This window comes from Paludibaculum fermentans (assembly GCF_015277775.1).
Classification (GTDB): domain Bacteria; phylum Acidobacteriota; class Terriglobia; order Bryobacterales; family Bryobacteraceae; genus Paludibaculum; species Paludibaculum fermentans.
The window spans coordinates 6,709,748-6,825,090 of record NZ_CP063849.1; the positions used below are offsets into that span (position 1 = coordinate 6,709,748).

Annotated in this window: 75 protein-coding genes and 3 tRNA genes (2 of these 78 running past the window's edge); 48 read left to right on the forward strand and 30 right to left on the reverse strand. The window is 61.9% G+C overall.

Translation table 11 applies throughout. The features are described from left to right. The 3 genes in view from IRI77_RS26505 to IRI77_RS26515 are tightly spaced (at most 55 nt apart) and all read right to left on the reverse strand, a layout consistent with a single transcriptional unit that may run on beyond the window. A protein-coding gene (locus IRI77_RS26505; RefSeq protein WP_194448009.1) for a hypothetical protein crosses the window boundary here: on the reverse strand, positions 1-145 show its 5' portion. The gene continues 107 nt to the left of window position 1, outside the view; 145 of the gene's 252 nt are visible here — the first part of the coding sequence; the start codon lies at positions 143-145; its stop codon lies beyond the left edge, outside the window. A gap of 55 nt (positions 146-200) precedes the next feature. After that, positions 201-914 (reverse strand): thiaminase II, encoded by a 714-nt coding sequence (gene tenA, locus IRI77_RS26510; RefSeq protein WP_228486326.1) that lies wholly within the window; start codon positions 912-914, stop codon positions 201-203. Next, positions 911-1,585: a uracil-DNA glycosylase gene (locus IRI77_RS26515; protein ID WP_228486327.1), complete on the reverse strand. Its 675-nt coding sequence runs from the start codon at positions 1,583-1,585 to the stop codon at positions 911-913. Before IRI77_RS26515 ends, tenA begins: the two co-directional genes overlap by 4 nt. Before the next feature lie 55 nt (positions 1,586-1,640). Between IRI77_RS26515 and IRI77_RS26520 the strand changes: the two genes are divergently transcribed. Then, the gene (locus IRI77_RS26520; protein ID WP_194448010.1) at positions 1,641-2,855 is read left to right on the forward strand and encodes a DegT/DnrJ/EryC1/StrS family aminotransferase; all 1,215 of its coding nucleotides are present in this window, start codon (positions 1,641-1,643) and stop codon (positions 2,853-2,855) included. A 2-nt stretch (positions 2,856-2,857) separates the two neighbouring features. Here the strand turns inward: IRI77_RS26520 and IRI77_RS26525 are convergent, their stop codons facing one another. Next, positions 2,858-4,240: a M1 family metallopeptidase gene (locus IRI77_RS26525; RefSeq protein ID WP_194448011.1), complete on the reverse strand. Its 1,383-nt coding sequence runs from the start codon at positions 4,238-4,240 to the stop codon at positions 2,858-2,860. A 47-nt stretch (positions 4,241-4,287) separates the two neighbouring features. Continuing rightward, positions 4,288-4,695, reverse strand: coding sequence for a hypothetical protein (locus IRI77_RS26530; protein ID WP_194448012.1), 408 nt, complete (start codon positions 4,693-4,695; stop codon positions 4,288-4,290). Between IRI77_RS26530 and IRI77_RS26535 the strand changes: the two genes are divergently transcribed. Beyond that, entirely contained in the window at positions 4,694-5,251 is a 558-nt protein-coding gene (locus IRI77_RS26535) for a hypothetical protein (protein WP_194448013.1), read from the forward strand. The genes IRI77_RS26530 and IRI77_RS26535 overlap by 2 nt on opposite strands. Positions 5,252-5,413: 162 nt before the next feature. Here IRI77_RS26535 and IRI77_RS26540 read toward each other — a convergent pair whose 3' ends face one another. Both IRI77_RS26540 and IRI77_RS26545 read right to left on the reverse strand, forming a co-directional pair. Then, positions 5,414-5,920: a hypothetical protein gene (locus IRI77_RS26540; RefSeq protein WP_194448014.1), complete on the reverse strand. Its 507-nt coding sequence runs from the start codon at positions 5,918-5,920 to the stop codon at positions 5,414-5,416. A 6-nt stretch (positions 5,921-5,926) separates the two neighbouring features. Then, positions 5,927-6,181, reverse strand: coding sequence for a hypothetical protein (locus tag IRI77_RS26545; RefSeq protein ID WP_194448015.1), 255 nt, complete (start codon positions 6,179-6,181; stop codon positions 5,927-5,929). A gap of 51 nt (positions 6,182-6,232) precedes the next feature. On the opposite strand from IRI77_RS26545, the gene IRI77_RS26550 reads away from it, so the two are divergent. Beyond that, positions 6,233-6,757: a regulatory protein RecX gene (locus IRI77_RS26550; RefSeq protein ID WP_194448016.1), complete on the forward strand. Its 525-nt coding sequence runs from the start codon at positions 6,233-6,235 to the stop codon at positions 6,755-6,757. A gap of 4 nt (positions 6,758-6,761) precedes the next feature. On the opposite strand, the gene IRI77_RS26555 is transcribed toward IRI77_RS26550, so the two are convergent. The 8 genes from IRI77_RS26555 to IRI77_RS26590 are packed head-to-tail and all read right to left on the reverse strand — an operon-like array spanning position 6,762 to position 16,482. Further along, positions 6,762-8,864, reverse strand: coding sequence for a YfhO family protein (locus IRI77_RS26555; RefSeq protein WP_194448017.1), 2,103 nt, complete (start codon positions 8,862-8,864; stop codon positions 6,762-6,764). A 2-nt stretch (positions 8,865-8,866) separates the two neighbouring features. After that, positions 8,867-9,712, reverse strand: a complete 846-nt coding sequence (locus IRI77_RS26560) for a fumarylacetoacetate hydrolase family protein (protein WP_194448018.1) — start codon at positions 9,710-9,712, stop codon at positions 8,867-8,869. Positions 9,713-9,727: 15 nt separating this feature from the next. Further along, positions 9,728-11,173, reverse strand: coding sequence for an aldehyde dehydrogenase family protein (locus IRI77_RS26565; RefSeq protein WP_194448019.1), 1,446 nt, complete (start codon positions 11,171-11,173; stop codon positions 9,728-9,730). 9 nt (positions 11,174-11,182) lie between these two features. Continuing rightward, positions 11,183-11,749, reverse strand: coding sequence for a LemA family protein (locus IRI77_RS26570; protein ID WP_194448020.1), 567 nt, complete (start codon positions 11,747-11,749; stop codon positions 11,183-11,185). 10 nt (positions 11,750-11,759) lie between these two features. Beyond that, positions 11,760-12,470 (reverse strand): hypothetical protein, encoded by a 711-nt coding sequence (locus IRI77_RS26575; protein ID WP_194448021.1) that lies wholly within the window; start codon positions 12,468-12,470, stop codon positions 11,760-11,762. A 21-nt stretch (positions 12,471-12,491) separates the two neighbouring features. Then, complete coding sequence (locus IRI77_RS26580; protein WP_194448022.1) at positions 12,492-13,283, reverse strand: TPM domain-containing protein; 792 nt, start codon at positions 13,281-13,283, stop codon at positions 12,492-12,494. A gap of 4 nt (positions 13,284-13,287) precedes the next feature. Beyond that, positions 13,288-14,571 carry a M16 family metallopeptidase gene (locus IRI77_RS26585; protein ID WP_194448023.1) on the reverse strand — a complete coding sequence of 428 codons (1,284 nt, stop codon included), beginning with the start codon at positions 14,569-14,571 and terminating at the stop codon, positions 13,288-13,290. A gap of 57 nt (positions 14,572-14,628) precedes the next feature. Continuing rightward, positions 14,629-16,482, reverse strand: coding sequence for a glycoside hydrolase family 3 protein (locus IRI77_RS26590; RefSeq protein WP_194448024.1), 1,854 nt, complete (start codon positions 16,480-16,482; stop codon positions 14,629-14,631). 86 nt (positions 16,483-16,568) lie between these two features. Here IRI77_RS26590 and IRI77_RS26595 point away from each other — a divergent pair, with 86 nt between their 5' ends. Next, entirely contained in the window at positions 16,569-17,777 is a 1,209-nt protein-coding gene (locus IRI77_RS26595) for an ArsB/NhaD family transporter (RefSeq protein ID WP_228486328.1), read from the forward strand. A 4-nt stretch (positions 17,778-17,781) separates the two neighbouring features. Further along, on the forward strand, positions 17,782-18,828 hold the full coding sequence (gene rlmN, locus IRI77_RS26600; protein WP_228486329.1) for a 23S rRNA (adenine(2503)-C(2))-methyltransferase RlmN: 1,047 nt from the start codon (positions 17,782-17,784) through the stop codon (positions 18,826-18,828). 8 nt (positions 18,829-18,836) lie between these two features. Here rlmN and IRI77_RS26605 read toward each other — a convergent pair whose 3' ends face one another. The 4 genes from IRI77_RS26605 to miaA all read right to left on the reverse strand — a co-directional run bounded on the left by IRI77_RS26605 (position 18,837) and on the right by miaA (position 24,226). Beyond that, on the reverse strand, positions 18,837-21,428 hold the full coding sequence (locus tag IRI77_RS26605; protein WP_194448026.1) for a TonB-dependent receptor domain-containing protein: 2,592 nt from the start codon (positions 21,426-21,428) through the stop codon (positions 18,837-18,839). A gap of 43 nt (positions 21,429-21,471) precedes the next feature. After that, positions 21,472-22,446 (reverse strand): tetratricopeptide repeat protein, encoded by a 975-nt coding sequence (locus tag IRI77_RS26610; RefSeq protein ID WP_194448027.1) that lies wholly within the window; start codon positions 22,444-22,446, stop codon positions 21,472-21,474. A 352-nt stretch (positions 22,447-22,798) separates the two neighbouring features. Beyond that, the gene (locus IRI77_RS26615) at positions 22,799-23,119 is read right to left on the reverse strand and encodes a hypothetical protein (protein ID WP_194448028.1); all 321 of its coding nucleotides are present in this window, start codon (positions 23,117-23,119) and stop codon (positions 22,799-22,801) included. A 183-nt stretch (positions 23,120-23,302) separates the two neighbouring features. Next, a complete protein-coding gene (miaA, locus tag IRI77_RS26620; protein ID WP_194448029.1) occupies positions 23,303-24,226 on the reverse strand; it encodes a tRNA (adenosine(37)-N6)-dimethylallyltransferase MiaA in 924 nt (307 codons plus the stop codon). Between the two features lie 203 nt (positions 24,227-24,429). On the opposite strand from miaA, the gene IRI77_RS26625 reads away from it, so the two are divergent. After that, on the forward strand, positions 24,430-26,466 hold the full coding sequence (locus tag IRI77_RS26625; RefSeq protein WP_194448030.1) for a tetratricopeptide repeat protein: 2,037 nt from the start codon (positions 24,430-24,432) through the stop codon (positions 26,464-26,466). Here IRI77_RS26625 and IRI77_RS26630 read toward each other — a convergent pair. Further along, on the reverse strand, positions 26,463-27,872 hold the full coding sequence (locus IRI77_RS26630; protein ID WP_194448031.1) for a sensor histidine kinase: 1,410 nt from the start codon (positions 27,870-27,872) through the stop codon (positions 26,463-26,465). The two genes, IRI77_RS26625 and IRI77_RS26630, sit on opposite strands and share 4 nt — an antisense overlap. Positions 27,873-27,964: 92 nt before the next feature. On the opposite strand from IRI77_RS26630, the gene IRI77_RS26635 reads away from it, so the two are divergent. The 8 genes from IRI77_RS26635 to IRI77_RS26670 all read left to right on the forward strand — a co-directional run bounded on the left by IRI77_RS26635 (position 27,965) and on the right by IRI77_RS26670 (position 37,169). Continuing rightward, complete coding sequence (locus tag IRI77_RS26635) at positions 27,965-30,961, forward strand: Npt1/Npt2 family nucleotide transporter (protein ID WP_194448032.1); 2,997 nt, start codon at positions 27,965-27,967, stop codon at positions 30,959-30,961. Then, positions 30,961-31,722, forward strand: a complete 762-nt coding sequence (locus IRI77_RS26640) for a sensor histidine kinase (RefSeq protein ID WP_194448033.1) — start codon at positions 30,961-30,963, stop codon at positions 31,720-31,722. The genes IRI77_RS26635 and IRI77_RS26640 overlap by 1 nt, the downstream gene beginning before the upstream one ends. 3 nt (positions 31,723-31,725) lie before the next feature. Continuing rightward, positions 31,726-32,205 carry a response regulator gene (locus IRI77_RS26645; RefSeq protein WP_194448034.1) on the forward strand — a complete coding sequence of 160 codons (480 nt, stop codon included), beginning with the start codon at positions 31,726-31,728 and terminating at the stop codon, positions 32,203-32,205. A gap of 73 nt (positions 32,206-32,278) precedes the next feature. Next, complete coding sequence (locus IRI77_RS26650; RefSeq protein ID WP_194448035.1) at positions 32,279-32,728, forward strand: DUF4920 domain-containing protein; 450 nt, start codon at positions 32,279-32,281, stop codon at positions 32,726-32,728. A gap of 6 nt (positions 32,729-32,734) precedes the next feature. Next, the gene (locus IRI77_RS26655) at positions 32,735-34,243 is read left to right on the forward strand and encodes an alkaline phosphatase family protein (protein ID WP_194448036.1); all 1,509 of its coding nucleotides are present in this window, start codon (positions 32,735-32,737) and stop codon (positions 34,241-34,243) included. A 29-nt stretch (positions 34,244-34,272) separates the two neighbouring features. Then, positions 34,273-35,403: an MFS transporter gene (locus tag IRI77_RS26660; RefSeq protein ID WP_194448037.1), complete on the forward strand. Its 1,131-nt coding sequence runs from the start codon at positions 34,273-34,275 to the stop codon at positions 35,401-35,403. A gap of 21 nt (positions 35,404-35,424) precedes the next feature. After that, entirely contained in the window at positions 35,425-36,546 is a 1,122-nt protein-coding gene (locus tag IRI77_RS26665; protein WP_194448038.1) for a two-component system sensor histidine kinase NtrB, read from the forward strand. Next, positions 36,519-37,169 carry a response regulator gene (locus tag IRI77_RS26670; RefSeq protein ID WP_267239403.1) on the forward strand — a complete coding sequence of 217 codons (651 nt, stop codon included), beginning with the start codon at positions 36,519-36,521 and terminating at the stop codon, positions 37,167-37,169. The genes IRI77_RS26665 and IRI77_RS26670 overlap by 28 nt, the downstream gene beginning before the upstream one ends. A gap of 3 nt (positions 37,170-37,172) precedes the next feature. Here the strand turns inward: IRI77_RS26670 and IRI77_RS26675 are convergent, their stop codons facing one another. The 3 genes from IRI77_RS26675 to nifJ all read right to left on the reverse strand — a co-directional run bounded on the left by IRI77_RS26675 (position 37,173) and on the right by nifJ (position 44,551). Then, positions 37,173-39,452: a TonB-dependent receptor plug domain-containing protein gene (locus tag IRI77_RS26675; RefSeq protein ID WP_194448040.1), complete on the reverse strand. Its 2,280-nt coding sequence runs from the start codon at positions 39,450-39,452 to the stop codon at positions 37,173-37,175. Between the two features lie 479 nt (positions 39,453-39,931). After that, positions 39,932-40,939: a dihydroorotate dehydrogenase-like protein gene (locus IRI77_RS26680; RefSeq protein ID WP_194453800.1), complete on the reverse strand. Its 1,008-nt coding sequence runs from the start codon at positions 40,937-40,939 to the stop codon at positions 39,932-39,934. A 9-nt stretch (positions 40,940-40,948) separates the two neighbouring features. Beyond that, a complete protein-coding gene (gene nifJ / locus IRI77_RS26685; RefSeq protein ID WP_194448041.1) occupies positions 40,949-44,551 on the reverse strand; it encodes a pyruvate:ferredoxin (flavodoxin) oxidoreductase in 3,603 nt (1,200 codons plus the stop codon). Between the two features lie 263 nt (positions 44,552-44,814). Between nifJ and IRI77_RS26690 the strand changes: the two genes are divergently transcribed. The 10 genes from IRI77_RS26690 to IRI77_RS26735 all read left to right on the forward strand — a co-directional run bounded on the left by IRI77_RS26690 (position 44,815) and on the right by IRI77_RS26735 (position 55,638). After that, a complete protein-coding gene (locus IRI77_RS26690) occupies positions 44,815-45,825 on the forward strand; it encodes a POTRA domain-containing protein (RefSeq protein ID WP_194448042.1) in 1,011 nt (336 codons plus the stop codon). Positions 45,826-45,916: 91 nt separating this feature from the next. After that, entirely contained in the window at positions 45,917-46,822 is a 906-nt protein-coding gene (gene cysD / locus IRI77_RS26695) for a sulfate adenylyltransferase subunit CysD (protein WP_194448043.1), read from the forward strand. Then, positions 46,823-48,223 carry a sulfate adenylyltransferase subunit 1 gene (locus IRI77_RS26700; RefSeq protein WP_194448044.1) on the forward strand — a complete coding sequence of 467 codons (1,401 nt, stop codon included), beginning with the start codon at positions 46,823-46,825 and terminating at the stop codon, positions 48,221-48,223. A 2-nt stretch (positions 48,224-48,225) separates the two neighbouring features. Further along, positions 48,226-48,897, forward strand: coding sequence for a phosphoadenylyl-sulfate reductase (locus tag IRI77_RS26705; RefSeq protein ID WP_194448045.1), 672 nt, complete (start codon positions 48,226-48,228; stop codon positions 48,895-48,897). A gap of 1 nt (position 48,898) precedes the next feature. Next, positions 48,899-49,660 carry a sulfite exporter TauE/SafE family protein gene (locus IRI77_RS26710; protein ID WP_194448046.1) on the forward strand — a complete coding sequence of 254 codons (762 nt, stop codon included), beginning with the start codon at positions 48,899-48,901 and terminating at the stop codon, positions 49,658-49,660. Positions 49,661-49,724: 64 nt separating this feature from the next. Further along, positions 49,725-50,402 carry an ABC transporter ATP-binding protein gene (locus IRI77_RS26715; protein WP_194448047.1) on the forward strand — a complete coding sequence of 226 codons (678 nt, stop codon included), beginning with the start codon at positions 49,725-49,727 and terminating at the stop codon, positions 50,400-50,402. A 7-nt stretch (positions 50,403-50,409) separates the two neighbouring features. Continuing rightward, entirely contained in the window at positions 50,410-52,959 is a 2,550-nt protein-coding gene (locus IRI77_RS26720; RefSeq protein ID WP_194448048.1) for an ABC transporter permease, read from the forward strand. Then, positions 52,952-53,689, forward strand: a complete 738-nt coding sequence (locus IRI77_RS26725; protein WP_194448049.1) for an outer membrane lipoprotein-sorting protein — start codon at positions 52,952-52,954, stop codon at positions 53,687-53,689. The genes IRI77_RS26720 and IRI77_RS26725 overlap by 8 nt, the downstream gene beginning before the upstream one ends. Position 53,690: 1 nt before the next feature. Next, positions 53,691-54,899 (forward strand): hypothetical protein, encoded by a 1,209-nt coding sequence (locus IRI77_RS26730; RefSeq protein WP_194448050.1) that lies wholly within the window; start codon positions 53,691-53,693, stop codon positions 54,897-54,899. A gap of 1 nt (position 54,900) precedes the next feature. Next, positions 54,901-55,638: a GNAT family N-acetyltransferase gene (locus IRI77_RS26735; protein ID WP_194448051.1), complete on the forward strand. Its 738-nt coding sequence runs from the start codon at positions 54,901-54,903 to the stop codon at positions 55,636-55,638. Between the two features lie 3 nt (positions 55,639-55,641). Here the strand turns inward: IRI77_RS26735 and IRI77_RS26740 are convergent, their stop codons facing one another. After that, on the reverse strand, positions 55,642-56,289 hold the full coding sequence (locus IRI77_RS26740; RefSeq protein WP_194448052.1) for a carbonic anhydrase: 648 nt from the start codon (positions 56,287-56,289) through the stop codon (positions 55,642-55,644). Between the two features lie 92 nt (positions 56,290-56,381). On the opposite strand from IRI77_RS26740, the gene IRI77_RS26745 reads away from it, so the two are divergent. From IRI77_RS26745 to IRI77_RS26755, 3 genes are read left to right on the forward strand one after another with little or no spacing between them, the layout of a single operon-like run. After that, a complete protein-coding gene (locus IRI77_RS26745; protein ID WP_194448053.1) occupies positions 56,382-57,254 on the forward strand; it encodes an SMP-30/gluconolactonase/LRE family protein in 873 nt (290 codons plus the stop codon). Beyond that, positions 57,251-57,709, forward strand: a complete 459-nt coding sequence (locus tag IRI77_RS26750; RefSeq protein WP_267239339.1) for an NUDIX hydrolase — start codon at positions 57,251-57,253, stop codon at positions 57,707-57,709. Before IRI77_RS26745 ends, IRI77_RS26750 begins: the two co-directional genes overlap by 4 nt. Next, positions 57,706-60,123 (forward strand): endonuclease MutS2, encoded by a 2,418-nt coding sequence (locus tag IRI77_RS26755; protein ID WP_194448054.1) that lies wholly within the window; start codon positions 57,706-57,708, stop codon positions 60,121-60,123. The genes IRI77_RS26750 and IRI77_RS26755 overlap by 4 nt, the downstream gene beginning before the upstream one ends. 10 nt (positions 60,124-60,133) lie before the next feature. On the opposite strand, the gene bcp is transcribed toward IRI77_RS26755, so the two are convergent. Further along, a complete protein-coding gene (bcp, locus tag IRI77_RS26760; protein ID WP_194448055.1) occupies positions 60,134-60,601 on the reverse strand; it encodes a thioredoxin-dependent thiol peroxidase in 468 nt (155 codons plus the stop codon). 106 nt (positions 60,602-60,707) lie between these two features. On the opposite strand from bcp, the gene IRI77_RS26765 reads away from it, so the two are divergent. The 3 genes from IRI77_RS26765 to IRI77_RS26775 all read left to right on the forward strand — a co-directional run bounded on the left by IRI77_RS26765 (position 60,708) and on the right by IRI77_RS26775 (position 62,501). Continuing rightward, positions 60,708-60,784, forward strand: a tRNA-Asp gene (locus IRI77_RS26765). Positions 60,785-60,893: 109 nt separating this feature from the next. Beyond that, positions 60,894-61,190: a DUF3467 domain-containing protein gene (locus IRI77_RS26770; RefSeq protein WP_194448056.1), complete on the forward strand. Its 297-nt coding sequence runs from the start codon at positions 60,894-60,896 to the stop codon at positions 61,188-61,190. Between the two features lie 6 nt (positions 61,191-61,196). Continuing rightward, positions 61,197-62,501: a hypothetical protein gene (locus IRI77_RS26775; protein WP_194448057.1), complete on the forward strand. Its 1,305-nt coding sequence runs from the start codon at positions 61,197-61,199 to the stop codon at positions 62,499-62,501. 40 nt (positions 62,502-62,541) lie between these two features. Here IRI77_RS26775 and IRI77_RS26780 read toward each other — a convergent pair whose 3' ends face one another. Next, positions 62,542-64,590 (reverse strand): fused MFS/spermidine synthase, encoded by a 2,049-nt coding sequence (locus tag IRI77_RS26780; protein ID WP_194448058.1) that lies wholly within the window; start codon positions 64,588-64,590, stop codon positions 62,542-62,544. A 170-nt stretch (positions 64,591-64,760) separates the two neighbouring features. Here IRI77_RS26780 and IRI77_RS26785 point away from each other — a divergent pair, with 170 nt between their 5' ends. Beyond that, on the forward strand, positions 64,761-65,690 hold the full coding sequence (locus IRI77_RS26785; protein WP_194448059.1) for a hypothetical protein: 930 nt from the start codon (positions 64,761-64,763) through the stop codon (positions 65,688-65,690). Between the two features lie 21 nt (positions 65,691-65,711). On the opposite strand, the gene IRI77_RS26790 is transcribed toward IRI77_RS26785, so the two are convergent. Beyond that, a complete protein-coding gene (locus IRI77_RS26790) occupies positions 65,712-68,123 on the reverse strand; it encodes a glycoside hydrolase family 127 protein (RefSeq protein ID WP_194448060.1) in 2,412 nt (803 codons plus the stop codon). A 257-nt stretch (positions 68,124-68,380) separates the two neighbouring features. On the opposite strand from IRI77_RS26790, the gene IRI77_RS26795 reads away from it, so the two are divergent. Beyond that, positions 68,381-70,738 (forward strand): ATP-binding protein, encoded by a 2,358-nt coding sequence (locus tag IRI77_RS26795; protein ID WP_194448061.1) that lies wholly within the window; start codon positions 68,381-68,383, stop codon positions 70,736-70,738. A gap of 9 nt (positions 70,739-70,747) precedes the next feature. On the opposite strand, the gene IRI77_RS26800 is transcribed toward IRI77_RS26795, so the two are convergent. Then, positions 70,748-73,207, reverse strand: coding sequence for an ABC transporter permease (locus IRI77_RS26800; RefSeq protein WP_194448062.1), 2,460 nt, complete (start codon positions 73,205-73,207; stop codon positions 70,748-70,750). A 215-nt stretch (positions 73,208-73,422) separates the two neighbouring features. On the opposite strand from IRI77_RS26800, the gene IRI77_RS26805 reads away from it, so the two are divergent. From IRI77_RS26805 to IRI77_RS26820, 4 genes are all read left to right on the forward strand, one after another. Then, positions 73,423-74,601 (forward strand): Gfo/Idh/MocA family protein, encoded by a 1,179-nt coding sequence (locus tag IRI77_RS26805; protein WP_194448063.1) that lies wholly within the window; start codon positions 73,423-73,425, stop codon positions 74,599-74,601. A 142-nt stretch (positions 74,602-74,743) separates the two neighbouring features. Continuing rightward, positions 74,744-75,214, forward strand: a complete 471-nt coding sequence (locus tag IRI77_RS26810) for a Sec-independent protein translocase subunit TatA/TatB (protein WP_194448064.1) — start codon at positions 74,744-74,746, stop codon at positions 75,212-75,214. A 48-nt stretch (positions 75,215-75,262) separates the two neighbouring features. Next, complete coding sequence (tatC, locus tag IRI77_RS26815) at positions 75,263-76,396, forward strand: twin-arginine translocase subunit TatC (protein WP_228486333.1); 1,134 nt, start codon at positions 75,263-75,265, stop codon at positions 76,394-76,396. A gap of 19 nt (positions 76,397-76,415) precedes the next feature. After that, positions 76,416-77,186, forward strand: a complete 771-nt coding sequence (locus tag IRI77_RS26820; protein ID WP_194448065.1) for a GntR family transcriptional regulator — start codon at positions 76,416-76,418, stop codon at positions 77,184-77,186. Here the strand turns inward: IRI77_RS26820 and IRI77_RS26825 are convergent, their stop codons facing one another. Then, positions 77,187-77,864: a methyltransferase domain-containing protein gene (locus IRI77_RS26825; RefSeq protein ID WP_194448066.1), complete on the reverse strand. Its 678-nt coding sequence runs from the start codon at positions 77,862-77,864 to the stop codon at positions 77,187-77,189. It abuts the gene before it with no gap. 72 nt (positions 77,865-77,936) lie between these two features. Here IRI77_RS26825 and IRI77_RS26830 point away from each other — a divergent pair. Further along, positions 77,937-78,012 (forward strand) — tRNA-Ala (locus IRI77_RS26830). A 29-nt stretch (positions 78,013-78,041) separates the two neighbouring features. On the opposite strand, the gene dut is transcribed toward IRI77_RS26830, so the two are convergent. Then, a complete protein-coding gene (dut, locus tag IRI77_RS26835; RefSeq protein WP_194448067.1) occupies positions 78,042-78,473 on the reverse strand; it encodes a dUTP diphosphatase in 432 nt (143 codons plus the stop codon). Positions 78,474-78,526: 53 nt separating this feature from the next. Between dut and IRI77_RS26840 the strand changes: the two genes are divergently transcribed. From IRI77_RS26840 to IRI77_RS26890, 11 genes are all read left to right on the forward strand, one after another. Then, positions 78,527-79,939, forward strand: a complete 1,413-nt coding sequence (locus IRI77_RS26840) for an FAD-dependent thymidylate synthase (protein WP_228486334.1) — start codon at positions 78,527-78,529, stop codon at positions 79,937-79,939. A gap of 46 nt (positions 79,940-79,985) precedes the next feature. Then, positions 79,986-80,060: transfer RNA gene (locus tag IRI77_RS26845), tRNA-Gly, on the forward strand. Positions 80,061-81,339: 1,279 nt separating this feature from the next. Further along, a complete protein-coding gene (locus IRI77_RS26850) occupies positions 81,340-97,161 on the forward strand; it encodes a VWA domain-containing protein (protein ID WP_194453942.1) in 15,822 nt (5,273 codons plus the stop codon). 620 nt (positions 97,162-97,781) lie between these two features. Beyond that, on the forward strand, positions 97,782-98,651 hold the full coding sequence (locus IRI77_RS26855) for a DUF6531 domain-containing protein (RefSeq protein WP_194448068.1): 870 nt from the start codon (positions 97,782-97,784) through the stop codon (positions 98,649-98,651). After that, the gene (locus IRI77_RS26860; RefSeq protein ID WP_194448069.1) at positions 98,648-101,809 is read left to right on the forward strand and encodes an RHS repeat protein; all 3,162 of its coding nucleotides are present in this window, start codon (positions 98,648-98,650) and stop codon (positions 101,807-101,809) included. Before IRI77_RS26855 ends, IRI77_RS26860 begins: the two co-directional genes overlap by 4 nt. A gap of 142 nt (positions 101,810-101,951) precedes the next feature. After that, positions 101,952-102,620, forward strand: coding sequence for a hypothetical protein (locus IRI77_RS26865; RefSeq protein WP_194448070.1), 669 nt, complete (start codon positions 101,952-101,954; stop codon positions 102,618-102,620). A 106-nt stretch (positions 102,621-102,726) separates the two neighbouring features. Then, entirely contained in the window at positions 102,727-106,494 is a 3,768-nt protein-coding gene (locus IRI77_RS26870) for an RHS repeat domain-containing protein (RefSeq protein WP_194448071.1), read from the forward strand. A 12-nt stretch (positions 106,495-106,506) separates the two neighbouring features. Further along, a complete protein-coding gene (locus IRI77_RS26875) occupies positions 106,507-106,926 on the forward strand; it encodes a hypothetical protein (protein WP_194448072.1) in 420 nt (139 codons plus the stop codon). A 1-nt stretch (position 106,927) separates the two neighbouring features. Then, positions 106,928-109,477 carry an RHS repeat protein gene (locus IRI77_RS26880; protein ID WP_194448073.1) on the forward strand — a complete coding sequence of 850 codons (2,550 nt, stop codon included), beginning with the start codon at positions 106,928-106,930 and terminating at the stop codon, positions 109,475-109,477. A gap of 663 nt (positions 109,478-110,140) precedes the next feature. Next, positions 110,141-114,979 carry an RHS repeat-associated core domain-containing protein gene (locus IRI77_RS26885; protein ID WP_194448074.1) on the forward strand — a complete coding sequence of 1,613 codons (4,839 nt, stop codon included), beginning with the start codon at positions 110,141-110,143 and terminating at the stop codon, positions 114,977-114,979. 12 nt (positions 114,980-114,991) lie between these two features. Next, a protein-coding gene (locus tag IRI77_RS26890) for a hypothetical protein (RefSeq protein WP_194448075.1) crosses the window boundary here: on the forward strand, positions 114,992-115,343 show its 5' portion. 269 nt of this gene lie beyond the right edge of the window; only the first 352 of its 621 coding nucleotides appear in the window; the start codon lies at positions 114,992-114,994; the stop codon falls past the right edge of the window.

Sequence of the window (115,343 nt, forward strand, 5' to 3'; positions counted from 1 at the left end):
TCCGGCTCAGCTGCAGTTGGTTGTACCGGGCCTGGTGTTTACGCTCTTCGTCTGTCATAGGTGGGGTGTCAGCGTGGCCGGAGCGCCGTTTGCCGACGTCCTCCATCTGGGATTCAATCGATTTACTCTCCCAGCCTCGAGCCATGCCCTCATTGTAGGCCCGTTAAACCGGGAGTAAAATGTCCTGTTTGTTCGCGGAGTTACGGCTGCCACTGTTCGCGGCGCCAGGCCATGTCCCAGAAGAGGTATTCGTAACGGGCGCTGCGGACGAATAACCGCAGGGCTTCCCGGCGCTGATCGGGCGATGCCTGGGACGCCGATTCGTTCATCATGGCGAGCACCTGGCGGACCGTGGTGGCGTACTCCTCGCCTGCGTAATTGTCGATCCAGCGCTGGTAGTCTTTGTTTCGCGAGCCCTGGCGCACCAGTTGCTTGCCCACTTCCCAATAGATCCAGTAGCAGGGGAGCATCGCGGACAGACCCTCGGAGAAAGTGAGGCGCTGGACGGCAGCCAGCAGGTGGTTCGTGTAGGCGGCATTGGTGGGGGCCATCTCCGCGGCGGCGGCCATGGCAGGGGTGACGCCATAGGAGGCCAGCACCACCTGATGCATACGGCGCTCCTCTTTGAGGGTGTCAATGGAGTGCTGGGCGAGGGTGAGCGACCAGTCCTCGCGGGGCGCCTTCGCGGCTAGAAGATTCAAGGCCTGCGCGAATGCGCGCAGGTAGAGGCTGTCCTGGATGAGGTAGAACTGGAAGCACTCCCGCGGCAGGGTTCCGTCGGAGAGGCCCTTAAGGAACGGGTGGGCGAGGGTTTTTGCGTAGATCTGCCCGATGGCGGACCACTGCTCGGTGGTGAAGTCCGCCGCGCGGCAGGGCAAGGCAGCCAGCATAAGAAGGAGGGAGCGGCGTGTCATGCCACCAGCCTCTGAGCACGCTCGAACACGGCACGCAGCATGGGTTCCGTGAGTTTCCCCGTGGAGGTGTTCTGCTGGCTGGGGTGATAGGAACTGATCAGGATGGGCTCACCCGCACCGAGATGGAATTCGCCGTCATGCTTGAACTCGAATTTCGAGCGGCGCTTGCCAAGGTAGTTGTCAAAGGCCAGGCGGCCGAGAGCCACCACGACTTTCACCTGCTTTATCAGGACGAGTTCCTGGTCGAGATACACACGGCAGGCGACGATCTCCTGCGGAGTGGGTTTGTTGTCTGGCGGCGCGCAGCGGACACTGGCGCTGACCCAGGCGTTGGTCAACTGGAGGCCGTCGCCGCGATGGTCGCTGGAGGGCTGGTTGGCGAAACCGGTCTGGTGGAGGGCGCGGTAGAGCCAGTAGCCGGAGCGGTCGCCGGTGAAGACGCGGCCCGTCCGGTTGGCGCCGTGGGCAGCGGGCGCGAGACCCAGGATGAATACCTGGGCGCGCGGATCGCCGAAGCCGGGTACTGGCCGCCCCCAGTAGTCCCAATCAAGATAGGCGCGGCGTTTGACGCGCGCGACTTCCTGGCAGTATTCCCGCAAGCGCGGGCAGTGCTCGCACTGGATGATCTCTTGTTCGAGCTGGGCCAGCCCCTTCGGCATCGCGGCTTTCATGGCTGTTTCTCATTGTGAACGATTGGCGCTAGGATGATTAGCCATGAGTACGCGAGTGAGTCGCAGAGCCTTGATGGCCAGTGCCATGGCGCCCAATGAGCGTCCCTCCTGGCCTGTTTTCGGCCCGTTGGAAGAGTCGTCTGTCCTGGAAGCCCTGCGCAGCGGCCGTTGGAGCCGGTCGTCGGGTGGACGCAAGGTGTTGGATTTTGAAGAGAAGTATGCGGCGCTGACGGGCGCCAAGTATTGCCTGGCCACGATGAACGGGACCAGCGCGCTGATTGCGGCGCTGAACTCCATCGACGTCGGGCCGGGCGATGCGGTGCTGCTGCCCCCGTATACGTTTGTGGCTACGTTGAACGTGCTGCTGATGCAGCATGCCCTGCCCATCTTCGTCGACTCTGATATCGAAACCTTCCAGATGGACGCGACGAAGCTCGACACGGCGTACACGCAGGAGTGCATCGCCGTGATGCCTGTGCATCTGGGCGGCGCTGCCGTGGACCTGGATGCAGTCATGAACTTTGCGCGGAGGCGGAACCTGAAGCTGGTGGAGGACGCCTGCCAGGCGCACCTGGGTGAATGGAAGGGCCGCAAGGTGGGGTCGTTGGGCGATTGTGGATGCTTCAGCTTCCAGGCTTCAAAGAACCTCAATTGTGGCGAAGGCGGAGCGCTGATCACGAACGACGAAGAGCTGGCGAATCGCGCCTACGCGTTTCACACGAATGGCCGGCCGAAGGAAGTGGGATCGGGCCTGGCCTACTCGCGCAACGGCGCGAACCTGCGGATGACTGAGTTCCAGGCAGTAATCCTGCTGGCGCAGATGACGCGCCTGGAAGCGCAGTCGCGAGTCCGTGAGGAGAATGCGCGCTATCTGGCCGGGATGCTGGCGAAGATTCCGGGCGTACAGCCTGCCCGGCTGCACGAGGGCTGCACCAGGAATGCCTGGCACCTGTTCATGTTCCGGTATCTGGAAGACGCTGGCGTACCGCGGGCCCAGTTCCTGAAGGCGCTGGGCGGCAAGGGCGTCTCGGCGTCCAGCGGGTATACCCCGCTGAACAAGGAGCCGTTCCTGCTGAAGATGATGGAGGGCCGGCACTACACGCGCATCTACGGGCAGAAGCGCATGAAGCAGTGGCTGGAGCAGAATGAATGCCCGGTGAACGAGCGGCTGTGCCGTGAAGCGGTATGGCTGCCGCAGACGGTCATGCTGGGGTCGCGCAGCGAGATGGAACGTATCGCCGAGGCGGTGGCGCAGGCCCGCAAAGGCTGAGGCTACTTGCGGAAGGCGAGGACTCCGGCTCCGGGTGCAAGCTCCACCTTTGTCGGCGCGGCCTTCAACTTCATGGTGAACGTGGTGGGGTCCGGCCCGGTGCGGATCCACTTCACAATGGGCTGCGCCTGGCCGGGGATCCGGACTTCGACGGGTAAATCGACGCCAAACTCATCGGTGACTCCGGTTTGCCTGACAGTGACGGAGAGCTGGATCTGGGGTGCTTTGCCTTTCACGCTGCTGGAGACCTCGAGAGTGGGCACTCCGGTGGAATAGACCCAGTTGTCGAAGAAGTTGTCGAGTGTGGAGTCGGGTATGCCTTTGGGCGAGAACTCGGCTGCGATGAGCCTGAACTGATCGGTATTGAACGGCTGGTATGAGTAGCGCTTGCGAATGGCGCCCATCATTGCGAGGAAGTTCGTGTCGCCCATGCGGCGGCGCAGCATGTGGAGAATCCAGGAGCCTTTGTTGTAGACGATGATCCGCCAGGGATCCAGCGGCGCATCGGTGCGCATGCGCATGCCCCAGGTAATGGGGCCGGTCGATTCCACCGGGATGGCCGATTTGCCTGTGCCCGATAGCATCCGCATTTCGGCTTTGTACTCGTCCAACGTCGTTTCCAGCGCCTTGGGGCCTTTCTTGCGCTCCAGGATCAGCAGGGCGGAGTAGTTCGCGAAAGCCTCCATCAGCCACTCATCGTGATAAGTGGCGGCGGTGACGAGATTGCCCCACCATTGATGGGCGGTCTCGTGGGCGTGCAGGATTTCGGAGTAGAACGTGTGCTGCCTCTCGCTTTGCAGACTCGCCGGGCGCTCCTTTTCGCTCAGGAAGGAGATGGTGGAGAGGTACAGCAGGCCCGGGAAGCCTTGTCCGAAGTTGCCGGGAATGGGGGAGGCTGTGAGCATCTTCAGCGGCGGCGGTCCGAATTGCGATGACATCCATTCCAGTGACGATGCGATCTCGGTGGCTAGCTCACGCAGGCGGGCCTGTGGGTTGGGTGTTGGCCCGGGCTGGTTCGTTACCACCTCAGAGACACGCGCGGTGTGTCCGCCCATGGTGCGTGCCAAAGCAGGGGGAAGCACAATGGTGTTGGGCCGCGCCTGCAGCGCGGTTTCCACCGTGCGATTGGCGTAGACCTGGACTTCGAAGCCGCCACGGGTGACGCCCGCATTCTCATAGGCGCCTACGTTGAAGCCGGCCAGGCGGACCGGCGTGCTGGTGCGGCGCCGCACGATGCGAAATTCCCCCTCTTCCTTCTCTTCGCCGATGTCACCTGTCGCCACCACCCGCAGTTCCTTCGGCACGCGGAAGGTGATGTCGAAATTCGTAAAGCCGTACCCGTGGGAGGGGAACCAGTTGGTGCGGGCAGCGACATAAAAGGACATTGTTGCCGGCGGGCCGGATGACCTTGCCGCTGTGCACGAACTCAAATTCATGGGAAGTGCCTGGCTCCAGGGGTTGCGCCAGGATCACCAGGAACGGATCGTTGGTGCGGCTGGCGATCAGGTTGGCGCGCATGGACTCCCGGCGGTAGATTTCCAACGGGTTGTCCGTCAACCTTGACGGCCGACACCTCCATTTCCGGCGCCAGTTCAAACGACATTGCGCCGGAGACGCGTTGCTGGGGCCGGGCGGTGACGCGGGTGACCACATCGAGGCGGAGGTCCGGCTGCAATTTGGCGTCGATGCGGTAGTTCTCCATCACGACATCCTCGCGAATCGGCTCCTGTCCCTGGCGATGCTTGCGGTTCTGGAAGCTCGTCCAGACATCGAAACCCAGGACGCCCTTGTTGGAGACCCGCCCGAGAATGGTCTCCTCGGGTAAGGTGGCGTCGTACATGAAGTCGAAGTTGTCGAGGGTTTTTGCCGGTGATCGCCGCGTAGAAGAGGCCGCGTTCGGGCTGCTTGGACAGCAGGTCGAGAACGATGCGGACCTGGAAGCTGGTGCACAGGTTTCTGACGGTGCTGTCGAGCCGGCTGGCGATGATCAAACCCATCTCAGGGTTCGGCTTGGGGACGCCGTCGCGAATGGCCTTCAGGAACTCCTCGGCTGTGTCATCCGTGAAGATCAGCAGAGCGGACCGGAAGTGTTCATCCAGATTGGGCGACTCGGTGGCCATCGAGAGCGAGAGGCGCTCGCTTCGATTGGGCGGGCGCACGATCATCTCGGCGTCGTCGGAGGGTTCCGCCGCATAGTAGATGGCGACCACGCGCCGGCCCGCGACGGGCTTGCCGAAGATGAGAAACCCGTCTGTGAGGTAGATCCTCGTGTCGTCGCGCTGCAGGCTGAGATCGCGGACGCGGTAGCAGGCATCGGGATCCAGGGTCATTTCGCGGACGGCTGCGCCGAGCGAGGCCGCGGTTTCGGCGAAGATCCCCGGAATCAGGGCGAGTAGGAGCAGGCAGACACGCAGAAGCACGCATCCAGTGTATGCCGCCGCTTTGTCGAGTGGCAGCGGGGGGTGTTAGATGTTACGGAGGTCCGCCGGTGGGCACGGTGGCGCCGGGCGGTCAAGCTGAGGGGGACGGACGGGCGCCCGCGCTGGGCAGGCGCCCGATCAGATAAACATCTCTTCGTCGTGCGTGGCCCGGTCGACGGTGGGTCTGCGGCCCCGCAGAAATGTCTGGACGGCGGCTTTCACTCCAGCCACTACACCGCTGACTTCGCGCACCGGACGCAGCACCCCGCCATGCACCACGGAAACGACATCCTGCACGCGCATCAGTACGTCTTCGACGACCAGTTCCACCCGTTCACCCTGGATGCGCAGGTGAGTCGACAGCTCCTGCCGCGCGTTGTCCAGGTGGGTAAGCTGAGAATCGATTGCCTGCATGATATCCCGGGCCTGCGTCGTGATTTCCTTCACGTCGCGTGTGGCCTCGGTCATCACTTTCTGGGCCTGAGCCAGAGTCTCCTTTGCCTCAGGAATGAGGGGCGAGACGTCCTGCTGCAGCTTCTTCACCGTACGGTAGATGCCGAGCGAGGCGAGCGCGTTCATCAGGAGCGCGATGCTCGAGATCGAGACGGCGCCCGCCATCAAATAAAAAGCCGCGTCCGATTGCATGCGCGATTACACGCCTTCGATAATCTCGTCGCCCTGGTCGGTTAGCGGAGTTACGGCTTCGACCTTTTCCCGATATGCTGAACGGCCCGCTTCGACCGCGGCCGCCAGTTGTTCCTTCTGCCGGGCAATGGCCTGCTTGCTCTTATCGAGCAGATCAGTGGCCGAGTCTTTGAGGTCCTCGCTGCGGCGCTTGACGTAATCCTTAGCCTTCGTCGGCCTTCTCGCGCAGAAAAATAAGCAGAACTTCTTGTCGTCTTCCATGAGTGCTCCTTGCTGCTTACAGTGTACTCCACGCACAATGAGTACAGGCCCATGCCTATCAAACAGCCGCGCAAACTCGATGCTGACGAGTTGCGCCATTACGCCATGAAACTGCTCTCGTCGCGAGCGCTTTCCATCGGTGAGTTCAAGGCGAAGCTTCGCCTTCGTGCCGCCGACCCCGCCTCGATCGACGATATTGTCCTGCAGTTGAAGGAGTATGGCGCGCTGAACGATCAGCGCTATGCCGGCCACTTTGCGGAGACCCGAGCCGGCAGTGGGGCGGTCGGCAAGCAGCGCGTACTCTCCGACCTCATGCGCAAGAAAGTGGCACCCAAAGTCGCGGAGAAGGCGGCATTGGAGGCCTACGCCGGGACCGACGAAGTCGTGTTAGTGGAGCAGTGGCTGGAGCGCAAATACCGCAACCAGGACTTGGGCGCGCTGCTGCAGGAGCCAGCTAAGCTGGCCTCGGTGTTCCGTCGCTTACGACAGGCCGGGTTCTCGACGAGCCCTTCCATCCGTGTGCTGAAGCGCTACGCCGCCGAGGCTGAGCAACTCGAAGACATGGCCGAAGAGTAGCCGCTCATGCGGGACGCCGCAGGGCGAGCAGTGCCAGAAGCAGGGCTACTGCCGTGACGGCCAGGCCGATGCGGAAGGAGGCCGGTGCATAGGTCATCTCCACCTGGTGCTTTCCAGGTCCGACGGCGACACCGCGAAATGCCGCGTTGACCATCAACAGTGGAACTGGCCGGCCGTCCACTTTGGCGTGCCAGCCGGGATAGAACGCTTCGGAGGACACCATCAGGGCAGGCCGGTCGGTCTCGACCGCCAGTGACAGCGACTCAGGCTGGTAGGCCAGGACCTGGACGGTGCCGCGCGCTTCAGGCTGGAAGTCGGGCAGGGCGCCGGTGGTTTCCAGGACCACCTCGCGCGCGGGGTGGAACTCCGGCGAGCGCAGCCGCTCGATGGATTCCGCCAGATTTGAGGTCCTGTACACATTGCCGTTGATGGTGAATCGCGGCAGGGCGTCGTCGTTCTCCCAGATGGCATGGCCGTCTACGGAATCCACTTTGTGAATGGCCGGGCTCCGCAGGAGTTCTGACTTGGAGTCGTTCCAGGCGATCAGGTAGCGCAGGCTCAGCATGTCGAGCAGAGGCGACGCTGGGGTCTTCACCGGGATGTACCGTTCCCACTCGTGCGCCTCGCCGAAGATCCGGCGCACGGCGAGGACGCGCTCGGACGCAAGCGGTTCATTACCGGAGGCACTGTAAATGCCCAGCATGGGCGCCGCATTGCCCCACATCTGTGTGGAGTCGATCGCATCGATGCGCCAGGGCGGCGATTGAGCCGTGGTCAGGTCTCGAACCCGTGTCACGACACTGCGGCTGCCCTCAAACTCCCGGGCCGAGGTGCGCAGAGCGTCGCCGATGTCTCCCTTGTTCATCGGCCGGCCGGCGCCGGCCCACCACAGATCCAGTACTGCAATTGAGATGACAACTGCCCGCGTCTGCCAGGTTCGGCGCGCGAGGATGGCTTGGAAGCCGAAGGCAGCCAGCACGGCCAGGCTCAGCGACAGCACGCACAAGCCGAATTCGTCGTAGAGGGACGAGCGGATGATGCGCGGCAGCCGCGGATAGACAAATCGCATGAACGGCGTGTGTCCACCCATCATGAAGAGCGCGGCCAGCGTGCCGGTCAGCAGCACGATCTGCCAACGGGCGGCGCGCCACCACCACAGGCTGGCGCAGGCCAACAGCGCGCCCGCCAGGCCGCAGTAAAAGTAAGCGAACGTGGGATTCCAGGGCAGATGGTAAGTGGAGAAGTCGAAGACGCCGTTCCAGTTGGGCCAGACCAGGGCGCCAAACGCGGTTGGCGGGATCCCGCCGCCTCCGATGTCGGAGAAGTCTGTCCGTTGGTGGGCGGTGCTCCAGTCGATGAGTTCCTTGGCCGGGACCAGTTGGATCGCGGACAGGGCCGCGCCCCAGACGCCCCCCATGATCACTTGGGGCGGCAATCGCCAACTGGCGCCCCGCAGCAGGAAGAGGCCCACGGCCAGAACGCCGGCCGACGCGATCGCCATCATCAGCACGGCCGGGAAGCCTGCCAGGACAATCATCGCGACAGACAGCGCCAGCACGGCCAGCCGGCGCCACGAGAACCGTTCAGCCAATGCAAACACCATGGCCCAGGCCAATGGCATCCAGGCGGCGGCAGAGACCGCACCCTGATGCTGCGCCTGGGAGGCGAAGAAAGCGCCAAGCTGGTAGCTCACCCCGCCGAAGAGTGCCGCGGACCAACCGAGGCGCAGGCGTCGGCACAACAGGTAGGCCAGCCAGCCCGCCAACGCCATGTGCAGCGCGATCAGCCATTCCAGCACGTCGTGGACATTGTTCTCGTGAAGCAGCGCGTTGATCGCCGCGAACGGCCAGTTGGGCGGATAGAAGACCTGCGTCTGCAGGTTGGCCGCGAAGGGCATGCCGCAGTAGGAGTAGGGATCCCACAAGGGAAGCCGGCCCTCGGCCAGGGAGCGTGCGAAATAGCCGGCCTGCGGCACGTGGTACCCAGGCAGGTCGTAGGGGATAATCGCTGTTCGCGTGAACAACGCCCGGCTGAAGAACAGCAGTGGCGCGAGCAGCAATACCAGGGCCACCAGGATCCGGCGGAGCCTGATGCTGCTGCCTGTCACCGCTATTCCACCATGGCGGCTTCGTTCACCAGCACCCCGATGGACGGGGCGCTGATGGTCACCACATCGCCAGGAGCCAGTGCGGCCTCCTGCGTCACAATGATGCCCGTGCCCGTGAGCACGACACTGCTGGCCGGTACGGCGTTGGCCTTCAGCAGGTACTCCACCAGCGTTTCGATCTTACGGCCGAGTTTCGAGGTGGAAGTGCTGCCGTCGAACAGGGTCTGCTCGCCGCGCTGGATGGTGCAGCGCATGTCCAGCGAATAAGGATCCTTCAACTCATCCGGAGTCACGAACCAAGGGCCCAGCGAGCAGCAGGCCGTGTACACCTTCGATTGCGGCAGGTAGAGCGGATTCTCGCGTTCTATATCCCAGGCCGAGACGTCGTTGGCCAGCGTGTAGCCCAGGACCTTTCCCTTGGATCCAAGCAGAACGGCCAATTCCGGTTCCGGCGCCGTGAACTTCGAATCGGACCGGATGCCGATGGGCATATTGGTGCCGACGCAGACGCGCGATGTGCCCTTGAAGAAGATTTCGGGCCGCGCCGCCGTGAACACGTGACGGTAGAAGCCTTCGCGCGTATTGTGCTCGGCGTCGCGGAAGCTGGCGCTCATCTCGTAGGTACAGCCGCAGGCCCACACCTCGCGCGGTTCCACGGGGATCGCAGGATCAATGTGCTCGGCGGCCCGCACCGCGTAGCGGCCGGCCAGTTCCGTCAGGGGAGTGCCATCGCGTTCCGACCGCTCGATCAGTTCGCGCAGTGTGTAGCCAGGAATGGGGCGCGCCAGGCCGCCTTCGAACAACGCGGCCGTCAGGCGGCCCTGCCACCAAACTTGTCCAAGTTTCATCTGTTTCCTGATCGCCTAGTATTTGATGTAAACGGTCTTGTGGTCGCTATAGAACTCCAGCGCGGCCGGGCCCTGTTCCTTGGGTCCGAAGCTCGAGTCCTTGCTGCCGCCGAACGGCAGCTGATACTCGACACCGGCGCTGGGCAGGTTCACCGTCACCAGACCCGCTTCGATGCCGTAAATGTACTCGAACATGCGCGAAAGGTTTGTGGTCTGCAGCGAGGCAGAGAGCCCGAAATCGCTGCCGTTCGCCAACTGCATCGCGTGCTGGAAGTCGCGCGCCTTCAGGATAGCCATCACCGGTCCGAAGATCTCTTCCCGCGCAATCACCATTTCTTCGGTGACATCCGCGAAAACCGTCGGCTCGACGAAGTAGCCCTTGTCGTAGTCGCCACCCGTCAGCCGGTTGCCGCCGCACAAAGGTTCACCGGCCTCCTTGCGGCCGATTTCGATGTAACGCAGCACCGTGTTCATCTGGCCTTCGTCGACGCACGGGCCGATGTCGATGCCGGCCTGCATTCCGTTGCCGACTTTCAGCTTCTTCGTGCGCTCCACCACGGCCGCCACGAACTTGTCATAGATGCCTTCTTCCACGATCACGCGGGAGGTGGCGGTGCACTTCTGGCCGGTCGAGAAAAACGTCGCGTTCACGCAGTTTTCCACGGCTGAGGCGAAGTCGGCGTCGGCCAGCACGATGGTGGGGTTCTTGCCGCCCATTTCGAGCTGGATGCGCAGGTGCCGCTTCGACGCTTCGGCATGAATCCAGTTGCCGATCTCGCAGGAGCCGGTGAAGCTGATGGCTTTGATCGGCTTCGCATTCACGATCGCCGCGCCCAGCGTTCCGCCGCTGCCGCCCACAAAATTCACGACGCCCTTGGGGACGCCCGCCTCGTGACAGGCTTCAATGATGCGCCAGGCGCTGAGCGGAGCGGCCGAGGCCGGCTTCATCACTACGGTGTTGCCGCAGATCAGCGCGGGCGCCAGCTTCCAGGCAGGAATGGCGCTGGGGAAATTCCACGGCGTGATCAGGCCCACGACGCCCACGGGCTTGCGCAGGGCGAACATGTGGACGCGGTCGCGTTCGCTGGGGGCCATGACGCCCGCCATGCGTGAGCCCTCGCCCGCGAAGTAGCGGAAGATGTTGATCGACCGCCGGACCTCACCCTTCGCCTCCGGCAGCGTCTTGCCTTCCTCCCGCGTCATCTCGGCGCTGATCTGTTCAAACTTCCGGTCGAGGATGTCGGCGATCTTGTACAGCAGCGCTCCGCGGGCCGGGCCGCTCATGGCAGACCACGCCGGCAGCGCGTTCTGCGCCGCTTCGGCTGCGCGCTGGATATCCTCAGCCGAACCCTTGCCATGCAGTCCGACAACTTCGCTGGTATCCGCCGGATTGCGATTCTCGAAAGTGGGCCCTTCGACCCACGCGCCGTCGATGTAATTCGGAAAGATGGGTGTGCTCATGGTCAGTCTCTAGAACTTCACTGCCGGCGCGGTCCGGGCGCCTGGCTCCGTTTTGAAGTAGTCATCGTTGCGGTGGAAGCCCATCATGCCCGCGAACAGGTTGGTGGGGAATAGGCCGATGCTCGTGTTGTACGTCTGTACCGTTTCGTTGTACTTCCGCCGCTCCACCGCGATGCGGTTCTCTGTGCCGGCCAGCTCATCCTGGAGCCTCATGAAATTCTCGTTGGACTTCAGGTTGGGATAGTTCTCGACCACCACCAACAGGCGGCCGATCGCGGAGTCCAGGCCCTGGTTGGCCTGAATCTTCTCCCCGGGCGTTTTGGCGTTCAACAGCGCCGAGCGGGCATTGGCTACCGTCTCGAGAATCTGCTTCTCCTGGGCAGCGAAGCCCTTCACCGTCTCCACCAGGTTCGGAATCAGGTCGGCCCGGCGCTGCAGCGCCACATCCACCTGCGACCACGCGCCGCGGATCGCCTCCTGCTTCGTCACCAGTTCATTGTTTGCCGAGGCGGCCTTGCCGCCGATGATCAGCACGAGCACCAGGATGATGCCGCCGATAATCAATCCAGTCTTCATGGGTAAGTCCTCACCGCTCCAGTCGATCGACCACGGCGACCAGTGCCGCGATCTCTTCAAGGTACGTTGAAAAGAGACTGCTGGGGTCCAGGCTGCGGGGCCGGGTTTGACCCTCGCGGAGACCTAACAGCATATCGAACGCGCGCCCTTCTATGCCAAACGCCTCGCGAAGCTGGCTCACCACTTCGCGCTTGGGCCAGGGCGCCGCATGACCCGCCAACAGCAACGCGTGGCGGGCCAACACACAGAATGTCGATACCGAATCGGCCATCAGCCTCAGCATCAGGTCGCGATCGCTGAGCACGCCGGCGGCCTTCTGCCGCAGTCTCAACAACTTGGCACGCAACTCGTGCTCCACCTGCGCGCGGTAAAACGCATCGTCGATGGTCAGCCCGGCGGTGACATCTTCGCCGTGCAGCACGCGGTGGCGCTCCGCGATGTCGTGATACTCGATGGGGAAGCAGTCCGACGACGTCAGGACTTCGTCGCGGCTCATCAGCAGCGGCGCCGGATTGCCCTTCTCCCGCCACCATTTGAAGACCGGTTCCGACGCTTCCAGTTCCTTTGGCCCGATCTTGTCCAGGACGCACATCACGTTCAGGTCGGAGTAGACTCCATGCACGTCGCCGCTGGCGCCCGAGCCATACAGGATGACCGACCGCAAGTTCTTGCCATGCGCATTCTGGAGTTTCTCGACGAGCTGGTTTAGCAAACGATCCATTGGCTCCATCGGTTTCCTCCCTTACCAGTCACTGGACGCTCCGCCGCCGCCCGAGTCGCCGCCGCCGAATCCGCCAAAACTGTCGCCGGAGTCGTAGCCCCCAAATCCACCGCTGCTGCGAGTGCGCGATCCGCCGCCGCCCAGCAGTTGACCCAGGATCATGCCCACCAGGAAGCCGCCACCGCCCCCCCCGCCGCCACGGCCGCTGCGGCCGCCGCCGAAGAAAAGCATCAGCAGCATCAGGCCGCCCACGACCAGAATCACTTCCCACGGAAAGCTCTCTGGTCCGGGCCGCGAATGCCGCATCGGCGGAGCCATGCCGATCTGGACGCCCTTCGCCTGGGCGATTTTCTCGGCAATGCTGCGTGCGGCGTCGGACAGCGCCTGGGCGAAGTTGCCGGCCCGCAACGACGGCCGCATCTCCCGCAGAATCCCGCCGGCATTGCCGTCCGGGATGATCGGCTCCAATCCGTAGCCCACCTCCAGGCGCGTCCGCCGGTCGTTGATGGAGAGCAGCAGCAGCACGCCTTCGTTGTTCTTTTTGCTGCCTACGCCCCATTTGCGGTACAGCACGTTGGCGACGTCTTCGATCGGTTCGCCTTCCAGGCTGGGAATCGTCACCAGCGCGATCTGCGCACCCGTCGCATTCTGCACCTGGGCGCAATAGGCCTCAAGCTGCTGAATCGAAGCCGGGTCGAGCACCTTGGCGAAATCGTTGACATACCCGGTCGGCCGCAGGGCTCCAAAATCCGCCGCGGCCGCGCCCAGACTCGCGGCCAGCAGCAGGATTAGTGCTTTGGTCCAACTGCGCATTACTTCAGCAGGCCAGGTCTTCCCGCGTTACCGTCAGGCCTTCCAGCCGGCCCAGCATGGCCAGTCCGATCTTCTCGGAGTTGAAGTACTCCCGGGCCAGGCTCAGAACCTGGTCCGCGGTCACCGCTTCAATGCTCTCGGCCAGTTCGTCCAAGGTGTAGAACTTGCCGAAGTTCATCCACTGCCGGGCGAGATTGCTCATGCGGCTGCTGGTCGATTCCAGGCTCAGCATCAGCGAGCCCTTCATGTGATCCTTGGCATGCTGCAGTTCTTCGGCCGGCAGCGGGTCGTTCTTCAGCCGCCGCAGTTCCAGCATGACGCCGTCCAGCAACTTCCGCGCCGTCTCTGAGGACGTGCCTGCATAGATTGCCATGAGGCCTGTGTCGCGGTAGAGATTGAGCTCGGAGAAGATTGAGTATGCCAGGCCCTGCCGTTCCCGGATGTTCTGGAACAGCCGGGAACTCATGCCGCCGCCCAGAATGACGTTTAGCGTATAGGCGGCAAAGCGCAGCGGGTGGGTCGCCGGCACCATGGGTACACCCAGGCACAGGTGCACCTGTTGCAGGCTCCGCCGGTTCTTGAGGATGAGCGGCGCCGCTGTGGGCGGGGTGGTGAAGTCGGGCAGCACGCCGCCCACAGGCAGCGGGCTGAGGTACTGCTCCGCCACCCGGATCAGGTCTTCGTGCCGCAGGCTGCCGGCCGCCGTCAGGGTGATGTTCTCCGGGCGGTAGTACCGCTGGTGATAGCTGCGCAGGTTCTCGGGGCAGAACCCGGCGATGGTCTTCTTGGTCCCCAGGATCGGCTGGCCCAGGGAGTGGTGCTTCCAGAAGTTGCTGACGAACAGCTCGTGGACGAAGGTCTCCGGGCTGTCGTTCTCCATCTTGAGCTCTTCCAGTACGACGCCCTTTTCCTTCTCGATATCCGACACGTCGAACCGCGGGTTCAACAGCATGTCGGAGAGGATCTCGAAGGCCAGGGGCATGTGCTCGTCCAGCACTTTGGTGTTGTAGCCGACCAGTTCGCGGCCCGTGAAGGCGTCCAGATGGCCGCCGATGGCGTCCACCTCACGCGCGATATCCTCGGCCGAGCGCTTCGGCGTGCCTTTGAACAGCATGTGTTCAATGAAGTGCGAGGTTCCGTTCTCTTCGATCGTCTCGCACCGGGATCCGGTGCCAATCCAGAATCCGACTGCCACGCTGCGTACAGCGGGCATCGGCTCCGTAATGACACGAATGCCGTTCGATAGCGTGCTGACGCAAATATCCCGTTCCAAGGTGAGCTTCGACATGGACTGTCTCCAGTCTATCCTCTCACGTCTGGTCCGGAGGGCCGTCCGGCCCGGCGGCTAGTACTTCAGGCCGAAGCCATTCTTGAACAGGACGTCGGCCGTCGTGGCCGTGCCCAGCGGGAGTTGCTCGTCGGAGCGCGGCCAGGCGAATGCCAGCTTGCCCGTCGGCTTGTAATCACCGAACAGGACGTCGCTCACGCCCTGGCCTTCCGTGCCGGGCAGCCAGGCGGCCACGAAGGCGTCGGCCTGGGCCAGTACATCGTTGATGATCAGCGGACGGCCTGATAGCAGCACGACGACCACCGGGATCCCCGCCGCCTTCATGTTCTTCACGGCAGCCACGTCCGCCGCGTCCAGGGCGAGGGTCTTCCGGTCGCCCATCATCTCGGCGTACGGTTTCTCGCCGATCACGACGACGCCCACCGTCGCGCCCTGGGCGCCCGAGCCGTCGGCCGAATAGGTGACTTGCGTACCCTTCGCCACGGCAGCCTGGATCGCCGCCCGGATGGTCGTGCCGCCAGTCGTGATATTGCCGCTCTTGCCCTGCCAGTCGATCGTCCAGCCGCCGCACTGGTTGCCGATATCATCCGCGTTCTTGCCGGCAATATGGATCCGTGCCACCGTCTTCTTCAACGGCAGCGTCTTCTTCTCGTTCTTCAGCAATACCAGCGACTGCCGCACGGCATCCCGCGCCACCATCCGGTGCTCGGCTGAGCCGAAAGTCTTGTGGAGATTCCGGTCGGCCAGTTGCGACCGGTTCTTGTCCATCAGGCCCATGGCGAACTTCACCCGCAGAATGCGCGTCACCGCGTCGTCGATGCGCGACATCGGTACGCGGCCTTCCTTTACCAGTTCCTTCAGGTCCTTCACATACTCGCGGTAGCGCTCGGTCACCATGACCATGTCCATGCCGGCGTTGATCGAGATCTCAATGGCCTTCTTGTAGTCCGGCGTGATCTGGTCGATAGCGTTGTAATCGGAAATGATGAACCCCTGGAAGCCCAGTTCACCCTTCAGGATGTCCGTCATCAACTGCTTGCTGGCCGAGCACTTCACGCCATTCCAGCTGCTGTAGGACGGCATCACCGTCCCGGCGCCGGCGGCGATGGTGGTCAGGTAGCCCTGCAGGTGCAGGCGCCGGAGAGTGGGTTCGTCCACCCGCGTATCGCCCTGATCGAGCGGTGACTTTCCCGCCATGCCCGTGCCAAAGGTCGTGCCGCCGTCACCGATATAGTGTTTGGCGCAGGCCAGCAACGAGAGTGGATTCGACAGATCGGGGCCTTGCAGGCCGCGTACCGCGGCTTCGCCCAACTCCTTCACTACCTTCGGGTCGTCGGAGAAACCTTCATACGTGCGACCCCATCGAATGTCCTGCGGCACGGTAACGCACGGCGCAAATGTCCATTGGATTCCGGTGGCCCGCACCTCTTCCGCCGTCACACGGGCGATCTTCTCAACCAGGGCGGGATTCCGCGTGCAGCCGAGTCCGATATTCTGGGGGAAAACCACGGCTCCGATGACGTTGTTGTGGCCGTGTAGCGCATCCACGCCATAAATCAGGGGAATCGCCAGCCGCGTCTTCAACGCCCGCTTCTGGTACTTGTCGTAGAGATTCGTCCAGGCCTCGAGACTGTTGCCCTCTTTGGGGTCGGAACTGCCGCCACTCAGCACCGAGCCGAGGAAGAGACTCTCGATGTCCGACTCGTCCTTCAAGGCTTCCTGGTCGGGCTGGGTCATCTGGCCGACCTTTTCCTCCAGTGTCATCTTGGCCAACACGGCCTTGACCTGGGGATCGTAGCTGGAAAGCGGCTTCGGTTTGGCAGGCGCTGCCGCACCCAGCACGGAAATGAATACGGCACTCGCTGCAACCGTGCAAATCGCGGCGATGGAGAAGAGTTTCGGATATTGCATGCGTTTACTCCGCGGAGCGCTCCTAGCTTATCAGCCCTTTTGTCCCGTGGCCACGCCCTGCCGTCATAATGGGACCTAGTCTATCCATGGCCGCACTGCTCATTTTCATAGCCACCTACGTGGTACTTGCCATCGGCCGATTCCCGGGCCTGCGGGTGGACCGCACCGGCGCGACCATCATTGGCGCCAGTTTCATGGTCGCGGCCGGAGTCCTCACTTTCGATGAGGCTCTTCACGCCATTGACTGGGCCACCATAGTGCTCCTCCTCGGGATGATGATCGTTGTGGCCAACCTCCGCCTCTCCGGATTCTTTCGCCTGGTGGCGGCTGCCGTAGTCAGGCATGCGCACGGCCCGCGTATGCTGCTGGCCGGGATTGTCGCGGTCTCCGGCGTCTTCTCCGCCTTCTTTGTCAACGACACCATGTGCCTGGTGCTCACCCCGCTGGTGCTGGAAGTGACGCTCTCCCTGCGCCGCAATCCCATCCCCTATCTGCTGGCCGTCGCCATGGCCTCCAACGCCGGCAGCACAGCGACGATCACCGGCAATCCGCAGAACATGATGATCGGCTCGCTCTCCGGCATCCACTACCGGACATTTGCCATGGCACTGACGCCCATCGCAGCCGGTGCGCTCGTAATGACCTACTTCGTCCTGCTGCTCCTCTATCGGAAGGAATTCACCCGCGAGCGTTTCGACGTCGGGCAGGCATTGCGCGTCCGCGTCAACAGCGGCCTGATGTGGAAGTCGATCCTGGTATCCGTCGTCATGGTGGGCTGTTTCTTCGCCGGCTATCCGGTCGCCCAGGTGGCGATTGTCGCCGGCGCGGTCATGCTGGTCACACGGCGGGTGAAACCTGAGAAGATCTATCACGACATCGATTGGTCGCTGCTCGCCATGTTCGCCGGCCTGTTTGTGGTGGTCTCAGGAGTGGAAAAGACCTCCCTGGAAGAGGACCTCTTCCGGATCGCCCAAGGCTTCGGCCTGCACCGGCCCGCGGTGCTCACCACCTTTTCCGCACTGCTCTCCAACATCGTCAGTAACGTCCCGGCGGTGTTGGTCTTCCGCCCGGTGATGGCCAAGCTGCCGAATCCGGAACTGGGCTGGCTGACCCTCGCGATGTCATCGACTTTGGCCGGTAATTTCACCGTGCTTGGCTCGGTCGCGAACCTCATTGTGGTGCAGCGCGCACGGTCGGAGGTCCACATTACGTTCTGGGACTATTTCCGGGCCGGCGCGCCGCTCACCGTGGCCAGCCTCGCCTTTGGCGCACTTTGGCTGACATACTTGAGGTAGAGGTATGCAAACCCTACTCGGCATGGAAAAGGCGGACCTGCAGGCACTGCTGCCCGGGCAGCCGGCCTTCCGCGCCCGTCAACTGTACGAAGCAATCTATCATGGACGCGTCGCCTCGCTCGGCGCGGTATCCACCCTGCCCAAGGAAGTCCGCGAGCGTCTGGAAGCCGAATGCAGCATTGGCCACCTGACCCAAGCGACGCGCTACCAGTCCTCCGACGGAACCCGCCGCTACCTCCTCAGCTTGCCGGATGGCAAAAGCGTAGAGGCCGTGTTCATGCCTGAGGAGAATCGGGACACTCTCTGCATCTCTACCCAGGTCGGCTGTCCCGTGGATTGCAAGTTCTGCCTCACCGCGCTGATCGGTCTGGAACGCAACCTGACCGCCGGCGAGATCGTCGGCCAAGTCCTTCATCTGGCTCAGGATAACCACCTTTGGTCCGACCAGAAACGCATCAACATCGTCATGATGGGCCAAGGGGAGCCGCTGCTCAACCTGGCCAATGTCCTGAAGGCCACGCGTCTGCTTTGCGACCCCAGGGGGTTGAACATCGCTCCGCGGCGCATCACCGTCTCCACTTCGGGCATCATTCCCAAAATGGCCGAGCTTGCGCAGGCCGAGATTCGGCCGCGGCTCGCCATTTCCCTCAACGGTTCGAACCAGGACCAGCGTGCCGCCCTGATGCCGATCACGCGCAAGCACACGCTCGAAGCGTTGATTGCGGCCTGCCGGACCTACCCGCTACGTCCCTGGGAGAAACTGACCTTCGAGTACGTGTTGCTCAAGGACGTCAACGACTCCGAAGCCGATGCCCGCCGGGTCGTCCGCCTGCTGTCCAACCTGAACTGCAAAGTGAATCTGATCGCGCTCAATCCGGGCCCTGGCATCCCGTTTGAAACCCCTGATCCAGATAAAGTTACGGCCTTCCAGGAGATCCTGAAGCGCTCGTTCCCCTGCTTCATTCGCCGTCCCCGGGGTTTGGATATCTTCGCCGCTTGCGGGCAGTTGAAACGCATGGAATCCGCAGGGTCCTCACTGGTTCAACTCTAGCGGGTGCGCTAGAAAACGAACCGCAGGGCGACCTGGAAAACCCGCCCATCGTTTAGGGTATTCGTAATCTTGCCGAAAGCCGGCGACGACAGGTTCCGCTGCGGCTCGTCGAATTGAGGCGTGTTGGACAGGTTGAACGCCTCTGCGCGCAACTGCGCGGTCAGTTCATTCGGGAACCGGAACTGCCGCGCGACCGAAGCATTCCAATTCCAGATCGAGGATTTGCGCATCGTTCCGCGCCCCAGCGTGCCGGCGTGCTGGCCGGGTGTGATGTAAGCGAACTTATTACGGCTCAGGATGATAGGCGCCGTGTCCGGGTGGCCGATGGTAGCGCCCAGGATGGTCGGATCCAGCAGGTTGGGGCGGTCCGCGCCGCCGCCATCCACGTTTCCGAAGCCCGGGCCGTCGCTGCCGACAAAGAGCGTCAGCGGAGTCCCCTTCTTCCACATGTTGGCGCCGGAAACCTGCCAGTTGGCGGTCGCGGCCCGCACCCAGTGGGCGGAGGAGCGGTACGCCGGGATGTCCCAGGCGTAATTCATGGCGAACGCATGCGTCGAGTCGAAGTTCGAGAGCCCCTTGCGGTCTTTCAGCGTGTCGTACTGATACTGGCTGCGGAAGTTCGATATATCCTTGTTGGCTGCGGTGGCCGTGAAATCGTTGCCCTCGTCGATGGCCTTGGAGAATGTGTAGTTCGTTGAAAAAATGAGGCCTTTCCGCAGCGGGAGGTCCCAAGCCACCTGGCCGCCATCGTAATAAGCGATGCCGCCGTTCACCACCCTCTTCGTATCGTAATAGCGCGGATCCGGACGCCGCTGATCGATGTTGCCGGTGGTCAGCTCCATCCCGGCAATCGGTTCGGCACGGTTTTGGGTGTACGTATTCAGCAGTTTAATCGTGCGGCTGCCGATATAGCTCAGCCGCAGCATGGAGCCGGCAAAGGCCTTGCGCTCGATGGTGGTGTTGTACTGGTGGGAGTAAGGCGTCGAGAGGTCGGAAGAGAGCCAGGTCGGCGAGTATCGTACGGTAGGTGAGTTCAGATCCAGGCCGCGCAGCGGATTGGCGAGATAGGGATCGGGCACCATTACGTACAGAATGCTCGGCGGATTATTGCGGATCTGCTGGTAGGTAACCGGCAGGATCTGTCCAAAAGTTGTGGTGTACATCGCGCGGACCACCCAACCCTTGCCCGCCTGCCAGGCAAGCGACACCCTGGGGCTGAAGTTATTCGCGTCGGTGGGGTAAGGGATTGTCTCGCGCTGCTGCACCTCCAACGGACGCGTATCCGCTGTGTAGCGAAGACCGTAGTACAACTGGAGCCGAGGGTGCAGTTTCCACTTGTCCGCGACGTACCCGTTCATCATCCAGTTGCGGTAGCCACGCGACAGCTCGCCGACCGCCCCTTCAAACATATTCGGCGTCCCCAGCCGCAGGTTCTCAATGGAACTCCGCCCGAAATTGTTGCCGAACTGAAACTGGCCGCGGATGTTATTGGCTTCGATGCCGTTGAGCTGGAAGCGGGTAAGGTCGGCTCCCGCCGTGACCTGGTGCCTGCCTGCCTGGTGCAGCAGCGCCGCACCATATCTATAGGTATTGGTGGCGCGATTCACGGGGAACGAGCTGTCCGGCCCCAGTTCCTCGACGCTGTAGCCGAAGCGGACCCGAGGTCCCACTGCATTCGGTTCCGAGTAGAGCGCCGAACGGTTCCGGTTGTACGAGATGCCCATCTGCAACTGTGTCGCGGCCGAGATCGACCGCTGCCACGTGACGCGGGCTTTGTGATTGTGGATTTCCGTGTCCGGGTTCTGGCCCGCTACCAACTGAAACGCGATGATCTTCTGGCGATCGATCGAGTAGGTTGTCAGAACCTTATTCTTGGCGTTGATGGGTGTGTCGAGGCGCAGGGAGCCGGCTATGTTGTTGATTCTCTGCGGAGAGTTGGTGTTCAGTGCGCGAGGATCGAAGTCCAGCCGGTTGGGTAGTTCCTTGGGGTACGCATCCAGAAAGCGCTGCACGATGGCCCGCACGGCCGGGTCGGTGGCCAGGGGCGTGCGCTCATTCGCGAGGGGAACCAGTACATTTCCGTTCACCATCCCGCGAATGCTGCCCTGGGAGAATGTCCCGGTCAGGGCGCCCAGCCGCGGCAGCAACCCGGTCAAGCGGCCTCCGTAGGAGTTCCGGTGGGACGGCTTGACGGCTCCGACTTGAAAGAACGAACGGGCGTTGACCACGCTGTTCTGGTGCGACCAGAAGCCTTCGCCATGCCAACTGGAGGGAATGGAGAGCGGCCGCAGCATCAGGGCTTCCGAGGCGGGCCGGCCGTGTTCGGCGGCGAAGTAGTGCGTTTCGGCCAGCGGTTCCGCCACCGCGGTGGCGGTGGTGCCGACGCGAATATTGGCTTCCTTCACCGCATTGGTGTCGATGAACCAGATGGCTACGTTCTCGTTCCGCTGGGCGTTCGTCGTGAGGCGGGTCTGCGTCCGGGCCGGCGCCGGAGTCTCCGCCGGCTTGGCGGCCGGCTTCTCAGTCGGCGTATCTGCGAACAGAACTAGGGCCAGCAGGATGTCCGGGAACAGCAGCACCTGACTATTGTATGTGATCAAGGTACGCGGGTCCGAATCTGCGGCCCGCCCGCGTGAACCGTTTCTACTGCTGTTTCGGGGCCAGCATGGCCTTCAAAGTGAGCCAGGCGGACTCGTTGTACTCGGTCTTGAGCCGCTCCTGGGCTTCCGTGCGCAGATCGCCAGGCCGCGGACCCTGCTGCTTCAGGCTGCGGCCCAACAGCAGCGTGGCGGTGTCGTCTTCCGGCTTACGCTCCAGCGAAGCCCGAAAGGCGTTGGCCGCATCGTCAAAACGGCCTTTCCGCCATAAGGCGTAGCCCGCATTGAAGTGATAGTCGGGATCCGCCGGATCGATCTCGGCCGCTTTTAAGAAAGCCTGGTCGGCGTCAGGGTCATTGATGCGGAGAAGAGTTGCCCCCAGGTTGTTCCAAACCTCGGGCAGGGGCACCATTCCAGAGAGGTTGCGGAGGACGTCTGCAGCGCCCTTGAAGTCGCCTGTGTCGTAGCGGCTAAGTCCAAGAAAAAAGAGAGCTTCCCGGTAATGCAGATCGGTTGCGGAAACCTTATGGAACCACTCGGCCGCGGTCCGGTAATTCTTCGACGCGAAGTTCAGCCGCCCCAATTGAAAGCACGGCTGGGAGTACGTCGGCTCCAGGCGCGCGGCATTCGTAAAAAGCTTGTGTTTCTGGTCGGTTGCGGTGGTAAGCAGGCCGCGGACGTAGCTTTCGAGTGCGTCGAGGCGGACGCGTGGACGGCTGCGCCGGAACTCCTCTTCGTTGACCGTCACGCCGGGCGAGAGCGACTTCACCGCATACCATGCGATCTCTGTCTGCAGCGAGGAGAGGTTTTCCAGCGGTCCCGCCGCCTCTGAGGTTCCACGGCGCCGGACGCGGCGGACATCCAGGATGTGTGCCGTGATCTTGAGCATCCCCCTGGTGGCCGGGCCGGAAGCCGCGGGTTCCAAGTCAATCTCTCCGTACACCACCACACCCGCGTCGGTATTCACCGCAATTTCCATGACGCTGGCCGTCGTCAGCCGTGTGTACCGCCTGACGCTCATTTGGCGCAAAATCTCGTCGCGTGCTTCAGCGGACGCCACAACGAGGCCTTCCGAAGCTAGACTTTCTAGGATAGTTTCGGAAATACTATCGCCAATCCAGTCGACACTTTTCGATTTGCTTACGTTGAAAAACGGGAGTATTAGAATTGTTTCTGCTGGAAGTGAAGGCGCCAGCAGTGCGGCGAGCAGCGGGAGACCGAACCAGCGAAACACGAGGGAAGTATACCAGAGGGGGACTGCTAAGACGGCAACGGCCGCCCCGGTCGAAACTGGACTCGGGGCGGCCGCACCATCGTTTTCAATGCTTGACTTCTAGCAACGAATTCCGTCTATTCTACTGATCAGACGAGGCTTAGTTGAAAACCAGCCGGGTAGTCGTACCACCCAGGCGGATCTCCTGAACCTTCATCTTGCCATTATCGTCGGTGTAGCGGACTGAGGTGGCCGAGTACTTCGTATCGGAGGTCTCAACCTTCACGGTCGCTTCAACCTTGTCCTTGCCCTTGGCGATGGTGGCCTTGTCGTTGTCGACGGTCAACTTGTAGTCGCCTGCCTTCAATTCCTTACCGGCAACGGTGGAGGGCTGGAACAGGGTCACCTGATAGGTGGCGGCACTGGCACATACCAGCGCGATAGTAAGAAACAGAGCGAAAAACTTCACGGTCTTAGTCATCGTGGACTCTCCTGACTGAATTATAGTCTCATATGCAGGGCTTATGGCAACACTCCGCGAAAAAATTCCCAACTTTTAGGTGGTGTAACCTAAACCTATTAGTTTTGAGCTTCGCAGACCGTCAGCGCCATTTCTCCTGCTCACACTAGCTAATACGTTCGAGGTCCGCTTTTGTTCCGACCTTTACTTCGGGGTACATGTAAACTCTCTAATCCAGGCGCATGAGCTCTCGAAAGCCGCCGGATCATCCCCGAAACAATCCAACCACCGCATGTCAGATTCCCGCCGGAACCACGTGAGCTGCCGCTTGGCATACTGCCGGGTGGCAATCGTGGTAAGTTCCACTGCCTGCTCCAGCGTGAGTGCCCCCTTCAGGTACTGCAGGCACTCCTTATATCCAATGGACTCGAACGCTTTGGCATCCGCGGGGACGCCTGCGCCGAGCAGATGACGGACCTCCTCCGCCAGGCCCCCATCGAACATCCCTCGTGAGCGCGCGGCAATCCGCTCGTGCAAAGCCTGCCGGGGCGGGTTCAGACCTATCTTCAGGACCCGGAATCCCTCTAGCTTCTGGCGCTCCGATTGGAAGACCTGGGACGCGGGGCGCCGGGCGAGCAAGCAAATCTCCAGCGCTCGCAGGGTCTTGTTACTGTCGTTCGGGTGGATCCGTTGGGCGCTGGCTGGGTCGAGCCGGGTCAGGATCCGGTGCAAACTGCCCTTTCGGGTCAATAATCGTTCCCGCAGGGTGTTGTCCCGGGAAGGCCCTTCGTTCAGCCCGTCGAGCAGAGCGCGGATGTAGAAACCGGTCCCTCCCGCCAGTATTGGCAACCGGCCGCGCGCCGCGATGCCGGCCAGCACCGGCTTCGCAAGCTTTACATAGTCGCCGGCGTTGAAGACGGCCCAGGGCTCCAGGAAGTCGAGCAGATGGTGGGGAACGCTGTCCCGTTCGGCGGCGGGTGTCTTGGCTGTGCCGATGTCGAGGCCGCGATAGACCTGCAGTGAATCGCAGTTGACGATTTCGCCATCGAATCGCCCTGCGAGGGCCAAGGCCAGGTGGCTTTTGCCGGAGCCGGTAGGCCCGGCAACTACCACAAGAGGAGAGTCCACGTCCTTATTCTATGGTGACGGCCAAGCTGAACCAATCTAAGGACAGACGGCCGCTCCGGCAAACCCAGCGCAACCAGCCGGACCTATGAGGCATCGGATATAGTGTCACATCGGATATAGTTGAGAATGAAATATATCGCCGCTGGCGGTGTCGGCACATGGACCGGTCGGGAAGAGTGGCACTTTTCATGGAGAGGCACGGAATGAACTACCCACGCGTGGCGAGGCTGGCAGGGGTGTTGCTGGCCGCTGTATCTGTTGTATCGGCGCAGCCACAGGCAACCGCGCCCAAGAATCCGAAAGCGTCGGCTTACTATCACGCGGCACTGGGCCATCTCTATGCTGAGTTGGCCGCCCAATACGGCGGACGCGGCGAATACGTTAGCAAGGCGATCGATAACTATAAGCTGGCGATGCGCGAGGACCCGGAAACGGCTAGCCTGGCGCAGGATCTCTCGGACCTCTATCTGCAGTCGGGCCAGATCCGAACGGCCGTGACCGAATTCGAGGACTTCGTCAAGAAGAATCCTGAGGACGTGAACGCCCGCCGCATTCTGGCGCGCCTCTACACGGCGCGCATCCGCGAAGGTCAGCAGACCCGGCCGAACGAAGAAATGATGAAGGCCGCCATCGAGCAGTATGAGAAGATCGGCGAAAAAGCACCCAGGGATGTCGACAACTGGCTGATGCTGGGCCGGCTCCACAAGTTGGCGCAGAATTCTTCGGCTTCCGAGAAAGCCTATAAGAAGGCGCTGGCCATCGATGCCGAGAACGAAGACGCGCTCACTGGCCTGGCGATGGTCTATTCGGATCTCGGCGACACTGTCAGCGCCAGCCAGGTGCTGCGGAAAGTGGCCGACAAGAATCCGAGCCTGCGCACGCTGACGGCGCTTGCCGCGGCCTATGAGCAGTTGAAGGACTATAAGCTCGCTGCCGAAACCTATCGTCGTGCCGTCGACATGAATAAGGAAAACCCCGACCTGCGGCGCGCCTACGGCGAGGCTTTGTTCAAAGGCGAGGATTACGACACGGCCAAAGGCGTCTTCGAGGACCTCTCCAAGGAAGACTCCAGCGACCTGCTTTCCGTGCTGCGCCTGTCGCAGATCTACCGCCAGAAGCGCGATTTCGCCAAGGCCGACGAGTACTCCCAGAAGGCCAAGAAGCTGGATCCCAACAATCTGGAGATCCAATACAACGAGGTAAGCCTGTTGGAGGCGCAGGGCAAGACGCCGGAGGCGATCGCCCGCCTCAAAGAGATTCTCGATGCGATGCCGAAGAAGACCGATTCCGTCGGCGAGCGCGGCAACCGCGTCATTCTCCTCGAGAAACTCGGCCTGCTTTACCGCATCACCGAGCAGACGCCCAATGCCGTGGCGACCTTCCGTGAGATCGCCGAACTGGAGCCGGAATCCGCCTCCCGGGCCCAGGCGCAGATTATCGATGCCTACCGCGCCGGCAAAGACTTTGCCTCAGCCGAAAAAGAGGCCAAACTGGCTTCGCAGAAGTATCCCAACGACCGTCTGATCAAGTCCGTGGTCTCCAGCCTGCAGACGGACTTGGGGCATTTCAAGGAGGCTGAAGCCACCTTGAAGTCGCTGATGGACGGCAAGTCGGACCGTGAAACGTGGCTGTCCCTCTCCCAGGTCTACGAAAAGTCGAAGAACTATTCGGAGATGGCCAAAGCGATCGACACGGCCGAGAAGCTCTCCACAACCGACGACGAGAAGGAGAACGTTCACTTCCTGCGTGGCGCGATGTACGAACGGCAGAAGAAGTTCGACCTGGCGGAAGAGGAGTTCCGCAAGTCGCTGAAGGTGAATCCGGAAAGCGCTGCCGCCCTGAACTACCTGGGTTACATGCTGGCCGATCGCAACGTGCGGCTGCCCGAAGCCCTGGAACTGATCAAGAAGGCTGTGGACCTCGAGCCGAACAATGGTGCCTACATGGATAGCCTGGGCTGGGTCTACTTCCGGATGAACCGCCTGGATGAGGCCGTGGCGCAGCTTCGTGGAGCGTTGGAACGCGGCAGCCGCGACCCAACCGTGCACGACCATCTTGGCGACGTCTACAGCGGCCTGAACAAGTGGAAGGATGCGCTCGCCCAGTGGGAACTCGCGCTCCGCGAATGGCACTCAAATGCCCCCAGCGACGTCGACACCACCGAAGTAGCCAAGATCCAGAAGAAAGTGGAAGGCGCCAAGGTGCGCCTGGCCAAAGAAAACGGCCCGAACAAGAACTAAGCGCTCAGACCGGTATGAAGAGGCAGGTGAATGCGGAAGCGCGTTCCCTGCCTTTTCTCATTCTCGGGCAGGGGGCTTTCCACCGTGATGTCTCCGCCGTGTTCCCTCACCATGCGGCGGAAGCCGAACATGCCCCAGTTTCCGGTGGCGATGCGGTCGCCCGTCACCTGGAAACCGGGGTCAAAGAGGGAGGTCATCTGGTCATCCCGCAAGGGGAGGCCGTCGTGGTCGATGATCACATTGACGCCGCCGGGTGACGTTGTGCTGGAGGCATGGATCAGGCCGTTGCTCTCGCCCAGGGCTCGAACCGCGTGGGTGATGACGCCATGAAAAACCGAACTGAGCTGCGACGGCCGGCAAGCCAGTTTCGGCAGTACGGCAAACTGGGTCTCGATGGTGATGCGGCTGGGCAGGTTTGCGCGGGTGAGGGCTACGGCGTCCTCCACGAGTTGATTCAGATCGACTTCCTGGACCTCCGCCTGGTCAAGGTTTGAGAACCGCTGCATGCGGTTGACAATCCGGCTGAGGCGGTCGATGGACTCCTGTGCGGCCTTTCGCAGGTCCGACTGCAGCCTCACCAGCCGGCAATGGTCCTCCGGCGGCGCCGTTGCCTGGCGGGCCGTCAGTAGCAGCAGAGTGTCGACGGAGCTTTTCAGTGCCCCCAGCGGGTTGTTCATCTCGTGGCTGAGCGCGGCCGCGATCTTGGCGATCGTGATGGATTGCTCCGCCATGACGGCGCGGGTTTGGGCCTCGCGAAGCTCCTCCGCCGCCTGCAGGCTGCGTTCATAGGAGACATAGCTGAGATATCGTTGCCGGTAGAGCAGGCCCGAGAGTCCGGCTGCCAGCACTGAGAGCATCATGATGAAAAGCAGATTGGTCCGCAGCGGCCCGCTGCCCAGGTAGAGCGTCCGATGAATGAAGCTGGTCTCCACCGTGTAGATCACGCACATGGCGAGACCCATGGCAAAGGATTGGGCCGGCCGTAGCGGATAGGCTGCTACGCTGACGAGTAGGACGAGCGTGACGAGACTAGGGATGAAATCCTCATAGCTGGGCGCCACTCCGGTGATCAACAACGAGAATAGAATCAGCGTGGATGCCGTGACAAGAGAGCTGCAAACCGCAATGGTGCGCGCCCGCCGGGCCGCATTCGGCCAGGAGGCGAACAGGAAGTTGAGCGAGCCAAGCGCGAACATGACGGCCGCTTCGATCAGGCGTAGCCGCAGCGTCTCCGGTTCGGGTTGGACAAAGAACCGGCCGACAGTGAGAAACAGGGTTGTGCCGATGGTGACCCCGCCCGCCACCTGCAGCCCAGTAGCGCCCAGGCGCTGGATTTGCCGCCTGAAGCCGTCATCGGCCTCGGCGGCACCGGGAAAGAGATAGGCTTGCCAGCGTCGAAGCCACATAGGAATACATTAGCGCGGGTGCGCCGGGTTTCGTCCCATCGGCTGGCGGAGCAGCCTATGCTAAACTCACATTTTCTCACGAGGTCCGCACCTTGCTGAAGCGCCTCCAGGCACGACTTAGCCGAGCGATCGATGTGCGGCCAGGTGAATACGCACGCACCGCACTGATGTTCCTGTACCTGATGTGTGTACTGCTGGCGTACTACATCCTCAAGCCATCGTCCCGCGCGCTCTTCCTCACGCGATTCACCACCGACCATCTGCCCTATCTCTACATGGTTATGGCCGTAAGTGGTGGAATTCTCGCCTACTTCTACTCCCGTATCGCCGTAAAGTGGTCTCTGAACGCGGCTGTCAATGCCTCCATCGTTTTCGTCGTGCTCTGCCTGCTGGAACTCTGGCAACTGCTGGATACCGGCCAGAGCTGGGTCTACTACGTCTTCAACGTCTGGGTCAGCCTGTTCAGCCTTGTCCTGGTTTCGCAAGGTTGGCTGGTCGCCAGCCAGGTTTTCGACGCGCGGGAGGCGAAGCGGGTCTACGGAATACTCGCCGGGGGCGCCGTGTTGGGCGCGGCGATCGGCGGTTCACTGACGGCGCAATTCGCCGCGGCGGTCGGAACACGGAATCTTTTGATGGTAAGTGCGGCCTTTGTTGTGCTGGCTTACGTATTCTACCGGCTGCTGTTGTTGCAGCCCGGTGTCAATCTCGAGAGAGCACGCGGCGCCTCGCGGGAGGAAATCGAGTTTTCGGTCCGGGACATCGGCCAGGCTGTCCTGCAACGCCGCCACCTGCAGGTGATCGTCGCGATCCTCACTGTCACTTACGTCGTGGATACGCTGGTCGAATTCCAGTTCAATTCCATGGCCGTGCGCGGCCGCAGCGGTGACCAGTTGACCGCTTTTCTGGGCGGCTTCTACGGCCTGTACCTGAATCTCGCCACCTTCTTCCTGCAGATCTTCCTCACCTCGTGGATCGTCAATCGCTTTGGCGTGGGCGGAACCCTGCTGGCCATGCCCATCGGCATCGGCTGCGCCTCTGGAGCGATGCTGTTCTCTCCCGGCGTCTGGGCCGCCGGCGCCGCCCGGCTGATCGAGGCCTCTACCCGCTATTCCCTGAATCGCACGGGCATGGAACTGCTATACCTGCCCCTGCCGGATGATCTCAAGCAGCGGACCAAGGCCTTCGTCGACGTCTTTGTGGATCGCATGGCCCGCGGCCTGGGCGCCCTGGTGATCCTTGGGCTGGGCGCACTCTTTACGGACAGCCTGACGGCCGTCACGGTCGCCGTGCTCGTGCTCTGCTGCGTGTGGGTCGCTCTGTCGCTCTACGCCCGCCGCGAATACATCGCCACGGTGCGCGGCCGTCTGGAATCACGCCGTCTCGATCTGGAAAGCATGCGCATCCCTTACCAGGATGCCGGCCTGTTGCGGCTGCTGGAAGAGACGGCCCGCAAGCAAAGCCCCCGGCAGGCGGTCTACGCGCTTGCGATGCTGGACGAGGTGCCGGACTATCCCTTGGAGCCCTTCGCCGTGCGCATGGTCCACCAGGCGCCGAGCGAAGTCCGCGCCAAGATCTTCGAAATCGCGGCGCTTCGAGGCTGGCATTCGCTGCTCAGCGAAGCCCGCGCGGAGATCGAACAGCCCGGCAGTGTGGCCCTGAAATCCGCAGTCCGTTACGCCTGCAGCGTCAACGGCCGCGAGGACGAGCTGTTAGTCCGCATGTTGGATTCCAAGGATCCGAAGCTGGTGGAGGCGGCGGTGGAATCGTCCACCAGCACCCCGCTCTCGTGGGTCAAAAGCGCGCTGGAATCCTCCGATCCGGCCCGGCGCCGGCTGGGCGCCCTCGCCCTGCGAGCCCATCCCAAGTACGCCTTGGCGGAACTGCCGCGGATGTTGGCCGACGGCGACAGCCGCGTTCGTGGCGCGGCGGCCGACACGCTGGTGGGCCTGGGTGAGGATGTCGCCCCGGTGCTCGCGCCGATTGTTGCCGATGAGGCAGCCCTATCCCGGTTACGTCTGCGCGCCTTGCGCGTCCTGACGCGGACCCAGACACAAGCGGCATTGGATTCCCTGATGGGCCTGCTCAGTGTGGAGGATCTGGTGGTGCGCAGCGGAGTGGTCCGCGCGTTGACCACGCTGCGCGACCGCTCACCGCAATTGCGGTTTGGCGGACAGCCGGTGGAAGAGCAGATCCAACTGGAGGCGCGCAGCTACTACGCCATGCACGCCGCGCTGGGAGCACTGCGTCAAAGCGGACGCAAAGCGCCGGCCCTCGCGTTGCTGATGCGCACCCTGGAAGAGCGAATGGGCCGCACCGTGGAGCGGCTGTTCCGGCTGTTGGGCCTGCGCTATCCGCCCAAGGATATCGATGCCGCGTTCCGGGCCTACCAGCGGAATAAGCAGGAAGAGCTGTCCAACGCCATCGACTTTCTGGACAACATCCTCGATCACGAGTTGAAGCGCCTGGTGCTGCCCTTGCTCGACGAGGATGGCACCGACGACCAGGCCCTGCTGCTGTTCGGGATCGACCGGCCTACCGCCGGCGACGCGTTGGGGCGGATGATAGATGAAGGGGATCCGTGGCTGATGGGCTGTGCCTTGGCCGCGGCTCGTGATCTGGGTCTGAACTCGGGTGTCTTGGGGAGGCCGGAAACGATGCGCCAATTGAACATCGTCGAGCGCGTGATCGCATTGGAAGGCGTGGACCTGATGAAAGGGTTGACGCCGGACCAGTTGTCCCGAGTCGCCGCCATCGCCACGCAGGATTCCGCCCAGCCCGGACGCGACATCCTCACTCCGCAAAGCCCGCTCGATGCGATGTACATCATCCTGGACGGCAGCGTCGCCCTGCTGCAGGATGGCGAGCAGTTGGAAGTGGTTCACCAGAACGAAGTGCTGGGGAGTTGGGCGCTTTTGGACAATTCGCCGTTACCGGTGACGGCGAGGGCACTGGAAGACACGGTTCTGCTGAGAATCTCGCGAGACGATTTCTTTGACCTGCTGTCGGACAACATGGAGATCGCTTCCGCGATCCTGTCGACGCTGGTCAAGCGTTTCCGCGCCCTGCTCAGCGGGGAGGTGAAACAGTGATGCAGGAAATCGACGCCACGACTGAGGAACGGGAGCGGCTGGCGGCGCTCGGCCAACTGGTGGCCGGGGTCGTTCACGAGATCAATAATCCGATCGGCTCCATCATTTCCAACAACGAGGTCGTGCTGAAAGCTCTCGACAAGCTCAAGGATGCGCTCGTCACGGCATCCGCGGGCAACCAGCCGCCGCCGAAAAAGGCGATTGACCTGGTCGACACGCTGCGCAGCCTTGCCGCGGTGGATAAGATCGCCTGTGAGCGGATCTCCGCCGTGGTCCGCAGTCTCAAGACGTTTTCGCGCGCGACCGATGTGGAAGTCCGGCTGGTCTCCCTCAACGACCTGATGCGCGACACCGCCAAGCTCATCGACTGCCAGTACAAGCGGTGCCTGCGGCTGGACATGCAACTCGGTGACATTCCCCAGGTGGAGTGCCGGCCGCAGCAATTGGGCCAGGTGTTCCTCAACCTTCTGCTGAACGCGGCGCAGGCCATCGAGGTCTCTGGCAGCATCATCGTCAGGACCCGCCTCGCCGAGGACGGCATGGTCGAGGCCTCCATCACCGATACCGGCAAAGGCATCCCGCCGGAGAATCGGGCGCGCATTTTTGAGGCCGGCTTCACGACGAAGCCCATGGGCATCGGCTCGGGGTTAGGGCTCGCATTGTCGAAGCGCATCGTGGAGGAAGACCATCACGGCCGCATCTGGTTTGAGAGCGAAGTGGGCAAAGGTACAACGTTTTTCGTCAGGATTCCGGGGAGGTAGCGTTTGGAGAACGGTCAACAGCCGAAGGTATTGCTGGTAGACGACGAGGAGATGGTGCTCACGAGCGTGCGGGCATTTCTGAGTCTGGAGACCGACTACGACGTCGAGGCCTTCAGTAACCCCGTACAGGCGTCCGAGCGTCTCAAGACCACCCCTGTCGATGTAGTGGTGAGCGACTACATGATGCCGCACATGAATGGATTGGAGTTGCTGCGCGCAGCCAAGGAGCATCAGCCCGAAGCGGGCCGCATTCTCCTCACCGGTCATGCGGACAAACAGAGTGCCATCCAGGCGATCAACGAGGTCGGCCTGTATCAGTATCTGGAGAAGCCCTGGGATAATTCCCAACTCCTGCTTGTGATCAACGGAGCCATTGAGCGTGCGCGCCTGCTGCGGAATCTGGAAGAGAAGATCGCCCAACTTGACTCCGCCAACGGCCAGATCAAGGACGCCCAGCGCCGTCTCATCCGGGCCTTCCTGTAATCGAGCCCGGCACCTGCGGCGCTCTGCTCCGCCGGACCTGTAATTTTTGTCACGACTTGGGACAATAGGACACATGAAGTACCTCTTATCTCTCCTCATCGCCGCCTCGCTCTGCTTTGCGGCTGACTCGAAGCTCGGCAAGCCCCTGACCCTGACCACGCAAACCGCCATTGCCGACATCAACGCGAAACCGGCCGATTTCCTGGGCAAGACCGTGCAGGTGAAAGGCAAGATCTCCGAGGTCTGCCAGGCGATGGGCTGCTGGATGCAATTGGTGGATCCCGCCACCAAGGCGGCCGTGAAGATCAAGGTCAAGGACGGCGAGATTGTGTTCCCGAAGGACTCCGTCGGAAAGATGGCGGTCGCCGAAGGGAAGCTCGCCAAGATCGAGATGACCAAGGACCAGGCTATTGCACAGGCCAAGCACGAAGCCGAAGAGAACAAAAAGAAGTTCGATCCGGCCAGCGTCAAAGGACCGGTGACCATTTACCAGATTCAGGGCACCGGCGCGGTGATCGAGTAGAGATCGATGAAAAGAACACTCTTCCTGGCGGCGCTGGGCGCCGCTTCCCTCCTGGGCTGGGCCCAGACACGTCCGGCCGCGGCGCCGGTAAAGAAACCGAAGCTCGTAGTGATGATCGTGGTCGACCAGTTCCGGTATGACTACCTCACCAAGTTCGGGTCACAGTTCACGGGTGGATTCAGGCGCCTGCTGGACCATGGGGCGGTCTTCACGAACGCCTACTACGACCACATGCCCACCGTCACCGCCGTGGGGCACTCTATTGTGTTGACCGGTGCGATGCCGGCGTCCAGCGGGATCGTCGGCAACGAGTGGTACGACCGCAAGACGGGCCAGCAGGTGACGAGTGTCTCCGATGAGAGTGTCCAGCAGTTGGGCGCCCCCGCCAAGCGCGGCGCCTCGCCCCACCGCCTGCTCGTCTCCACGGTCGGCGACGAATTGAAGATGAGCGGCAAGGGCGCCTCCAAAGTGGTGAGTCTGTCCATCAAGGATCGCAGCGCCATCATGCCGGGCGGGCACATGGCCGACGGCGCTTACTGGTTCGATAAGCCCAGCGGTAATTTCGTCAGCTCCACCTGGTACTTCAAGGAACTGCCTGCCTGGGTGAAAACCTTCAATGACAAGAAGGTGATCGACCAGTGGAAAGGCTCGCTCGGCTACGACAAGATGTCCGAGTCGAAGCTCGGCAACGACGTCGTCGAGATCTTCGCCGAAACCGCGATCGAGGGCGAAAACCTCGGCCGCAACGAAGGCACGGATCTGCTCGCCATGAGCTTCTCGGCGAACGATACGGTCGGCCACGCCAAGGGTCCTGACTCGCCCGAGGCCAAGGAGATCACGCTCCACACCGACAAGGTCCTCGACAAGTTCTTCACCTTCGTCGACAAACGCATCGGCCTGTCGAATGTGGTCTTCGTCCTCAGTGCCGATCACGGCGTGTCGCCGCTGCCGGAACTGATGGCTACCCGCAAGATGCCCGGTGGCCGCATCCCGGAGAGCGTCGTGCTCGATGCCGTGACTGCCGCGCTGAACGCCAAGTACGGTGAGGCGAAGTGGGTTCTCGGCAAGAGCGGTCCCAGCCCTTACCTCGACCACAAACTCATCGCAGACAGCAAGCTGGATCCGGAGGAAGTGGAGCAGGTCGCCGCGCAGGCGGTCCGCAACCTGCCTCACATCGCGCGCGTCTTCACGCGCGAGGAGTTGCGCCGCGGCCTGTCCCAGAACGACATGGTGGGCCAGCGTGCCCAGAACGGCTTCTTCTACCAGCGCGCTTCGGATCTCGTGATCGTGCCCGAACCCTACTGGCTCTTCGAGAAGAGCGGGACCTCACACGGCACGCCCTGGAACTACGATACCCACGTGCCCGTCATCTTCATGGGCCCTGGCGTGAAGGCCGGGAAGTACAACGGCCGCGCCTGCGTGAACGACATCGCGCCGACCCTGACCACCATGCTCGAAGTGGAAACGCCCAGTGGCTCTGCTGGACGTGTGCTCACTGAGATGCTGGTCAAGTAGATGGCAAAAAATGATAGCATCTTGAAGCTATGTTACTTATCGCTGACATCCTAGGCATCCTCACCTATGGCATGATCGCCGCCATGCTGGGCACCATCCTGCCCGAGTTGTCCAAGAAGTTTGGGCTGTCCCCTAAACAGAATGGCAACATCGGAATGGCCCAGGCGATCGGATTGATGATCGGCTCCTTCTGCGCCGGGCCCCTGATGGACCTGGAAGGCAAGAAGTTGGGCATGCTGCTCGCGCTGACCATCATCACCGTGGCCCTCGTCGGCCTGCGTTCGGCCAGTGGCTATGGCTCAGTGGCCGGTCTGATGCTGCTGCTCGGCACTGGCGGCGGCGCGCTGGTAACAGCGGCCTTCGCTCTCGCCGGCGACATCAGCGTCCCGTGGTTGCAGGGCGCGGCCGTCTTCAATGCGGTCAACCTGTTCTTTGGTCTCGGCGGCCTCATCACTCCGCTCGTGGCGGCCCGGCTGTTCCAGAACAATGCCAACCGCCTGCTGATCTTCGCTGCCTCCATCGCCGTCATCGCCCTCGCCGTCAACGGCATGACCGCGATGAGCCCGCCCAGTGGCAAAGTCGCGTTCCAGGCTGACCAGGTTTCGATCCTGATCAGCAGCCCCGTTCTCCTGCTGCTCTCGTTGGCCCTGTTCCTCTATGTGGCCTGCGAAGTGGGCGTGTGGAACTGGCTGGCGCGCCACCTCATCGCCCAGGGCGTGCCGGAGTCCAAGGCGCTCACCATCCTCTCACTCGGCTTTGCTCTCGGCCTGCTGCTGGGCCGCATCGCCGTCGTACCCGTCCTGGCCAGCGTGACTCCGAAGATGGTCCTCTTCGGCGCCGGCATCGCCATGGCGATCACCACTTACCTGATGCTCCAGACCGGCAATCCGAGAACCGCCTGGATCTTCGTCTTCCTCGGCGGCCTCGCCATGGCTCCGGTGTTCCCAACGGCACTCGGCCTCGTGGGCGGCGCCTTCAAGGCTCAGGGCCTCGACTCCACGGCCACCGGCCTCGCTTCCACCGCTGGCTGGTTGGGCCTGGTTATCAGCTCCCCCGTCATTGGCGGCATGGCCGGCGACGATCCAAAGAAGCTCAAGAAGGCCCTGTTGCTGCTGCCAATTGCATCGGCCATCATGGCGGTCGTGATTCTTGCCTTGTAAAAGCACCGGCAGGAGCTCTGTATGAAAAGCGGAGCGCGCTCTGGTTTGTCCGTGAACTGGAACGCGCTCCGCATCGTTATCATCTACCTTCTGGTCGCCGGCCTCTGGATTCTTACTTCAGATGAGGCGGCTGTCTACCTCTTCCCCGGAAAAGACCTCTGGCTCAGGATCAGTGTTTACAAAGGCCTGTTCTTCGTCCTCGTGACCAGCCTGCTGCTCTACGTACTGCTGCGGCGCACTTTCGCCAGTATGGAGCGGTCGCGGCAGGCGCTGGAGAAGTCTGAGCGGCTCTTCGCCGCCTTCATGGATCACCTGCCCGTCGGGGTCTTCTTAAAGTGCGGCGACGGCACGTACATCTTCGCCAACGAGTTTTGGAAACGAAGTTTTTCTCCGGATAGCACTTTGGAAGGCGCTCGCGCTTCCGACCTCTTCCCGGCCGAGACGGCCCTGGCCTTCCAGCGTGACGACAAGGCCACACTCGAGGACGGCCGTGTCAGGGAACGCAACTTCGTACTCACATTAAGTGGCAAACCCACCGAGTGGATGGTCAAGAAGTTCCCGGTCCTCCTGGACGGCGGCGAAACCCGCAGGGTGGGCGGCGTGGCCATGGAAATCACTGAACGGCGCAGGTTGGAGGAGCAGCTCCGCCAGGCGGCCAAGATGGAAGCCGTTGGCCAGCTCGCCGGCGGCATCGCTCACGATTTCAACAACCTGCTGACCGTCATCAACGGCTACGCTGAGCTGGTCCAGATGCGGCAGGCCGATGCGGGTGTGGCTGCCGAGGAGATCCGCAAGGCCGGTGAACGCGCGGCCGCCCTCACCCGCCAGTTGCTCGCCTTCAGCCGCCGCCAGATCCTCAAGCCGGAAATCGTCAATCTCAATTCGATCATTGGCGGCCTGGAGTCCATGCTCCGGCGCCTCATCGGCGCCCACATCACTCTATCCGCCCAACTCGATCCCAATCTGAAGCCCGTTGTGGCCGACCCCAGCCAGGTGGAGCAGGTGATCATCAACATGGCGGTGAATGCCCGCGATGCCATGCCCATGGGGGGCACATCGCGCTCGCCACCGATCACGTCCAAGTCTCGACACAGGCCGACCGTGAGCGCCTTGGTCTGCAGGACGGCGACTACGTCCTGTTGACCATCTCCGATACCGGCGAAGGCATGGACGAAGAGACGCAGCGCCGCGTCTTCGAACCCTTCTTCACCACCAAGGAGGTGGGCCGCGGCACCGGGCTCGGCTTGTCCATGGTCTATGGCATCGTCAAGCAGAGCCAGGGCACAGTCCAGGTGGAAAGCCAGCCCGGCGCCGGGGCCACCTTCCGGGTCTACCTGCCTGCGGCCAGTGAAGCGCCCCCGCCTCCGCCGCCCGGCGAAAACCAGTCGCTCTACGGCTCGGAGACTCTTCTGCTCATTGAGGACGACGAGAGCGTACGGGACTTGCTCGCCGGCATGCTGCGCCAGCGCGGCTACCGCGTGCTGCAGGCGCGCGATTGCGATGACGCGCTACAGGCCTTAGCCTCCGCGCCCGGTTCGGTCGACCTGGTCATCAGCGATGTCATCATGCCCGGCATCAACGGCCCCGAGGCCGCCCGCCGCCTCCGCGCCATCGAGCCTGGCCTGCGCATCATGTTCGTCACCGGCTACTCTTCGGAAGATCTGGAGCTCCGCGGCCTGCAGGATCAGGGCAGCGTCACTCTCGAGAAGCCCTTCGATCTGGATACCCTGTCCCGCGCCGTTCGCCAAAGCCTGGTTCGAAGCTGAACTCTATTTGCGCCGCAGCCGCGCATCCCACTCCAGCATCAGCCCCGCCGCCGGCACAATTGGAAAGAGCTTCAGGAACGTGGGCGACGCCTGGCCCGTCCGGCTGTTGAATCCATTGAAGGAGTCGAACGTCACGTTCTCGTGGTTGGTGAGATTCGCCACTTCCACGAACAGGACGCTGCGCCACGACCTCCATTGGAACGACTTGTTGATCCGCAGATCCGCCCGGTGATACTCAGGCAGCCGCACCGCGTTCCTGACGCTGTTCAGCACATAGGTGGCAGGATCGGTCTGACGGAAGAAGCCCGGTACCGGGAAGTTGCTGCCATACGAGTACCGCGCGCTCAGGTTCAGGCTGGGCCGCAGCCGGTAACTCGAGTAGGCGTTCATCGTGTGGCGCTGCTCATAGTCGGCCGGGTAGCTCGCACCCGTGACACCGTCCCGCATCGCCGTCTTCACATACCCATACGAGACCCAGCCCGACAGTCGGTTCGCCGTGCGGCGCTGCAGGAACACCTCAAAGCCGCGCGCCGTGCCTCGCTCTGAGTTCAGATACTGCGGGCTCGCGGGAGGAATGAAGATCTGCCCGTCCGGCAGCACCCGCGGATCCAGCAGCGGCTGGGTGATCAGGTCGCGGTCCGCGCGGTAGAAGAACTCGGCCCGCAACCGTGTGCGCTCGCCCAGCGCCTGCTCCACCGCGGCCACCGTGTGGTTGGCCCGTTCCGGCAGCAGAAACCGGTTGCCCATATTCTCGATGCGCAAGGGCAGCAGTGCCGGATACTGCACCGCCTGGCTCCAGGCGAGTTGCAGCCGCGTGGCGGGACCCACCCGCAATAGTGCGGACCCATGCGGCGAGAGTGCCGTCGGCCCCGCCTCCGAGTAGCCATCGACCCGCACCCCGGCCGTCAGTGTCAGTGGTCCCGCGATCCAGTCCTGTTGGACGAACCCGCCCGCTCGAAGCCCCGTTCCGCGCCAGTTGTCCCGGCGCCGCACCGCCAGCGGGTTGAAGTTGTAGCGAGCTGAGAAGCCGTCGTCATGCAGCCTGCGGAACGATCCGCCCGCCTGCAGCGGCGCCTTTGGCTTCCAGCTCCAAACCAGGGCCGGATTCCAGACCCACTCGCCGTAGCCTTGTGCGGCCAGCGGCAGTTCCAGGTTGTTCCGGTTGTCCGAACGTTCCCGGATCCAGGCCAGCCGATTCGTCACTTGCAGGTCCGAACTGGGGGTGTACCGCCAACCCAGGTTCAGCGCCGACACGTGATACGTGCCGTCCATAATGGCGTTCACACCCAATGTCGCCCGCACGTGGGAGCGGTCCAGATCCGATAGCCCATCCATGAAGCCCAGCGTCAGCGCATTCCTGCGGGACAGGTCGTAGCTGAGCTTGCCTTGCGTGTCAAAGAATCCGAACGCCAGCGAATCCGCCGCCGACGTGCGGCGCAACAGATACTGCAGGTAGCTGCGGCGCACTGACACCAGCCACGACCCACGCCGGTCGCTGCCCAGCGGCCCTTCCAGGATCACGGCCGTGCTCGCCACGCCCACGTTGATGCGGACCGCCGGTCCCTCCCTGCTGCCCTCGCGCAGCCGGATGTCCAGCGCCGAAGCCGACCGGTCCTGATACTCCACCGGCGGTGCCCCCGCATGCAGCGTCAACTCCTCCACCAGGTCCGCCTGCAGCATCGACAGCGAGCCCGTCTCCTCCTGGCTCTGCACCGTGTGAAACGGACTGTGCAGCAGCACGCCATCCAGGAAGATCCCCACCCGGTCAAAGGCTGAGCCGCGCACCGAGAACTGGGCGATGAAGTCGTTCGACGACGCGACCCCAGGCAGCGATTGCACCGCGCGCAGCGGGTCGTCCACCAGCACGCCGGCCAGGTTCTTCATCTCCGCGCCGGTCAGTGTCCGTTCGGAAGCGCTGGCCGATTGAGTGACCTCAAAGGGACCCGCGTGGACATCCACTGAGTCACGCCGCGCCAATGAGTCGGGCGTCAGCGCCAGGTCTAACTCCGCCGTGCCGTCGATCTCCAGCCGCAGTGGCCGGTAACCTACGAGGGTGAGCGTCACTGAGCAGCCCAGCCCCGCGCCTTCCGCGAATTCAAACCGCCCATCCGTGCCGGAGCGCTGCACCGCCACGCGTTCGCCGCAGTGCAATGCGCACTGCACCCGCGCCAGCGGCTCGCCGCCCTGCGCATCGCGAACCTGGCCGCGCACCGGTGTCTGCCCACGCGCTGCAGCCAGCAACAGAAAGAACGTCAGCACCCGAACCAGCGTGCCTGGAAACATTTCAGCTATCGTACCTTGCCCCGTGGCCGTCAGCCGTCAGACCCAACGAAAAACCCCGGCAGTCAGAAAAGACCGCCGGGGCAATATAAAGAGAGCAGACAGCTAAAAAAACTAGACTTCGTAACAGGCCTGGCCGCGCACCGGACGAACTAGAGGCAGAATCTGCAGCACGCGGTGATTCTTGAACTCCACGTGATACTGATGCTCGTCGATCTCCCGGATCGCACCCACTTCACACTCACAACACAATACTGGACCTTGAGTGCCCCATTCAGCCCGGTGAACCCGGATGGGCTGACTCTTTTCCGCCATGGCCCTGCATCTCATGGCAACCTCCGGAGTGGTGGTGATCCACTCCGGACGGTTGTCATCCAACCAATGACTCTGACGTGCCTGCGGCGCATTTCTGTGCCGCATCACGATATGGAACGACACGGTTACCCTCCTCGTGATGGATTAGCACCCGCGGCGCGTCACGCTTAGCGCGTCGCGGGTTTCAGCGCGTAGCTGGAAAGCACCTTCATGTAGTTCGCGCGTTCGAAGGCCGCTGGTTCGGCCACCGACTGGGAACTCATCGAACCTCTCATCTGGCCGATGGATTCATACTCGTGCTCTTCCATCCAGTCGAGCAGGTCTTCTTCCACCTTCTCCAGGTACGGAATACCGTGACGCAGCAGCGCCGAAGTCATCATGGTGCAGCGTGCGCCGGCCATGACACCCTTCACCGCATCTTCCGCCGTGTGTACGCCACCCGTGATCGCCAGGTCCGGACGGATCCGGTTGTACAGCAGCGCGGTCCAGTGCAGACGCAGGCGTAACTCCTGCGAATCGCTCAGCATCAGGTTCGGAACCACTTCCAGGGCTTCCAGGTCGAAGTCCGGTTGATAGAAGCGATTGAACAGCACCAGGCCGTCGGCGCCCGCCGCATCCAGGCGTGTAGCCAGGTGGGCGAAGGCCGTGAAGAACGGTCCAAGCTTGACGGCTACAGGGATGCGCACACTGGCCTTCACATGGCTCACCAGGTCGAAGTACATCTCTTCCACTTTGCCGGACGGCATTTCGAGCTCGGTCGGCAGGTAGTAGATGTTCAGTTCGATGGCGTCGGCCCCGGCCTGTTCCATCATCTGTGCGTACCGGATCCACCCGCCCGTCGAGACGCCGTTCAGGCTCCCGATCACCGGGATGTCCACCGATTCCTTCGCCTTCCGCAGATGGTTCAGGTACGGCTCCGGTCCGAAATTGTAGGAGGTCATCTCCGGGAAGTAGCTGACGGCCTCGCCGTAGCTATCGGAGGTCTCCGTGAGGAAGCGGTCGAGTTCGCCGCTCTCCACCTGGATCTGCTCCTCAAACAGCGAGTGCAGCACCACGGCCGAAGCGCCTGAGTCTTCCAGCCGGAGAATATTGCCGATGTCCTTGCAGAATGGCGAGGATGACGCCACTAAGGGTGAGCGGAGCTTGAGTCCGAGGTATCCGGTGCTGAGGTCAATTGACATGGCTTACTTCCCTCCTTCGGTGGTCTTGGTCTCCGCGCCCGGCATGGCCGCCATCTGTTCGTAGATGCGCCAGCGGTTCATGACGTCGGCCTGCGCCTCGGCCAGGAGACGGCGGGCGTCATCCGGCTTCGAATGGACGAGCATCGTGTAGCGGGTCTCGTTGTAGATGTACTTGTCGAGCGGCAGGGACGGAGCCTTGCAGTCGAGGACGAACGGATTCTTGCCATCCAGCGCCAGCGCCGGGTTGTACCGGAACATGGGCCAGTGACCGGTCTGCACAGCCAGTTTCTGCTGTTCCAGGCCGAACTTCAGGTCATAGCCGTGAGCAATGCAGTGGCTGTAGGCGATGATGATCGACGGACCATCCCACTTCTCGGCCTCGATAAAGGCCTTCACCGTCTGCATGTCGCTGGAGCCCATCGCCACCCGCGCCACATAGCAGTTGCCGTAAGCCACCGCCATCATGGCCAGGTCTTTCTTGCCCGACGGCTTGCCGCCGGCTGCGAACTTCGCCACCGCGCCGCGCGGCGTCGACTTGGAGCACTGTCCGCCCGTGTTCGAGTAGACTTCCGTGTCCAGCACCAGGATGTTCACGTTCTTGCCGGAGGCCAGCACGTGATCCAGTCCGCCGTAGCCGATGTCGTAGGCCCAGCCGTCGCCGCCCAGGATCCAGACGCTCTTCTTGACCAGCGCATCCGCCACGCCCAGCAGGTCGCGCAGTGCGTTGCCGCTGCCGTTCGCACCGGCGCTCAACAGCTCCTGCACCCGGCCTTTCAGGGCGAGTACGCGTTCGCGCTGGGCGAAGATGCCGGCTTCCGTCGCTTGATCGGCTTCCAGCAGCTCCTTCACCAGGTTCTCACCCAGCTTCACGGCGAAGCGGTTCACCAGTTCCTTGGCGTAGATGACCTGTTGGTCCACCGCCATCCGCATACCCAGGCCAAACTCGGCGTTGTCTTCGAACAGCGAGTTTGACCAGGCCGGACCGCGGCCCTCGTTGTTGAACGTGTAAGGCGTGGTCGGCAGGTTGCCGCCGTAGATCGACGAGCAGCCCGTCGCGTTCGCAATCATCGTACGGTCGCCGAACAACTGTGTCAGCAGCTTGACGTAAGGCGTCTCGCCGCAGCCTGAGCAGGCGCCCGAGAATTCGAACAGGGGCTGGAAGATCTGCAGATCCTTCACCTGGCCCTGGCTCAGCTTCGTGCGATCGAACTCGGGCAGGCCCAGGAAGAAGTCCCAGCTCGCCGCCTCGGACTCGCGCAGCGCGGGCTGTGCCGTCATGTTGATGGCGCGGTGCTTCACTTCCGTCTTCGACTTCGCCGGGCAGGCTTCCACGCAGAGGCCGCAACCCGTGCAGTCTTCCGGAGCAACCTGCAGCGTATAACCAGACTCCTTGTAGTCTTTCCAGCGTGCCGGAACCGACTTGAAGGTCGACGGTGCGCCTTCCAGGGCCGATTTGTCGTAGATCTTGGCTCGGATCGTGGCGTGGGGGCAAACCAGGACGCACTTGCCGCACTGGATACAGAGGTTCTCGTCCCACACCGGGATCTCGAGAGCGATGTTGCGCTTTTCCCACTGCGCCGTGCCGCTGGGGTAGGTGCCGTCAATCGGCATCGCCGACACCGGCAGGCTGTCGCCATCGCCCGAAATCATCATGCCCAGCACATCGCGGACAAACTCGGGCGCCTGCGAAGGCACCGAAGGCCGCAGCATCTGCGTGCTGGAGATCTCGGCCGGAACTTCCACCTGGTGCAGGTTGGCCAGCGACTGGTCGACGGCCGCGAAGTTCTTCTGGACTACCGACTCGCCGCGCTTGCCGTAGGTCTTGACGATCGCCTTCTTGATCTGTGCAATCGCCTCTTCGCGCGGCAGCACGCCGCTGATGGCGAAGAAGCAGGTCTGCATCACGGTGTTGATGCGCGATCCCATGCCCGTGGCCTTCGCCACTTCATAGGCATCAATCACATAGAACTTGATCTTCTTCTCAATGATGTCCTTCTGGACGGGACGCGGCAGCAGTCCCCAGATCTCCAACGCCCCCACCGGAGCGTTCAGCAGGAACGTGGCGCCCGGCTCCGCCCACTTCAGCATGTCCAGCCGCTCAAGGAACGAGAACTGGTGGCAGGCGATGAAGTTGGCGCGCGAAATCAGGTATGTGCTGCGGATCGGCCGCGGCCCAAACCGCAGGTGCGACACCGTGATTGAACCCGACTTCTTCGAGTCGTATACGAAGTAGCCCTGCGCGTAGTTGTCCGTGTCTTCGCCGATGATCTTGACGCTGTTCTTGTTCGCGCCCACCGTGCCGTCGGCGCCCAGTCCGTAGAACAGGGCCCGAACCGTCTTGGGGTCTTCGGTCGAGAACTCAGTGTCGTATTCCAGCGAATTGTTCGAAACGTCGTCCTTGATGCCCAGCACGAAGTGGTTGATCGACTTCGCCTTGCCGCCTTCGTCGAAGGCCGCTTTGACCATCGCCGGCGTGAACTCTTTCGACGACAGGCCGTAGCGCCCGCCAATCACCTTCGGCATCGTTGCGAATGGCAGCGTGCCGGCCGCCTGGGCCTCGCTCAGGGCAGTGATGACATCGAGATACAGCGGCTCGCCAGGGCCGCCCGGTTCCTTCGTGCGGTCGAGCACCGTGATCGACTTCGTCGTCGCGGGCAGGGCTGCCAGGAAGTGCTCCATCGAGAATGGCCGGTAGAGCCGGACCTTCAGGATGCCCACCTTCTCGCCGCGCTTCACCAGTTCTTCCACTGTCTCGTGGGCCGCCTCGGCGCCGGATCCCATCAGGATCACAACGCGCTCGGCGTCCGGTGCGCCTTCATATTCGAACAGCTTGTACTTGCGGCCGACCACCTCGGCGAAGCGGTCCATCGCCTTCTGCACGATGGCCGGCGTCGCCACGTAGTACGGATTCACCGTCTCGCGAGCCTGGAAGTAGACGTCAGGATTCTGGGCCGTGCCGCGGATGACCGGCCGGTCAGGCGACAAAGCGCGCGCGCGGTGGGCCTGGATCAGGTTCGACGGCAGCATCGCCTTCATGTCGTCGACCGTCAGTTGCTCCACCTTTGCCACTTCGTGCGAGGTGCGGAAACCGTCAAAGAAGTGGATGAACGGGATGCGCGATTCCAGCGTCGCCGCTTGGGCAACCAACGCCATGTCCATTACTTCCTGCACCGAGTTGGCCGCCAGCATGGCCCAACCAGTGGCGCGGACGCTCATCACGTCCTGATGGTCGCCAAAGATCGAGAGGCCCTGCGCTGCCAGGCTGCGCGCCGCAACATGCATGACCGTCGAGGTGAGCTCACCCGCGATCTTGTACATGTTCGGGATCATGAGCAGCAGGCCTTGCGACGAGGTAAACGTCGTCGTCAGAGCACCACCTTGCAGAGCGCCATGCACCGCGCCCGACGCGCCGCCTTCACTCTGCATCTCAATAACTGTGGGGACGGCGCCCCAAATGTTGGGCTTGCCTTCCGATGACCATTGATCCGACCATTCGCCCATCGGCGAAGAGGGCGTAATCGGATAAATGGCGATAACTTCGTTTGTTTTGTGCGCGACGTACGCGGCCGCTTCGTTCCCGTCCAGGGTAACTTTGATTCTGGGCATGGTTGGTGAACTCGCAGTGGATCAAGTGCATGCCGGGGGCCAATAGGAGTAACGGAGACTGAGATCTCTAAATATTGATTCTGCTAGGCTTGTTTTTGTTGGTCCTTGCATAAGGAATCATGATAGTGGGGCAGATCACCCAGCTGTCCCAAGTTTCTACAGCCGTCCCATTCGTCCGTGCTGCATTTCACCCACCCGCCACTGCAGGCCTTTCTCACATTCCTGCGAAACTTCTGGGCTCCAGAATCTGTCTTTACTTACTGATGCTTCATTTCCGGACCGTCGTGCTGGCCTTGACCGCCTGGACGCTCGCTCTGCCGGCCCAGCCGCGGATCGGGCAGATCGAGATCTACGGCACGCGCAAAATTCCACAGGACAAGATTCGCAAGGCCCTCGGGTTATCCCCCGGTGACCCCCTCACCAAGCCGAAAGGGGAGATCGAGGACACTCTCGAGTCCATCGACGGAGTCGTACAGGCCCAGGTCGAAGCCTTCTGCTGCGAACAGGGCAAACCTATCCTCTATGTCGGGATCCTGGAGCGCGGCGCGCGAAACGTCCAATACCGGTCCTTCCCCGACCAGGACTTAGCCCTGCCCGACGAAGTCACCCGCGCTTACGCCGTCTTCACCACCGCCCTGGAACGCGCCTCGGCCGAAGGCGATCTCAAGGAGGACCTCTCCAACGGCTACTCCATCATGCAGAACCCGGCCTGTCAGGCCGCCCAGGCGAAGTTCGTCGACCTCGCCGAGAAGCATCTGGTGGTCCTCCGCAACATTCTAAAGAACGCGCGCAACTCCGAAGCCCGCGCCATCGCCGCCTACGTCATCGGCTACGCGCCCGACAAAGCCGCTGTCATCGGCGATGTCCAACTCGCCATGCAGGATCCGGACGGCGGCGTCCGCGCCAATGCCGCGCGAACTATTAGAGGCTTTGCTTTCTATAGCTTCGCTCGTCCGAACGCCAATCTGAAGGTGCAGGCCACCTGGTTCGTGGAACTCGCCAATTCCATTGAGCTCGGCGACCGCCTCGAGGCCGCCAAGGGCTTGCTGCTCTTCACCGAGAAGCGCGACGAGACCGTCCTCGCCAACATCCGCGACCGCGCCATGCCCTCCCTGCTGGAAATGGCCCACTGGCAATACCTCGCACATGCCTTGCCTGCGTTCCTCGTCGTCGGCCGGGTTTCCGGTCTCACCGACGAAGAACTCGAAAAGGCCTGGTCGGACGGCGATCGCGACAAGATCCTCAAGTCCATCGAGAAACCGGCGAAGAAGTAATCACCCCTTCGCCATTCTTCTTTTTAACAATCTAGATATTCTTGCTAGAGATTATGCAGATAGGGTACGCTATCCACATAGCGTACCCAGAATGACAGTTCCCGTCCTATCGCACCTCCGCGCATTGGAAGCCGAAAGCATCCACATCCTGCGCGAAACCGCGTCGCAGTTCCGCAAGCCGGTCCTGCTTTACTCCATTGGGAAGGACAGCTCCTGTCTGGTCCATCTGGCTCGCAAAGCATTCTTTCCCGGGAAGATCCCATTCCCACTCCTGCACATAGACACGACCTACGAATACCCGGAGATGATCGAGTTCCGCGATCGTTTTACGAAGGAGATCGGGGCCGACCTGCGCGTCTACACCAATGACAAGGCTATCCAGGAGGGTGCCAATCCCTACGACCTGGGGACCGCCAAGTGCTGCCACCTGCTGCGCACCCGCGGCCTGGTCGAGGGACTCCAGGAAGGCGGTTACGATGCCGCCATCGGGGGCGCCCGCCGCGACGAGGAAAAGTCCCGCGCCAAGGAACGCGTGTTCAGCTTCCGCGACCGCGAAGGCCGCTGGGATCCCCGCAATCAGCGCCCGGAACTGTGGAATCTCTACAATGGCAAGGTGGATCCGGGTGAATCCATTCGCGTCTTTCCCCTCTCTAACTGGACGGAAATGGATATTTGGCGCTACATCGAGCTGGAAGCCATCCCGATCGTGCCGCTCTACTTCGCCCAGCCGCGCCAGGTAGTCCTGCGCGGACCGACAGTCATTCCCCTGGAAACAAACGTCAAACTGCTGCCCGGCGAGCAGCCCCAGACGGTCACCTGCCGCATGCGTTCCCTGGGCTGCACACCGTGCAGCGGCGCCATCCGGTCTGAAGCCGACACCATCGGCAAGATCATCGACGAACTCGCCGCCTTTCGCCGCAGCGAACGCGAAAACCGTGTGATCGACCACGACCAGGACGGCTCCATGGAAATCAAGAAGCGGGAGGGCTACTTCTAAATGGCCGCGCTCACCGACAACAGGACCATTGCGCTCACCCACTTCACGGTCAGCAATCGCGACGAAAAGCCGCTGCTGCGCATCTCCACAGCCGGCAGCGTGGATGACGGCAAAAGCACCCTCATCGGCCGCCTTCTCTTTGATACGAAGACGGTTTGGGAAGACAACCTCGAAGAGATCAGCAAGAGCAAGGTGAACCGCGCCAGCCACGGGCTGGACCTCTCCCTGCTCACCGACGGCCTGCGCGCCGAGCGCGAGCAGGGCATCACCATCGACGTCGCCTACCGCTACTTCTCTACCCCCAAGCGCCAGTTCATCGTCGCCGACACGCCCGGCCACGAGCAGTACACGCGCAACATGGCCACCGGCGCCTCCACCTGCGACCTGGCCATCATCCTGCTCGACGCCCGCAAAGGCGTCCTGGAGCAGTCGCGCCGCCATTCGCGCATCGCCTGGCTCCTCGGAGTCCGCCATCTGGTCTTTGCCGTCAACAAGATGGACCTCGTCGACTTCAGCCATGAGGTCTTCGACGATATCCGCGCCCACGCCACCCACCTGCTGTCCGGCATGGACGGCGTGATCGCCGACTTCATCCCGCTCAGCGCTCTCGATGGCGACAACGTCGTCACTCGCAGCGAACGCACCTCCTGGTACAAGGGGCCCAGCCTGCTCGAGCTTCTCGAAACGGTCGATCCGCCCCATGTGGCGGCCGCTCTGCCCTTCCGCATGAGCGTACAGATGGTCATCCGGCCCCACCTCGATTTCCGCGGCTATGCCGGCCAGTTGGCCAGCGGTTGGATCCGCGTCGGTGACCCCATCGTCGCCCTGCCCAGCGGCAAGAGCAGCCGGGTCAAGCGCATCGTCACTTTCGACGGCGATCTGACTGAGGCATTTGCCCCTATGTCGATCACCCTGGAACTGGAAGACGAGCTCGACATCGCCCGCGGCGACCTGCTTGCCTCGCCTGCCACGGCACCCAAGGTGGCCCGCCGCCTCCGCACCACCCTGGTCTGGATGAGCGAGGTGCCGCTCGACAAACAAAAGACTTATTTGCTCCAGCACGGCACTCGCGTGGTGCCTGCCCGCCTGAACGGGGAAGCGCTGGCTTTGAACGGCATCGGTCCGGTGGAAGTGGAAACTGCGGAACTGCTGCCTTACGACACCTACCGCGAAAACCGCTCCACCGGCGGCTTCATCCTCATCGACACCATCTCGAATCTCACGCTCGCCTCCGGGCTGATCGAGGGCGAGGTGCGCGAAGAGGAAGAAACCCTGGAGAGCTTCTCCGACGCACCCTTCACGCCGGCCGAGCGCCGCAAGCTCCGCGCCCTGCTGGCCCACATGAAGCGCTTTGGCTTCAGCTTCGACCACGAGGATTTCGAACTGGGAGAGGGCATCTGATCATGCGCGATCCGTTGACGCAAGCTACGGCAGTCATTGAACATGCGCTCAGCCAGGGCGGCCGGCCCGGCTTCACCTGCAGCTTTCAGGCGGAAGATGTCGCCGTACTTCACCTGCTGCGGCAGCAGAGCCCAAACGTGCCGGTGATGTTCCTGGAGACCGGCTACCACTTCGCCGAAGTGATCGAATATCGCGACAGGCTGGCCGGGGAATGGGGCTTGAACCTCGTCAACCTCGAGGCTAAACAGAGCGTCGCCGGCCAGGAATCGCAGTTCGGCATTCTCAACCAGACCGACCCGGCCCGCTGCTGCCACCTGCGCAAAGTGGAGCCGCTCATCGCCGGCTTAACCGATGTGGATGTGTGGTTTACGGGCCTGCGCCGCGAACAGAGCCCCACCCGGGCCAACCTCCAGCCGGAAGAGCAGCATCGCTTCCCCACGGGACTGACCCTCAAAAAAGTAAGCCCCATCTACGACTGGACCAACGCCGAAGTCTTTGCCTACCTTGCGGCTAACGACATTCCAGTACTTTCCTTGTATGATCAGGGCTACACCAGCATCGGCTGCGAGCCCTGCACCGCCAAACCCGAGCCCGGGGAACACGCCCGAGCCGGCCGCTGGGGTGGCCGCAAGTTGGAATGTGGTCTGCACACCGTAACCGTCAAGGAAGCATGAGATGGAAGCGCTGCTGGGCTTCGGTATCGCGCTGGTAGTGGGCCTTACCGGTATGGGCGGCGGGCCTTTGGCTGCTCCGTTGCTCATGCTCGTCCTGGGTGTGCCCACGACCGAAGCCGTTGGCACATCTCTTCTGTTTGTAACGATTACCAAGTCGGCTGCGGCGCTGGTCTACTGGTCGCGCGGCCACGTCGACTGGCCCAACCTGCGCCGGCTGCTGTACGGCGGTTTGCCGGGCGTCTTCATCGGCTCCATCCTGCTGCAGCGCATGAGCAAGCACGCCAGCCTGCAGCCCGTGGTGCTCACCGTCATCGGCTTCATCATCGCCGTGATGGCGCTGCTCAGCCTCTACAAGGCATTTCGCAAGACGGAGATCGAAGACCGGGTCGACAAGCCCGGTGCGCTGCCCTGGGCCGCCTTCCCCATCGGCTTGGAAGTCGGCTTCTCCTCGGCCGGCGCCGGCGCCCTGACCAGCCTTTCTCTACTGCAGTTTACGCGCCTGACGCCGGCTCGCATCGTGGGCACGGATCTGGTCTTTGGCCTCTCCATCGCCGCCCTGGGCGGTGGCATCCAGTTCATCTCCGGCAACGTCAATCAACACCTCCTGCTGGTCCTCTCCTCCGGCGGCGTCTTCGGAGCTCTTTGCGGAGCCTGGCTCGGCACCAGAATCCCGGCTCGCGCGCTGCGCCTCGCCCTCTCCGCCATCATGATCATCCTGGGACAACAACTGCTGTGGAAGGGCATCACGGCCCTCGCCCGCTAGTCCGGCCTGTATTTCCAACGCGTCCGCCCCGCGCGTGGCATCCTACTCATTAGGAATCGTCCGCGTGATCCTTCTCACCAATGTCACCAAGGAGTTCGACGGCAAGCGCAAGGTCCGTGCTTTGGCCGGCGTCAATCTCCACATCCGTAAGGGAGAAATGGTCTCGCTGGTCGGACCGTCCGGCTCCGGCAAGTCCACCCTGCTGAACCTGATCGGCACCCTCGACCAGCCCAGCTCCGGGCAGATCGCCCTGGACGGCCAAGTCCTGGCCGGTGTGGCCGACGACGAGCTCACCCGCGTCCGGCGCGACAAGATCGGGTTCATCTTCCAGTTTTTCAACCTGTTACCGTCCTTGAGCTGCCTGGAGAACGTCTCACTGCCGCTGCACCTGCGCGGCTGGAATCGCAAGCAGATCAAGGAGCGGGCGTCGGAACTGCTCGACCTGGTCGGCCTCACCCAACGCAAGGATCACCTGCCCGACGAACTTTCCGGCGGCGAACGGCAACGTGTGGCCATCGCCCGCGCCCTCTCTGTCTACCCGCCCATCCTGCTCGCCGACGAACCCACGGGCAACCTCGATACGCATACCGGCGGTGAGATCCTGGCCCTCGTCCGCGACTTGCACGAACGCCTGGGCGCCACGGTCCTCATGGTGACCCACGACCGTGCCGTGGCCGAGAGCTGCCCGCGCACCGTCACCCTTCGCGATGGCCTGGTCGTCGACGACGTCTCCCGGCGGTAACCCACTCATGCTGCTGCGCTTGATCACCTGGCCGTATGTCCGCAAGCACCTGCTGCGCTGCGCCCTCACCACGGCCGGCATCGTTCTGGGCGTCGCCGTCTTCGTCGGCATGCACACCGCGAACCAGAGCGTCCTGTTTGCCTTCAACCGCACCGTCGACAAGATCGCCGGCACCACCCAACTCCAGGTGACCGCAGGGGAAACCGGCTTCCCGGAAGAAGTGCTGGAACGCGTCCAGGCCCACCCCGGCGTCGGTGTCGCCGCGCCCGTGATCGAAGCCACGGTGCAAACCGGACTCAAAGGGGAAGGCAACCTCCTGGTGCTCGGCGTCGACATGACCGGCGACCGCAACCTGCGCGACTACGAACTGGAGAAAGCCGACGAGGCCATCATTGACGACCCGCTCGTCTTTCTGGCCCAGCCGGACTCGGTCATCGTCAGCGAGAAGTTCTGCCAGCGCAACGGCTTAAAGCTGAACGACCACCTCACCATGCGCACCATGGAGGGACCCAAGCAGTTCACCATCCGCGGCGTCATGCAGGGCGATGGGCTCGCTGCGGCCTATGGCGGCAATCTGGCCATTATGGATATTTATGCCGCCCAGATGGTCTTCGGCCGCGGCCGCACGTTCGACCGCATCGATCTCTCCGTCGCCGAGGGGCAGCAAGTGGGCCAGGTCCGCAAGACGCTCCAAGCGGCGCTCGGACCGGGACTCCAAGTGGACCCTCCCAATTCGCGCGGCCAGCAGTTCGAGGCGATGGCCAAAATCTACTCGGTCAGCGCCAACATCAGCAGCCTGTTCGCCCTGTTCATCGGCCTGTTCCTGATCTACAACACGTTCTCGATCGCTGTCACCCAGCGGCGCAGCGAGATCGGGATCCTGCGCGCCCTCGGCGCCACCCAAGGTCAGGTGAAGCGCCTGTTCCTGCTGGAAAGCGGCATCGCCGGGCTGCTGGGCTCGCTGGTGGGCCTCGGCTTCGGGTTGCTCATCGCCCGCGGCATGGCTCGCTATATCAGTGATTTCATGGGCGAAGTCTATGGAGTCGCACAGCGTGCCGAGGAGATTTCCGCCGATCCGCGCCTGCTCGCCACCGCCCTGTTCCTGGGCGTTGCCACCAGCTTGATTGCCGGCTGGATCCCGGCCCGCAACGCCGCGGCCGTCGATCCCGTGAAGGCCCTCCAGAAGGGGCGTGTCCAGGTGATCACCGAGGGGGAGAACCGCATGCGGCTCTGGTCGGCCCTCTCCTGCCTGGCCCTGGCCGTCGTCTCTATCTTCTTCAGCCAGCAGCCTTTGTTCCTCTACTCGGGCTATCTGCTCAGCGTCCTGGCGGCGCTGCTGCTCACCCCGGCTCTCTGCAGTTGGCTCGCTTCGCTGCTGCGGCCCGTGATGAAGTTCCTACGGCCCGTGGAAGGCGCCCTCGCCGCCGACAGCATCCTGCAGTCTCCGCGCCGGACGTCGGGGACAGTGGCCGCTCTTTCCCTCTCGGTCGCCCTGGTGATCGGGTTGGGCGGCGTCTCGAAGGCCAGCTACGAAACCATCTTGAATTGGGCGGATGCCGCCTTGAACCCTGACCTCTTTGTCAGTAGTTCGCAGGGCATCACCCAGCGCAGCTTCCGCTTCCCGTCCGCCCTGGGTGAGGAGATCCGCGCCGTCGAGGGCATCGACGAGATCCAGGCCGTGCGGACGGCGCGCATCGTCCATGAAGGTACGCCCGTCATGCTGGTGGCGGCCGAGGTTCACCGGCTCGCCAAGCGTGTGAAAATGCAGGTACTCGAAGGTGATCCCAAGACCATGTACCAGAGCGTTGAGCGCGGCCAGGGCGTGGTCATCAGTGACAACTTCGCCCTCCTGCGGAATGTTCACCAGGGCGATACGCTCCACATCATGACGCCCTCCGGCCAACTGGACATGCCCGTCTTGGGCGTCGTGGTCGACTACAGCGACCAGCAGGGCACCATCCTGATGGATCGCCGGGTCTTCGTAAAGTACTGGAAAGACGACACCATTAACGTTTTTCGCGTCTACCTCAAGCGCGGCTATACCCAGCAGGCCGTCCGGCAGGAGCTGCTGCGCCGCTTTGGCGAGCGCACGCGCTTCTTCGTCCTCACCAACGGCGAGATCCGGGCGTTCATTCTGAAGATTACCGACCAGTGGTTCGGGCTGACCTACGTCCAGATCTTCGTCGCCGTGCTGGTGGCGATCCTCGGCATCGTGAACACCCTGACGGTGTCGATCGCCGATCGCAAACGGGAATTGGGCGTCCTCCAGGCCGTGGGTGGCTTACGGAGCCAGGTGCGGCACACCATCTGGATGGAGGCGCTGGCCATTGGGACGCTCGGGTTGCTGATCGGCTATGCGCTGGGCGCGGTGAATCTGTACTACATCCTCGAGGTGACCCGCCGCGACATTGCGGGCATGCGCCTGAACTACCGCTACCCGTTCGAGATCGCCCTGACGCTGATCCCCGTGATGCTGGGGGCGGCTTTGCTCAGCGGCGCAGGCCCGGCCGAAGCGGCGGTGCGCGGCTCCCTGGTAGAGGCCCTGGAATATGAATAAGTACTGCCTGATCTTTCTTTTAGCCCTACCACTGGCCGCCCAGGACGGCCGCGCCATCGTGGCCGAATCCCAGAAGCGGTCGCACGCCGACTCGCAACGGTACGAAGGCACGCTCGAAGTGAACGACGCCAAGCGCAAGGTCTCCACCAAGCGCTGGATCTATGAACGGCTCGGCTCAGCCGGAGAGTCCAAGGCCGTCCTTCGCTTTACCGCGCCGGCGGAGGTCAAGGGCGTGGCGCTGCTCATCCACAATCACCCGGATCGCGCCTCCGACCAATGGATGTGGACGCCCGCTGTCGCGCGCGAACGCCGCATCGCCCTGCAGGACCGCCGGACCCGCTTCTTTGGGACCGACTTCTCGTTCGAGGACCTGGAGGAGCGCGATGTCGACCGCTCCAGCTACAAGACCCTGGGCGAGGAGAACGGCGCCTGGAAGATCGAAGGCACGCCCAAGCCCGAGGCGAAATCTCAGTACACCCGCCTCCTCATCTGGATTCGCAAGGATAACTACGTCGCGACGCAGATCGAGTGCTATTCCAACGACAAACTGATCCGCCGCATCCGCTATGCCGAGATCGAGAAAGTCCAGAACATCTGGACCGCCCGCAACGTGGAAGTACATGACCTGCAGAGGGATAGCAAGACGACGCTGAAGCTCGAAAAGCTGCAGTACAACCTCAGCCTGGCCGCGGAGAGCTTCACGCTGCAGGCGCTGCGCCGGGAGCAGTAACGTGCGCCTGCCGGCCCTGCTGCTCTGCTGCGCCTGCCTGTCCGGGCAGAGCTTCACCCAGAGGGGCTTTTTCGAGACCCGCAACTATCTCTATCCACAAACGACGCAAGGGGATAGCGGCCGGCTGGTGAGTGAGGAACTGCTGCGTTGGGAGCCGTCCTGGAAGCCGCGGCCGTGGATCCAGATCAACGGCGGACTCGACCTGCGCTTCGATTCCCACCGCCAGTTCGAGCGTTCGTGGCGTCTCGATTGGGCGGATCGTGGCCAGCAGCGGCCGGCCTTCGGAGTCCGCCGGCTGAGCGTTCTGTTGAACAAGGGCGGGCTGACCTTCGAAGGCGGACGGCAGTTCATCCGGTGGGGCAAGGCTGACCTGTTGAATCCGACGGACCGCTTCGCGCCCAAGGACTTCCTGAACGTGATCAACTCGGACTTCCTGGGCGTCACCGCCGCCCGCATCACCTACGAGCGCGGGTCCAACACCTTCGATGTCGTTTATCAGCCTGTATTTACGCCCAGCCGCGGACCGCTGTTCGGGCAGCGCTGGGTCCCCTTGCCGGAGCAGATTCAAAACATACCCATCCGGAATCTCGGCGCGGACTTTCCAGGACGAGGCCAGGCTGGCGCCCGCTGGAGCCACGGCGCGCGCGGTTTCGAGTATTCCCTCAGCCTGTTCGATGGCTACAACCATCTGCCGTTACTCGACTTACAGGCCGGGCTGGGCGTGAGCGTCAAGCGCTACTTCGCCCAGATGAGGATGTACGGCGGAGACTTCGCCATGCCGCTGCCCTGGTTTACGTTGAAGAGCGAGGCGGCATACTTCACCTCAAAGACGCGCACGGCCGACGAGTACGCCCTGTATGTGGTTCAACTGGAACGGCAAACCGGAGAGTGGACGTTCGTCGGAGGCTACGCCGGCGAAGCCGTGACGAATAAGCGAGTCCAGTTCGACTTTGCGCCGGACAGGGGCTTGGCCAAGACTTTCCTGGGCAGGGCCAGCTACAACCTCGACGCGAACCGTACGGTTTCGTTTGAAGGGGCCCTGCGGCAGAACGGGGCGGGGATGTACTCGAAGGTCGAGTATACGCAGGCGATGGGGAGTCACCTGCGGGCCACGGCGAACTTCACCCTGCTGCGTGGGGATACCACCGATTTTCTCGGGCAATACCGCCGCAACTCCAACCTCCAGCTCATTTTGCGCTATAGCTTTTAGAGTGGCTCAACTGAGACAGCTTCGGGCGGGCGACCTGAGAGATGCCCTGGCATTGTCGATTTCCGCCAACTGGAACCAGACCGAAGAGGATTGGGCCCGACTGCTGCGCCTCACGCCCGAGCGCTGTTTCTGCGTTGAGGAAGACGGCCGGGCGGTGGCCTCGGCGATGGCGATCGCCTACGGTAAGTCATTGGCGTGGATCGGGATGGTGCTGACGCTGCCGGAGTACCGCGGCCGTGGGTTCGCGTCGCAGTTGATGCGGCAGTGCCTGGATTCACTCACCGTACCCACGGTGAAGCTGGACGCCACCGATCTCGGCAGGCCGGTCTATGAACGGTTGGGTTTTGTCGAGGAGTATGTGGTCGAACGCTGGAGGGGTACTCTGCCGGAGGGTCCGAAGCGGAGTTACCCGATCGACTGGGATCTGGATCGCCACGCATTCGGGGCAGACCGCTCGGAATTGCTGAAAGAATTGGGCCCCGCGCGGCCTGGCCGGGTGGCTTCGTTTGTCGGGCCGGTGGTCTGCCAGACCCAGGACGAGGCGCGCGAGCGGATCCTGGGCGCCGGAGTTTCCGGACTCACCCTGTGGGATATCCCTGAAAACAATAGCCAGGCGACCGCGCTGGCGCGGGAATTGGGCTTCCAGCCTTTCCGGAAGCTGTGGCGGATGCGCAAAGGCGCACCCATCGCAGAGCGCCCGGATTGGGTGTACGCCCTGGCCGGTTTTGAGTTTGGCTGAGGCCTATTCCAGGATGGTGACCTTGCCCGTGGCGAGGTCGTAGTCGGCGGCGACCACCTTGAGGCCGCCTTCATGGACCGCATGACCCAGCAGGGGCTGAGAGTTGCGGATCTGGCCGGCCACGCGCTTGGCATTGGCCAGGACGCAGTTGTGGACGGCGTCGCCGGGTTCCTTCTTTGACGCCTGGACGGACGGCTGTATCGCCTTCACGATGCTGGAGATGTGCGCTTCCTTCGTGTGGTTGACGGCGGCCGTCACCGCGCCGCACTTTTCGTGGCCCAACACCATCACGAGCTTCACGCCCAGATGCTCGACGGCATACTCGACACTGCCCAGCACGACGTCGTCGACGACATTGCCGGCTTCGCGAATCACGAAAAGGTCGCCCAACCCGGCATCGAAAACCAGCTCCGGAGGCACGCGGGAATCGGCGCAGCCGACGACGATGGCGTAGGGGTGCTGGCCCTTGGTCAGTTCGGCGCGGCGTTCCAGGGTGGCATCGGGATGGGTCTCGCGGTGCGCGACATAACGATCATTGCCCTGGACGAGCATCGCCAGCGCCTTATCGGCGGGCATCCCGGCAGGATGTTCGTCAGCGGCTTGGAGGGAAGTCAACGAGAAGCAGAGTGTGAAGAGGACGAGTCGGTTCATTCTTTGGCCTACTTTACGATCCTATCGTCTGAAAACCGGCGCCGGAATAGGATATTTCCGCGAAGGCGTCACGCCGTTCGTACAATGGAGGCATGGTGCGGTGTCTCGCCTTCATGGCCCTATGTGCTGCTTTGTGCGGAGCCCAGGAACTGGGGGAGTACAAAGTGGAACGCGCCGGGTCCGGCTTCCGCTTCCTGGAAGGCCCGGTCTGGTCGAAAGACGGGCACGTCATCTTCAGCGATACCTCCACCAACAAGATCCACCGCTATACACCCACCAAGGGCATGGAGCTACTGCGGGAAAACGCGGGCGGGCCCAGCGGCAATGCGCTGGACGAGCGAGGCCGCCTGATTACCTGCGAACAGGGACGCCGCCGCGTTGTGCGCTCGAATGCAAAGGGCGAGGTGGATATCCTGGCCGAGAAGTTTGAAGGCAAACGGCTGAACGCGCCCAACGATGTGACGGTCCGCAAGGACGGCCACATCTTCTTCACAGACCCGGCTTTCGGCAAGGATGACGACGCCAAGGAGTTGCCGTTCTACGGCGTATTCCACATCACGCCGAAGGGAGAGTTGTCGGTGGTGGGCCGCTGGCCGAAGAGGCCCAACGGCATCGCGCTGTCGCCGAACGGGCACATCCTGTACGTCACTGGGGCCGACGAACGGGTGGTCCGGGCGTACGACCTGGACAGGCAGGGCGTGGCCACGAATGAGCGAGTTCTCATTACCGGCATACAGGGTGTGCCCGGTGGTATCCGAACCGACGAGAAGGGCAATCTGTACATTGCCTGCAAGGGCGTGGCGATCTACTCGCCCGAGGGGAAGCTCCTGCGGAACTTGGAGATCTCGGAAAATCCGTCCAATCTCGCCTTTGGCGATGCGGACCTAAAAACGCTTTATGTCACGGCGCGCACCACTCTGTACAGGGTGAGGCTGGATGTGAAGGGATCGGCACAAATCGAGTGAAACAGGAATCCGCGCAGAGCCGGCGTTATCCGGCCCGCCCCTTGTTGGGTGTAGGCGCAGTGATCTTTAAAGATGACAAAGTTCTTTTGATTGAGCGCGGGAAAGAGCCGCTAAAGGGCTGGTGGACACTGCCCGGCGGGCTGGTGGAAACCGGCGAACGGCTGGAATGCGCCGTGCGCCGGGAAGTGATGGAAGAGACCGGGCTGGAAGTGAAGCCCGTGGTGGCCGTGGCCATCTTTGAGCGCATCATGCCCGATGTAGAAGGGCGAACCGAGTTTCATTACGTGATCGTCGATTATCTGTGCGAGTGCACCGGCGGCACGCTGGGGGCGGCCAGTGACGTGGCCGCGGCCAAGTGGGTGCCGCTGGACCGGTTGAATACGGTCAAGATGGCTCCGGGCACTCCACCGGTGATCGAGAAAGGCCGCCTCATGTTGGCGGGCATCAAGGGATGAATCCAGAGAGCCTGGAGTTGTTGGAATACGAGCGGTTGCGCTCACTCGTGGGGCGCTATGTCGGCAGCGAAGCCGGGCGCCGCGAATTGGGGCGGGTCGAGCCGTCGATGGACCGGGCCGCCCTGGAAACCGGGTTGGCCGAGGCTGCCGAGGCGATGGCCTGGTTCAAGGACGCCGCGAAGCCCAAGATCCGGGGCGGAGACACTGCGCCGCGTTTGCGGTTCGAAGGGCTGCCGGATGTTGAGGCGGCCGCGGCCAAACTGCGCATCGAAGGTGTCGTTCTCGACGCACTGGAGATCAGCGCGATTGTGATGGTGCTGGAGCGCGCGACCGAGGTCCGGCTGGCGCTGGCTCCGCAGTCGCAGTTCTACCCGCTGCTGGCGGGCCGCGCGGCGCAGATCGGCGATTTCCGGCCGGCGCTGCGGCAGATCAGCGGCAAGATCCTGCCGGACGGTTCCATCTCGGACGATGCGAGCGTCGCTTTGCGCAGGATCCGCCGCGACAAGGAGCGGATGCGCGGCGACATTCAGGACTCGTTGGAACGGTTTCTAAAGTCGCATCGCGAGGACGGGCTGCTGCAGGAAGAGTTCGTCACGATCCGCAACGAGCGTTTTGTGGTGCCGGTGATCCCCGGGGCGAAGAAGAAACTGCCGGGCGTCGTGCACGGCTCCAGCGGCAGCGGCCAGACTCTGTTCCTGGAACCAATTGAAACCATTGACCTGAACAACGATCTCGTGCGGATGGGCGAGGAAGAACTGCGTGAGGTCTACCGGATCCTGCGGGAGATGACCGATCATCTGCGGGAGCACCGGTTTGAAATCCAGGGCGCGGCGGAGACGCTGGCGGCGTTGGACCTGATCTTTGCCAAGGCGCGGTTTGCCCAGGACTTCGATTGCGTGATCCCTCGATTCTCGCCGGATGAAGCCCCCAGGCTGCTGTTGAAGAGCGCCCGGCATCCGCTGCTGCAGGATGTGCTGAAGCGGCAGCAGAAGAAAGTCGTGCCGGTTTCGCTGGAACTGGACAGTTCGCGGCGAACGCTGCTGATCAGCGGTCCGAACACGGGCGGCAAGACCGTTGCCATGAAGACCGTCGGGCTGATGGCTTTGATGGCGCAGAGCGCGTTGCCGGTGCCGGCGGAAGACGCTGAGTTCCCCATCTACGACGACGTGCTGGCCGATATCGGCGACAACCAGAGCATCGAGCAGAGCCTCTCCAGCTTCAGCGCCCATGTGGCGCGGATCAAGGAGATGGTGGAGGCTGCTACGTCGGGCGCGCTGGTGCTGCTGGACGAACTGGGCAGGGCGACCGACCCCGAGGAGGGCGGCGCACTGGGCGTGGCGATTCTGGACGAGTTTCGGCAGCATGGGGCGTTTACGTTGGCGTCGACGCACCTGCTGGCCTTGAAGGTGTACGGGTCGAATACTCCGGGAGTCGTGAATGCCTCGATGGGCTTCAACGAAGAGACGCTGGAGCCGACCTATGTGCTGCGAATTGGAGCTCCGGGCAAATCGGCTGGCTTGGACATTTCCAAGCGGCTCGGGTTGCCGGCGCGGCTGATCGAACGGGCCCACCGGGCCATGTCGTCGACGGAACGGGACATCGCGACCTTCCTGAATCAGCTCGAAGCCAAGATCGGGGAAGTCTCGGCTGAGGCCGAGGAACTGCGTAAGCAAAAAGCGGACCTGGAAGCTCGCGAGCAGAAGCTGACCAAGGAGATGGAGCAGCGCGAGCGCGCCCGCCTTCGGGAGTTCGAGCAGACGGCAGCAGAAGCACAGAAGCGGTTTGAGCAGCAGGCGCGCGAGGCGATCGAGTCGGCGCTATCGGCTCCGGAGCAGCGCAAGCAGGTGGAGAAGGTCATGCGCCAGGTGGCGCGGACGAAACGCGAGTTCCAGGAGTCGGTGGAGTCGCTCGCCCATCCGGAAAAGGCCAGGAAGCAGGCGCCCAAGGAAGAGATTGTGGAAGGGGCGCGCGTGCGGCTGCGCGATGTCAGCGGTCCGGCGCGGGTCCGTAAGGTCTTGAACAACGGGCTGTTGGAAGTGGACGTCGGCTTCCTCAAGATGCAGGTGCCCATCACCGAAGTCACTGAAGTGCTGAAGGGCGACGCGCCGCAGAGCAAGATGCTGCCGAAGGGTGTCAGCCTGACGACGGGGCCGCGGTGGGACACCCTATCTCGCGAAGTGAACATCATCGGCAAGCATGCCGAGGAGGCGCTGGAAGAGGTGGACCGGTTCCTGGATTCCGCTTATCTGGCCGGTGTGTTGAGGGTGAGGGTGGTCCACGGCCACGGGATGGGGATTCTGCGCAAAGGCGTGCAGGATCTCTGCAAAGCGCATCCCAATGTGGAGAAGTATTATCCGGCGAGCCCCAGCGAAGGTGGCACAGGGGCCACCATCGTGGAGCTGAAAGAGAACTGATCCAGCAGGATTAGAGAGCAGCCAGGGCGGCCAGGACCTCTTCGGTATGGCCGTCCACTTTCACCTTGCGGAAGATCCTGGCGATGCGGCCTTCCTTGTCGAGGATGAAAGTGGAGCGCTCGACACCCATGTAGGTCTTGCCGTAGTTGGTCTTTTCGACCCAGACTCCGTACTTCTCGGCGACGGCGTGGTCTTCGTCGGCAAGCAGCGTGAAGTTGAGGCCGTACTTATTCTTGAATTTCGCGACGGCGGCCACCGGATCGGGCGAAGCGCCCAGGATGACGGCGTTGTTCGTCTCAACGCGGGGCAGTTCATCGCGGAAGCTGCAGGCCTCCTTGGTGCAGCCGGGGGTGTCGGCCTTGGGGTAGAAGTAGAGGACTACGTTCTTGCCCGCCAGGGAGCTGAGCTTGAGCTTCTCGCCTGCGTCGGTGAGAAGGGTGAAGTCGGGGGCTTTGGAGCCTTCTTTGAGATCGGCCATATCGCTCTGTAGGATGCGGCGCAATGGGGCGGAGGATGCCGAAAATCACCGGCCGGATTTGGCAGGAGGCGGGCGGCATGTTATATTCAGAATTGTCCGCAAGAGCGGGGACGTAGTTCAGTTGGTTAGAACGCCGGCCTGTCACGTCGGAGGTCGCGGGTTCGAGCCCCGTCGTCCCCGCCATTCCCTTTCCTGCAAAGCCCTTCGGGGCTTCCCCTTCATTCGTTTCTGATCCCACATCTTCGATTGTGTGCGCGGCCGCCGTGCGTCCAATTTGTTAGGATGAGGGCCTATGCTCCCCAATCAGAATCCGCCTGCGCTCAAGCTGGAATCCGCTGCCGACTACCGGGAAGGTTATGCCAATAGCGTGCAATTGCGCGCCAGCCTGTGGGACTTTTTCCTGATGTTCGGCACGGTGCGGCAGCAGACCCCGGAAGCAGTCACGATCCAGAACTTCCAGGGTGTCTACCTGAGTCCGCAGCAGGCGAAGGCACTGCTGAATGTGCTCGCTACCAACGTCCAGCAGTATGAATCGACCTTTGGCGAGATTCGCTTGGAACCGCAGGGCGATGCGAGCGTGATCCAGTAGACGTTCATGCCACAGCGGGCGCGGCCGACAACCTACGTCTACTTCTTCCTCATCTTCCTGATTGCGCAGTTTGGGATCCACGCCACGCTGGTGACCATGCCCTACTTCTGGGACGAGGTGGGCTCGACCGTGCCCGCGGCCCAGGCGATGGGTCACCCGGGGGCCTTTCCGACTCCAGCCGTTTCTCTTTATCTGGCTGGGGTTTGGAAACTGTTTGGGGCTTCAGAGGTGTCCACGCGGTGCGGGATGCTGCTGCTTTCGGCGGTGGCCATGCTCGGCATATTCCTGCTGTCGATTGAGCTGTGCGGATCCCTGCAGGGGGCTCCGGCGATCATGGTGGCGGCCCTGACGGCCTTGTCGCCCCTGTACTTCAGCCAATCGGTGCTGGCCCAGACCCCTATCCCGGCCGCGCTCTGCATGGCCTACGGCTTATGGTTCTATCTGACCGGGCGGAGGGTGGTGGCCGGCCTCTTCGGACTGGCGCTGCTGTGGGTGCTCTTTTCCAGCCTGCCCGCGATTGGGTGGGGCCATGTGATCCCGCCTCGTCCGGCGGACTTCGTTGTGATGACGGCACGTCGCTTTAGCTCGCTGTTTTTGGCTAATTTTCACTTTCTGGGGACGATCGGCCTGCTCATGGGGCTGCGATCGGGGCGCTTGAACCGGACACGCTGGAAGTTCGCCGGCGGAGTGGCGGGCGTCTATTTCCTTTCGCTTTGTGTGGCGGCGCCCGTGTTGGACCGCGACCTGGTGCCGGTGCTGCCGGTGTTCTACACCGCGGCCGTGGTGGGCTTCTACAGCTATGCCTCGAAATGGAGGATGGCGTTGCCTGTGGCGATGCTATGCGGGTTCCTGGCCTGTCTCTGGTTCGCTCCGCCCTTCTGGTCCGACTCGATCGAGAACAGCCTGGCGATGTCGGATTTCTCGGACATGCAGCGGATGACGGCGGCATACCTGGAACAGAACGCCAAGGGGCAGGTGGTCGCGACGGCCTGGCCGCTCTCGGTGGTGTTGAAGGATCCGCAATTCGGCTTTGTCGAGAAGCCCGTACGGGTGATGAGGCTGCCGGATTTCAGTGCCACTTGCCTGGCCAAGGTGGAGAAAGACAGCGCCGGGATCCTGGTCCGCTATTCGCGGAGCTGGGATCCACCGCGGAACATCCTGCCCATTAACCGCGCAACGCGCTGGTTCGGACGCCGCTACCTGGGCTATCAGCTACCCATCGAACCCGACGAGATTGAGCGGAAGCTGGGCCTGCACCTGGCGGCCAGTTGGCAGAAGCGTGGGCAGTGGGTGGAGATCTACAGCCGGTAAGCGGCGGTCCCCCGGTTAAGGGGAGCCCGCTAGTGTGCGCCTACTTCAGAACTTTGTAGATGTTGGAGTAATCGTCCGTCCAGACAGGCAGCCACGGCGCGGGCTTGGGCGGTTCGCCCGCCTTCTTGAACTCGGGCCGGTCGAGCAGGTCCTTGTTGCCGGTGATCAGCACCCAGGTGGTGCCGTAGCACTTCTCCTGCTCATCGTCATCGGTTTCCACCACGAGGGCGTACTTGCCGATCGAGTTGGCGGCGCGCTCCAGCACCGGCTTCAGGTCGATGTAGCGGTTGGAGATGTGGATGGCGAGGGCTCCGTCGGGTTTCAGGTGGTGGAAGTAGAGGAGCATGGCCTCGCGCGTCAGCAGATGAACGGGGATGGAGTCGCTGGAAAAGGCGTCGACGGCGATGGTGTCGTAGTTCTGCACCGGCTCGCGCTCGAGCGACAGGCGGGCGTCGCCCATATCGATCTCGATCAGGCCTTCGGCTGACTTGAGATACCAGAACTGCTCGTAGGCGATCTTCTTCACGAGAGGATTGATCTCGTAGAAGCGGTACAGATCGCCCATGCGGGAGTAAGAGGCGATTGTGCCCGTACCCAGGCCGATGACGGCGACGCGCTGGACGCTGCCGATGGAACGGGCCTGCATCACCAGTCCCAATGCGGTATCCGGGCAGTAGTAAGTTGCGATCTCCTTGCGGCGCGCCGGGTGGGTGTACTCTTCGCCATGGTTGATGGCGCCGTGGACGAGGGAGCGGTGGCCATCCCAGTCGTACATGCCCTCATATTGCTTCACGCGCAGCTCGCCATAGAAATTGCGGGCCACCAGGATGCTGTCGGAGACCATTTCGCGCATCTCGCGGGCGAGGCCCCCGATGATGAGCGCTGACAGCGTGAACAGGGCGATGGCGGGCCAGCCGAGCAGATCCTTGCGGAAGGGCCAGTCCTCGTCACGGAACAGTACCAGGGCGGCGATACCCACTGCGCAGGCGAGCGAAAGCGGCAGTTCGTAGTTCGCGTTGAAGACGTAGGGCGCGATGAGGGCCACGAAGACGCCGCCGATGGCTCCGCCGATCGACACCATCAGGAAGTAGCCGGTGAGGAACTTGGGATGCGGTTTCAGCCGCGCCAGTTCGCCGTGGCAGCACATGCAGATGATGAAGAACGACAACGAGTACTCGACGATGCAGATTCGCACGTCAGGGCGGGCCGAGGGGTCGAGCCGCATCAGCCAGGCGATGGCGCCGATGGCGAAGGGCAGGGCGGCCAGGAAGTAGATGCGGCGGTACCAGCCTTCGGCATCGAAACACAGGATGAAGGTGAGCAGGTAGAGCGCCAGAGGGAGGATCCACAGGAAGGGAATGGGTGCGAGATCCATGCTCATGTGGCTGGTGAGCGAGAGCAGCAGCATGGAAGGCACGGCGGAGAGGCCGATGGCCATGAAGTAAAGCGAGCGGGTGGGCGGCTGGGGTGCCGGCTCTTCCGGGGCGGCGACCGACTCGGCCACCACGGCGGTGCGGTAGCTGCGCCATCCGGTAAAGATACACAGCACGGCGAAGATGGCGAAGCCGCCGCTCCAGACGTAGGCCTGGTGATGCAGCGTGAGGTTCGGCTCAATCAGCGGAGGATAGCTGAGCAGGGCGAGCATGGAACCAAGGTTGGAGAGAGCGAACAGGCGGTATGGGGTGGCTCCGGGATTGGATTGAACGTACCAGGCCTGGATGAGTGGGCCGGTGGTGGAGAGCAGGAAGTAAGGCAGGCCGATGGTGGCGGCGAGCAACCCGAGGATGCGGAACGTGGGGGCATCCGGAGTAAGCGGCTTCCACGACGCGGAGGGCGTAATGGGAAGCAGTGCGAGGCACACCAGCAGCAGGCTGGCGTGGAGTATCCATTGCTGCTTCGGCTTGAGCCGCTTCACCAGGCCGTGCGAATAGAAATAACCGAGAAGCAACGCCGACTGAAAGAAAAGCAGGCAGGTGGCCCACACGGCGGCGGTGCCCCCAAACCAGGGCAGGATCATTTTGGCGATGATCGGCTGGACCTGAAACAGCAGAAAGGCGCTGAGGAAAATGGTAAGAGCGTAGAAAAGCATTCGGAATGTACGATTCTACGGTATTCGGGCAGCTCTCATGGGCGTATCGGACGATGGCAGTGGGATCGGGCGGGCCGGGTCCGAAGCAGCCGGCGCCCGCAGCGAACCTCAGATCCCTAGAAATTTGATCCGGTTTTGAAGCTGGTGCCGCGTTTACGGTGGGAGCTCAAATGAAACGCAACATCTGGCTGACGCTTGGATTCGGCGCGCTGATCACGAGCAGCTACGCCTGGGACGGCGCCCTGCTGCGCCTGGGATTGAAGGATGCGGACATCCAGCGCATCGCCGAGCAGGAGTGCCGCAAGGACTACCTGGGGGAACTGCCCTATGGCACCAGTACGGCCCGCAAGGCACTGAAGGGCATGACGGAGGAGGAGCGGGCGCAGGCCGTGCGCGAGGTGGCCGCCGTGGCGAAAGCCCTGGTCCTCTCACCCGCTTTCGAGGCGGCGCACGACGAGTACATCAAGAAACGCTACAACGCCGTCAACCATGGCCTGAAGATCCAGAGCCAGGAAGAAAAGATAAAGGCGGCGTCCAAGAACCCCGACGCGATGATGGCGGACATGCAGAGGCAGGTGGGTATCCAGATGGCCAAGTCGTACAGCCAGATGGATGCGGCGAGCCTGAAGCTGATGTTCGACCAGGATCTGGAGAACTGGAAGCAGAGCGCGGCGGCGACAGGCAGCGACGCCGCGAAATATAAGAAGATCCTGGCGAAGGGAAACTCGTTGAAGGCGCTGCAGCAGAGCAATCCGGAGGAGTTCCGGAAAGGCTATGCCGTGCTGAAGAGCAGCGAGTTGGGCGGCCCTGACAATTGGGCGGACCTGCAGGCCGGTGGAGACGCCGCGGCCAAGGAAGAGCAGCAGAAGAACTACAACCAGTACGCGTTGCATCCGGTGCTGAAGAAGAAACTGGCGGAGTTTGTAAAGCTGGCGCGCAGCGTCGACTATGAAGCGCAGACCACGACGGCAGGAGTGCGGAAGTTCGTCAAGCCGGACTACGAACGGCGTCCGAACAACTGGAAGCTGCTGTTCCGCGTGGGCAAGGCTCCGTCATTGGCCGCTGCCCAGGTGGCCGAGCAGATGATGAAGGAACTGTGAAGTCGCGTGGGAGTGGAAGGTCTAGCGGACCTTCCACTCCTGCAGGCCGGCTGACCAGTTGGGCTGCAGGGTCACTTCCAGGCGGAGTGCCTGGGTAGTGACGGGCTGGAACGTAATGCGATTGAAAGTGTCCCTGGCGGTCCCGAAGCCGGCCGCGCCTTCCACCGGCACCCAGGCATCGCCCTTCTTGTAGAGCAGTCGCCACGAAGCGGGTACGCGCACTTCGCCATGGCCAGTGTCGTCGAACCAGTAGATCTGGCTCTCCGAGACCGTGGCGGTTTTCTCAAATGCCAGTTCCACCCACTCCGTCGTGCCCTTGGTGGGCCACCAGTCGAAATAGGAGGAGGGATCACTCGAGGATTCCGGCTGTTCCCCATCGATCATCGTTTTGGGGTCTTTCTTGCCGGAGGTAGTGATCCGGCTTGTGGTGGCTACCGTTGGGTATGGCAAGGGGCGGGCGGCGGCATCGTTTACGGGCAGCCAGACGGTCATCTGGCCTTTGCCGCGATTGGCCCAGGCAAAGTAAGGGATGGCGGTGAAGGGCTGCGATTTTCTGGTGACGCGGCCCTGGGCATCGTAGGCGAGGGCTTGGGCGGTGCTGCGGATCACGGTGACTCCGCCCAACAGTTCAGGCTTGAACTCCGCGGCCAGGCTGGCATGGACGGGCAGCACCAGATTACGGACGCGGCCTTCGGGGTTGTCGGGCCACTCCGCGGTATAGACGAGAGGACCACGCTGCAACGCGACACGGCCGCGGTCGGCGGCAACCTGGTCGTTCGCCAGCACGCGGCGAATGGGCATGGGCAGGTTCAGTTCGATGACGTCGCCGGCGCGCCACGTGCGATCGAGCGCGACATAGCCGCTCACGAGCTTCATGGGGACGGGTTGGCCGTTCACCTTGATGCTGGCGGCGGGCGCGGACGGCTCGGCGAAGCGGTAGAGATCGCTGGGAACGGCTTCCCCGCGAGCCCAGCCCGGGATCCGCACGTTGACGCTGAAGGCTCCCTGCCTGGCTGGCTCGACCGTGAGTTTCACGGCGCCCTCCCAGGGGTAGCGGGTCTGCTGGGTAACCTTCACCTTGCCCACTCCCTCCAGGTCGATGCCGGCGCTGCTGGCGGCAAAGAGATTCACATAGAGGGTGGAGCCGTGCTGGGCGTACATGTAGCCCGGCAGGGAGGCGAGGAAGCGGGTGATGTTGCCGGGACAGCAGGCGCAGCCGAACCACGGGCTGCGGGCGTGCTGGCCGTTGGACTCGAGGGGATTGGGGTAGAAGAACGTCTTGCCATCGAGCGACACACCGGAGATGAGGCCGTTGTAGAGAGTGCGCTCCATCACATCGATGTACTTGGCATCCGCATGCAGCAGGAACAGGCGGTGGTTCCAGTAGTCGTTGCCGATGGCCGCGCAGGTCTCGTTATAGGCGCTCATGTTGGGCAGTTCGTAGGCTTTGCCGAACGCCTCGCCCGCGCCGGTTGCGCCGATGCCGCCCGTGATGTAGAGCTTGCGGGAGACCACGTTTTCCCAGATGCGATCGATCGCCTGGACATAGGCCGTGTCGCCGGTCATGGCGGCGACGTCGGCCATCCCGGAGTACATGTAGGTGGCGCGCACGGCGTGGCCCACGGCTTCGGTCTGGTCGACGACTTTCACATGCGACTGGTTGTACTCGCGGCCGCCGCCCTTTTCCGGGCCGGGCCCGCGCGTGTCCAGCAGGAATTTGGCCAGCTTCAGGTATCGCTCCTCGCCGGTGATGCGGTAGAGCTTGACGAGGCCCATCTCCGTGATCTGGTGGCCGGGCCAGATGGCCTGTTTGCCGGGACCGAAAGTTCGGTCGAGCAGGTCGGCTGTTTTGAGGGCGATGTCGAGCAGGTTGCGTTTGCCGGTGGCCTGGTAATGGGCGGCGGCGGCTTCATAGAGATGGCCCAGATTGTAGAGTTCGTGGCTGTCGACACCCTCTGATTCCCAACGGCGCGGGCTGGACCACTTGTGAGGGTGGTCGGGGTTCATGGTCCGTGCGGTATAGAGATAGCCGTCCGGTTCCTGGGCGGCCGCAATGTGTGCGATGAGAGTATCGAGATAGGCGTCGAGCTTAGGGTCGGGCTGGACGCTGAGCGCATAGGATGCGCCCTCCAGCACTTTGTAAATGTCGGTGTCGTCGAAAGGAAAGCCCGGGATCTTATCGCTGAAACCCTGGCCCTGCAGAGCCTTGGCTGCGCGGATGAAGTTCTCCACCCGGTCGGTCTCTTCGCATTTCTCGAAGGCGAAGGGAATGGTGACGGCGCGGTTGACCTCGATGCGGGGCGCCCAGAAGACGTCGTTGACGTGGACCGCGGTGAAGGGCACCGGCTTGACAGGGTAATCGTGCTGGGCCGCCACGGGGCAGACGAGCGACAGGACGGCGGGGATGGCGAGGAGAGTCCGGCTGGCTTGCATGCGCTTGCATTATGTCATGCGCCAGGACGGTTCCGAGCCGGAAATGCGCGGCGGACCTGGTTTCCCCTGCATCTGGGCGGGACTGCGTGACCGGTGGATGAGCCCAGTCTATTGTTGCCACGCATACACTGGGCGCAATAGACTGTGAGGTTATCGGATTCGACCTGATACAGCTGGCGAAAGCTTTGCTTAGTTTTCGCAACACCGCCGGCCTGTGCAGAGGGGCACTTTGCTGGGGCTCCCGTCGTGCGTCCACAGTGCTGGCGCTCTCTTTCCTGCTGACCTTCGTGGGCTATAGCGCGGAGCGTCCTCCGCTGAAACATGTGCTGTTCCTGAACTCTTATCACGAGGGCTATGAATGGAGTGATGAGGTGCTGCGCGGAATCCGCTCTGCCGTCGTCGGACAGGCGTTCCAGGTGGAGATCTGGACCGAGAACATGGACCGGAAACGGGTATCCGGCGACGGGCCCACGCTGGCCTTCAGGACATTCCTCGCGAGCAAGTACCACGGCCGCAAGCTGGACGCGGTGGTGGCGTCGGATGACGACGCGATCCAGTTCATGAAGCAGCACGGCACTGATGCGTTCGGGGCGGCTCCCGTGGTGTTCTGCGGCCTGAACGATTGGCCGCTCGCCGATCAACTGCCCCGCGCGCAGTTCACGGGTGTACTGGAAGATTTCCAGGTGAGTGCGATTCTCGACCTGGCCTTGAAGTTCAACCCAGGTGCGGGTGCGGTTTGGGTGGTGAGCGACAACTCACCGCTAGGCAACCATCAGAAGTCGGGCTTCGAGCAGATTGCGGCGCAGCGGCCGCGGTTGCGATTCCAGTTTGTGGATGGAGCCGAACTGACCCTGAATGAGATTGTGTCTCGCATGGGCAAGGTGGACAAGAACGACATCGTCATTCTCACCGCGTTCACTCGTGACAGGACGGAGGAATATCTCGAACGCGCGGAGGCACAGCGGCGCATTGCGCAGGCATCGGCGGGTCCCGTTTACAGCCCCTCCATCAGCGCGCTGGGCCAGGGCATCGTCGGGGCCAACGATAACGCAGGGTTCGCCCATGGTTTGATTGCCGGCCGGAAGCTGGTCCAGTTGCTCAACGGCACTCCGCCCGATCGCATCCCCATCGAGAAGCACGCGCGAGAGCGGTATGTCTTCGATTACGCGCAACTGGTCCGATTCGGATTTGAGGACCGTGTTTTGCCGGCCGGCAGCCGGATTCTCAACCGTCCCGGTTCATTCTATTCGGACAACCGGCGGGCGATCTGGCTCGCGGCCAGCGCCGTGGCGGTGGAAGCCGTGATCATTTTGTTTCTCCTGGTGAACATCCGGCGCCGCCGGGCGGCGGAACTGGCGTTGGCGGGCCAGGCGGGCGCGCTCGCCGCGGCGAATGAGGGACTGCACAGCGCCAATGCGGCGCTGCAGGCCGAGATCGAGGAGCGGGAGAAGGCCGAGGGCCGGGTACAGGCGATCCAGGAGCAGTTCTGGCAGTCGCAGAAGATGGAAGCCGTGGGCCGGCTGGCCGGTGGCATCGCGCACGATTTCAATAATCTGCTGACGGTGATCAGCGGTTATGGGCGCATGATCCTCGACGGCACGCAGCCGGAGTCGACTCCAGAGTGGGTGGAGCAGATGGTGAAGGCGGGCGATCGCGCGGCGGCGCTCACCAGCCAGTTGCTGGCCTTCAGTCGCAAAAATCTGATTCAGCCCAGGGCCATCTCGCTGAACGAGGTGGTGCGCGACACGCTCAGCATGATGCAGCGGATCCTCGGTGAGGACGTGGCGCTTTCGACGAGCTTGCAGCCGGGGTTGCCCGCCGTGATGGCCGACGCGGGACAGGTCAGCCAGGTTCTGCTGAATCTGGCGGCCAATGCGCGGGACGCGATGGCGGCCGGCGGCCGGTTCGAGATCGGGACGTCCGCGGTTGTGCTGGGGGCCGGCTACGCGCGGGAACACGCGGAGATCGAGCCGGGCCGTTATGTGGAGCTGTCGGTGAGCGATACCGGCATTGGCATGAACGAGGAGACGCGCCGCCGCATCTTTGAGCCGTTCTTCACGACGAAGCCGGTGGGGCACGGAACCGGGCTCGGGCTGGCCACGGTGTACGGCATGATCAAGCAGGCAGGCGGGTCCATCTGGGTCTACAGCGAACCCGCTGAGGGCACAACCTTCAAGATTTACCTGCCCGCCCTGGAAACAGGGGCGGAGCCTCTGCCCAGGCCGCAGGCACAGGTGGCCGCGCCGTCAGGAAGCGAGGCGATTCTGGTTGTCGAGGACCAGGACGAAGTCCGGTCGTTCATGGTCACCGTGCTGGAAGCGCATGGCTACCGTGTCCTGCCCGCCAGCAGCGGCGAAGAGGCGTTGCGGCTGGCAAGCCAACCCCCTGGCCGCATCGATCTGCTGCTGACGGATGTGGTGATGCCCGGCATGAACGGGCGCGCTCTGGCGGAGAAGCTGGGCGAGCAGTTGCCCGGCTTGAAGGTCCTGTATACGTCGGGCTACACGGAGGCGGTGATCGTCAGCCGTGGCGTGCTGGAGCCGAATCTGGCCTATCTGGCGAAACCGTTCGCGCCTGACGACCTTCTGCGGATGGTCCGCCAGGCGCTGGATTGAGGCTGGACGCTATTCGTAACGCAACGCGATGACGGGATCGACACGCGTGGCACGCAAGGCCGGCGACAGGCAGGCCAGCGCGGTAACAGCGAGCAGCAGGACGCTCATGCCGATGAACGGGAGCGGGTCGAAGGCTCCCACGCCGTAGAGCGATCCACGCAGCAGCCGGCTGAGGATCAATGCGCCCGCGGCGCCGATCCCGACCCCGGACACGCCCAGAATGAGCCCCTGCCGCAGCACCAGGCGGAGCACGTCGCCCTGCAGCGCGCCCATCGCCATCCGAATGCCGAACTCGTTGGTTCTCTGCGCGACGGAGTACGCCATCACGCTATAGATGCCGAGGGCTGCCAAACCGAGAGCCACGGCGGAGAAAAGCCCGATCAGCAGCGTCAGGAACCGCGGGCGTGCCTGGGCTTTCGCCATGACTTCGGTCATCGGCATGACGGCCGAGACGGGCAGCGCCGGATCGAGCTCCTGGATGACCCCGCGCAGCGCGGAGACCATCTGGACCGGGTCGCCCTGGGTGCGCGCAACCACGGAAGCCGAACGGAAGTTGCCTTCGGTCTGGGGCATCGGGAAGTAGAGTTCCGTGCCGGCCGGCTTATCGAGCCCGGCGTTCTTCACGTCCGCTACGACGCCCACGATGGTTCTCCAGGGGTCGTCGAAGCCGGGCCGCATGCGCTTGCCGATGGGGCTTTGGCCGGGGTAGTAGATGCGCGCCAGGGTTTCGTTGATGATCAGCACCGGCTGGCTGGCCGCCCCGTCGCTCTCGTTGAAGAAGCGGCCTTCCACGAGCTGGATGCCGAGGGTGGAGAAGTAATTCACGCCCACGCCGTTCCAGTAGTCGATGTTCTGGATGGGCCCGCCCTGCTTTTGCACGAAGCCCTCGATCTGCGTATCGTTGGCATTCACCGGACGGATGGGCGGCAGGCCATTCACCACGGCTGCATTCAAAACGCCGGGCAGGGTCCGCGTCCGCTGCTCGAGTTTCGCCCAGAAGGCGAGGATGTCGGCGGGTTGGCGGTAGAGCTCTCGCGGCAGTGCGACGCGCAGCGTCATGACATGCTCGGGCTGGACGCCGCTGCGCACGGTCTGGAGTTTCCAGAAGGCGCTCATCATGAGCCCGGCGCCGATAAGCAGCACCAGGGCGAGCGCGATTTCAGAGGTAATCATGAGCCGCCGCAGGAAATGCGCTTCGCGGGTGGCGGTAGTGCGGCCTCCGGCTGCCTTCAACGTCTCGGCCAGCGGCCTGGGCAGCGATTGGACCAGGGGCGCAAAGCCGAAGAAGATGCCGGTGAAGATGGAGATGCCGATGGTGAAGGCCAGCACCGTTGGGTCCACCCCGATCTCCGTCGCGCGCGGCAGGCTGGCGCCGGCGGCGGAGAGGATCAGCTTCAGGCAGCCGAATGCAAGGGCCAGGCCCGCCACTGCCCCGCCCAGCGAGAGCAGGATGCCCTCGACCACGAACTGGCGGATGAGGCCCGCCGTGGAGGCGCCCATCGCCCGGCGCACGGCAATCTCGCGCTGTCTGGACTCCGCCCGGGCCAGCAACAGGTTGGCGACGTTGCCGCAGGCGATGAGAAGCACGAAACCCACGGCGGCGAACATCGCGAGCAGGGCGGGTTTGACGCTGCCGGTGACCTCTTCCTGCAATCCGAACATCACCAGGGGGTGGCCCTCGGGGTCGAGCATGTGCTGGTTCGGGGTGGCGCGCTCCTTTTGGCCGGTGGCCCGGACGTATTGCGCAGCCTCCTGGCGCGCCTGCTCCAGGTTGGTGCCCGCCTTCAGGCGGCCCAGCAGGTTGAAGTTGTGCCCGCCGCGATTGCCGGGCCGCGCCGGATCGAGCTGCAGCGCGCTCCACATCTCCGCCGGTTCCGTTTCGCCGGGCGGGTACTGGAAGCCTTCGGGCATCACCCCGATGACGTTCGCCTTCCGGCCGTCCAGCCAGACCTCGCGATGCAGAATATTGGGATCGCTGCCGAACGCCCGGTTCCAGAGTCCGGCGCTGAGGACCACGGCCGGGTTGGCTCCGGGGACGTCGTCGGATGGCGTGAGCACGCGTCCCAGCCGAGGCTGCACGCCCAGCGTCTCCATCAGGCCGCCGCTGACGAATCCGGCCACGATGCGCAGCGGCTCATTGGAGCCGGAGAGGTTCACCCCGCCCAGCCGCCAGGCGTCGATCGACTGCCAGCTTCTGAGGTCGCGCCGCAGCTCCAGGAACTCCGGACCGGAAGTCCAGAAGCGCCGCAGGCCGCCATTTGGGAACTTGGGGAACTCCGTGTAGATGCGCGCCAGTCCATCGGGGTTCTTGTAGGCCAACGGGCGTAGAAGGACGGCATTCACCACGCTGAAGATCGCAGTGGTGGCGCCAATTCCGAGCGCCAGGCAGGCGATCGCGGCCAGGGCGAAACCGCGGCTGCGGGCCAGTGAGCGTACTGCCAGACGAACTTCAGACACGAGGTTGGGCATAGTGGTTCTCCACTTATATACGAAGGGCCAGTGGCGTCAGGTCGGCAAACATGTAAAATGTCATCGACCGTGAATCGTTCAATCGCAGCGAGGGTCTGTCGAAAGACCGCAATTTCCAGGCGGTTCGGGACCGCTGCGCCACTGGCCCGAACGGAAGCCGAAGACCTGAGCCGTGAACGATCGCAAGCAGGACAGCCCGGCAAGGAGCACTCAGTATGATCACCCGGCGTGAAGCAGCCAAGGGGGCGGCGTTGACCGCGCTCTCCTACTCGCGTGTGATGGGCGCGAACGACAGGATCGGGCTCGGTGTCATCGGTACTGGCGGCCGCGGCACCTACGTAATGACGCTGTTCCAGAAGAACTCGGACGTCGAGGTGCGGGCGCTTTGCGATGTGTACCCCGCCCGGATCGACGAGGCGCAGCAGAAGGCGCCGGGGACAAAGACCTTCGGCGCTCATGAGGATCTGCTGGCGCTGAAGGAAGTGGACGCGGTTCTGATCGGCTCGCCCGACCACTGGCACAAGGCGCACGCCGTGGACGCCATGAACGCGGGCAAGGACGTATACGTCGAGAAGCCCATGTGCCGCACGCGGGAGGAAGCTCCGCTGATGGTGAAGGCGGCGCGGATCAACGACCGGATTCTCCAGATTGGCGTGCAACAGCGCTCAGGCCCCATCTATATCGAACCGTTGGAGCTGTTCGTGCGCACGGGGAAGCTCGGGACCATCTCCCACATCGACGCGATCTGGCACGGCGGCGTGACCCGGCGCATGGTGACGGAGCCGGCCGAGAAACCCTCAAATCTGGACTGGGTCCGCTTCCTGGGTCCGGTGAAGTATCGGGACTGGGATCCGGGCCAGTACCTCAATTTCCGCGCCTACCTCGACTTCAATGGTGGGAAGATGACCGACTTCGGCCATCACTGGATGGACGTAGTCCACATGTATATGGGGGAACGGGCCCCGCGCACCGCCAGTTTCGCCGGCGGCATCTATTACGACTTCAAGGACGGCCGGACGGCTCCGGACACCTGCAACGCGCTCTTCGAGTACGACGGCTTCTCCACTCTGTTCCAGTCAAACGCGTATGGGAACCCGCCGGAGTACGGCATCACCTTCTATGGGGACAAAGGCCGGTTGTTCGTGAACAGGAACCGGTATGAATTCCTGTCGGCCGAGAAGGGTGCCCAACCGGTGGTGAAGCGCACTCCGGGGGACATCACGGCCGATCACGTACGGAACTTTCTGGATTGCTGCAAGTCGAGAAAGCACCCGAACGGGGACTGCGGAGTAGCTTCCATCTCGATTTTGCCGCCACTCCTGGCGGTGCAATCCTATGTCGAGAAACGCCAGATTCGCTTTGATCCGGACCGTTTGGAGGTCTTTCCACTGTAGGAATCAGGCGGCGAAGGGGGAGTACCCGTCCGGACGATGGTTGAGTGGGTTCCCTGGGTTCGCTATCATCTCTGGTAGATAAGGTCGAGAAGGAGTTCCCTGGATGGGTCCGCTAGGCTGGCAAGAGACCCTTGTCATATTCGTGTTGGTCCTGCTGCTCTTCGGGCCGAAGAAGTTGCCCGAGGTCGGTAAAAACATCGCCAAGGCCATCAGTGAGTTCCGCCGGGCTTCCAACGATTTGAAGGACACCTGGCAGCGCGAAATGGCCAATCTGGAGAAAGAAACTCAGGAGATCCGCAAGGAGACTGAGTCGCTCGCCCAGATTACCAACGATACGGTCAACGACACGAGTTACTACAACTACGATTCGTCGTACGACTACGGTGCCTACGGGTATCCGGAATCGGGCGATGCGTCAACAACGACAAGTACGGATTCTACCGCCGTAAGCGCTTCCGCAATTCAGGGCGCTGACAGCACCGGTGCGGCCGCCACAGAGGTGGCCGAAGCGGCTCCAAACTTGAAAGCGGCCGAAGGCGCTGTGCCCACATCCGGCACGACAGTCTCCGCGACGCCGGAAAGTTCCTCCACGGAGTCGTCGGCAGCCCGCTAGCACAAGTCCGGTCACAAATCAGGAACACGCAGTACGCGAATGCCGGAAATGCCGGATCATACCAACGACCCGCAAGAACCACGTCCGGAGCTTGACCCGGAGCACGATGGGCGTCTGACGCCCGCATCCACGTCCGGGAATCTTGACCCGTACGCCAAGGAAGATGGCCTGGCTGAAGAAGTGACGGCGGTACCGGCGGAAATCACGCCGGTGACCGCCGTTACTCCGGCGCCCGTGACTGCTGCCGCGCCTCCAGCCCCGCCCGCACCCCCAAAGACCGCAGACCCTGATGAAGACGACGAGGAAGATGACGGCATGCTGCGCATGTCCTTCCTGGAGCACCTGGAAGAGCTGCGATTCCGTCTCATTCGAGCCCTTATGGGGTTGGGCGTGGCATTTGGCGTCTGCCTGTTTTACACCGACAAACTGTGGGACGCTGTTCGCGAACCGGCCGCCAGCGCGCTGAAACAATTGGGTTTACCCGAAGATTTGGCGCAGATTACGCCCATTGAGGGTTTCAGTATTATCTGGGTGAAGATCCCTGTGATCTGCGCCTTGTTCATCGCCTCCCCGTGGATTCTGTACCAGGTTTGGGCCTTTATCGCGCCGGGCCTGTACAAGAAGGAACGAAGGCTGGCCACGCCGTTCATCTTCACGACGGCCGGCCTGTTCATCGCAGGCGGTGCTTTCGCCTACTTCGTGGCATTCCGCTTCGGCCTCGCCTTCCTGCTGGGCATCGGCGTGGGCCACGGCGTGAAGCCGGTGGTCTCGATCACCGAATATACCGATCTTTTCGTGAACGTGATCCTGGGCGTGGCCTTGGTATTTGAGCTGCCCGTCCTGATCTTCTTCCTCACCCTGCTGCGTATCGCGTCGCCAAGATTCCTGCTGGCGCACTCCCGCTACGCCATCCTGATCATTGTGATCCTGGCCGCGGTGATCACTCCGACGCCGGATGCCGTGAATCTGACGATCTTCGCGGCTCCGATGATCCTGCTGTACTTCGCCGGTGTCTTCGCCAGCCACCTGCTGGTACTCAGCCGCGAAGGCAAGAAGTTCCCATGGCATCGAGTCCTCTACGGCGTGCTGGTGCTGGCCGCGATCATCGGCGGACTGCTCTGGCTGGCCCTGACGAAATATGGGTACCATTGGCTGTGGAAGTGGCCGTTTCTGATGAAGTAGACTTCACAGTGACAATCGAATGAGCACGCAACCCGCTCGCACCCAACCCGTTCGTAGTCCACAGACGGAGCAGGGGGTGCGTGCGGTGCACCAGGAGAACACCCTGGCGCAGAAGGCTTACCGCCTGGTGAGGGAGCGCATCCTGAAGGGGGACTACCCTCCAGGCGCCGCTCTCTCCCGGCGCAGGTTGGCCGACGAGTTCGGGATGAGCCTGCTGCCGGTCGCCGAGGCGCTGCAGCGGCTGGTGAACGATGGCCTGCTGGAGAGCCGGCCTCGGGTGGGTACCCGCGTCAGGACGCCCAGCCGCGACGAGGTCAAAGACCGCTATCTCCTCCGCGAAGCGCTGGAAAGCCAGTCCGCGCGCCTGTTCGCTGAACGCGCGACGCCCAAGGACAAGGCCGAAATCCTACGCATGGCGAAGCACCTGGATCACCTCTATGCGTGCTGCGACGGGTCCGATACGGATCACGAATTCCGTCTCTCGGTGCGTGTCTACCACGTGAAATTCCACCTGCGGGTGGCCGAGATCGGCGGCTGCGCTCTGTTGCGGCAGTCGATTGAGCGCGAGCAGGATCTGCTGTTCAGTTGGCTGTCGGATACGGCGGCCCAGGTGCACCCGCTGCCGCAGAGATACCATTCCGAATTGGCGGAGGCACTCTGTTCCGGCGACATCCTGGTGGCGGATGAGGCGATCCGCCAGCACATCCGGTACGCGTTGGATGAACTGCTGAAGATCGCCTACCAGCCCAATGGCACACGCTGGCGCATGGCGCCCAAATCGGCCCGCTAACTAGCGCTTAAAGAACCAAAGCCAGAAATACTGCTGCCCGGCCCCATGCCGATAGCGCGGCTCGAAGCCGCACTTTTCCGCCATTTCCACGGCCTGCTCGTCGGAGAACGGCACACCCAGCCAGGTGTCGTCGACTTCCGTCTGCAGCGTGGGGTCGCCCTGCACCTGGAACTTGAACAACGCACCGGGGCGCAGCAACCGGCTCACTTCCGCCACGTAGTTGTAGATCACCTCGCGGCTGGGAATGTGCTGGAAGACGATGGTGGAGAAGGCGAAGTCGAAGTCGGCGACGGGGATCACCGAGAGGTCCATGCCGTTGTTCTGGTAGGCATGCGCGCCGGGGAACGGCTTCACCGCCTCAGTGGCCAGCGCGACCATTTCGCCGCTCACGTCGACAGCATGCACTTCGCCAAAGTATTTCGACAGGGCCCGGGTCACGCGGCCGGCGCCGCAGCCGATTTCCAGCACCCGCATCTGGCGCGGGTCTTTGCCCTGGCAGATGTTGGTGAGATCGGTCAGAATCTCTTCCGCGAAGGTGCGTTCACCTGAGGCGTAGAAGTCCTGATCGGTCCAGTCCGTGCGTTCGGTGTTGACATAGAAGCGGGCGTTCTCCCGGGCGCGTTCGTCCCAGTCGCGGCGCATCTTGTCGAGCGTCTGTTCCAGTTTCTGTGACTCCATAAGACTCACTTTGATTGTACCCGGCGGGCCATCCGGAAAATGACGTGGTATATTGAGAAAGACAGCACGCGTGGGCGGCTAGCTCAGTTGGGAGAGCACCGCGTTCGCAATGCGGGGGTCGAGGGTTCGAATCCCTCGCCGTCCACCAAACCCACCCTGCTGTCACCCACCGGGCCGCTACCTTCCACTGGAACCGAATCCGCCCGAACCCCGGGTCGACTCGTTCAATCCGCCCTCTTCCCACTCAATGGCCTCATAGCGGGCGATCACCATCTGCGCAATCCGGTCCCCCTTGACGATCTGATACGGAGCAGTGCCGAGATTCAGCAGGATGACCCGGATTTCGCCGCGATAGCCCGGATCAATGGTGGCCGGGGCATTCGGCAGCGTAATCGCGTGGCGCAGCGCCAGGCCACTGCGCGGTCTCAGCTGCGCTTCATACCCCGGGGGCAGTTCAATGGACAAGCCTGTGGGCACGAGCGCGGGACGATTGGGCTCCAGGACAATATCTGCCAGGGATTTCAGGTCCATGCCCGCGTCTTCCTCCGCGCCGTGCGCGTAAACGGGCAATTCGGCGTCGGCATGGAGCCGGTTAATGCGAATCTTCATGAGGTAGTCTTCGCTATCATAGCTGTTTGCCCAACGAACCAGCAGCGAGACGAGTGATCACCGTCGGGCCCATGCCGCCCGAGAAACTGGCTTATGCCCTGGCCCGCTACAGCCGGTCGCCGGACTCCATCCAACAGTCGATCGACTGGGTGAAAAGCCACGACTCCTCCAAGTTTCTGGAGAGTTTTTACTTCCAGTACGGCCACGCGTCCATCGCCGATTTGGGGCACGTGGCGCTCTCCTGGGAAGGCGTCAGTGAAATCGCCGCCATCGAGATCGAGGACGAGCAGTTGTGGGATGGCCAGGCACGGTCGTCGCGCTATCAGGATTTTTCGCGCTCCGGCTTTGTGACGCCCCCTGGGCTGGATGCGGTGCAAACGGAAACCTATCAGGCCGCCGGCCGCCGGTTGCTGGAGACTTACCGCGAGATCCACGGCCGCATGGTCGAGGCCCTCAGCGCCAAACTCCCGCGGCCGGAATCAATGAAGCCGGATGCCTATCAGCGGAACATTGCGGCCCGCGCGTTTGATGTCGCCCGCTATGTCCTCTTCCTGGGCATTCCGACTGGTGTGGGCCAGGTGACCAGCATCCGCACGTTGGAGAAACAGATCCGGCGCATGCGCAGCTCGGAGTATGGAGAAGTGCGGGCGGTAGCGGAGGAAGCGGCCCAGGCGTGCGCCGAGACCCCGCACTGTCCCTGGCGTACGGATGTCCAGGAAGAGGCTCTGGCGCCGACACTCGCCAAGTATGTCGATCCGGATCCCTACCCCGGGCAGGCCCGGGCGGACCTGGCGCAGTGGGCGGCGGAGAATCTGCCAATCGCATCGGGCGAGACGCCGCACGCGGTGGTCCTGACCAAAACGGCGGATCCTTTGGCCGACATTGCGGCCACGCTGCTGTACGCCGTGACGGACCGGCCCTTCCAGGAGTTGCACGAGACGGTCAGCGAATGGGGCCGCGCCCGCCAGGCGGAAGTCCTGGAGGTCGCCCTGCGCGCCCGGGCCCGGCGGGACGAGCTGCTGCGCGAGTTCCGGGGTGGGCCCTACGCCTTCGACATGCTGATCGACATTGGAGCCTACCGCGACATGCATCGCCACCGGCGCTGTCACCAGACGCGGCAGGCGTTCACCTGGCAGCACGGCTTCGCGGTGCCCCAGGGGCTGGTCGAGGCCGGTTTGGAATCCATCTATCGAACCGCGTTGCGGGAGGCCCAGGCAGCGGCGGAGCAACTGCCGGCCGGGACGGCACATTACCTGTTGCCGTTCGCCGCGAAAGGCCGCTTTCTGTTCAAGATGGACTTCGCCGAAGCCGAGTACATCGCCAAGCTGCGCAGCGGGGTCAAGGGCCATTTCAGCTACCGCGATGTAGCCTGGCGCATGAAGGTGGAGATGGACCGTGTGGATCCCGAACTGGGTCGCCTGATCGCCGCGACCCCGCCCTGGGTAGAGGACCCGCTGGTGCGGTAATGCGCGCTTGACCAGATCTGTTATTCTGTTGGTGTCCCTCCCATGAGCGGGAGTAATTCAGTGGTAGAATGTCAGCTTCCCAAGCTGAACGTCGCCGGTTCGATCCCGGTCTCCCGCTCCAATCCTTTCAGTGACTTACGCGAGCTCTTCCTTTGTCCGATGGCGAAAAGCGGAGTAATCGGAGTAGGAAGGTCATAAGCTTCTGATTTCGCGTGGCCTGAGTGTCAACGGCTACCTATTGATCCCTGCGTGTGCGGGCACGAAGTCATCATTATCTGATTGATAATTCGTTCTCAATGCCCGTCTGGTCTGACGACCATCCATCTGCCAGCGAGAGCGTCGGCCATCGCAAATAATCCAGCAGCCATAGTCCGATACCACCGGCACTGCGATAGCTCCGAAGGTCAAGACTGTTCACTCTATAGCCTTGGACGGCCAGAACGACCACCACCCCGGAGAAGATACTTACCGCTTCCTGCGCTTGTTAGTTGCAGACGGCGCCACTGTCTCTCGCTTGCTGGTACCGTGTTCTGAACTTCTTGCCGGTTACCGCGGCGGCCCGGTCCAGCGTGACGACCTGGTAAGGTTCTTGAACGCTCAAGACGTGATTCACGTCGACGGAGCGTGTCACCCATCGCGTCCAATATCCTTCATCTCCATTGCACGGTTTTGGGTGTCACCCCAGGTAATTGCGCGCGAAATTGGTTGCGCTTCGAAACTGTATCGGTGTGAACGATGAGCTCCCCTGTGCTGAAGCACAGAGAGTAGGCGGAAGCATCTGTTGGCGCGGTGACACCGCAGTGAATTGCGATGCCGATCAGCTCAGGTGAGGGCAACTGCTGCCAGCGGTCGAGCAGGGTAATTCAATTAAAATGGCGACTATATGTGCACCTGATTGAAGTGTAAGTTCCGTTGCAGTTCTGATCTCAGGTGGGCTGCCAGGCTTGGATCTAACTCTCGAGCAGAAGCGCGCCATCGCGGATTGTTGGCAACTCCTCGGCCCGCACAAAGCCGCCTTCAGTGCGGCAGGGCAGCCGTCAGGAATGTGTTCAGCCCCAGGAGCCTTGGCTGGATATCGCCACGAGATGTGAGCTTGAGGGGGCGCATGCAGTCCGCGAAGGCCAACCATATCACACAGTACATATTCGTGGTGTTCTGTCTCTTCGTCTCCACTAAGCGATCACCTTAGAAATAATTAGGAGAAAATTAATGCACAATTCACGATGTGTGTTGATATACTCGGCTTGCTGCGCTTCAGAGTCTCGCTGCGCAATGCACCCCGGGCCGCCCTGGAGTGCGTTGTCGGTCAGTGCGCGTTCGCGCGCCGAGGCCTTGTGGCGTTTAGATTCGCCCACGCCTAAAGTTCATGGCGCAGGCCTTTGTGAGGGTCCAATCGCGCCATGCAATCTCGAATTGTCGCCATTTTTCTCAACTGCCTCTTCTTTGTTGTCTGTGCACAGGGCTGGGTGGTCAACGCTGCCACCTTCAACGTTGCGGCAAGCAAGCAGCGGGTCACTCTGCCGCCGGGTGCTCAAGGTTCACTCAACGTGGCAGTGGGGAAATCCGGCTCCGCTGCATTTAATCCGGTGAGCCTGAGTGTCTCAGGGCTCCCTACCGGAGCGAATGCGACCTTTGGAGCGACAAGTGTGTCGAACCCCGCGTCCGTCAAGTTGAGCCTCTCACTCGCGGCGAACACCCCAGAAGGAAACTACCGGATCCAAATTCAGGGCAAGTCGGGTGTTGAGGTAAACAGCGACGAATTCAGGCTGATTGTGAACCAGAGAGCGGACTTCTCGATCATGGCCGCGCCTCAGAAGCTCTTGCTCGTGCAGAGCCAGGGGTCCGTGACCCTCGTGGTAACTCAGGCCCTCGGTTCTGACATGGATGTGACCCTCAATCCCGGGACGCTGCCAACGGGAGTGACCGCTGCGTTCTCAACGCCAGTGCTCAGCTCGACCGGGGTGACCCAACTCCTCCTGACGGCCGCTGCACCCCCGCCTGCCCCATTCAGCTTGACCGTGAAAGGGAAGAGCGGCCTCCTCGAACATAGCGTGCAGGTATCTGTGGAATCGCCCCTGGCCGATTTCCGGCTATTGAGCCCCACGGTTGCCAAGGCGCTGAAGCGAGGATCAAGCGTAAGGCAGGTGATCAGTGTCGCTCCAAAATTCGGCTTCTCCGAGCCCATTCGATTCTCAGCGTCGAAACTGCCGCAGGGTGTCACGGCCGCATTTGATCCGCCGAGCCTTCGTGGCGCCGGGTCCACCGTCATGACGCTCACCACTGCGCCTGCCGCGCCCAGCGGTTCTTCCAAAGCCCAGGTGACAGCAGCGGGCGACTCGAAGACCCTCTTCACAACTATGGATCTTTCCGTCGGTCAACCCGATTTTGACCTCGCGGCTACACCCGGATCCCAGACGATCGCGCCTGGCGAAGCGTTCCAATTCTCGATCGGTGTCGCGCCCAACAGCCTGTTCACTGGGCCTGTTTCGCTATCGGTAAGTGGGAGCCCCACCAACGGGACGGCGGTCCTCAAGGACCTGAGCCTGACCGGTGAAAGCAGCACAGTGCTCACAGTGACCACCACTGCGACGACTCCGCCCTCAACTTACGTGCTGACAGTGACCGCGACGGGCAGCGGCGTTACCCACTCGGCTTCCACAACGGTCGTGGTGAGTGATCAGCCGGCGATCAGTCTCGCCGGGCAGCCGAAGACCACAGTCTTAAATTTGGGCGCCACTGCATCGGTGGGCCTGAATGTTACCGCCTACAACAACTTCGCAGGACGGGTTGATCTGGCGGTAACCGGCCTGCCTGCCGGTGTTGATGCCTCAGCGTCCCCGGCGTACTTGACGAATTCCGGAACTTCCACCGTCACCTTCCGGGCCCTCCAAAGTGCAACTCCTGGTACCTACCCGTTCACAATTCTCGCTACGACCGCGGCGGAGACCGAGGCGTTCGACGCCACGCTGGTGGTGACCCAGGCATTAGGCTCCACGTGGAGTCTCTCCGATATCGGGACGGTGACCATTCCAGGCTCGGCCGGCCTCGAACCCAGCACTTCTACCATCCATGTCCAAGCTTCTGGCGCAGGCTTCCAGAATTCGGGCGATGCCTTCTATTTCGCCCGTCAGCCCATGACCGGGAATGGCGAGATCGTAGCTCGTGTGACTGGTTTTCTGAATTCCAACACCGGATCCGCTGCCGGTGTGATGATTCGGGAGTCATTGGACCCCACTGCCGCGCAGGTCTTTTTAGGAATCAATCCCGCGGGCGCCCCTGCTTTGTACTACCGGCTCACCAGCGCAGGTTCCGTTAACCTCATTTCCGGCGCCGTCGGTGCCATTCCGCGGTGGGTGAAACTCTCCCGGAACGGTACATCCATCAGCGGCTTTGTATCCACGGATGGCGTGGCATGGACTCAAATCGGAAGTACACTCACCGTTCCCTTCAGTAGTTCGGCCTCTGTCGGCTTAGCCGTGACGGCTGCTTTCGATGGCTGGTGGTGGAATTCCTCGATGGTCAAAGCAACCTTTGACCAGGTGAAGACACCTAACAGTCCAACCTTCCAGCTCCAGACCGGTGGATCTTCCACAATCTCAGGCGGGTCGATTTCGTTCCCTGTCTTGGTTACTTTTACCAACGGCTTCAGTGAAGCCGTTTTGTTGAGCGCCGCTGGCGGTCCTCCCGGCGCTACCTTCACCTTCTTTCCGTCGAGTGTTTCCGGATCGGCGACCTCGCAAATGACACTCAGCGTGCCCCCGGGTACGGCCGCCGGCAGCTATGTGGTGAACGTGACGGCCTCCAGCGCAAGTCAGACTCGAACTCTAAATATCCCGGTGACTTTGGGCGCCGTGGGGTCGGGTTGGTGGTCGGGCCAGGACGTTGGCGCGATTAGTCAGGCTGGACAGGAGACCCTGAACAGCAGCGGAGTCTATACGCTTCAGGGCGCCGGAAATGCTCTGCGGGACACGTCAGATGCCTTCAGATACCTCTATCAGCCGCTTCAGGGCGATGGCGAGATAATCGCCCGGGTCATCGCATTCCAGAATTCAAACAGCGGCGCCATTGCAGGGGTAATGATCCGGTCCGGGCTCACGGGAACCGATTCCTACGCCTTGGCGGGTGTCAATCCCGATGGGACCGCTCGCTTCCATTGGCGGACACCCAGCGGCGCCGCGCCTTCCTACATGAACGGTGCGGCTACGCCGCTGCCCCAATGGATTCGTCTGGTGCGGATCGGGAACCAGATCAGGGGATACATTTCCAGTGATGGCGCCGCCTGGCTTCCCATCGGAAGCCCGAAGACCGTGACCATGGGCGCTACTGTCTACATCGGCCTCGTCGTGTGCGGCAACTCGAGCCTCGCTCAGGCCCAGTTCGATAACGTGAGGATCGCTTCCGCCAACGATTTCCTCCTCCAGCCAACGGGCGCGGTAATCTCGTCCGGCGGAGTGGCCCAGCACACGGTGCGCGTATCCATGCTGGCCGGTTTCACCGGTTCGGTTACGCTCGCTGCCTCTGGAGGCCCCGCCGGAACGACTTACTCCTTCCAGCCCTCCGTGCTCACCGGTTCAGCCGATGCGGTGCTGACGATGACAGCGCCTTCGGCCGCCACGGTTGGCAGCTTCAACGTCACCGTTACCGGCACATCCGGCGCAATTACCAGAGTCGCCACGATTCCCGTTGTCCTCACAGACCAGGGGACCAGGTGGTGGACGGGCAGTGATATCGGCACTGTCATTCAGTCGGGAACAGATAGTGTCACCAGCGCAGGTGTCTTCTCCGTACGTGGCGCGGGAGCCGGCTTCCAGACCGGTGGCGACGGAGCTCGATTGCTGTCACAGCCCATGACGGGAGACGGTGAGGTGGTCGCTCGTCTCACGGCAATGACGGGAACAGATCAGAATCCTTACGGCGGTGTGAGCATCCGGTCGTCGGTGGCGCCCGAGGCCGCCATGGCGTCAATGATTGTCCGGCCGGATGGTAGGAATTGGTTCTGCTATCGCCTCACGGCGGGCACCAACGCTCCTTGTGTCGAAGGTACCCAATCGCCCCTCCCACGCTGGGTCAAGGTGGTCCGCGTGGGCAACGTCTTGAGCGGATTCACCTCCAGCAACGGGACCACATGGTCGCAAGCCGGCACATCAATGACGGTTCAGTTGGATGTCACTGCCCTTGCCGGCCTGTCCATGTTCTCCGGGCCGTATCCTTCTACGGGGACCTTCGATCACGTATCGATCACATCCACCGGACTCTTCCAGCTTCGCGTTTCTCCCACTGCCGTCATGTCAGGGACGGATGTCAGCCATCAGATCACGGTCCTGGCTGGACCGGCCTTTACTGAGCAGGTCAGCTTCGCTGTCAGTGGTGCGCCAACCGGAGCAACGGCGCAGGTCACTCCATTGACGTTGACAGGCGGTGGAACCGCCACGCTCCTGGTCTCTCCAGGAACCGCAACCGCCGGTCGCTACGTACTGACCGTGACGGCGACGGCAGCGTCCGGAAGTCAAACAGCCCAGGTTGCCGTGACCATTCCGAACCCGGTGGTCGCGCCCTGGACCGCTTCAGATGTCGGGACGACCGGCTTGGCCGGCAGTTCATTGGCGAACGCGGGGACCTTCACCCTCAAAGGCGCCGGCGGCGGAGTGGATGGTGGCTGGAGCGGTTCGGACGCCTTCCACTATGTCTATCAGCCCCTGCTCGCGAATGGCCAGATTGTAGCCCGGCTCGTCACGAGCCCTGCAGGCCAGGCGGGCCTGATGATTCGGGAATCCTTGGAGGCCAACTCCCGCAACGTGGCCATCTTCGTCGATAGTGGCTACAAGGTTTCCCTCGGCTACCGCACAGTGTCTGGCGGAAACCCCGGTGGGGCCCAGGTGATGAATACGAGCCTGCCCCGCTGGCTCAAACTGGTCCGGATCAATGGCACGGTGACCGCTTACGTCTCGCCCGATGGGCTGGATTGGACAATCGGCGGAGCCCCTGTCGCATTGAGCACAGCCCAACCTGCTTACATCGGACTCTTTGTCGCCTCGGGTTCCGGCAGCCAGACGCAGACTGCCACATTCGACAACATCTCGATCGCCACCAACCAGGACTTCCTCATCTCTACCGGTAAGTCCGGCACAGTTTCCGGATCCACGGTTACCTATCCCGTTTCCGCGGTGCCCCTTCTCGGCTTCACCGGTAACGTCACTTTGGCCGCTGCCGGCCTGCCCGCCGGCGTCACCGCTGCTTTCTCGCCCGCTTCGGTCGCCTTCACGGAAACTAGCGCCGCGGCAGTCGTGCAACTCTCGTTGACCGTGCCGCCAGGCACCACGCCTGGGGTATACCGGATCGTAGTGTCGGGAACGAGCGGCGCAGTGGTTCGTACGGACACAGTAACCCTGCTGATCGCTGGATCCGGGTCGCAGCTATGGTCCTCAGCCGATATCGGACAGACCGCGATTGCGGGTCAAGTGACTTATGCGGGAAGCGCTGTGACAATCAGCGGAGCTGGCAGTGGCATGGATGGCGGATGGAGCAGTACGGACGGATTCAATTACATCTATAGGCCGCTGTTGGGCGATGGTGAGATGGTCGCTCGGCTTGTGAGCAAGACCGGCGGCCAGGCTGGCTTGATGATTCGGGAATCTCTCGACGACAACGCACGAAACGCCCTGATCCTCATCGAACCTAACAACACGCTGGACTGGCGTTACAGGGCTGTCGCGAGCGGAAACCCCGGTGGTCCGCCCTTTGGTACCGCGGCACCGCCGCGCTGGCTTAGGATCGTCAGGATCCAGAACAGCATCACCGGCTATTTTTCCACCGATGGCCTGAACTGGGTCCAGTTCGCAGCCCCGATGGACCTTTCGGTTACCCAGCCAATCTACATTGGCTTAGCCGTGTCTTCCGCCGGGACCGAGCCAATTAGTTCAGCGGTCTTCGACAACATTGCGATCACCCAGTCGAATAGCTTTCTGATCAGCGCGGCGCCTGGATCGAGGGTGGACAACCTCAAGGTCAGTTACGACCTCTCCGTCATCCCGCTTTCCGGCTTCTCGGGCCAGGTGACTTTGTCGACCCCTGGACTACCGGCTGGAGTGACCTCCACATTTGCGCCGGCCACGGTCGATCTCCTCCCCACCGGGGCTGCCGCGCCCTCTGTGCTGACTCTGACAGCGGCGCCTGGCATGGCTGCCGGGAAGTACATAGTAAGGGTCCTGGCGCAATCGGGCAGCACCAGCAGGGAGACGGCACTGCCCCTCATCGTAGGGGGAGCGGGCACTCAGCTCTGGGGTGATCTGGACATCGGTGCCACAGTCACCGTAGGCGCCACCGCCTTTGACGGCACCACTTTCAATGTCCCGGGCACCGGCACTGGAATCAACCCCGGCTGGTCGGCCGTGGACGCGTTCCATTTCACCTATCAGGCCCTGACGGGGGACGGTCAGATTGTGACCAGGCTCATCAGTAAGCCGGGCGGTACGGCCGGACTGATGATTCGAGAGAACCTCCTGGCCAGTTCCAAGAATGTGGCCCTTCTGGTGGACAACGGTAACTCCGGTATCGTGTCCTTCCGCGCGACCACGGGCGGGAATCCAGGGGGGACCTCACTCGGCTCCATGCCGGCGCCGCGGTGGCTCAAGCTAACCAGGGTTGGTTCCACGATCAGCGCCTTTGTGTCAACGAATGGTGTCGATTGGACGGCGGCTGGAACGCCTCAAACCTTCGCATTGGCGGCAACAGCCTACTTCGGCTTGGCCGCGGCAACTCCTGAATCAATTTCAGTGGCAACCGCGAACTTCGACAGCGTCACTCTCACTGGCGTGCCTGCCCTGCAGCTCAGCGCAGCCCCCTCGACGACGACGATCGTCAGTGGCGGGACCGCCGCATACAACATCGCAGTGACGGGGCTGAACGGAGCAACCGCTCCAGTCTCCTTCTCCGTTGCCGGACTGCCCGCGGGAGCGAGCGCCAGCTTTAGCCCGGCCATCGTGACTCCCGGATTTTCCTCTGTTCTCACAGTTGCCCTCGGCGCGGGAACTCCAGTCGGGACATCAACACTAACCATTACCGCCGTCAGTGGGCCACTAACCCAAACGGCCTCAGTCACGTTGGTGGTCTCCGCTAATGGCTTCCAATTGACAGCGAATCCCGGCAGCAGAACCGCCTCTCCAGGCGGACAGGCCGGCTACAGCGTACTGGCGCAGGCTGTTGGTAGCTTTACGAGCACTGTGACTTTCTCCGCGGTGGGCCTTCCTCCCGGAGTCAGTGCTGCGTTCTCCCCACTCACCGTTAACGGCTCAGGGCTTAGTACGCTCACCGTGACGGCCGCGACGACAGTTGCCGCGGGCTCCTATCCCTTCACGGTTCAGGCGACGGGCGGGACCATCACTCAGTCGGTGCCCATCACGTTGGTGGTCAGCAGTACACCCGACTTCACTCTCAACACACCGGCTCCAAGCCGGACGGCACGGCCAGGTACCATTGTCGACATCCCGCTCTCCGTGGAAGCCTTCAATGGCTTCAACGGCACGGTAAACCTCTCTGTCACAGGGCCTCCAGCCGGCTCAACTGTAGCCTTCCTCCCCCCTTCCGTGATCGGAGCGGGTAACTCCGTTCTCAGCATCGGTGTCCCCTCTGACGCCCCCGCGGCCATCTTCCCGCTCATCATCCAAGGCGTGAACGGATCCTCGACCCGCCGTCTGGACGTGGTGCTCACCCTGTCGGCGAACTCCGACTACACCCTCGGTCTCTCTCCCTCCACGTTGAATCTCGCCACAGGTGCCAGTGCGACCTATACCGTCACCGTCGGCTCCACAAATGGGTTCTCCGGGACGGTGCAGCTCAGCGCGGTCGGCCTTCCGGAAGGCCTCACCGCCACCTTCTCCCCTGCCTCCGTAACACCGCCGGCGACAGCCACTTTGACCCTCCAGGCCGCAGCCGCGGCGCCTGCCGGATTGACCAGCTTCTCCGTTCTCGGTCAAAGTGGCAGCCTGCAAAGAACCGGCCAGGCCTCCGTCCAAGTCTCAACGGCAGCCGACTTTGCCCTCAGCGTTCTGCCTGCATCGCAGATCGCGGCGCAGAGCGGCGCGGCTTACTTTGCAGTGACCACCGCAGCCAGCGGCGGGTTCCAGGGCAACGTCACGTTCCAGGCCACGGGCGCACCCTCTGGCTCAGCTGTCACGTTTGATCCCCCCAGCGTATCCGGCAGTGGCTCCACCACCATGCGCGTCCCCATCCCCTCCGGGGCGGCCGCGCAGGACTACACTCTCACCGTCACCGCCACTGGTGGCGGCCGTACCCATACGGCGCCGGCGATCCTGCAGGTGAAGACCGCCAGCAGCTACGAAGCCGAAGCCAGCGGCAATGTGCTCACCGGCACGGCAGCCGTGGCCGCGTGTACAACCTGTTCCGCCCTCGCCCGGGTAGACAATGTGGGCGCGAATCCTGCCGGAGGTGTGGGCAGCCTCACCTTTACCAACGTAAGTGCCGCCACGGCAGGCCGCTACGCCATGGCCGTCTACTACTCCAGTGCCAACCGGGCCGCCACAGCCCTGAATATCTCGATCAATGGGACAGGCGGAACTATGTCGGTTCTCGCCTCTCCGACCGGCGGCCTCGACCGGCTCGCCGTCGTCACGCGCGAGATCACTCTGAACTCCGGCAGCAACACCATCCTCTTCTCTAACGTCTCCGGTCCCGCCGTCTCCATTGACCGCATCACTTTGATCAATACAGCGGAGTGCTCGCCAGGACCCGCCGACGTCATGATCGTGATCGACCGCTCCGGCTCCATGCTCGGGTCTCCCATGACCAGCGTCAAATCCGCCGCGAAGTCCTTCGTCGACCTGCTGAACGTGGGCGTCGACCAGGCCGGACTCGTATCGTTCAATACCACCTCCACCCTCGACCAGATGCTCACCACCAACGGTGCCCTGGTGAAGACGAAGATCGACGCGGTCGTCGCCAATGGCGGCACCTACATCGGCTCCGGCATTGCGGGCGCGAATACCGAACTGGCCAGTGCGCGTCACAATGCCTCGGCCGCCAAGATCATCGTCCTGCTGACGGATGGCGTCGACAGCCCGCCGAACTCCGGCACCGTCACGGCCGCCAACGCCGCCAAGGCGGCTGGCACCCGGCTCATCGCCATCGGCTACGGCAATGGCGTGGATACCGCGTTCCTGCAGCAACTCGCTTCGTCGCCGTCCGACTACTACGCTGCGCCTACAACCGAACAGATCGGCGCTGTCTACAGATCCATCGCTACCTCCATCTGCCGGGCTCCGAACGCAGCCCCGTCCGTCAGCGCCGGTCCCAGCATGGCCGTGAGTTCCGGGCAAAGTGTCAAGCTGGTCGGCGCGATCGCCGACGACGGATTGCCGTCGCCTGGAACCCTCACCGTGCAATGGAGCCGGCAGAGCGGCCCCGGCACTCTGACGTTCGTGAACTCCACTGCCGCGGTCACCGATGCCACCTTCAGCGCCGCCGGCACCTACGTCGTCCGCCTGACCGTCAGCGACGGCGAATTCAGCGCCTACTCCGACACCACCATCACCGTCATGTCGGGCAGCCTCGACATGTTCGAGGCGGAATCCGTCCAAAGCGTCCTCACCGGCGGGGCGGTGACCGTCCCCTGCGCCGCGTGCTCCGGCGGCTTCCGGGTGGAGAATCTGGGCAGCAACGGCGGCAGCCAGGCCGGCGCCCTCACCTTCAACATCAACGTCCCGGCCAAGGGCTACTACACCCTCAATACCTACTACACCAACGGCGACACCAAGGCGCGCACCGCGATGGTCAGCGTCAACAGTGACAACACCGGCCGCAGCTTCACCGGCCCGCCCACGGGTGGCTGGAACACCGTTGCCTCCGCGACAATGACCGTCTATCTCCAGGCGGGGAACAACCAGATCGCCTTCAGCAATCCGAATGGGGCAGGACCGTCCATCGACCGGATCGAAGTCCTCTTCGTCGCGGATCCCGTCTGCACGCCCGGTGGCCTGGATGTCGTTCTGGTGCTCGATCGCTCCGGTTCGATGTCCGGACAACCGCTAGCCGATGTGAAGTCGGCCGCCAAGCTCTTCCTGAACCAGTTGAACTGGGTCCTGGACGGCATGGGCGTGGTCGCCTTCAATGCTGGCGCCACTCTCCAGAGCCCACTCACCCACGACGGCAACGCCGCCAAGATCGGCGTGGACAGTATGGTTGCCGCCGGCGACACCTCCTTCGCCCCGGCCCTGGCCATGGCGAGAGCGCAATTGACCGGCAGCGGCCACACCGCCGGAGCCTCGCCCCTGCTGATTCTTCTCACCGACGGGCAGAACCAGGACCGCACCGAGACGGATACCGAAATCGCTGCCGTCAAGGCGGCTGGCATCCGGGTCATCACCATCAGCTTCGGCAACACCGACATCCCGTATCTTCAGTCCCTGGCGTCCTCCGCTTCCGATGCCTATGTGACCGCCGCCAACGGAGACATCAGCGGAGTCTATCAGGCGATTGCCCAGAGCCTTTGCCGCCTGACCAATCAGCCCCCGCAGGTCTACGCGGGCGCCGATCAGACCGTCCAGCAGAACCAGGCAGCCACCCTCCAGGGCGTGGTCACCGATGACGGCCTGCCGCTCCAATCGGTGCTGACCTTCCGTTGGTCCGTCATCAGCGGACCTGGTGCCGTCGTCTTCACGGCGCCGACCGCCCTCACCACGGCGGCAACCTTTGGAGCGCCCGGTATCTACCAGCTTCAGTTGAGCGGCTCGGACGGTCCGTATACCAGCACCAGCACGGTGCGGGTCAACGTCGCGCCGTCAACGGCCCTCTACACCCTCACCCTGTCGCCCGGCGCGGCCGGTCCGAATCTCGCAGGCACCTCGCAGAGTGTCAAGGCGACGTTGAAGGACACTTCCGGTGCGCTCGTCAGTGGCGCCACGGTTCAGTTCGCCATCCAGGGTGCCAACGCCACCACTGGTTCGGCCACTACGGATACCCAAGGCCAGGCAACCTACACTTGGACCGGTACAAATCGCGGCTTGGATACCATTCAAGCCAGCGCTTTCTCCAGCGCCTTCTCCAACGCAGTTCCTGTCAGTTGGCTCTCTCCCGCCAGCCCGATCTCCACCACGCCCGTGCGCGGACGCTTCTACGTCGGCGTAAACGGCCTCGTGCAGGTGACCTCCGCGCAGCAGTCGGTATTCGAGCGGACTTACCCCACCATCGCCTTCAACCCGAAAGCCGAGTTAAACCTGATCGGCGGGACACTCGGAGTCTATCCGTGGACGATCACCGGCGTAGTGACTGACCCGGCCAATCAATTCATTGGCGTAATCCCGGCCTCTGGCAATGGGTACGAGGCGCGAGTGGGCCCCCTGTGGGCCTTCAACGCCGTGTTCACGGGCCAGTTCCTCGTCACCACGCCCGGCGACTATTCCATCAAGATCGCTTCGAAGGAAGGCATGATCCTGGGCGTGGCAGGCGGCGCGCAACGCGTCTCCGGACCTCAGACCGGCGCCCCGGCCAATGGCCTCTCGCCCGTGGAATCCTATCCGGTCCTGGCCAGCAACAATGTCATCGCCGACAACGTGTCTGACATGGTGCTCCGCTTCCCGACGGCCGGCATGTACCCTTACGAACTCGACTACGCCCAGGCTTCCGGTTGGGCGACCCTCTCGATGAGCTACCTCAGCGGAGCCGCCCAGGTGATCGTGCCGCCCGCTGCCTACGTGAAGATCTTCCCGAACGCTGCCGCCACGCACAACCCAGGCGAGTCGCAGACTGTCAGCGTCGTGGCCCTCGACAACGCCGGGCGCGCCCTCAGCGGCGTACCGGTGAAGTTGGTCATCTCCGGTGCGCACGCTGGCCAACAAACCGCGGTCACCGACATCAGTGGCTATGCCAGCTTCACCTACCAGGGAACCAAGGCCGGCGTCGCGGATCAACTGCAGGCGCAGGTGCAGTACGGGCAGGACTGGCTGGTCTCGCCTGTCCTCATCGTGAACTGGAACAGCCTGCCGAACCATGCTCCAGTCGTGACGGCCGGCGACGATCAGACGGCCACCTGGCCCAACACCATCCAGTTGACGGGCACCGCCACCGACGACGGACTACCCACCGGCGGCACTATGACCGTCACCTGGTCGAAGGTCAGCGGACCCGGTACCGTCACCTTCGTTACGCCCAACCGGCCCGTCACCACAGCGGGCTTCAGTGAGCCGGGCACCTACCAATTGAAACTGTCCGCGACCGACGGAGCACTGACCTCCGAAGCGACCGTCAACATTCTGGTGAATCCGCCCGCCACTGTCTCCGGCGGCTGGATCCTCAGCCCGGCCTTCGACGGGAAAGTGACCGGCCAGGCGCCGGTGACCCTGGTGGCGGGCATCACGCTGCAAAGCGGTGTGCTGACCATGTGGCCGGCGTCGGACGAGAATTCGGTCACAACGCTGAATGCGAACACCGTGGGCACGGGCCCGCTGGCGACCATCGACGCCACGCTCCTGCCCAACGGCGAATACTGGCTCCGCCTGCAGGCCGTGAACTCCACGGGCGCCGCGCAGGTAAGCCTGGTGCGGTTCTATGCGACCGGTGAATACAAGCCCGGCCGTGTCACCGCGACCGTCACCGACTTCACAGTCCCCTTGGCCGGCCTGCCCATTCAGATCCAGCGGACCTACGACAGCCTGGAGCGCCAGTTCCAAGGCGACTTTGGCTACGGGTGGAAGTTGGGTGTGAGTGCGTTGCGGTTCGAGGTGGGCCCCAGCAGCGATGTCACGCTCACCATCAACGGCCAGCGCAAGACGTTCTACTTCACACCGGAAGGCTCGATCTTCGCCTGGTACACGCCGAAGTACACGGGCGAGCCGGGCTTCTATGGCAGCCTGACTTCGACCGGCGACACCTGCAGCGGCGTACTGCTGCGGACCGGCAATCAATGGATCTGCGGCCTGGCCGACGACACTTACAAGTCCACGGGCTGGAAGTACACGGATCCGGCGGGCCGGGAATACACGATCGCCGCCGACAAAACGCTGACGTCGCTGAAGGACCTGAACGGCAACATGCTTACGATCGCCGCGGACGGCATCACGTCTTCGGCCGGGAACCTGAAGGTGGCGTTTGTCCGCGACGCGCAGGGGCGGATCACGAAGATCACTGATCCCTTGGGCAAGCAGTATCTGTACGGCTACAACACGACGGGCGAGTTGACCAGTGTCACTTACCCATCGCTAGCGACGCCGTCAGGCTACACCTACGATCCGGGCCATCTTTTAAAGACCGAAACCGACCCGCGAGGCAATGTGGCGGGGACAACGATCTACGACGCGGCGGGCCGCCTGCAGTCGGTAACAGATGCGGCGGGCAACACAACGCAGTACGCCTACGACATCGCCAATCGCAAGACCACGACCACCAACCCGGACACGGGCGTGGAAGAGGTGATCAGCGATGCGAACGGCAACGTCTTGAGCCGCAAGGACGGGCTCAATCGCGTCACCACGTATACCTACGACACGAAGAACAATCTAATAACCGAGACCAACGCGCTCAACCAGACCACCACGAACACCTACGATGCCAACGGCTTCAAGACCTCGGTCAAGAATGCACTGAACGAGACGTCCAGTGCGGTATTCAACGCCTACGGCGGACCGACATCAATCACGGATCCGCTGAACTTCACGCAGAGCGCGACGTACGACGCAACCTACAACATCAACACGATCAGCGATGCCCTCGGCCAGGTGGCGCAGTTCTCGTGGAACTCGCACGGACAGCCGCTGACGACGAAGGATGCTCGGGGAAACACGAGCCAGTATCAATATGACGCCTATGGCAACCGGACCAGCTACACGGATCCGGAGGGCCACACGACGCTGACAGCGTACAACTCGTTCGGGCAGAAGCTGAGCGAGACAGACGCGCGCGGCAATACGACGACGTACACCTACGACGACCTCGGCCATATGCTGACGACGACGAACGCCGACAGCAAGGTGACGACGTACGAGTACGATGCCAACGGCAACAAGACGGCCGAGGTGGATGCGCTGAGCCGGCGGACAACGTTTGAATATGACGCGAAGAACAGGCTGACAAAGACGACATATCCGGATCTGACGTACTCGGAGACCACGTACGACTTCCGTGACAAACCGCTCACGGTGCGGGATCAGGGTGGACGGATCACGAAGAACGTCTACGACCAGGCGGGTCAGCTCACCAGCGTGACCCATGCGTTCGGAACGGCCGATGCCGCGAAAGTGAGCTACGCCTATGATGATGCGGGCCGCAAGCTGACCGAGACGGACGAGCGGAGCAATACAACTACGTCTGCCTATGACGCGGCGGGCCGGGTGCTCTCGGTGACCAATGCGCTCGGCAAGGTGACGAGCTTCACCTACGACGCGGCGGGCCGGAAGAAAACGCAGACCGATGCGAACACTCACACGACGACTTATGACTACGATGGCCGTGGCCGTCTTGTCACGACGACGTACCCCGACACGAAAACCGTCACGCACACCTACGATGGCTTGGGCGTGAGGTTGACCACCACGGATCAGGAGAATCGCACCACCACCTGGACGTACGACAAGGCGAGCCGGCTGAAGCAGGTGACGGATGCGCTGAGTCAGGTGACCACCTACAGCTACGACGCGGCGGGCAACAAGATCAGCCAGACCGACGCCAATAGCCATACAACGACCTACGAGTACGACAAGCTGAACCGGCGAACGAAGCGGACGCTGCCGCTGGGCCAGTCGGAGACCTTTATCTACGATGCCGTGGGCAACATGGCGACGCGGAAAGACTTCAACGGGAACACGACGACGTTCGGGTACGACTCGTTGAACCGGCTGCTGTCAAAGACACCGGACGCGAGCTTCTCCTCTTCGCCGATCACGTTCACCTACACGACGACGGGCAAGCGGTTGTCGATGGTGGACTGGAGTGGGACTACTGGCTATACGTACGACAATCGCGACCGCCTCTTGACAAGGGCAACGCCACAGGGAACGCTGACCTACACTTGGCATCCGAATAGTCTGGTGGCCTCTGTGTTCTCATCGAATGTCAACGGGGTGAGCGTGGGGTATGAGTATGACGCGGCGAACAGGCTCCAGACTGTGACGGACAACCGGTTGACCAACTCGACGAGTTACGCGTATGACGATGCTGGGAACCTGCTGTCGTTCACGTATCCTAATGGCGTGATCCATACGTTCACCTACGACACGACGGACCGGCCGACGAATTTGGCAGTAACCAAGGGCGGCGTGACGCTGGCGAGCTACGCTCAGACGTTCAGCGATGCGGGTCGGAAGCTGACAATGAATGAGAACGGTACTCGATTGGTCAACTACGCCTACGACAACATCTACCGGTTGTTGTCGGAGACGGTTGGGGCCGACTCGCTGGTTTACACGCTTGACCCGGTGGGGAACCGGCTGAATCGGACCTCGACGATTCCAAGCTTGCCGACCGTGGGTAGCACGTATGACAAGAATGACCGACTGACGAGCGACACGTACGACGCCAACGGGAACACGCTGGCGAGCGGTGGGAACGGTTACGGCTACGACTTCGAGGATCGTCTGACGCGATTCAATGGTGGCGAGGTGACGATGCTCTATGACGGAGATGGGAATCGGGTCGCTCGCACGGAGGGAGGCGTGACGACACGGTATCTCGTGGATGAGTTGACGCCAACGGGGTATGCGCAGGTGGCCGAGGAGGTGCAGATGGGTGCAGTCGTGCGGCGGTATGCGCATGGGGCGCAACGGGTCAGCCAAACGCAGCCGATCAACGGCCAGTGGGTGACTCATTACTATGGGTATGATGGCCTTTGGGGATCAGTTCGTCAGTTAACTGATAGTAGTGGCTCAGTTTCGGACAACTATTCCTATGATGCTTATGGAAATCAGGTAAGTCAAGGTGGGGGGACGCCGAACCTATTTCGTTATCGCGGAGAGGAGCGAGACTCATCGTTCAATCTATATCGCCTTCGCGCCCGGTGGTACGATCCGAAAGTAAGCGCATTTCTTACGTCGGACACCTTTGAACAGCCGCGCGCCGCCGGACGACAGACGCACAATGCTGTGCCCGGAGTGTGGCCGCCGGTGCGACGGAGAGTCACCCTGGCGCGTCCTGGAACGTCCGCAAGTTACTGCGGTACTCGACCAGAAACCGTGCGGCCGCCGCACGAAGCGCGTCCGGCCCTGCGGCATGGCGGTGCGTGAAAATCGGGTGACGCCCAGAAGTCGATCTCGGCGGCCGAAAGGTGGACTCGCAGATCCGGACGCAGCCGGTTCTTCATGCCGTCAACGAGCAGCCCGCCAATATGGTCCATGTGCATGTGGGTCAGCACCACGTCCGTAACGGAGGCAAGATCGATGCCGGCGGACTCTAACCGCTGGATCAGCCGCCCGGCCTGCGGCAAGTGCAAATCCGGGTCCGCCCCGACCGGCGTCGGTCTGATCGCCACTACGCACCACAACGGCGTTCAGCGGCCAATCGAATGTGTCCGGCATGTCGCGCTGCCAGGCGGCGCGGGCGGCCGCGTTGGTAGTCATGGTGATGGCGGAGATCGGCAAGACCCCCACCACCAGCACCTCAATCTCGCCGACCTTCACCGCATAGCGCGACGGCACCAAGTCATCGGACGCCTGTCTGCGGAGCGCGAGGTGTCAAACTCACGCTCTTATCCTTCTGTTGAGCAGTCTCAACAGCCAACATTGTGTTCTTCATGTAAGAACCTCCTGAGCATTGCAACTGTGTCGCCGTAGCACGCTGTGGAAGCGGGAACGGAGGGCCGAAGGCAACCCGTGGCTGGATCCTCAGCCCGGCCTTCGACGGCAAAGTGACCGGCCAGGCGCCGGTGACCCTGGTGGCCGGCATCACGCTGCAAAGCGGTGTGCTGACCATGTGGCCGGCGTCGGACGAGAATTCGGTCACCACGCTGAATGCGAGCACCGTGGGCACAGGCCCGCTGGCGACCATCGACGCCACGCTCCTGCCCAACGGCGAATACTGGCTCCGCCTGCAGGCCGTGAACTCCACGGGCGCCGCGCAGGTGAGCCTGGTGCGGTTCTATGCGACCGGGGAATACAAGCCCGGCCGTGTCACCGCGACCGTCACCGACTTCACAGTCCCCTTGGCCGGCCTGCCCATTCAGATCCAGCGCACCTACGACAGCCTGGAGCGCCAGTTCCAAGGCGACTTTGGCTACGGCTGGAAGCTGGGTGTGAGTGCGTTGCGGTTCGAGGTGGGCCCCAGCAGCGATGTGACGCTCACCATCAACGGCCAGCGCAAGACGTTCTACTTCACACCGGAAGGCTCGATCTTTGCCTGGTACACGCCGAAGTACACGGGCGAGCCGGGTTTCTATGGCAGCCTGACTTCGACCGGCGACACCTGCAGCGGCGTACTGCTGCGGACCGGGAATCAATGGATCTGCGGTCTGGCCGACGACACTTACAAGTCCACGGGCTGGAAGTACACGGATCCGGCGGGCCGGGAATACACGATCGCCGCCGACAAAACGCTGACGTCGCTGAAGGATCTGAACGGCAACACGCTCACGATCGCCGCCGACGGCATCACGTCTTCGGCCGGGAACCTGAAGGTGGCGTTTGTCCGCGACGCGCAGGGGCGGATCACGAAGATCACTGATCCCTTGGGCAAGCAGTATCTGTACGGCTACAACACGAACACCACGGCGGCGAGTTGACCAGTTACCCATCGCTAGCGACGCCGTCAGGCTACACCTACGATCCGGGCCATCTTTTAAAGACCGAAACCGACCCGCGAGGCAATGTGGCGGGGACAACGATCTACGACGCGGCGGGCCGCCTGCAGTCGGTAACAGATGCGGCGGGCAACACAACGCAGTACGCCTACGACATCGCCAATCGCAAAACCACGACGACCAACCCGGACACGGGCGTGGAAGAGGTGATCAGCGACGCCAACGGCAATGTCCTGAGCCGCAAGGACGGGCTCAATCGCGTCACCACCTTTACCTACGACACGAAGAACAATCTCCTAACCGAGACCAACGCCCTGAACCAGACCACAACAAATACCTACGACGCCAACGGCTTCAAGACCTCGGTCAAGAATGCGCTGAACGAGACGTCCAGCACGGTATTCAACGCCTATGGGGGTCCGACGTCGGTCACGAATCCGCTGAACTTCACGCAGAGCGTGACGTACGACGCAACCTACAACATCAACACCATCAGCGATGCGCTCGGCCAGGTGGCGCAGTTCTCGTGGAACTCACACGGCCAGCCGCTGACGATGAAGGACGCTCGGGGAAACACGAGCCAGTATCAATATGACGCCTATGGCAACCGGACGAGCTACACGGATCCGGAAGGCCACACGACGTTGTCCACCTACAACTCGTTCGGGCAGAAGCTGAGCGAGACGGACCCGCGCGGCAACACAACCACCTACACCTACGACGACCTCGGCCATGTGCTGACGATGACGAACGCCGATGGCAAGACGACGACGTATGAGTACGATGCCAACGGAAACAAGACGGCCGAGGTGGATGCGCTCAGCCGGCGGACGACATTCGAATATGACGCCAAGAACCGGCTGACGAAGACAACGTATCCCGATCTGACATACACGGAGACCACGTATGACTTCCGTGACAAACCGCTGACGTTACGGGACCAGGGCGGCCGGATCACGAAGAACATCTACGACAAGGCGGGTCAGCTCACCAGCGTGACCTATGCCTTTGGAACAGCCGACGCCGGAACGGTGAGCTACACCTACGACGACGCGGGCCGGAAACTGGCCGAGACGGACGAGCGGAATCACACGACGACGTCCGCCTATGACGCGGCGGGCCGGGTGCTGTCAGTGACCAACGCGCTCGGCAAGGTGACGAGCTTCACCTACGACGCGGCGGGCCGGAAGAAGACGCAGACCGACGCGAACAACCACACGACGACTTATGACTATGATGGCCGCGGCCGCCTCGTCACGACGACCTATCCCGACACGAAAACCGTCACGCACACCTACGATGGCTTGGGCGTGAGGTTGACCACCACGGATCAGGAGAATCGCACCACCACCTGGACGTACGACAAGGCGAGCCGGCTTAGGCAGGTGACGGACGCGCTGAGCCAGTTGACCACCTACGGCTACGACGCGGCGGGCAACAAAGTCAGCCAAACCGACGCCAATAGCCATACGACGAACTACGAGTACGACAAGCTGAACCGGCGAACGAAGCGGACGCTGCCGCTAGGACAGTCGGAGACCTTTACCTACGATGCCGTCGGGAACATGGCGACGCGGAAAGACTTCAATGGGAAGACAACGACGTTCGGGTACGACTCGTTGAATCGGCTGCTGTCGAAGACGCCCGACGCGAGCTTCGCTGCTTCGCCGATCACATTTACCCATACGGCGACGGGCAAGCGGCAGTCAATGTCAGATCCGAGTGGCACGACGAACTACACGTATGACGCTCGAGATCGTTTGCTGATAAAGGCTACACCGCAGGGAACGCTTTCGTATAGCTACGATGCGACCGGAAACCTCTCTTCTCTATCCTCTTCGAATACCAATGGAGCCTCAGTATCGTACGATTGGGATGCTGTGAACAGGCTACTTGCGGTAGTGGATCATCGCCTGCCGCTAGGCCACAACACGACATCCTATAGCTATGATTCAGCTCGTAATGTTGTGACTGTGACATACCCCCACGGCTTGACTTCGGCACTCGCCTACGATGGTTTGAATCGGATGAAGTCAATCAATGCTTACGAATATGAGATCGGGCCTCTCGGTAACCCTCAGAGCGCAACCGAGCCCAACGGCCGGAAACTAAGTTGGACTTACGACGGCGTCCACAGGCTGAAGAGCGAGACCATTAGTTCGGATCCTCGGGGTAAGAATGGATCGGTGGATTACACCTTCGACGCTGTAGGCAATCGTCTCTCCCAGGATTCTACGCTGCCTGGCATCTTGACCGGCGCGCTCACCTATGATGCGAATGACCAGCTTTCGACCGAGCAACAAGACAACAATGGAAACATTATCCAATCTGGCTCCCGAAACTTTGCCTATGACTTTGAGAACCAGCTGAAGTCGATGAGCAGCGGTGCGGTTGCTCTGCAATACGATGCAGACGGCAACCTTGTAGAGAAAACTGTCGGTGGTGTGATCACGCGGTATTTAGTGGACGATCTAAACCCGACAGGATATGCTCAGGTTGTAGAGGAGTCCATTGGCATCGGTGCCACACGTCGCTATGCCCTGGGTCTCCAGCGCATCAGTCAGGAACAATTGGTCAACGGTGCATGGATTTCCACTTTCTACGGCTACGATGGATTCGGCAGTGTGCGAATCCTGACCGACTCGGCAGGTGCCGTGACGGACTCATACGATTACGATGCCTGGGGTAATGCAATAAGCCTTACAGGCTTCACCTCCAATTCGTATCTGTATCGGGGGGAGCAGTACGATTCTGATCTGAACCTCTATTATCTGCGCGCCCGTTGGTATAATCCCGTCACGGGTAGGTTTTTGTCAATTGATCCGGCTGAAGGTATGCGAGCGGACCCGCGAACTATTCATAGATACATTTATGCCGGAGGTGATCCAATAGGTAAAGTAGATCCCACTGGAAAAGACTTCATCGACCGAGCTATGCTTGTCGGCGTATTTCTTGTTACCTATAAGATACCCGAAAGGGTTGTAGTGCTTGCTGAGAAAGTTTGCCGATCATGGAAATGGGTTGATGTTGTGTTAACTGTGTCGAATGCTGTAGAGGCAAATAATGGAAATCCCGTTCCAGGGACTCCTAAGGATATTAATGATGCCGTTAAGAATTTCTGCAAGGCTATGGGTTATTAAGGGCGAATCGGTTGTAGACCCCCGTGAGCAATCTGGACCACTACTTACCAGCTCCTGAAGTGGGAATGTGCTGAGGTGGTATACTGGATGCCGTGGGCTCTGAAGTTGAAATCTGACTGTCGTCGCGATAAAAAATATGAACATGTCGCTAATTAAGGTATTTTACAAAACGGGCGAAGTCTTTACTGATTTAGGTGCGAGTGCATGGGTTCTGCCTCTTGTTGCACTTGTTGTTGTTGGTTCTCTAATCTCTGGTCTCAGTATTGTTGTTGTGGGCTGGGGGCCGGTTACCGATACCGCAAGAGTGCTTGATTCGCGAGCGTCGCAGTTTGATGCGCAGAGGCTGCGTGTGCTAATCTTGGCTGGTGCTCTATTGAAATTAGTATTTTTGGCGGTTGCCGTTGCATTTGCAGCACTTGTTGTTTATTTTCTCGTTTGGGTATTTGTTGTGCAGGCAAGTTATTCCAAGATTCTCGCCGTTTGTCTATACGCAGTATACATGCGGAGTGTCTTTGACTTTTCAGTTATGCTAATCTCTGCGCTGTATTGCTGGATTTTAGGCCTTCCGGTAGTAGCTAGTAATGCCGCCCGCATGAATATGGGGGCCTTGATTGATGGGTTTTGGGAGCGGGGCTATACTTACGAAGTAGCGAGGTCTCTGGATGTTCTGACAATTGGTGCGATTCTGATTGCCGCTTTTGGCCTTTCAAAAGCAATTCCTCGACTCGCATTGCAGAGTGCCGCAGTAATGTTATTTTTACTCTGGGTGGCTTGGGCGCTCGTCAGGATGAAGTTTCGTGCCCCGCTGTGAAGCCATGCGCACGAGTTGACTGGGACGCCCTTCAGTCTGAACCGTCCCGCCGCGAATCACCAAAACCTGGCATCCAATTGGCGCTAATCACCAAGAAGCTGAGCCGATGCAGCCATCTTCTTCTCTTAAGATGCCGCCGTTCGAACATCCACTGAACCCAGAATGGCTACCCCAATCCGCCGAGAAGGCCTGGCTCTGCGCCATATCCCACAAAGAGGACAAGGGCGTCTGCAATCAGGAAGGGGAAACCCCCATTGGGACGGGTGCGCCCGTACCGAACATTCTTGCCCCCGCACCAGCCGTGCACACACCGGAAGGCTCGATCTTCGCCTGGTACACGCCGAAGTACACAGGCGAACCTGGTTTCTATGGCAGCCTGACTTCGACCGGCGACACCTGCAGCGGCGTACTGCTGCGGACCGGGAATCAATGGATCTGCGGCTTGGCCGACGACACTTACAAGTCCACGGGCTGGAAGTACACGGATCCGGCGGGCCGGGAATACACGATCGCCGCCGACAAAACGCTGACGTCGCTGAAGGACCTGAACGGCAACACGCTCACGATCGCCGCGGACGGCATCACGTCTTCGGCCGGGAACCTGAAGGTGGCGTTTGTCCGCGACGCGCAGGGGCGGATCACGAAGATCACTGATCCCTTGGGCAAGCAATATCTGTACGGCTACAACACGACGGGCGAGTTGACCAGTGTCACTTACCCGTCGCTAGTGACGCCGTCCGGCTACACCTACGATCCGGGCCATCTGCTGAAGACCGAAACCGACCCGAGAGGCAATGTGGCGGGGACGACGATCTACGACGCCGCGGGCCGCCTGCAGTCGGTGACCGATGCGGTGGGCAACACGACGCAGTATGCCTACGACGTGGCCAATCGCAAGACCACGACAACCAACCCGGACACAGGCGTGGAAGAGGTGATCAGCGACGCCAACGGCAATGTGTTGAGCCGCAAGGACGGGCTCAATCGCGTCACCACCTACACCTACGACACGAAGAACAATCTCCTAACGGAGACCAACGCCCTCAACCAGACCACAACGAATGCCTACGACGCCAACGGCTTCAAGACCTCGGTCAAGAATGCACTGAACGAGACGTCCAGTGCGGTGTTCAATGCCTACGGGGGGCCGACGTCGGTCACGAATCCGCTGAACTTCACGCAGAGCGTGACGTACGACGCAACCTACAACATCAACACGATCAGCGACTCGATCGGCCAGGTGGCGCAGTTCTCGTGGAACTCGCACGGCCAGCCGCTGACGATGAAGGACGCTCGGGGCAATACGAGCCAGTATCAATATGACTCTTATGGCAACCGGACGAGCTACACGGATCCGGAAGGCCACACGACGCTGTCCACCTACAACTCGTTCGGGCAGAAGCTGAGCGAGACGGACCCGCGCGGCAACACAACCACCTACACCTACGACGACCTCGGCCATGTGTTGACGATGACGAATGCCGACGGCAAAACGACAACCTATGAGTACGATGCCAACGGCAACAAGACGGCCGAGGTGGACGCGCTCAGCCGGCGGACGACGTTCGAGTACGACGCCAAGAACCGGCTGACGAAGGCAACCTATCCGGATCTGACATACACGGAGACCACCTACGACTTCCGGGACAAGCCGCTGACGGTAAGGGACCAGGGCGGCCGGATCACGAAGAATCTCTATGACAAGGCGGGTCAGCTCACCAGCGTGACCTATGCCTTTGGAACGGCCGACGCCGGAACGGTGAGCTACACCTACGACGACGCGGGTCGGAAGCTGACCGAGACGGACGAGCGGAATCACACAACGACGTCCGCCTATGATGCGGCGGGCCGGGTGCAATCGGTGACCAACGCGCTCGGCAAGGTGACGAGCTTCACCTACGACGCGGCGGGCCGGAAGAGGACGCAGACCGACGCGAACAATCACGTGACGACCTATGACTACGATGGCCGCGGCCGTCTGGTCACGACGACGTACCCCGACACGAAGACCGTCACGCACACCTACGATGGTCTCGGCGTGAGGTTGACCACCACGGATCAGGAGAATCGCACCACCACGTGGAGCTACGACAAGGCAAGCCGGCTGAAGCAGGTGACGGACGCCCTGAGTCAAGTGACCACCTACGGCTATGACGCGGCGGGCAACAAGATCAGCCAGACCGACGCCAACAGCCACACGACGACGTATGAGTACGACAAGCTGAACCGGCGAACGAAGCGGACGCTGCCGCTGGGCCAGTCTGAAACCTTTACCTACGATGCCGTAGGAAACATGGCGACGCGGAAAGACTTCAACGGGAAGACGACGACGTTCGGGTACGACTCGTTGAACCGGCTGCTGTCGAAGACGCCGGACGCGAGCTTTGCCGCGTCGCCGATCACGTTCACCTACACAGCGACGGGCAAGCGGTTGTCGATGGTGGACCCGAGTGGGACGACTGGCTACACGTACGACAGTCGGGATCGCTTGTTGACGAAGGCTACGCCCCAGGGGACGCTGACTTACACTTGGCATCCGAATAGTCTGGTGGCCTCTGTGTTCTCATCGAATGCCAACGGGGTGAGCGTCGGGTATGAGTATGACGCGGCGAACCGGCTCCAGACTGTGACGGACAATCGGTTGACCAACTCTACGAGTTACGCGTATGACGATGCTGGGAACCTGCAGTCGTTCACGTATCCTAATGGCGTGGTCCATACCTTCAGCTACGACGCGACCGACAGGCCGACGAGCCTGGCAGTGACCAAGGGCGGCGTGACGCAGGCAAGTTACGCGCAAACCTTCAGCGACGCGGGTCGGAAGCTGACGGTGAACGAGAACGGGACGCGGCTGGTCAACTACGCCTACGATAATATCTACCGATTGCTGTCGGAGACGATCGGGGCGGATTCGCTGGTGTACACGCTGGATCCCGTCGGCAACCGGTTGAACCGGGCCTCTACGATTCCCAGCCTGCCGACCGTGGGCAGTACTTATGACAGCAATGACCGGCTGACGAGCGACACCTACGATGCCAATGGCAACACGCTGGCGAGCGGAGCGAATAGCTATGGCTACGACTTCGAGGATCGCCTGACGCGGTTCAATGGCGGGGTGGTGACTATGCTCTATGACGGAGATGGAAATCGGGTCGCTCGCACAGAAGGAGGCGTGACGACACGGTATCTTGTGGATGAGTTGACGCCGACGGGGTATGTGCAGGCGGCCGAGGAGGTGGTCGCCGGGGCTGTGGCGCGACGGTACACCCTTGGGGTGCAACGGGTCAGTCAGACACAGTTGATCAACAGTACCTGGACCACGCATTACTACGGGTACGATGGCGGGTTTAGTGTGCGGCAGTTGAGTGACGCGATGGGTTTAGTGACAGGTACGTACACCTATGATGCGTTCGGAAGCACGATTGCTTCCACAGGATCAACGCCGAATTTGTTCTTGTATCGAGCGGAGCAGTATGACGCGCCCCTGGGGTTGTACTATTTGCGGGCTCGTTGGTATGAGCAACACACGGGAATGTTTCTGACTGCTGACAAATGGGAGCCGGAGGTCCCGAGATCCTGCTGCAAGATGCCCGCCGATTTGCATTCTGACCCAGTTCATCATTTATTCGCGTATGCCAGCGCAGACCCTGTCAAATATGCCGATCCAAGTGGTGAAAAATTCATCGATAAGGTTATTCTTGTAATGAACTCACCGTTAGTCAGGACAGGAGCCGCACTCAGTTGGGAGATAACAAAATCCTTCTGCTTTGCCTTTACACTAGTTCGCGTTGCGTCCATTCCGATATTTGTACAGTCAATTACTCTGCCTCCCCCGTGGGGGGATATTTGCGCCGTTGTGAGCGTGATTAAATAGGATGGTATTTTCATGAAAATCGCGCGGGCGAAGCTTGACGTGCTGACAATCTGGCTGAATCGCCCAACATCGGCAATGCCCTATCTGGCGCAGACGTGTGCGTTTCTGGTACTTTCGGAGCGTGTCTCGCTTAGGCTGAAGGATCAACTCGATTCCAGTCCCTTTGGGTCACTTTCTTCTGGGGCGTTAACCTCCGGCTTGGCATGCTTGATTGGGATCCTCTTCCTAATGGCTATTGCCAATGCGCATGGGCGATTTCGAGCCATTGGCTGTGATCGCTGGTACATGTATTTGGCAGTTGGTGCCTTGGCTGTTGTTGCTGACGCACTTATGCTATTGACAGTGGATAAGCGCAGGATCGCGTATCTTGTCTTCTTGATCCCCCAGTTGCCGTTGTTTGTGGGTTGGCGAGCACATCGTTCAGAAAGATGACTTGGAAGGCTACACGCCGCTGTCGAGCTACAACGCATTCGGGCAGAAGCTGAGCGAGACGGATGCGCGGGGCAATACGACCACCTACACCTACGACGACCTCGGGCACGTGCTGACGACGACGAACGCCGACAGCAAGGTGACGACGTATGAGTACGATGCCAACGGCAACAAGACGGCCGAGGTGGATGCGCTGAGCCGGCGGACAACGTTTGAATATGACGCGAAGAACCGGCTGACGAAGACAACGTATCCGGATCTGACGTACACGGAGACCACGTACGACTTCCGCGACAAGCCACTGACGGTGCGGGATCAGGGCGGCCGGATCACGAAGAATGTTTACGACAAGGCGGGTCAGCTCACCAGCGTGACCTATGCCTTTGGAACAGCCGACGCCGGAACGGTGAGCTACACCTACGACGACGCGGGCCGCAAGCTGACCGAGACGGACGAGCGGAACCACACGACGACGTCCGCCTATGACGCGGCGGGCCGGGTGCTCTCGGTGACCAACGCGCTGGGGAAGGTGACCAGCTACACATATGACGCGGCGGGGCGGAAGAAGACGCAGACGGACGCGAACAATCACGTGACAACCTATGACTACGATGGCCGCGGCCGTCTTGTCACGACGACCTATCCCGACACGAAAACCGTTACGCACACCTACGATGGCCTCGGCGCGAGATTGACCACGACGGATCAGGAGAATCGCACCACCACGTGGGCCTATGACAAGGCCAGCCGGCTGAAGCAGGTGACGGACGCGCTGAGCCAGGTGACCACCTACGGTTACGACGCGGCGGGCAATAAGATCAGCCAGACGGACGCCAACAGCCATACGACGACGTATGAATACGACAAGTTGAACCGGCGCACGAAGCGGACGCTGCCGCTGGGCCAGTCGGAGACCTTTACCTACGATGCCGTGGGCAACCTGGCGACGAGGAAAGACTTCAACGGGAAGACAACGACGTTCGGGTACGACTCATTGAATCGGCTGCTGTCGAAGACGCCCGACGCGAGCTTCGCTGCTTCGCCGATCACATTTACCCATACGGCGACGGGCAAGCGGCAGTCAATGGTCGACCCCAGCGGGACGACGAACTACACGTATGACAATCGGGATCGTTTGCTGACGAAGGCAACGCCACAGGGAACGCTGACCTACACTTGGCATCCGAACAGCCAGGTGGCCTCGGTGATTTCCTCGAACACCAATGGCGTGAACGTGGGGTACGAGTATGACGCAGCGAATCGGCTGCAGACGGTGACGGACAACCGTCTGAGCAACGCTACGAGTTATGCGTATGACGATTCCGGAAACCTGCTGTCGTTCACGTATCCTAATGGCGTGGTGCATACGTTCACCTTCGATATGACCGACCGGCCAACGAACCTGGCCGTGACCAAGGGCGGCGTGACGCAGGCGAGCTACGCCCAAACCTTCAGCGACGCGGGTCGGAAGCTGACGGTGAATGAGGACGGTACTCGGTTGGTCAACTACGCGTACGACAACATCTACCGATTGTTGTCGGAGACGATCGGGGCGGACTCACTCGTCTACACTCTGGATCCCGTGGGCAATAGGTTGAACAGGGCGTCAACGATTCCGAACTTGCCGACGGTGGGGAGTACGTATGACAACAACGATCGATTGACGAGCGACACCTACGATGCCAACGGCAACACTCTGGCGAGCAGCGGGAACAGCTATGGGTATGACTTCGAGGATCGTCTGACGCGGTTCAATGGCGGGGCCGTGACGATGGTCTACGACGGGGATGGGAATCGGGTCGCACGCACGGAAGGTGGCGTGACCACACGGTATCTCGTGGATGAGTTGACGCCGACGGGGTATGCGCAGGTGGCCGAGGAGGTGCAAGCGGGTGCGGTCGTGCGGCGGTATACGCATGGGGCGCAGCGGGTCAGCCAGACGCAGTTGATCAGCGGAGCGTGGCCCTCGCATTACTTTGGGTACGACGCCGGGTTTAGTGTCCGGCAGTTGAGTGACGTGGCGGGGGCGGTGACGGACACGTATGCGTATGATGCGTTCGGCAACACGATTGCTTCCACGGGATCAACGCCGAATGTGTACTTGTATCGAGCGGAGCAGTATGACGCGGCACTGGGGCTGTACTACTTGCGGGCGCGGTGGTACAAACCACAAAGCGGAATGTTCCTGACCGCCGATAAATACGAAGACCAAAGCCCTGGGACGTGTGATTGCGTTTACCGTAGCGCGCCAGAATCACATTTTGCAGCGCCTCATCTGTTTTCGTATACGAGTCATGATCCTGTCAATAGAATGGATCCAACTGGGCAGAAATTTCTAGAGAGGGCTCTCGCGCTTAGCGTGCTGGAAGGCGCAGAGAGTGCCTCTACTGCTAGGCAGTTGTACGTTGCTGGGAAATATGTCGCAATTATTTTATGCCGACAAATTTCGATTCTAAATGCGATTGTGAAAAAGACAACCGGAGAAGGGTTCGTCAGTCCTGATGTCGCCCTTTTGTGCGGCGCCGTCAGCATCTGGGGGTGGTGGGGTTGATTCATGTCGCAATGACGGATAATAATCAGGGGCTGTCGTTGGGTCGTCAAGGAGGGCGTTCATGACTCGCTCAACTTACTGTATGGTTGCTTTGACGTTCATTATATTCACGGCGGATCTGGTTGACGTGCTAGGTGGACACCACTCTTTATCCAGTCGAATATTTCCAGGGATAGAGAGAGAGGGTGCATTCTATATGCTTGTTGGGGCTGCCGGTGTCGCAGGTTGGCTTCGTGCCACATTTCTGAGAATCCGGGATATTGGCTTACGTAACATCGTGGGATATCTTCTATGTACAGTGATGCTTGCATGTTGGATCTCTGTGTTGGCATGCTGGGCTAGATTGAACAATGAGGGGTGCTCTTATTTGATGCTGATAATGCTTCACTTGCCTTTCATAATTATAAAAAGATCGGGAATGGCGTCAGTTTGATGCGCCACTCCTCGGAAGTTACAGACAATAGATGGGCAAATGTCATAGCTTGATGATCTTTCCTGGGGCCACCTCTTGTTCTTTCACGTCGATCCGGACGATCTTTTAGGTGTACAAGTGGTACAGGATCAATAAGATGCAGTTCGCCTTGCGGTTTCAGCAATCCACCGATTTGACTGCGGCTATCCTGATTCTCAAGATCAAAGCTGCTGGGGGATGGAGCAAGTGGGGTGCAATGCAGCCGCAGAGCAAGAGCACGAGCCGGACTCGCCCTCAGCGGCGTACCGGTGAAGCTCGTCATCTCCGGTGCGCACGCTGGCCAACAAACCGCGGTCACCGACATCAGCGGCTATGCCAGCTTCACCTACCAGGGAACCAAGGCCGGCGTCGCGGATCAACTTCAGGCGCAGGTTCAGTACGGGCACGACTGGCTGGTCTCGCCTGCCCTCATCGTGAACTGGAACAGCCTGCCGAACCATGCGCCGGTCGTGACTGCCGGCGAGGATCAGACAGCCACCTGGCCCAACACCATCCAGTTGACGGGCACCGCCACCGACGACGGACTACCCACCGGCGGCACTATGACCGTCACCTGGTCGAAGGTCAGCGGACCCGGTACCGTCACCTTCGTTACGCCCAACCGGCCCGTCACCACAGCGGGCTTCAGTGAACCGGGCACCTACCAATTGAAACTGTCCGCGACCGACGGAGCACTGACCTCCGAAGCGACCGTCAACATCCTGGTGAATCCGCCGGCCGCTGTCTCCGGAGGCTGGATCCTCAGCCCGGCCTTCGACGGCAAAGTGACCGGCCAGGCGCCGGTGACCCTGGTGGCCGGCATCACGCTGCAAAGCGGTGTGCTGACCATGTGGCCGGCGTCGGACGAGAATTCGGTCACGACTTTGAATGCGAGCACCGTGGGCACAGGCCCGCTGGCGACCATCGACGCCACGCTCCTGCCCAACGGCGAGTACTGGCTCCGCCTGCAGGCCGTGAACTCCACGGGCGCCGCGCAGGTGAGCCTGGTGCGGTTCTATGCGACCGGTGAATACAAGCCCGGCCGTGTCACCGCGACCGTCACCGACTTCACAGTCCCGTTGGCGGGCCTGCCCATTCAGATCCAGCGCACCTACGACAGCCTGGAGCGCCAGTTCAAAGGCGACTTCGGCTACGGCTGGAAGTTGGGTGTGAATGCGTTGCGGTTCGAGGTGGGTCCCAGCAGCGATGTGACGCTCACCATCAACGGGCAGCGCAAGACGTTCTACTTCACACCGGAAGGCTCGATCTTCGCCTGGTACACGCCGAAGTACACCGGCAAACCGGGCTTCTATGGCAGCCTGACTTCGACCGGCGATACCTGCAGCGGCGTACTGCTGCGGACCGGGAATCAATGGATCTGCGGTCTGGCCGATGACACTTACAAGTCCACGGGCTGGAAGTACACGGATCCGGCGGGCCGGGAATACACGATCGCCGCCGACAAAACGCTGACGTCGCTGAAGGATCTGAACGGCAACACGCTCACGATCGCCGCCGACGGCATCACGTCTTCGGCCGGGAACCTGAAGGTGGCGCTCGTGCGCGACCTGCAGGGGCGGATCACGAAGATCACCGACCCCCTGGGCAAACAGTACCTGTACGGCTACAACACGACGGGCGAGTTGACCAGTGTCACTTACCCATCGCTAGCGACGCCGTCAGGCTACACCTACGATCCGGGCCATCTTTTAAAGACCGAAACCGACCCGCGAGGCAATGTGGCGGGGACAACGATCTACGACGCGGCGGGCCGCCTGCAGTCGGTAACAGATGCGGCGGGCAACACAACGCAGTACGCCTACGACATCCCCAACCGCAAGACCACGATCACCAATCCGGACTCGGGTGTGGAAGAAGTGATCAGCGATGCGAACGGCAACGTCTTGAGCCGCAAGGACGGGCTCAATCGCGTCACCACGTATACCTACGACACGAAGAACAATCTAATAACCGAGACCAACGCGCTCAACCAGACCACCACGAACACCTACGATGCCAACGGCTTCAAGACCTCGGTCAAGAATGCACTGAACGAGACGTCCAGTGCGGTATTCAACGCCTACGGCGGACCGACATCAATCACGGATCCGCTGAACTTCACGCAGAGCGCGACGTACGACGCAACCTACAACATCAACACGATCAGCGATGCCCTCGGCCAGGTGGCGCAGTTCTCGTGGAACTCGCACGGACAGCCGCTGACGACGAAGGATGCTCGGGGAAACACGAGCCAGTATCAATATGACGCCTATGGCAACCGGACCAGCTACACGGATCCGGAGGGCCACACGACGCTGACAGCGTACAACTCGTTCGGGCAGAAGCTGAGCGAGACAGACGCGCGCGGCAATACGACGACGTACACCTACGACGACCTCGGCCATATGCTGACGACGACGAACGCCGACAGCAAGGTGACGACGTACGAGTACGATGCCAACGGCAACAAGACGGCCGAGGTGGATGCGCTGAGCCGGCGGACAACGTTTGAATATGACGCGAAGAACAGGCTGACAAAGACGACATATCCGGATCTGACGTACTCGGAGACCACGTACGACTTCCGTGACAAACCGCTCACGGTGCGGGATCAGGGTGGACGGATCACGAAGAACGTCTACGACCAGGCGGGTCAGCTCACCAGCGTGACCCATGCGTTCGGAACGGCCGATGCCGCGAAAGTGAGCTACGCCTATGATGATGCGGGCCGCAAGCTGACCGAGACGGACGAGCGGAGCAATACAACTACGTCTGCCTATGACGCGGCGGGCCGGGTGCTCTCGGTGACCAATGCGCTCGGCAAGGTGACGAGCTTCACCTACGACGCGGCGGGCCGGAAGAAAACGCAGACCGATGCGAACACTCACACGACGACTTATGACTACGATGGCCGTGGCCGTCTTGTCACGACGACGTACCCCGACACGAAAACCGTCACGCACACCTACGATGGCTTGGGCGTGAGGTTGACCACCACGGATCAGGAGAATCGCACCACCACCTGGACGTACGACAAGGCGAGCCGGCTGAAGCAGGTGACGGATGCGCTGAGTCAGGTGACCACCTACAGCTACGACGCGGCGGGCAACAAGATCAGCCAGACCGACGCCAATAGCCATACAACGACCTACGAGTACGACAAGCTGAACCGGCGAACGAAGCGGACGCTGCCGCTGGGCCAGTCGGAGACCTTTATCTACGATGCCGTGGGCAACATGGCGACGCGGAAAGACTTCAACGGGAACACGACGACGTTCGGGTACGACTCGTTGAACCGGCTGCTGTCAAAGACACCGGACGCGAGCTTCTCCTCTTCGCCGATCACGTTCACCTACACGACGACGGGCAAGCGGTTGTCGATGGTGGACTGGAGTGGGACTACTGGCTATACGTACGACAATCGCGACCGCCTCTTGACAAGGGCAACGCCACAGGGAACGCTGACCTACACTTGGCATCCGAATAGTCTGGTGGCCTCTGTGTTCTCATCGAATGTCAACGGGGTGAGCGTGGGGTATGAGTATGACGCGGCGAACAGGCTCCAGACTGTGACGGACAACCGGTTGACCAACTCGACGAGTTACGCGTATGACGATGCTGGGAACCTGCTGTCGTTCACGTATCCTAATGGCGTGATCCATACGTTCACCTACGACACGACGGACCGGCCGACGAATTTGGCAGTAACCAAGGGCGGCGTGACGCTGGCGAGCTACGCTCAGACGTTCAGCGATGCGGGTCGGAAGCTGACAATGAATGAGAACGGTACTCGATTGGTCAACTACGCCTACGACAACATCTACCGGTTGTTGTCGGAGACGGTTGGGGCCGACTCGCTGGTTTACACGCTTGACCCGGTGGGGAACCGGCTGAATCGGACCTCGACGATTCCAAGCTTGCCGACCGTGGGTAGCACGTATGACAAGAATGACCGACTGACGAGCGACACGTACGACGCCAACGGGAACACGCTGGCGAGCGGTGGGAACGGTTACGGCTACGACTTCGAGGATCGTCTGACGCGATTCAATGGTGGCGAGGTGACGATGCTCTATGACGGAGATGGGAATCGGGTCGCTCGCACGGAGGGAGGCGTGACGACACGGTATCTCGTGGATGAGTTGACGCCAACGGGGTATGCGCAGGTGGCCGAGGAGGTGCAGATGGGTGCAGTCGTGCGGCGGTATGCGCATGGGGCGCAACGGGTCAGCCAAACGCAGCCGATCAACGGCCAGTGGGTGACTCATTACTATGGGTATGATGGCCTTTGGGGATCAGTTCGTCAGTTAACTGATAGTAGTGGCTCAGTTTCGGACAACTATTCCTATGATGCTTATGGAAATCAGGTAAGTCAAGGTGGGGGGACGCCGAACCTATTTCGTTATCGCGGAGAGGAGCGAGACTCATCGTTCAATCTATATCGCCTTCGCGCCCGGTGGTACGATCCGAAAGTAAGCGCATTTCTTACGTCGGACACCTTTGAAGGGTATCAAAATTTGCCGATTTCGCTTCACAAGTATCTCTTTGCTGAGTCTGACCCTGTCAATAAGATCGATCCATCGGGTCATGGTGCATTTGTTGATACAGCGCAAATGAGTGACGAGGCTGTGAGGAGGATTCGAGATTATGCTGCAATATTGACGGTGGTCGGCCTGGCCTGTGTCCACGAATGTGGCGACAATCGCGGGCGATGGCAAGCTCAAGGTTCTGACATGGATGACCCTGGAGCTGGGAAGGCAATAAGCTGGATGCTTCCATTGCCGCCACCGAAAGTAGTCGGACAGCTTCAGCTCACAGCTCTGATGTCCCGCCTTAGCGATCGAGAGGTCGCTAACAGACTGGATGCCTATGCGAACGCCATGGATTTTATTGCTCGTGTGGTCGGTGGCATCGGCCCAACCAAGGCATCATTTCCATTTCGAGAGCGTCGGCAGATGCAGCGATATTGGGATAACAAACGAAAAGACTGCAGGGCGGGGGATTGTCGAATCGATCTTGAAGTTAACCATGGCAGAGCCTTTATTTTCTGAAGGAGCGCGACAATGGATCACGGTGAACCATCTATGGATGAACTTAGTGCGAATCTCTTCGCGTGGATCGACCAATTAGCTTCAGGCTGTCCGCCGCCAATTTGGGGCGAGTTGTGCGATCGACTGAAAGCCTATGCGGTCGACGAACTCCGTTTCGGCTACCTTGTGGATCGTTTTGCGGCGAGTAAAGTAAAGTGCATCCCAGACGCAATAGCGTTCTGCATGGCTGGTGAACTCTGGACGTTATCTGTACAAGAGGCGTGCCGGCTCGGCCTTCGCTTCGTCGAGCTGTGCGACGAATATCAATCTATCGAGACTGTATCTCATCTAGAGGCGCTAGTAGCTAGCGGAATCGATATTAATA

What these genes read in the sequence shown, in the direction of transcription:
- IRI77_RS26875 (WP_194448072.1), top strand. Translation starts at nt 106,507, where the DNA reads ATGAAAATCGCGCGGGCGAAGCTTGACGTGCTGACAATCTGGCTGAAT.
- bcp (WP_194448055.1), bottom strand. Translation starts at nt 60,601, where the DNA reads ATGGCCGATCTCAAAGAAGGCTCCAAAGCCCCCGACTTCACCCTTCTC.
- IRI77_RS26705 (WP_194448045.1), top strand. Translation starts at nt 48,226, where the DNA reads ATGCGCGATCCGTTGACGCAAGCTACGGCAGTCATTGAACATGCGCTC.
- IRI77_RS26595 (WP_228486328.1), top strand. Translation starts at nt 16,569, where the DNA reads ATGGCCGCACTGCTCATTTTCATAGCCACCTACGTGGTACTTGCCATC.
- cysD (WP_194448043.1), top strand. Translation starts at nt 45,917, where the DNA reads ATGACAGTTCCCGTCCTATCGCACCTCCGCGCATTGGAAGCCGAAAGC.
- IRI77_RS26650 (WP_194448035.1), top strand. Translation starts at nt 32,279, where the DNA reads ATGAAGTACCTCTTATCTCTCCTCATCGCCGCCTCGCTCTGCTTTGCG.
- IRI77_RS26725 (WP_194448049.1), top strand. Translation starts at nt 52,952, where the DNA reads ATGAATAAGTACTGCCTGATCTTTCTTTTAGCCCTACCACTGGCCGCC.
- IRI77_RS26805 (WP_194448063.1), top strand. Translation starts at nt 73,423, where the DNA reads ATGATCACCCGGCGTGAAGCAGCCAAGGGGGCGGCGTTGACCGCGCTC.
- IRI77_RS26710 (WP_194448046.1), top strand. Translation starts at nt 48,899, where the DNA reads ATGGAAGCGCTGCTGGGCTTCGGTATCGCGCTGGTAGTGGGCCTTACC.
- IRI77_RS26515 (WP_228486327.1), bottom strand. Translation starts at nt 1,585, where the DNA reads ATGAAAGCCGCGATGCCGAAGGGGCTGGCCCAGCTCGAACAAGAGATC.
- IRI77_RS26870 (WP_194448071.1), top strand. Translation starts at nt 102,727, where the DNA reads ATGCAGCCATCTTCTTCTCTTAAGATGCCGCCGTTCGAACATCCACTG.
- IRI77_RS26780 (WP_194448058.1), bottom strand. Translation starts at nt 64,590, where the DNA reads ATGCTTTTCTACGCTCTTACCATTTTCCTCAGCGCCTTTCTGCTGTTT.
- tenA (WP_228486326.1), bottom strand. Translation starts at nt 914, where the DNA reads ATGACACGCCGCTCCCTCCTTCTTATGCTGGCTGCCTTGCCCTGCCGC.
- IRI77_RS26700 (WP_194448044.1), top strand. Translation starts at nt 46,823, where the DNA reads ATGGCCGCGCTCACCGACAACAGGACCATTGCGCTCACCCACTTCACG.
- IRI77_RS26745 (WP_194448053.1), top strand. Translation starts at nt 56,382, where the DNA reads ATGGTGCGGTGTCTCGCCTTCATGGCCCTATGTGCTGCTTTGTGCGGA.
- IRI77_RS26625 (WP_194448030.1), top strand. Translation starts at nt 24,430, where the DNA reads ATGAACTACCCACGCGTGGCGAGGCTGGCAGGGGTGTTGCTGGCCGCT.
- dut (WP_194448067.1), bottom strand. Translation starts at nt 78,473, where the DNA reads ATGAAGATTCGCATTAACCGGCTCCATGCCGACGCCGAATTGCCCGTT.
- IRI77_RS26610 (WP_194448027.1), bottom strand. Translation starts at nt 22,446, where the DNA reads ATGAGCGTCAGGCGGTACACACGGCTGACGACGGCCAGCGTCATGGAA.
- IRI77_RS26565 (WP_194448019.1), bottom strand. Translation starts at nt 11,173, where the DNA reads ATGAGCACACCCATCTTTCCGAATTACATCGACGGCGCGTGGGTCGAA.
- IRI77_RS26660 (WP_194448037.1), top strand. Translation starts at nt 34,273, where the DNA reads ATGTTACTTATCGCTGACATCCTAGGCATCCTCACCTATGGCATGATC.
- IRI77_RS26540 (WP_194448014.1), bottom strand. Translation starts at nt 5,920, where the DNA reads ATGCAATCGGACGCGGCTTTTTATTTGATGGCGGGCGCCGTCTCGATC.
- IRI77_RS26530 (WP_194448012.1), bottom strand. Translation starts at nt 4,695, where the DNA reads ATGTACGACGCCACCTTACCCGAGGAGACCATTCTCGGGCGGGTCTCC.
- IRI77_RS26545 (WP_194448015.1), bottom strand. Translation starts at nt 6,181, where the DNA reads ATGGAAGACGACAAGAAGTTCTGCTTATTTTTCTGCGCGAGAAGGCCG.
- IRI77_RS26580 (WP_194448022.1), bottom strand. Translation starts at nt 13,283, where the DNA reads ATGCGCAGTTGGACCAAAGCACTAATCCTGCTGCTGGCCGCGAGTCTG.
- IRI77_RS26850 (WP_194453942.1), top strand. Translation starts at nt 81,340, where the DNA reads ATGCAATCTCGAATTGTCGCCATTTTTCTCAACTGCCTCTTCTTTGTT.
- IRI77_RS26630 (WP_194448031.1), bottom strand. Translation starts at nt 27,872, where the DNA reads ATGTGGCTTCGACGCTGGCAAGCCTATCTCTTTCCCGGTGCCGCCGAG.
- IRI77_RS26775 (WP_194448057.1), top strand. Translation starts at nt 61,197, where the DNA reads ATGCCACAGCGGGCGCGGCCGACAACCTACGTCTACTTCTTCCTCATC.
- IRI77_RS26785 (WP_194448059.1), top strand. Translation starts at nt 64,761, where the DNA reads ATGAAACGCAACATCTGGCTGACGCTTGGATTCGGCGCGCTGATCACG.
- IRI77_RS26770 (WP_194448056.1), top strand. Translation starts at nt 60,894, where the DNA reads ATGCTCCCCAATCAGAATCCGCCTGCGCTCAAGCTGGAATCCGCTGCC.
- IRI77_RS26720 (WP_194448048.1), top strand. Translation starts at nt 50,410, where the DNA reads ATGCTGCTGCGCTTGATCACCTGGCCGTATGTCCGCAAGCACCTGCTG.
- IRI77_RS26640 (WP_194448033.1), top strand. Translation starts at nt 30,961, where the DNA reads ATGCAGGAAATCGACGCCACGACTGAGGAACGGGAGCGGCTGGCGGCG.
- IRI77_RS26655 (WP_194448036.1), top strand. Translation starts at nt 32,735, where the DNA reads ATGAAAAGAACACTCTTCCTGGCGGCGCTGGGCGCCGCTTCCCTCCTG.
- IRI77_RS26590 (WP_194448024.1), bottom strand. Translation starts at nt 16,482, where the DNA reads ATGCAATATCCGAAACTCTTCTCCATCGCCGCGATTTGCACGGTTGCA.
- IRI77_RS26800 (WP_194448062.1), bottom strand. Translation starts at nt 73,207, where the DNA reads ATGCCCAACCTCGTGTCTGAAGTTCGTCTGGCAGTACGCTCACTGGCC.
- nifJ (WP_194448041.1), bottom strand. Translation starts at nt 44,551, where the DNA reads ATGCCCAGAATCAAAGTTACCCTGGACGGGAACGAAGCGGCCGCGTAC.
- IRI77_RS26675 (WP_194448040.1), bottom strand. Translation starts at nt 39,452, where the DNA reads ATGTTTCCAGGCACGCTGGTTCGGGTGCTGACGTTCTTTCTGTTGCTG.
- tatC (WP_228486333.1), top strand. Translation starts at nt 75,263, where the DNA reads ATGCCGGATCATACCAACGACCCGCAAGAACCACGTCCGGAGCTTGAC.
- IRI77_RS26665 (WP_194448038.1), top strand. Translation starts at nt 35,425, where the DNA reads ATGAAAAGCGGAGCGCGCTCTGGTTTGTCCGTGAACTGGAACGCGCTC.
- IRI77_RS26560 (WP_194448018.1), bottom strand. Translation starts at nt 9,712, where the DNA reads ATGAAACTTGGACAAGTTTGGTGGCAGGGCCGCCTGACGGCCGCGTTG.
- IRI77_RS26535 (WP_194448013.1), top strand. Translation starts at nt 4,694, where the DNA reads ATGAAGTCGAAGTTGTCGAGGGTTTTTGCCGGTGATCGCCGCGTAGAA.
- IRI77_RS26690 (WP_194448042.1), top strand. Translation starts at nt 44,815, where the DNA reads ATGCTTCATTTCCGGACCGTCGTGCTGGCCTTGACCGCCTGGACGCTC.
- IRI77_RS26615 (WP_194448028.1), bottom strand. Translation starts at nt 23,119, where the DNA reads ATGACTAAGACCGTGAAGTTTTTCGCTCTGTTTCTTACTATCGCGCTG.
- IRI77_RS26865 (WP_194448070.1), top strand. Translation starts at nt 101,952, where the DNA reads ATGTCGCTAATTAAGGTATTTTACAAAACGGGCGAAGTCTTTACTGAT.
- IRI77_RS26740 (WP_194448052.1), bottom strand. Translation starts at nt 56,289, where the DNA reads ATGAACCGACTCGTCCTCTTCACACTCTGCTTCTCGTTGACTTCCCTC.
- IRI77_RS26755 (WP_194448054.1), top strand. Translation starts at nt 57,706, where the DNA reads ATGAATCCAGAGAGCCTGGAGTTGTTGGAATACGAGCGGTTGCGCTCA.
- IRI77_RS26570 (WP_194448020.1), bottom strand. Translation starts at nt 11,749, where the DNA reads ATGAAGACTGGATTGATTATCGGCGGCATCATCCTGGTGCTCGTGCTG.
- IRI77_RS26790 (WP_194448060.1), bottom strand. Translation starts at nt 68,123, where the DNA reads ATGCAAGCCAGCCGGACTCTCCTCGCCATCCCCGCCGTCCTGTCGCTC.
- IRI77_RS26825 (WP_194448066.1), bottom strand. Translation starts at nt 77,864, where the DNA reads ATGGAGTCACAGAAACTGGAACAGACGCTCGACAAGATGCGCCGCGAC.
- IRI77_RS26550 (WP_194448016.1), top strand. Translation starts at nt 6,233, where the DNA reads ATGCCTATCAAACAGCCGCGCAAACTCGATGCTGACGAGTTGCGCCAT.
- IRI77_RS26575 (WP_194448021.1), bottom strand. Translation starts at nt 12,470, where the DNA reads ATGGATCGTTTGCTAAACCAGCTCGTCGAGAAACTCCAGAATGCGCAT.
- IRI77_RS26820 (WP_194448065.1), top strand. Translation starts at nt 76,416, where the DNA reads ATGAGCACGCAACCCGCTCGCACCCAACCCGTTCGTAGTCCACAGACG.
- IRI77_RS26585 (WP_194448023.1), bottom strand. Translation starts at nt 14,571, where the DNA reads ATGTCGAAGCTCACCTTGGAACGGGATATTTGCGTCAGCACGCTATCG.
- rlmN (WP_228486329.1), top strand. Translation starts at nt 17,782, where the DNA reads ATGCAAACCCTACTCGGCATGGAAAAGGCGGACCTGCAGGCACTGCTG.
- IRI77_RS26525 (WP_194448011.1), bottom strand. Translation starts at nt 4,240, where the DNA reads ATGTCCTTTTATGTCGCTGCCCGCACCAACTGGTTCCCCTCCCACGGG.